Annotated in this window: 62 protein-coding genes, 3 tRNA genes and 1 other RNA gene; 29 read left to right on the top strand and 37 right to left on the bottom strand. The window is 50.4% G+C overall.

The window, feature by feature from the left end; all coding sequences use genetic code 11:
* Window positions 1–305, top strand: a 305-nt coding sequence (locus MMG03_RS11655) for a PIN domain-containing protein (RefSeq protein WP_249506336.1), incomplete at its 5' end; no start/stop codon positions are given.
* Between the two features lie 242 nt (window positions 306–547).
* Here MMG03_RS11655 and carB read toward each other — a convergent pair.
* Window positions 548–3766: a carbamoyl-phosphate synthase large subunit gene (gene carB / locus MMG03_RS11650; protein WP_249506335.1), complete on the bottom strand. Its 3219-nt coding sequence runs from the start codon at window positions 3764–3766 to the stop codon at window positions 548–550.
* A gap of 411 nt (window positions 3767–4177) precedes the next feature.
* Window positions 4178–5848, bottom strand: coding sequence for a glutamine hydrolyzing CTP synthase (pyrG, locus tag MMG03_RS11645; protein ID WP_073156558.1), 1671 nt, complete (start codon window positions 5846–5848; stop codon window positions 4178–4180).
* 462 nt (window positions 5849–6310) lie between these two features.
* Between pyrG and MMG03_RS11640 the strand changes: the two genes are divergently transcribed.
* Entirely contained in the window at window positions 6311–8080 is a 1770-nt protein-coding gene (locus MMG03_RS11640; protein WP_249506334.1) for a S8 family serine peptidase, read from the top strand.
* 106 nt (window positions 8081–8186) lie between these two features.
* On the opposite strand, the gene MMG03_RS11635 is transcribed toward MMG03_RS11640, so the two are convergent.
* Both MMG03_RS11635 and MMG03_RS11630 read right to left on the bottom strand, forming a co-directional pair.
* Complete coding sequence (locus tag MMG03_RS11635) at window positions 8187–9224, bottom strand: FISUMP domain-containing protein (RefSeq protein WP_073156564.1); 1038 nt, start codon at window positions 9222–9224, stop codon at window positions 8187–8189.
* A gap of 213 nt (window positions 9225–9437) precedes the next feature.
* Window positions 9438–11495: a glutamine synthetase III gene (locus MMG03_RS11630; protein WP_346348716.1), complete on the bottom strand. Its 2058-nt coding sequence runs from the start codon at window positions 11493–11495 to the stop codon at window positions 9438–9440.
* Window positions 11496–12087: 592 nt separating this feature from the next.
* Between MMG03_RS11630 and gltB the strand changes: the two genes are divergently transcribed.
* Window positions 12088–16509, top strand: a complete 4422-nt coding sequence (gltB, locus tag MMG03_RS11625; protein WP_073233820.1) for a glutamate synthase large subunit — start codon at window positions 12088–12090, stop codon at window positions 16507–16509.
* A 142-nt stretch (window positions 16510–16651) separates the two neighbouring features.
* Window positions 16652–17992, top strand: a complete 1341-nt coding sequence (locus MMG03_RS11620) for a glutamate synthase subunit beta (protein WP_249506332.1) — start codon at window positions 16652–16654, stop codon at window positions 17990–17992.
* Window positions 17993–18379: 387 nt separating this feature from the next.
* Here MMG03_RS11620 and MMG03_RS11615 read toward each other — a convergent pair whose 3' ends face one another.
* The 10 genes from MMG03_RS11615 to MMG03_RS11570 form a co-directional block, all read right to left on the bottom strand.
* Window positions 18380–19141 carry an SDR family oxidoreductase gene (locus MMG03_RS11615; protein ID WP_073233817.1) on the bottom strand — a complete coding sequence of 254 codons (762 nt, stop codon included), beginning with the start codon at window positions 19139–19141 and terminating at the stop codon, window positions 18380–18382.
* 12 nt (window positions 19142–19153) lie between these two features.
* Entirely contained in the window at window positions 19154–22495 is a 3342-nt protein-coding gene (locus MMG03_RS11610) for a DEAD/DEAH box helicase family protein (RefSeq protein ID WP_088658685.1), read from the bottom strand.
* Between the two features lie 5 nt (window positions 22496–22500).
* Window positions 22501–23754: a hypothetical protein gene (locus MMG03_RS11605; RefSeq protein WP_088658686.1), complete on the bottom strand. Its 1254-nt coding sequence runs from the start codon at window positions 23752–23754 to the stop codon at window positions 22501–22503.
* Window positions 23755–23794: 40 nt separating this feature from the next.
* Window positions 23795–23986 (bottom strand): DUF3791 domain-containing protein, encoded by a 192-nt coding sequence (locus MMG03_RS11600; RefSeq protein WP_088658687.1) that lies wholly within the window; start codon window positions 23984–23986, stop codon window positions 23795–23797.
* Window positions 23983–24471 carry a DUF3990 domain-containing protein gene (locus MMG03_RS11595; protein WP_088658688.1) on the bottom strand — a complete coding sequence of 163 codons (489 nt, stop codon included), beginning with the start codon at window positions 24469–24471 and terminating at the stop codon, window positions 23983–23985. Before MMG03_RS11595 ends, MMG03_RS11600 begins: the two co-directional genes overlap by 4 nt.
* Window positions 24468–24707 (bottom strand): DUF3791 domain-containing protein, encoded by a 240-nt coding sequence (locus MMG03_RS11590; RefSeq protein WP_088658689.1) that lies wholly within the window; start codon window positions 24705–24707, stop codon window positions 24468–24470. The genes MMG03_RS11595 and MMG03_RS11590 overlap by 4 nt, the downstream gene beginning before the upstream one ends.
* A gap of 87 nt (window positions 24708–24794) precedes the next feature.
* On the bottom strand, window positions 24795–25493 hold the full coding sequence (locus MMG03_RS11585; RefSeq protein ID WP_170932282.1) for a DUF3800 domain-containing protein: 699 nt from the start codon (window positions 25491–25493) through the stop codon (window positions 24795–24797).
* A gap of 134 nt (window positions 25494–25627) precedes the next feature.
* Entirely contained in the window at window positions 25628–26734 is a 1107-nt protein-coding gene (locus MMG03_RS11580) for a restriction endonuclease subunit S (protein ID WP_249506331.1), read from the bottom strand.
* Between the two features lie 11 nt (window positions 26735–26745).
* The gene (locus MMG03_RS11575) at window positions 26746–28239 is read right to left on the bottom strand and encodes a class I SAM-dependent DNA methyltransferase (protein ID WP_249506330.1); all 1494 of its coding nucleotides are present in this window, start codon (window positions 28237–28239) and stop codon (window positions 26746–26748) included.
* Window positions 28240–28304: 65 nt separating this feature from the next.
* Entirely contained in the window at window positions 28305–29225 is a 921-nt protein-coding gene (locus MMG03_RS11570) for a hypothetical protein (RefSeq protein ID WP_088665424.1), read from the bottom strand.
* 301 nt (window positions 29226–29526) lie between these two features.
* Between MMG03_RS11570 and dapF the strand changes: the two genes are divergently transcribed.
* The 6 genes from dapF (at window position 29527) to MMG03_RS11540 (ending at window position 38237) form a co-directional block, all read left to right on the top strand.
* Complete coding sequence (gene dapF / locus MMG03_RS11565) at window positions 29527–30423, top strand: diaminopimelate epimerase (RefSeq protein WP_249506329.1); 897 nt, start codon at window positions 29527–29529, stop codon at window positions 30421–30423.
* A gap of 139 nt (window positions 30424–30562) precedes the next feature.
* Window positions 30563–31771, top strand: a complete 1209-nt coding sequence (locus MMG03_RS11560) for an LL-diaminopimelate aminotransferase (protein WP_249506328.1) — start codon at window positions 30563–30565, stop codon at window positions 31769–31771.
* 166 nt (window positions 31772–31937) lie between these two features.
* On the top strand, window positions 31938–33455 hold the full coding sequence (locus MMG03_RS11555; protein ID WP_073233798.1) for a sigma-54-dependent Fis family transcriptional regulator: 1518 nt from the start codon (window positions 31938–31940) through the stop codon (window positions 33453–33455).
* 104 nt (window positions 33456–33559) lie between these two features.
* Window positions 33560–34648, top strand: coding sequence for a fibrobacter succinogenes major paralogous domain-containing protein (locus tag MMG03_RS11550; protein ID WP_249506327.1), 1089 nt, complete (start codon window positions 33560–33562; stop codon window positions 34646–34648).
* Window positions 34649–34724: 76 nt separating this feature from the next.
* Window positions 34725–36764, top strand: a complete 2040-nt coding sequence (locus MMG03_RS11545; RefSeq protein WP_249506326.1) for an NAD(+) synthase — start codon at window positions 34725–34727, stop codon at window positions 36762–36764.
* 114 nt (window positions 36765–36878) lie between these two features.
* Window positions 36879–38237, top strand: a complete 1359-nt coding sequence (locus tag MMG03_RS11540; protein ID WP_249506325.1) for a fibrobacter succinogenes major paralogous domain-containing protein — start codon at window positions 36879–36881, stop codon at window positions 38235–38237.
* A gap of 276 nt (window positions 38238–38513) precedes the next feature.
* Here MMG03_RS11540 and MMG03_RS11535 read toward each other — a convergent pair whose 3' ends face one another.
* Together MMG03_RS11535 and MMG03_RS11530 are read right to left on the bottom strand one after the other, a co-directional pair.
* Window positions 38514–41126: a DNA gyrase/topoisomerase IV subunit A gene (locus MMG03_RS11535; RefSeq protein ID WP_249506324.1), complete on the bottom strand. Its 2613-nt coding sequence runs from the start codon at window positions 41124–41126 to the stop codon at window positions 38514–38516.
* Window positions 41127–41158: 32 nt separating this feature from the next.
* On the bottom strand, window positions 41159–41740 hold the full coding sequence (locus MMG03_RS11530) for a hypothetical protein (protein ID WP_249506323.1): 582 nt from the start codon (window positions 41738–41740) through the stop codon (window positions 41159–41161).
* Between the two features lie 254 nt (window positions 41741–41994).
* On the opposite strand from MMG03_RS11530, the gene MMG03_RS11525 reads away from it, so the two are divergent.
* From MMG03_RS11525 to MMG03_RS11495, 7 genes are all read left to right on the top strand, one after another.
* On the top strand, window positions 41995–42432 hold the full coding sequence (locus MMG03_RS11525) for a hypothetical protein (protein ID WP_073156600.1): 438 nt from the start codon (window positions 41995–41997) through the stop codon (window positions 42430–42432).
* A 45-nt stretch (window positions 42433–42477) separates the two neighbouring features.
* Window positions 42478–43509 (top strand): NAD-dependent epimerase/dehydratase family protein, encoded by a 1032-nt coding sequence (locus tag MMG03_RS11520; protein WP_249506322.1) that lies wholly within the window; start codon window positions 42478–42480, stop codon window positions 43507–43509.
* Window positions 43509–44336: a glycosyltransferase family 2 protein gene (locus MMG03_RS11515; protein ID WP_073284700.1), complete on the top strand. Its 828-nt coding sequence runs from the start codon at window positions 43509–43511 to the stop codon at window positions 44334–44336. Before MMG03_RS11520 ends, MMG03_RS11515 begins: the two co-directional genes overlap by 1 nt.
* A gap of 354 nt (window positions 44337–44690) precedes the next feature.
* Window positions 44691–45602, top strand: a complete 912-nt coding sequence (locus MMG03_RS11510; protein WP_249506321.1) for a MoxR family ATPase — start codon at window positions 44691–44693, stop codon at window positions 45600–45602.
* Window positions 45603–45961: 359 nt separating this feature from the next.
* Window positions 45962–47182 carry a DUF58 domain-containing protein gene (locus MMG03_RS11505; RefSeq protein ID WP_249506320.1) on the top strand — a complete coding sequence of 407 codons (1221 nt, stop codon included), beginning with the start codon at window positions 45962–45964 and terminating at the stop codon, window positions 47180–47182.
* On the top strand, window positions 47179–49206 hold the full coding sequence (locus MMG03_RS16145; RefSeq protein ID WP_249506319.1) for a transglutaminase domain-containing protein: 2028 nt from the start codon (window positions 47179–47181) through the stop codon (window positions 49204–49206). Before MMG03_RS11505 ends, MMG03_RS16145 begins: the two co-directional genes overlap by 4 nt.
* 54 nt (window positions 49207–49260) lie before the next feature.
* Window positions 49261–50415 (top strand): phosphoglycerate mutase family protein, encoded by a 1155-nt coding sequence (locus tag MMG03_RS11495; RefSeq protein ID WP_101478882.1) that lies wholly within the window; start codon window positions 49261–49263, stop codon window positions 50413–50415.
* Between the two features lie 170 nt (window positions 50416–50585).
* Here the strand turns inward: MMG03_RS11495 and putP are convergent, their stop codons facing one another.
* The gene (putP, locus tag MMG03_RS11490) at window positions 50586–52127 is read right to left on the bottom strand and encodes a sodium/proline symporter PutP (protein WP_088658702.1); all 1542 of its coding nucleotides are present in this window, start codon (window positions 52125–52127) and stop codon (window positions 50586–50588) included.
* 87 nt (window positions 52128–52214) lie between these two features.
* Between putP and tsaA the strand changes: the two genes are divergently transcribed.
* Window positions 52215–52949 carry a tRNA (N6-threonylcarbamoyladenosine(37)-N6)-methyltransferase TrmO gene (tsaA, locus tag MMG03_RS11485; protein WP_073233772.1) on the top strand — a complete coding sequence of 245 codons (735 nt, stop codon included), beginning with the start codon at window positions 52215–52217 and terminating at the stop codon, window positions 52947–52949.
* Window positions 52950–52967: 18 nt separating this feature from the next.
* Here the strand turns inward: tsaA and MMG03_RS11480 are convergent, their stop codons facing one another.
* The gene (locus MMG03_RS11480; protein WP_158236587.1) at window positions 52968–53285 is read right to left on the bottom strand and encodes a T9SS type A sorting domain-containing protein; all 318 of its coding nucleotides are present in this window, start codon (window positions 53283–53285) and stop codon (window positions 52968–52970) included.
* 236 nt (window positions 53286–53521) lie between these two features.
* On the opposite strand from MMG03_RS11480, the gene MMG03_RS11475 reads away from it, so the two are divergent.
* On the top strand, window positions 53522–54052 hold the full coding sequence (locus MMG03_RS11475) for a hypothetical protein (RefSeq protein WP_073156622.1): 531 nt from the start codon (window positions 53522–53524) through the stop codon (window positions 54050–54052).
* Window positions 54053–54126: 74 nt separating this feature from the next.
* Here MMG03_RS11475 and MMG03_RS11470 read toward each other — a convergent pair whose 3' ends face one another.
* From MMG03_RS11470 to MMG03_RS11460, 3 genes are all read right to left on the bottom strand, one after another.
* Entirely contained in the window at window positions 54127–56739 is a 2613-nt protein-coding gene (locus tag MMG03_RS11470; RefSeq protein WP_249506318.1) for a VPS10 domain-containing protein, read from the bottom strand.
* 160 nt (window positions 56740–56899) lie between these two features.
* Entirely contained in the window at window positions 56900–57673 is a 774-nt protein-coding gene (locus MMG03_RS11465; RefSeq protein WP_249506317.1) for a hypothetical protein, read from the bottom strand.
* Between the two features lie 270 nt (window positions 57674–57943).
* Window positions 57944–58573, bottom strand: a complete 630-nt coding sequence (locus MMG03_RS11460; protein ID WP_101478884.1) for a lytic transglycosylase domain-containing protein — start codon at window positions 58571–58573, stop codon at window positions 57944–57946.
* A 298-nt stretch (window positions 58574–58871) separates the two neighbouring features.
* On the opposite strand from MMG03_RS11460, the gene rpsO reads away from it, so the two are divergent.
* The 5 genes from rpsO (at window position 58872) to MMG03_RS11435 (ending at window position 66572) form a co-directional block, all read left to right on the top strand.
* Entirely contained in the window at window positions 58872–59144 is a 273-nt protein-coding gene (gene rpsO, locus MMG03_RS11455; protein ID WP_073156633.1) for a 30S ribosomal protein S15, read from the top strand.
* Between the two features lie 62 nt (window positions 59145–59206).
* Window positions 59207–61444 (top strand): polyribonucleotide nucleotidyltransferase, encoded by a 2238-nt coding sequence (gene pnp, locus MMG03_RS11450; RefSeq protein WP_346348715.1) that lies wholly within the window; start codon window positions 59207–59209, stop codon window positions 61442–61444.
* Between the two features lie 213 nt (window positions 61445–61657).
* Complete coding sequence (locus tag MMG03_RS11445) at window positions 61658–63349, top strand: HD domain-containing phosphohydrolase (protein WP_088658706.1); 1692 nt, start codon at window positions 61658–61660, stop codon at window positions 63347–63349.
* Between the two features lie 133 nt (window positions 63350–63482).
* Window positions 63483–65222: a (E)-4-hydroxy-3-methylbut-2-enyl-diphosphate synthase gene (gene ispG, locus MMG03_RS11440; RefSeq protein ID WP_073284716.1), complete on the top strand. Its 1740-nt coding sequence runs from the start codon at window positions 63483–63485 to the stop codon at window positions 65220–65222.
* A gap of 183 nt (window positions 65223–65405) precedes the next feature.
* Window positions 65406–66572, top strand: coding sequence for a phosphoglycerate dehydrogenase (locus tag MMG03_RS11435; RefSeq protein ID WP_073156644.1), 1167 nt, complete (start codon window positions 65406–65408; stop codon window positions 66570–66572).
* Window positions 66573–66762: 190 nt separating this feature from the next.
* Here the strand turns inward: MMG03_RS11435 and MMG03_RS11430 are convergent, their stop codons facing one another.
* The gene (locus MMG03_RS11430; protein ID WP_346348714.1) at window positions 66763–67215 is read right to left on the bottom strand and encodes an LD-carboxypeptidase; all 453 of its coding nucleotides are present in this window, start codon (window positions 67213–67215) and stop codon (window positions 66763–66765) included.
* A gap of 295 nt (window positions 67216–67510) precedes the next feature.
* On the bottom strand, window positions 67511–69280 hold the full coding sequence (locus MMG03_RS11425) for a long-chain fatty acid--CoA ligase (protein WP_073156647.1): 1770 nt from the start codon (window positions 69278–69280) through the stop codon (window positions 67511–67513).
* Window positions 69281–69536: 256 nt separating this feature from the next.
* Between MMG03_RS11425 and MMG03_RS11420 the strand changes: the two genes are divergently transcribed.
* A complete protein-coding gene (locus MMG03_RS11420; protein ID WP_249506315.1) occupies window positions 69537–72110 on the top strand; it encodes a T9SS type A sorting domain-containing protein in 2574 nt (857 codons plus the stop codon).
* 226 nt (window positions 72111–72336) lie between these two features.
* On the opposite strand, the gene MMG03_RS11415 is transcribed toward MMG03_RS11420, so the two are convergent.
* A complete protein-coding gene (locus MMG03_RS11415; RefSeq protein ID WP_073156652.1) occupies window positions 72337–73794 on the bottom strand; it encodes an NAD(P)-dependent oxidoreductase in 1458 nt (485 codons plus the stop codon).
* 89 nt (window positions 73795–73883) lie between these two features.
* Entirely contained in the window at window positions 73884–75020 is a 1137-nt protein-coding gene (gene tgt / locus MMG03_RS11410; protein WP_073156654.1) for a tRNA guanosine(34) transglycosylase Tgt, read from the bottom strand.
* A 217-nt stretch (window positions 75021–75237) separates the two neighbouring features.
* On the opposite strand from tgt, the gene MMG03_RS11405 reads away from it, so the two are divergent.
* Complete coding sequence (locus MMG03_RS11405; protein WP_249506314.1) at window positions 75238–77517, top strand: family 43 glycosylhydrolase; 2280 nt, start codon at window positions 75238–75240, stop codon at window positions 77515–77517.
* Between the two features lie 309 nt (window positions 77518–77826).
* Here MMG03_RS11405 and MMG03_RS11400 read toward each other — a convergent pair.
* The 7 genes from MMG03_RS11400 to MMG03_RS11370 form a co-directional block, all read right to left on the bottom strand.
* Window positions 77827–77910 (bottom strand) — tRNA-Leu (locus MMG03_RS11400).
* Between the two features lie 166 nt (window positions 77911–78076).
* Window positions 78077–78160: transfer RNA gene (locus MMG03_RS11395), tRNA-Leu, on the bottom strand.
* A gap of 81 nt (window positions 78161–78241) precedes the next feature.
* Window positions 78242–79606, bottom strand: a complete 1365-nt coding sequence (gene murD / locus MMG03_RS11390) for a UDP-N-acetylmuramoyl-L-alanine--D-glutamate ligase (protein WP_249506313.1) — start codon at window positions 79604–79606, stop codon at window positions 78242–78244.
* Between the two features lie 473 nt (window positions 79607–80079).
* A tRNA-Leu gene (locus MMG03_RS11385) sits at window positions 80080–80163 on the bottom strand.
* Window positions 80164–80229: 66 nt separating this feature from the next.
* Window positions 80230–80613 carry a preprotein translocase subunit SecG gene (gene secG, locus MMG03_RS11380; RefSeq protein WP_083538013.1) on the bottom strand — a complete coding sequence of 128 codons (384 nt, stop codon included), beginning with the start codon at window positions 80611–80613 and terminating at the stop codon, window positions 80230–80232.
* Between the two features lie 46 nt (window positions 80614–80659).
* A complete protein-coding gene (gene tpiA / locus MMG03_RS11375; protein WP_249506312.1) occupies window positions 80660–81421 on the bottom strand; it encodes a triose-phosphate isomerase in 762 nt (253 codons plus the stop codon).
* A 120-nt stretch (window positions 81422–81541) separates the two neighbouring features.
* Complete coding sequence (locus tag MMG03_RS11370) at window positions 81542–81982, bottom strand: hypothetical protein (protein ID WP_073156667.1); 441 nt, start codon at window positions 81980–81982, stop codon at window positions 81542–81544.
* A gap of 128 nt (window positions 81983–82110) precedes the next feature.
* Between MMG03_RS11370 and MMG03_RS11365 the strand changes: the two genes are divergently transcribed.
* Entirely contained in the window at window positions 82111–83103 is a 993-nt protein-coding gene (locus MMG03_RS11365) for a hypothetical protein (RefSeq protein WP_249506311.1), read from the top strand.
* Here MMG03_RS11365 and MMG03_RS11360 read toward each other — a convergent pair.
* The 3 genes from MMG03_RS11360 to MMG03_RS11350 all read right to left on the bottom strand — a co-directional run bounded on the left by MMG03_RS11360 (window position 83023) and on the right by MMG03_RS11350 (window position 85591).
* On the bottom strand, window positions 83023–83787 hold the full coding sequence (locus MMG03_RS11360; protein ID WP_139258174.1) for a hypothetical protein: 765 nt from the start codon (window positions 83785–83787) through the stop codon (window positions 83023–83025). The two genes, MMG03_RS11365 and MMG03_RS11360, sit on opposite strands and share 81 nt — an antisense overlap.
* Before the next feature lie 132 nt (window positions 83788–83919).
* Window positions 83920–85026 carry a recombinase RecA gene (recA, locus tag MMG03_RS11355; RefSeq protein ID WP_073156676.1) on the bottom strand — a complete coding sequence of 369 codons (1107 nt, stop codon included), beginning with the start codon at window positions 85024–85026 and terminating at the stop codon, window positions 83920–83922.
* 43 nt (window positions 85027–85069) lie between these two features.
* Window positions 85070–85591 carry a CinA family protein gene (locus MMG03_RS11350; RefSeq protein ID WP_199505699.1) on the bottom strand — a complete coding sequence of 174 codons (522 nt, stop codon included), beginning with the start codon at window positions 85589–85591 and terminating at the stop codon, window positions 85070–85072.
* Between the two features lie 172 nt (window positions 85592–85763).
* Between MMG03_RS11350 and MMG03_RS11345 the strand changes: the two genes are divergently transcribed.
* A complete protein-coding gene (locus MMG03_RS11345; RefSeq protein ID WP_139258176.1) occupies window positions 85764–86765 on the top strand; it encodes a DUF5683 domain-containing protein in 1002 nt (333 codons plus the stop codon).
* Between the two features lie 33 nt (window positions 86766–86798).
* Here MMG03_RS11345 and MMG03_RS11340 read toward each other — a convergent pair whose 3' ends face one another.
* The gene (locus tag MMG03_RS11340) at window positions 86799–87416 is read right to left on the bottom strand and encodes a histidine phosphatase family protein (protein ID WP_073156681.1); all 618 of its coding nucleotides are present in this window, start codon (window positions 87414–87416) and stop codon (window positions 86799–86801) included.
* Window positions 87417–87597: 181 nt separating this feature from the next.
* An RNA gene (gene ffs / locus MMG03_RS11335) (signal recognition particle sRNA small type) lies at window positions 87598–87694 on the bottom strand.
* Window positions 87695–87857: 163 nt separating this feature from the next.
* Here ffs and MMG03_RS11330 point away from each other — a divergent pair.
* Window positions 87858–92477 carry a hypothetical protein gene (locus tag MMG03_RS11330; protein ID WP_249506310.1) on the top strand — a complete coding sequence of 1540 codons (4620 nt, stop codon included), beginning with the start codon at window positions 87858–87860 and terminating at the stop codon, window positions 92475–92477.
* Window positions 92478–92563 lie beyond the last annotated feature (86 nt).

Below are 92563 nucleotides of genomic sequence, written 5' to 3'. Positions count from 1 at the left end.
ATGGCTGTGTCGCAGCCCATTCTTTCACAAACATGTTCTACATTCTCCGCAAGGTTTACGATGACGCCACAAGAAGGGCTGTTCTCTTAAATCTTACAGAGCTTTTCGATGTCGGAGATGTAAATAAGAATGTTATCGTGAAAGCTTTGGAGAATCAAAATTTTCCAGACTTTGAAGATTGTGTTCAAAGCGAAGTTGCTGAAAAATATCGAGCAGACTACATTGTTACTAGAAACCCGAAGGATTTTGAAAATTCCAGGATTCCTTGCATTTCTCCTGAAGATTTCATTAAACTGTTGAAATAGAAAAATCCAGACATCGTCTGGATTTTTGCGTTAGGTGCCGCTGCCCGTAAGGGTTAGGACGCGAAGCGGCTGAACGAAAAAAAAATCGAGCCGAGTGCCGCGGCGAACAAACTTGTTTGTTTCGACATGGCCGAGGCGAAGCTTTTTCTGTAAAAAAAGACCGAACTGGATTTTTCCAGCTCGGTCTTTTTATAGCGCAAGGCACCGGCCCGCCTTGGCGGGCAACGCCCTACACCGAAGAATTACACTTCTTCAATGCTTGCGTGATACTCCTGCAGAGACTTCACTTCGCCCTTGCCCGCCTTGGCGGCGGCGATGCCCTTGACGGTGTCGAGAGCGGCAGCCAGGGTGGTGATGTAAGGAGTCTTGTACTTGATGGCAGCCTTACGGATGGCGGATTCATCGGCAACAGCGTCGCGGCGAGCCCACGGGGTGTTAACGATGAGGTTCACCTGCTTGTTCAGGATGACATCCAGAACGTTCGGGCGGCCTTCGGCGATCTTGTTCACCACTTCGCACTTGACGCCAGCCTTTTCGTAGAACTTGGCGGTGCCTTCGGTTGCGTAGATCTTGAAGCCCAGTTCCTGGAAACGCTGACCCACTTCGATTGCCTGGTCGCAGAGGTTGGTCTTGTCAGACAAGCTGATAAGAACTGCACCGCTGGAAGGCAGGATGGAGCCTGCGGCTTCCTGGCTCTTGTAGTAAGCCAGGGCGAAGTCTTCGGAGAGGCCGAGCACTTCACCGGTAGAACGCATTTCAGGGCCGAGAACCGGGTCAACCTTTGGGAACTTGTCAAACGGGAACACGGCTTCCTTGGCGCCGTGGTGCTTGAACTTCTTGTCCTTCAGCTTCAAATCTTCCAGCTTTTCACCCATCATGAGGCGGGTTGCAAGGCGGGCCATCTGAGTGTTACAGACCTTGGAGACCAGAGGCACGGTACGGGATGCGCGGGGGTTGGCTTCGAGAACGAAAACCTTGCCATCTTCGATAGCGTACTGCATGTTCATGAGACCGCAAACGTGGAGGGATTCAGCAATCTTGCGAGTGTAATCCTTGATGGTCTTCAGGTTTGCTTCGGTAATGGTTACCGGCGGAATAATGCAGGCGGAGTCACCGGAGTGAACACCGGCAAGTTCCACGTGTTCCATCACGGACGGAATGTAAACGTGTTCGCCATCAGAGAGGGCGTCGGCTTCGCATTCCAGAGCGTTGTGGAGGAAACGGTCGATGAGGAGCGGGCGATCCGGGGTAACGCCAACAGCCTTGGCGACGTATTCGCGGAGCATGTTTTCGTCGTAGATGACTTCCATGCCGCGGCCACCGAGCACGAAGCTGGGGCGGATCATGACCGGGTAACCACCAATCTGCTTGACGCAAGCGAGGGCTTCGTCGATGTTGGTAGCCATGCCGCTTTCGGGCATCGGGATTTCAAGCTGGTCCATCATCTTGCGGAACAGGTCGCGGTCTTCAGCAATATCGATGGAATCGATGCTGGTACCGAGAATCTTCACGCCTTCGTCGCTGAGAGCGCGGGCGATGTTCAGCGGAGTCTGGCCACCGAACTGCACGATAACGCCAGCGGGCTGTTCCTTCTTGTAAATCTGGAGAACGTCTTCGAGGGTCACCGGTTCGAAGTACAGCTTGTCGCTGGTATCGTAGTCGGTAGAAACGGTTTCCGGGTTGCAGTTCACCATGATGGTTTCGTAACCCATTTCGCGGAGAGCCATTGCAGCGTGGCAGCAGCAATAGTCGAATTCGATACCCTGGCCGATTCTGTTCGGGCCACCGCCGAGGATCATGATCTTCTTCGGGTTGTTGGTGGCGGTAGATTCGTCCTTGCAGTTGTAGGTAGAATAGTAGTAGTACTGGTCCTTCACGCCGCTAACAGGCACTGCGCACCAGCCTTCAACCATGCCAAGTTCGATACGCTTTGCACGAACGTCCTTTTCGCGGATGCCGAGAATCTTTGCGATGTACTTATCGCCGAAGCCGTCCTTCTTGGCCTGGATCAGGAGTTCGTCAGAAGGCATGCGACCCGGAGTCTTGAGCATCTTTTCTTCAAGTTCAACCAGTTCGCGCATCTGCTGCACGAAGTAAGCCTTTTCGTAAGTTGCTGCGAAAACTTCTTCGTCGGTTGCACCCTTACGGATGGCTTCGTACATCTGGAAGTGACGTTCAGAAGAAGCGGTCTTCATCATGTCGAGAAGTTCTTCCTTAGTCTTCTTGTTAAAGTCCTTAGCAAAGCCAAGACCTGCACGGCCGTTTTCCAGACCGCGGATTGCCTTCTGGAGGGTTTCCTTATAGGTCTTACCGATAGCCATGACTTCGCCCACAGCCTTCATCTGGGTGCCCAGGCAGTCATCAACGCCGCGGAACTTTTCGAATGCCCAGCGAGCAAACTTCAGCACAACGTAGTCTCCGCTCGGAGTATACTTTTCGAGGGTGCCGTCGCGCCAGTAGTCCATCTGGTCGAGGGTCATGCCAGCAGCGAGCTTTGCAGAAACGAGAGCGATGGGGAAACCGGTTGCCTTGGAAGCGAGAGCAGAGGAGCGAGAGGTACGGGGGTTGATTTCGATAATCACCACGCGACCAGTCTTCGGGTCGTGTGCGAACTGAACGTTGGTACCGCCGATCACGCCGATAGCTTCAACGATCTTGAAAGCGTCGGTCTTCAGCTTTTCTTCAAGCTTCTTGTCGATGGTGAGGAACGGGGCTGCGCAGAAGGAGTCGCCAGTATGAACGCCCACCGGGTCGATGTTTTCGATGAAGCAGATAGCGATCATCTGGTTCTTGGAGTCGCGAACCACTTCAACTTCCAGTTCTTCCCAACCGAGAATGGATTCTTCGATGAGGCACTGGTGAGTCATGGAAAGTTCAAGGCCGTTACCGCAAATGGTACGGAGTTCTTCGACGTTGTAGCAGAAGCCGCCACCTGCACCACCCATGGTGTATGCCGGACGAACCACAACAGGGTAGCCGATTTCAGCAACGATCTTTTCGGCTTCTTCAACAGAGTGGCAAATGCCGGAGCGCGGGGTGTCGATGCCCAGCTGCTGCATGGTAGCCTTGAAGATTTCACGGTCTTCGCCGCGTTCGATAGCGTCCAGGTTCACGCCAATGACCTTCACGCCGTACTTGTCCAGAATGCCAGCCTTGTTCAGGGCAGAAGACAGATTCAAGCCAGTCTGACCACCAAGGTTGGGGAGCAATGCCTGGGGGCGTTCCTTGGCAATGATCTGTTCCAAGCGTTCGAGATTCAGCGGTTCGATGTAAGTGGCGTCGGCCATGACCGGGTCGGTCATGATGGTTGCCGGGTTAGAGTTCACCAGCACAATCTTGTAACCCTGTTCGCGCAGAGCCTTACAGGCCTGGGTGCCAGAGTAGTCGAATTCGCAAGCCTGGCCAATGACAATAGGACCAGAGCCGATGATGAGAACCTTATCGATACCTTCGATCTTCATTTTTTATCTCCGTTTGATTTAACTAATAAATGCTAGATCCTTCGCTACGCTCAGGATGACGCGGTGGGAGCCGATCAAGATGACACGGGGCGAGGATAAAAAAAAACGCCGAACTAACAAGTCCGGCACTAATAAAATCAACAGTCTTGGAAATAATGGAAATAGCAACGGCGGAACAATGAATAGCGGAAGCAGCACCGTGGGTGCCAGTTCGCTTCATCATCTTTACATTTTTTGCCATTTTAGCCAATCGCTTATTTCACAAGGGTTAAACTTGTATAAATATAGCTTTAATTACAAAAAATGAAAGGCCTTTTTGGAATATGGGGACATCAAAAAGGTACCGCAGACTTGGGGGATAAACCTGCGGTATTTTTACGTTATTGGCGTAACTTATTGAATGTCAGTGTGTTACGTGCGTTCGTCCGCGGCCTTCAGCAAGTTCAGGAACAGCGGGGCCGGATGAATCAGGGAAGACTTCAGTTCAGGGTGGCACTGGCAAGCCATGAAGTAGGGGTGGTCTGTCAGTTCCATGATCTGCATGATGTCTTCGCCGGAAGCCTTTCCTGAGAAGATAAGCTTCTGCGGGTTTGCGCCAGTGGGGTCGCCCTGTTCAATCTGCTGAACATACTGCGGGTTCACTTCGTAGCGGTGGCGGAAACGTTCGCGGGCGACGTTGGAACCATAAATTTCTTGAGCCTTGCTGCCTTCCTTGATCAGGATGTCGTGACCGCCCAGACGCATGGTGGCTCCCATATCCTTGATATGTTCCTGGCCGGGCAGGTAGGCGATAACCGGATGTTCCACGTGGTAGGTGTCGCTTTCCATTTCCACGGTGCCGGCTCCCTTCATGCCGCAGACATGGCGTGCAAATTCCACCACGGAAAGCTGCATGCCGTAGCAAATGCCCAGGAAGGGAATCTTGTTTTCGCGGACATATTGGATGACCATGATCTTGCCTTCGATACCGCGGCTGCCGAAGCCACCGGGAACGATAACGGCGTCGACGCCTTTCAATGCGGATTCTACGGAAACGGCACCTGTTTCAATCTTTTCTGTGTCCACCCAGCGGATGTCTGCGCGCAGGTCCAGGTGAGCGGAAGCGTGACGGATGGATTCCACCACAGAAGCGTAGGAATCTTCCAGAGCCATGTACTTACCGCAGATGGCGACCGTCAAAGTCTTGCGGGGCGTTACGGAATTGCGCTTCAGGGATTCCACCAGCTTGCTCCACTGATCCAGTTTGGGCGGGGCGTAAATGTTCAGGCGCTTGGCGAGAATTTCGGGAATGCCTTCGGCGTCATAAACCAGCGGACATTCGTAAACGTGCTGTACGTCCACACCAGAAATCACGTGGTCTGCAGGCAGGTTGCAGAACAGACCGATCTTTTCTTTCAGATGGGGCTTGATATATTCTTCGCAACGGCCGATAACGATTTCCGGATAGATACCCAGGCGGTTCAAGTCATGGACGGACATCTGGGTGGGCTTGGACTTCTGTTCGTTAACGCCAGAAGGAATAGGCACGTAAGTCAGGTGTACGAACATGGCGTTGGTGCGGCCCACGTCGTGGCTCAGCTGACGGGCGGCTTCGATGTAGAACTGATTTTCCAAGTCACCGACGGTACCGCCGATTTCAATCAAGAGAACGTCTGCCTTTTCCTGGTCGGCGATGCGGTAGAACTGTTCCTTGATCAGATCGGTAACGTGGGGGATGAACTGGACGGTGTGTCCCAGGTAATCGCCGCGACGTTCCTTGTCGAGAATCATCTTGAAGATGCGGCCCATGGTGAGGCTCCAGTCCTTCTTGGCGGTCACGTTCAAAAAGCGTTCGTAGTGGCCGAAGTCCATATCGCACTCGCCACCGTCGTCCAACACGAAAACTTCGCCGTGTTCGGTGGGGTTCATGGTGCCCGGGTCTGTATTCAGGTAGCCGTCACATTTTACGGGAACCACCTTCATTCTAGCAGAAAGCAGCGCCCCGATGGACGCTGCCGCTACCCCTTTGCCAAGTCCGGAGATGACACCCCCGGTCACGATAATGAATTTCGTCTTTCCGTTGTAATTGTACTGCAATGCCATAATAAAACCTTTTTCGTGTGCTGTTCTAGGCCCAGCATCACGTCCCTTGTGTTTACACTTTGTGTAATTTCAACGCCTATATACGCAATAAGTGTGCCAAGGAAGAGTAACTGCATATTTTGGGGTTTAAAGCAGGAATTGTAAAAGCTTAACTTTACAAAAAACGAAAAATTAAGTCTGTGTTTTACAGTTTTTGTATAATAATGACTGGTGGTATAATCCCCCGTTTGCAAGTCAAAACGGTCCTGTTTTGGAAAGCTGATTTTCGAGGGTGTTGAGAATTGGTGTTGTGCTCGTACTGCGTGTATATGGCACTTGTTTATACGTCTGCTATACCTTAGTGAGCGGTAATTTTTCCGTAATGATTTTGTAATGCAAATTATTTTTGAAATCTTACGTTATATGTTTAATTTTTGATAAATTGCCTTTCTGCGCTAGTTTGTATAAGCGCAGGAGATGTTAATGATGAACAATAAGATGATTACGGCTTTGGTCCTGGCAGGTGGTGTTGCCTCCTGGGCCCAGCTGCTTTACGAAAAACCTGTTGACGAAAAGGTTGATCGCGTTTCTTTGGAACGTCCTTCCCGCATGGGAGAGAGCGTGAAGAAATTCGTGGATACCCAGAAGGCTTCTAAAAAGGTTAAGAAGGTTTCTGTGAAATCTGACCTTTTGGGCCGCAGCCGCAATAGCACGCTCACCTATGAAGTCGACGTGGCTTCTCAGCAGAAAATGAAGGTTTTGGTCAACGATGTCATGGTTGAACATGCCAGCCTTGAAACTGAATCGGGTTCTTTTGATTACAGCGCCTCTGCCGATTCCAAGAACTACGAACTGAACGGCGTAAAAATGTCCGAATCGCAGTTCCAGAAAAAGGCTGACAACAGTCGCAAGAAACTTCGCAAGAACAGAAGGAAGTTTAAGGCCCCTCGTGTAGAGTACATGACTGCAAGTGAAATTGAACAGGAAATTTCTTCGAACGAGAACGTTTATGTTTCCGAATATAAAGGCGTGAAGTATGATGGTCTCGATTTTGGCGAAGACACCTATCTGGAAGACTTCTATATCCGCACTAAGTCTGGTATTGATACTTACGCCTGGAATAAGGGCAACTATGGCCAGGGTGTGGGTATTTACTATAGCGAAGGTGGTTGCGTTCCCGATAACTATGTAAACCACAATTACTTTACGCAGATGAATAACTGCCCCAACGGCGTTTCTAGCCATGCAATTGGTGTGGCCCGTGTTCTGCAGTCTTCTACCGGCGAATCTCACATTTATGGATCCGCTGAGGTTATTTATCCCGAGGATCCCGATAAGTATCCTGTACCTATTTATATCGGTTCCCAGTCTTGGGGCTATGTGTACGATTACCCCTATTATTGCTCCGCTGACGCCATCATGGATAACTACATCTATGAATATGGTGTAGCCCAGTTCGTTGCTGCAGGAAACGATTACCGCTATTCCTATGTGTCGACTCCTGCAAGATCTATGAATGCTGTGGCTGTTGGAGCCGTTTCTCCCATCGATTACAAGTACATGGTCTATTCTTCCTCTAGAAATGGATATGCCCATAATGATAAGCCTGAAGTGGCCAACTTTACCAACTTCTATTTCCGCAGGGATCTTCATTACAGTGACGAGAATGGATCTTACAATGGCCGATTCAATGGAACCAGTGCTGCAACCCCTTATACGGCAGGCATGGCTGCACTCCTGTTGTCTAAGTACCCGTCTTTGAAATGGCATCCTGAAATGCTGAAGGCGGTAATGTTGGTGGGAAGTACTCGTGATGTGGGCAATACGGACTATGATTATGATGGCATCGGAACATTCAAGGCTGGCATTCCCATGCTTGACAGGCTGACTACTTCTCCCTTGTTCAAGAATCGGTACTGGTATGGTGCGAACAACACCAATTTTGACAAAAATGGAAGAATCAGTTTTACTGAATCTAATATTCAGAAGGGCAAGCGTTACCGTGCCGCTATTTCATGGCTGTCTTCGGGTGAGTACGTGATGAATAATCAGAGACTCCCTCAGGATATTGACCTGGTGATCAGGCAGAATGGGACAATCATCGCTTCGTCTGCTTCGTCGTACAATCCCTTTGAGTTGGTTGATTTTGTTGCTCCCAACTCTGGCGAAATCGAGGTGGTCATTACCCGCTATAGAAACAGCTCTGCATCCGAAAACGTGAAGCTTGGCTTTAGCATTCTGCAGGTGGACTAAACCCCCTCCTAAAACCACCATCTGCTGATGCGAAAAATCCTCAGTCCGAAAGGGCTGAGGATTACTTTTTTTTGAAAGATTTCTGAGTTGTATGGACCCGAAAATGTTAGGGCTCGTCTGCGAATGGGTCGGGAATGTCGAAGTACTGATCGGTTTCCTTGCTTTCGACGCAGCGTACGGGTGTCCAGATTTCTCGATCCTGACTGATGATGCTTGCCTTGTCGGAATCGTTTTGCAGAAGGAGAACAGTTAACTCGTGGTTGTCTTCGTAATCGCTAGAAAGAATGACTCCCTTTATTCCCTGGTCGTAATAACGTGTGCGGAATTCCTTGGCGTCGTGGTCGTAATGGTAGGGGTCTGCCAAACCTGTGGCGAACATGGAAAATCCCAGGAGGTCTGTGGCGGGGGAGGCGTTGTCGTCGGGTGTCCAGCTGGTTGTTGCCTTCAGGTTCATTCCGGCCTGATTTGCGCCGCCGGCGATTTCAATCAATTCGGCGAAGTCGTTCTTGTTGGGCAAACGCCAACCTTTGGGGCAGATGCCGCGAATGGCACCCTGGGCCTCGCAGTAGTTGTCGGTGCCGCATCTTCTTCCGTTGGAACTGAAGACGGCCGAAGAGTCCATGGCCGTGCCCAGAGAGTAGAAACGTCCGAATTTAGCGCAATTCTCTTCGTCATTGTTGGGACAGGAGTTGCCGTAATTGTCGTTGAAATTGTAATTCAGGTTCTGGGCCATCCAGTTGGTGGTCCCGATTTTAACCGTCTTGTACGTCTGATTATCGCGGGTATCGATCAAGACGCCTGTTTCAAAAGGCTGTTCGCTGGAAGAGCTGATGTCTTCGCTGGAAGAAGAAATTTCTTCGCTAGAAGATGAAATGTCTTCGCTGGAGGAAGATTCCGGTTCGTCAGAGGAACTGGAAGTTTCTTCGGAAGAACTGGAAACCTTTTCTGAAGAACTGGATTTTTCTTTAGAAGAACTGGAAGTGTCCTTGGAAGAGCTGGACGAGGGCTGATCTTTGCTTGTGGAGGACTGAATTTCGCTGGTGCTGGAGGCGGGATCGTCTTCCGGGCTGGTGGAATCGTTACCGCAGGCGCATAACGTGAGCGCGATTGCCGAAGCAACCAATTTGAAGATTTTCTTGTTCATTTTAACTCCTAATAAGTTCAAAATAAATATAACAAGAGTTTATATGTTGATTGCTTTTGGGGATGTTAAAAAAAGAAAACGCGAATCTTTCGATCCGCGCCTTCATTATGAGGTTCGATTTTTAATGGTGCGTGCAGTTTCGCTCGCGCTGTTCATTAGTAAATAAAGTGACATTGGGCCACCCACCTTCGACGGGTGGCCATGCTTTTTATCTTAATAGATAAAAAGCATTTCACGATACTTGGGCAGCGGCCACTGTTCGTCGGAGATGATGCCTTCCAGCTTGTCCACAACCTTGCGGAGGGAGACCATAGCTTCCAGCTTCAGCTGATGCTTGCCGGCGATAGCCTTTTCCATGACGGCGATTTCTTCGACGAGAGCCTTGTAGCCTTCGGCCAGTTCCTTAGCGTAGGAATCGACGGAAACCAGACCCTGGTTGATTGCCATTTCGTTCACCTTCAGGGCTTCGGAGTAAGCCTTCACGACCTGCGGGAGGACGATGCTCTTGGCCATGTCGTAAGCGACCTTGGCTTCGATGTCGACGCGCTTGTGGTAGTCTTCCAGGTTGACTTCGTAGCGGGATTCAAGTTCCACCTTGTTGAACACGCCGTACTTCTTGAAGAGGGCCACGTTTTCCTTCTTGGTGAGGGCACCGAGAGCTTCCATGGTGGTACGGATGTTGGGGAGGCCGCGCTTTTCGGCTTCAGCAACCCATTCGTCGGTGTAGCCGTTACCGTTGAAGATAACGCGCTTGTGTTCCTTGATGATGGACTGCAGGAGCTTCTGGAGTTCCTTGTGGAAGTTGGCCTTGGAGACCTTTTCCATCTTGTCGGCGATCATGTCGAATGCTTCGGCAACGATGGTGTTCAGGATAACGTTCGGTTCAGAGCAGGACTGGCTAGAACCCGGTGCGCGGAATTCAAACTTGTTGCCAGTGAATGCGAACGGGGAAGTACGGTTACGGTCGGTAGCGTCGCGGGGGAGCGGCGGCAGGATGTCGGAACCGAGCTTCATGGCACCGCCCTGCTTGCTGGACTTGGGTTCACCCTTTTCCAGCTGTTCGACGACGTCAGCAAGCTGGTCGCCGAGGTACATGGAGATGATTGCCGGAGGAGCTTCGTTAGCACCGAGACGATGGTCGTTGCCAGCGCCAGAAACGGACATTCTCAGCAAGTCAGCGTGGGTGTCGACAGCATAGACAACTGCGCAGAGAGTGGTGAGGAAGATGGCGTTCTGGTGAGGATCCTTACCCGGGTTCAAGAGGTTGGTCTTACCGTAGTTCACGGACCAGTTGTTATGCTTACCGGAACCGTTGATGCCTGCAAACGGCTTTTCGTGGAGGAGGCAAACAAGGCCGTTGCGGTCAGCGACGTTACGGAGGACTTCCATAATCTGCATGTTGTGGTCGCAAGCCAGGTTCACTTCTTCGAACATGGGAGCAAGTTCGAACTGGGCAGGAGCCACTTCGTTATGACGGGTCTTAGCCGGAATGCCAAGCTTCCACAGTTCGTCTTCAACTTCGTTCATGAAGTTCAAAATGCGAGCCGGGATAGAACCGAAGTAGTGGTCTTCCATCTGCTGGTGCTTTGCGGAAGGTGCGCCAAACAGAGTGCGGCCAGCCTGGTAAAGGTCCGGGCGCTGGAGGTAGAACTTCTTGTCTACCAGGAAGTATTCCTGTTCTGCACCGAGAGTAACGGTGACCTTCTGCTTTTCAACGCCGAAGAGACCCATGAGACGGTCGGCAGACTTCTGGAGGGCCTGGATAGAGCGGAGAAGCGGAGTCTTCTTATCGAGAGCTTCGCCAGTGTAAGAGCAGAATGCGGTGGGGATGCAAAGAGTTGCACCGTTACCGTGACGCTTGATGAAAGCGGGAGAGGTCGGATCCCAAGCGGTGTAGCCACGAGCTTCGAAAGTGGAACGGATACCGCCGGAGGGGAAGGAGGATGCGTCCGGTTCACCAACGATCAGGTTCTTGCCGGAGAAAGCCATGATAGCCTTGTCGCCTTCCGGTTCCAGGAAGGAGTCGTGCTTTTCAGCAGTAGAACCGGTAAGGGGCTGGAACCAGTGAGTGAAGTGAGTTGCACCGCGGTCCATTGCCCACTTCTTCATAGCGTGAGCCACTTCGCCAGCGATGCTGGGGTCAAGTGCTACGCCATTTTCGATGGTAGCGAAAAGCTTCTTGCAAACATCCTTGGGGAGGTAAGCCTTCATGGCTTCGGAGTTGAACACGTCCTCGCCGTAAAAGTCAACGTTTGCGGTAGCTGCGGCCATGATGCCTGCTGCCGGTGCTTCTGCAATTTCGGTAATTGCTTTCATTCTATACTGGTTGCTCATAATGAACTCCTATTTGTTTTGTTTTCGGCGTCCATTATGCAAAAGCCGTGCCAACTTTTACGGATTTGGAAAAAGTGGCGGAAATAGCTTGTTTTTAGGATATATAAGATAGTACGGGTACTTTATGAACTAAGGAATCGTTTAGAGCTTTTGATTCGTGTCTTTACAGAAAATGAAATAAACTGTGCCGTGAAAGGGGGTGCTCTAGGTTCTCTGGTATGAGGCGGGACTTTCGACCCGCTCTTTTTCTTGTTGGTCGTTTTGCGTTTACTGCCGTTTTTGATCAAATTTAGAGGATTTTTACATTCTACGTAAAATTAAATCGTGTTTTTACAAAATGCGTAATCGCCTTTGGGGTGGAATTAAAGCGAAAAGGACTGCAAACCTTTTTATTTCTTTAAAAAATTAAAGGTTTTCCCAAAAATGTAAAGATTTTCAATTTTTGTTCGTTCCTTGTGTGGGATTTAAAAATTTTGGCACGCATTTTGCAATAAAGCCGCGGAAAAAATAAAACACAAGGAATAATACAATGAAAGCTCAAGCTCTTTATAATCCGGCTAACGAACATGACGCCTGCGGCGTGGGTCTCGTAGCCAATATCAATAATGTGGCATCGCACCAGATTGTGCTTCAGGGCATTACTGTTCTGAAGCGTTTGATGCATCGTGGTGCGGCTGGTGGCGACCCGGAAACGGGTGATGGCGCTGGCCTTTTGCTTTCTATGCCCCACAAGTTCTTCAAGAAGATCTACAGCGACCTTCCTGAAAAGTACGGTGTGGCCATGGTTTTTGTAGACAACTCCGTTGCCGCTGATTCCTACGACGAAAAGATTAAGGAACTTGCTGCAGCCGAAGGTTGCCCTGTTCTCCATGTTCGTGAAGTTCCGGTAGACCCCAACGCTATTGGCCGTACCGCTCGCGAAACTCTTCCCCATATCCGTCAGTACATTTTCGACGCTTCCAAGCCGGAAAATGCTGAAATCAAGCTCTTTGTGCTGCGCCGTCAGATTGAAAAGGCCTGCGAAAGCCTGTACATCTGCTCCTGCTCCAGCAAGACTATCGTTTATAAGGGTCTTCTCCTTGCTATTCAGATCGAAGCCTTCTATAAGGATCTGAATGACGTTGATTTCGAAAGCCCCATCGCTCTCGTTCATCAGCGCTACTCCACCAATACTTTCCCCACCTGGCCTCTGGCTCATCCGTTCCGCTACCTGGCTCACAACGGTGAAATCAATACCCTCCGCGGTAACTTGAACAGCCTGAAGGCTCGTGAACCCCACCTGAAGAGCGAACGCATTGGCGACGATCTCCAGAAGTGCTTGCCGCTGATTGCCGGCGGCCAGAGTGACTCCGCTAGCCTCGATAACATGTTTGAATTGCTGGTGGCTGCAGGCCGTAGCCTCCCGCACGCTATCCTCATGATGATGCCGCAGGCTTGGGGTGCTAAGCATTATATGGGCCGCGACGTCCGTGGCTTCTTCGAATATGAATCCATGCTCATGGAACCGTGGGATGGTCCTGCTGCAGTCGCATTCTCTGACGGTGTAAACGCAGGTGCAATCCTGGACCGTAACGGTCTTCGTCCCGCACGTTATACCCTCTGCAAGGATGGCCTCTTCGTGATGGCTTCTGAAACTGGCGTTCTCGATATTAACGATGACGAAGTAGAAGAAAAGGGCCGTCTGAAACCCGGTGAAATTATCTACCTGGATATCGAAAACCATCGTATCTTGAAGAATGCCGAAATGAAGGCTTTCGTTGCTCGTAGCAAACCCTACCGTCGTTGGGTCGCCGAAAACAAGATGAGCGTCCGTGGCCTCTTCAGCGAAATTAATCCGTCTGACGTACCTGATGATTTGCTGATCCAGCAGAAGCGTTTCGGCTACTCTGCCGAAGATCTGAGTGTCATTTTGCAGCCCATGGCCAAGAATGGTCAGGAACCTATCGGTTCTATGGGTAACGACGCTGCTCTGGCTGTCCTTTCCGATAAGCCCCAGCCCCTGTTCAACTACTTCAAGCAGCTCTTCGCTCAGGTCACCAATCCGCCTATTGACCCGATCCGTGAAGAACTGGTCATGAGTCTTACCACTTACATCGGTAACCATGGTAACATTCTGGAAGAAACTCCGGAACAGGCTCACCTCATCAAGATTCCTCGTCCCATTGTTACTGAAGACGAAATCAAGCACTTCGAAAACATTGGCGATAAGAGCTTCAAGGCCAAGGTGCTCAAGATGCAGTTCCCCATGGGTGGTAACGGCGAAGTTCTTGAAGCAGCCTTGCAGAACCTGGCTGGCGACGCTGTTCGCGCTGTTCAGGAAGGTTTCAACATTATCGTTCTTTCTGATAAGAACGTGGATTGGGGCTATGTTCCCATGCCGTCTCTCCTGGCAACCGCAGCTGTAAACCGTACCTTGGTTGAAGCAGGTGTCCGTCCGGAAATCGGTTTGATCGTCCAGTCCGGTGAAGTTCGCGAAGTCATGCACTTTGCACTCCTCCTGGGTTACGGCGCAACCGTCATCAACCCGTATCTGGCATTCCAGAGCATTACCAACATGTGCCACACCGGCGAACTGGATGTGGGTCCTGTCACCGCCGCTGCCAACTACGTGAAGGCTGTGGACAAGGGTCTTCTGAAGATCATGTCCAAGATGGGTATTTCTACGCTGCGTAGCTATCGCAGTGCCCAAATCTTTGAAGCTGTTGGCTTGAACCACGAAATTATTGAAAAGTTCCTGCCGGGTACTGCAAGCCGCATCGAAGGTATCGGTCTTGCTGAAATCGCCCAGGAAGTGGAACAGCGCAACAACATTTCCCTGAAGGACGCTAGCCCGATCCTGAAGGAAGGTGGTCAGTACAAGTTCCGCAAGGATGGCGAAATGCACTTGTGGACCCCCCAGTCTCTGGGCGCATTCCGTCAGGCTGTTCAGCTGGGTGACTACTCCAAGTTCAAGACTTACTCCAAGCTCGTTGACGATCAGTCACAGCGCTTGGCAACTCTCCGCGGTCTCTTCAAGTTCAAGGAAACTACTCCCATCGATATTTCCGAAGTGGAATCCCGCGAATCCATCATCAAGCACTTTGTTGCTGGCGCAATGAGCCTTGGTTCCTTGAGCCCGGAAGCTCATGAAGCTATCGCTATTGCTATGAACCGTAACGGTGCCATGAGCAACTGCGGTGAAGGTGGTGAAGATCCGGATCGCGATACTCCGGCTCCTAACGGCGATATCCGTAGCAGCGCTATCCGTCAGATCGCTTCTGGTCGTTTCGGTGTGACCATCGATTACCTCCGCAAGGCAAAGGATTTGCAGATCAAGATGGCTCAGGGTGCAAAGCCCGGTGAAGGTGGCCAGCTGCCTGCCCACAAGGTGAACGAATTTGTGGCTCGCATCCGTCACTCCATCCCGAATGTGTCCCTCATTTCTCCTCCGCCGCATCACGATATTTACTCTATCGAAGACTTGGCTCAGTTGATCTATGACCTCCGTAACTCCAACCCCAAGGCTCGCGTTTCCGTGAAGTTGGTTTCTGAAGTGGGTGTGGGTACGGTTGCTGCAGGTGTTGCCAAGGCTCATGCTGACGTGGTCCTTATCTCCGGCCACGATGGCGGTACCGGTGCATCTCCGCTGACTTCTATCAAGCATGCCGGTCTTCCTTGGGAATTGGGTATTGCCGAAGCTGAACAGACCCTCGTTCTTAACGACCTCCGCGGCCGCGTCAAGCTCCAGGTGGATGGTCAGTTGAAGACTGGTCGTGACGTTGTGATCGCAGCCCTCCTCGGTGCAGAAGAATTCGGTTTCGCTACCAACCTGTTGGCAAGCCTTGGCTGTATTATGGACCGTAAGTGCCATACCAACCAGTGCCCCATGGGTCTCGCAACCCAGGATCCGGAACTCCGTAAGCACTTCAAGGGCAAGCCGGAATACGTTGAAAACTTCCTGTTCTTCATCGCTGACGAAGTTCGTGAAATTCTCGCAAGCCTTGGCCTCAAGAGCTTGGACGAAGCCTGCGGCCGTAACGATCTCCTTGACATGAATTCTGCAATTGAATTCTACAAGGCAAAGAAGCTGGACTTCAGCAAGATTTTCGCTTCTGTGGATGCAGGCAACGGTAAGGAACAGATCAAGAAGCACGACCCGAACTTCGTTCCTGAAGAACTGGTGAACTTCGACCGTCGCGAACTCCTGCCTTTCGTACAGGATACCCTGAAGACCGGCAAGCCGGTAGAAATTTCTGCCATGATCCACAACGTGGACCGTACCGTGGGTACTGAACTTTCTGGTGAAGTGGCTGAACACTTTGGTGCAAAGGGCCTGCCGGAAGATACCATCAAGGTTCACCTGCAGGGTGTGGCTGGCCAGAGCTTTGGCGCCTTCCTCGCACCGGGTGTAACCCTCGATATCGAAGGTGAAGTCAACGACTTTATGGGCAAGGGCCTTAGCGGTGGTAAGATCATCGTTCGCCCGTCCAAGAACGCAACCTTCAAGGCTGAAGACAACGTTATCGCCGGTAACGTGATCGGCTACGGTGGTACTAGCGGTAAGGTGTTCATCAACGGTCTTGCTGGCGAACGCTTTGGTATCCGTAACTCCGGTATGCTTCTCGTTACCGAAGGCGTGGGTGACCATGGTTGCGAATACATGACTGGTGGCCGCGTGGTTGTGCTGGGTCGTGTAGGCGTGAACTTCGCTGCAGGTATGACTGGTGGCTTCGCTTACGTCTATGACGAAACCGGTCACTTCGACTTGAGCTGCAACGTGGATTCCGTTGACTTGGAAAGCGTTCTCCCGGGTACCGAAAGCGAAACTGAATTACTGGACATCATCCGTCAGCATGTGGAAGCTACCGGCTCTGAAAAGGGTAAGCGCATTCTCGAAGACTGGAACAACTCTCGTCCGAAGTTCGTGAAGGTCTTCCCGGTGGAATACCGCAACGCTCTGGCCAAGTTGTAGTTTAAAGCTTATAGGATAAAGTTTAAAGGTTGAAGGAGTTTCTTTAACCTTTAAACTTTCCGCTTTACGCTAAATAGAACTTTCCGCTTTACACTACTTTAACCTTTAACCTTTCCGCTTTACGCTAAATAAGGAACATTATATGGCATTAGTACAGAGAATCCAGGACGTGTACCGCCCCGTAGAAGAACGCGTTAAGGACTTGAAGGAAGTTGAACGCCTCTTCACAGAAGAAGAAATTAAGGCACAGGCAGGCCGCTGTGCTGATTGCGGCATCCCTTTCTGCCATGGTGCAGGCTGCCCTCTGGGTAACCTGATTCCCGAATTTAATACCGCCGTAGCTGCAGGCGACATCCGCAAGGGCTACGACATTATCAGCAAGACGGCTTTCTTCCCGGAATTCACGGGCCGTGTTTGCCCCGCCCTCTGCGAAGCTAGCTGCACCCGCCAATTGAACGATGACGCAGTCATGGTTCGCCAGGTGGAAAAGTTTATGATCGAAACCGCCTTCAAGGAAGGCTGGGTGGAACTGCCCGAAGCTGCTCCCAACGGCAAGACGGTGGCTGTGATCGGTTCTGGTCCTGCAGGCCTCTTTGCTGCAGAAAGCCTCCGCCGCAAGGGTTACGCAGTAACCGTCTACGAAAAGAAGCCCAAGGTTGGCGGCCTCCTCCGTTACGGCATTCCTAACTGGAAGCTGGAAAAGGAAGTCATCGACCGTCGCGTTTCCCTCATGGAAAAGGCTGGCATCAAGTTCGTATGCAACTGCGAAATCGGCAAGGACATTTCTGCTAAATACATCCGCAAGAATTTCGATTACCTGTTCCTGGCTATCGGTACTCCCAACGCTCGCGATTTGAACATTCCTGGACGCGATGCAGAAGGTATCTACCTGGCTCTGGACTTCCTTCATGGTGAAGGTGAAAAGTATAATGCCAAGGGCAAGAAGGTCTTGATCATTGGCGGTGGCGACACCGGTAACGACTGCGTGGGCAAATCCCTCCGTGAAGGCTGCAAGAGCGTTCTCCAGGTGGAATTCATGCCCAAGCCTCCTGAAGAACGTTCCCCGTCTACTCCGTGGCCGGATTGGCCGTACATGCTGCGCACCAGCTATGCTCACCACGAAGGTGGCGAACGTCGCTGGAATGTGTCTTCCAAGCAGTTCATTGTGAAGGACGGCAAGGTGGCTGGCGTGGAAGCCGTGAAGGTTGAATGGGAAATGGCTCCCAACGGTCGTCCCATCAAGCCTAATGAAGTTCCCAATTCTACAGAAATCATTGACGCTGATTTGGTGGTTCTGGCTATGGGCTTTACCGGCGTTCCGGCTGAAGGTATTGTGAAGGACCTGGGCCTTGAATTGACTCCGCGTACTGCAATCATTCAGGATCCGTCCCGCAACATCTACGCTGTAGGTGACTGCGCTAACGGAGCTAGCCTGGTTGTAAGAGCCATGGCCGACGCAAAGGCTAAGGTCAAGAGCTTATAGGATAAAGGTTAAAGGATAAAGGGTAATGTCTTTACGCTTTAAACTTTCCGCTTTACGCTAATAGAGTTCCTTGTGTAACAACACGGGTCGCTGGTGGGTAAAACTGCTGGCGGCCCATTTTTTATAGTCTGGCGTGGAATGTTTTTTTGGGATTAAACGTTCCATTTTGATTAAAAAAAAGGTCTAGAATATATCACTTAACACACTTTTAATAGTTTGATTTTTTGTTATCTGACTCACCCGCCAAAAAGTTTGTATCTTATTTCCTGTAAAGATGAATATCGCTGAAAAAGCGAATCAAAGGATCCTCCTAACCCCCAAAAAAATCCAGTCTCCTTCGGGAGGCTGGATTTTGTTTTTTTAGAAATCTTTTGGATGTCTGGCGTTTTATGCCTTGCCCAACTTCTTTTTCTGCTGGGTGCCGGCCACCTTAGAGGCGACGTAGCGGGGGAGGAGTTTTCCTGCTATGGTGGCAAGTTTCATGAAGAGGCTGGGAACGATGATGGTCTTCTTCTTGAACATCTGCTTGAGGGCGTAACTGGCGCAGAACTTGGGGGAGATTCCCGGCAGGGCGAACTGTACGTTGGCCACGTCGTTGAATTCCGTCTTTACGGGGCCCGGGCAGAGAACGCTGGCGGATACGTTAGACCTTGATTCCTGAAGTTCCATGGCGATGGCCTGGGTGAGGCTGACCACGTAGGCCTTGGTGGCGTAGTAGGTGGCCATGTAGGGGCCGGAAGGCATCAGGCCTGCGCTGGAGCCTACGTTCAAGAGGTGGCCGCCGTTCTTGGCCAGAATGCGGACCGCCAATTTCGAAAGCAGATGCAGCGCAATCACGTTCACGTTGATCATGCGCAGTTCCTTGTTCAGGTCTGTTTCGGCGAAGGCGCCGCAGTCGCCGAAGCCTGCGTTGTTGATGAACACGCCCACGTCGAATTTCTCCAGGAATTCTCCCAGGCGTTCGCATTCGCTTTGGCTGGAAAGGTCTGCAGTGAAAACTTCTGCGGGGGTACCTAATTCCTTGGCCAAGGCCTGCAGTCGATCTTCACGACGTGCAACCAGAATAAGACCATAACCGCGGGCAGACAAATCCTTTGCGAATTCGGCGCCGATGCCCGAGCTGGCGCCTGTAATTACTGCGTATCTCATAGGGAAAATATTCTATCCTTGCATTCCTGGATTTACCACTCCGTGAACTTCATTCACATAATGAGTTAACGGAATCATCTTATCCTCAAAAATCTCTAGGACAACCTCTCCGAAGGGGTCTTCATTCACAACGATATCCGTGGTAATATCCCCGTTCTCGCAGACATACGAAATGACATCCATCAGGAATTCTTCCTGATCAGAGTTGAGTTGGCTACCCGACAAAAACTTGTTGAATCGTTCCAGAGCAACACCGCGATCGACACCGATAAGCGAGCGAATAAGGATGGCAACATTCTCGCTACCCGCCATGCCCTCGGAAAACTTTTCGTAGTCTTCCTTGGACCCCAGTTCCTTCCACATGACTCGCTCTAGCTCGATGATGTCGTCATTGGAGAGCTGTTCCAAGTTGTAAATCTTGCGCAGGACCGGATTATTGTCCTTTGAGGCCAAGTAGTCCATAACGCGCTGCTTGTATGTTACCTGTGTCTGCACACCGGTACTTTCGCCGTCATCGACTAAAACATCCCCGATATCCAGGGTAAAGGTTTTTCCGCCGTCACCTACGAGGAACTTGATGAGGTCGCGAAGTTCCAGACGCACTTTTTCCAGCCAGTAAAGTGAAAGATTTTCCCATGCGACAGGATTTACGACCTCCTTGATGGTGTCCATTTTGGCAACCACTTGCGGAATGGACGCCTTAGTCATGAGGCGTTCTGCCAGCTTCTGTACATGAACAATGGGCTTGCTAGCATTAAATTCACTGTTCACATAGCCCAGTTCAATGGCTAGCACCAGCACATCAAACTTCTTGGCGTTCTCGTCCAGGGTATTGCGGGACAGTAGCGGAGCTATATCGCACTTAAGGGTCTCCACATTGGCTGCGGTCAAACAAACCCAAGCCTCATCGTTCTTGAAATGGCTTACGGCATCCCAACGGTGGCGAACGGAAATGTGGCTATCCGAAAGAACGCCAACCTGATTTTTCATGACGGTCTTCAGTTCGTCATGGAGCCCCTTGCAGAACTCGTCTTCTTGATACTTCTGATGTTGCAGGTGGAACGCAATTTCTGCACGGAGGCCAAACAGATGCTCCGTAAGGGATACATTTTGCTTAACAACATTACCGTCGGGATTCTTTTCGAAGAACTCAAAGTTACGGCACCAGTCAAAGATGTAAAAACATTCCTTGTCCTTGCCGGGTCCGAAAATGTCCTGAGAAAGGCGGGTGCCGCGTCCAATCATCTGCATAAACTTGATCTTGGATTTTACAACCTTGAAAAACACCAGGTTCAAGACATCGGGAATGTCGATGCCGGTATCCAGCATATCTACAGATACGGCTATCTGCGGGTCCTTATCGCGAACTTCCATCTTGTCGATCAGGTCTTGAGAGTAAGTGACGTAATTGTCGATAAGGGCGCAGAATTCGGAACCGTATGTCGGATACATCAAATTAAATCGTTCTACGATCAGCTCTGCGTGCTTGTGGTTGTAAGCGAAGATGATGGACTTGCCGATGCGTTCCCCGCTCTGAACCTTCAAGCCGTTTTCCATAAGGTCCTGGAGAACCAAATCAATGGTATCCTCGTTATAGATGTACTTGAAAATTTCGTCACTGCGAATATCTCGGCCACGCACATTGGCACCGGAGTTCAGTTCCTGCAAGGTTTCCTCGTAGTCCCAGACCTTTTCCAGCTGATCCTTTTCCTGGGCAGAGAGGCTGCTGTACTTTATGCCTTCCTTAAGAATCATGGAGCCACGCTTGAAGCCCCGGTAATTCACGAGGAACCCGTCGGCCACGGCATCTTCCAGTTCGTAAGCAAAGTTCGGCGCACCGTCCTCCATTCCAAACAAGTCGTATGTGCTCTTGTCCACTTCGTTACGAGGCGTTGCGGTAAGACCCAGCAGCAGACTGTCAAAGTAATTGAAAATGGCTCCATATTTACCGAAGACACTGCGGTGGGCTTCGTCAATAATGACCAGGTCAAATCGGCCAACGGAGAACGGCTTGTCTTCGGAGTCGATATAGTTGATCATGGTCTGGTAAGTACTGAAAACGATACGGGCGTTTGGATCGATACCGGCCTTGTTGCTCTGGTCGCTCAATACGGTAATGGTGGCGTTCGGCAAGAGTTTCGCAAAATTCTTCTTGGCTTGGGTAACAAGTGAAGTTCGGTCTGCCAAGAACAGCACGTTCTTCACCCAGTCGTTTCGCATGAGAACGTCAACCATGGAAATGGAAACGCGTGTCTTGCCGGTACCGGTTGCCATTACCAGAAGACCGCGGCGGTGCTTTTGATTGTACCACTCGCAAACAGACTTGATTGCCATTTTTTGATAGTGGCGGTCGGTAATGTTCGGATTCACGGAAAAGTCGCTAATATCCTTGCGGCCACGCTTTTGTATGAGGCGAACAAGATCGTCTTCGGAATGGAAGCCATAAAGGCGGCGTGGAGGATAGCCAAGGCCGTCTATAACGTTGGTTTCGAAACCGTTGGTGTAATAAATTACCGGACGCACCCCGTAGCGTTTTTCTAGGCAGTCTGCATACAGTTCTGCCTGGTGTTTTCCTTTCAGCGGAGATACGGAAGTCTTCTTGGCTTCTACGACGGCCAGGGGCAGGCCGTTGGCGCCGAACAAGACATAATCGGCATAACCGATGCCATGCTCATTGGGCATGCCTTCAACTTCGACTTCGATGCAGGCCTTAGACGGCTTTACGGTACCCTCTACATCCAACACATTCCAGCCTGCTTCCCTGAGCATCAAGTCGATGTAGAGCTTGCGGGTCTCGGCTTCGGAAATGTCGCTAGGCATTTCCATTTCGGGAACAGCAACTTCGCTAGAAACAGATTCCTTATCAACATTTGCAACGAGAGGATCGTCAGCCTTGACTTCTATTTTGGGAACTTCGATTGCGGGCGCAAACTTTGAATCCGGGATTAAAGCCTTGTCAAAAACGGCAACGGACTTGACAACTTGCAACTTGATGAGGACCGATGCAACTACATTATAAAGATTCAGCAGGCAAAAGAAGGATTCCTTTTTGCTGACGCTGCCCTCGTGGGTTCCCGCATTGCCAACTTTACGAACATAATGCACGGCCCGCATTACTTTTTCATCGTTAATGAAGGTCCTGAACGCTTCACCGTCGATAAGTTCAAACAGGGATGTCCGTTCCGAGAAAGCCACCTGTTTCATGGCATAAATGGATTTGACCACATATTCCAAAGCACGCCTGGCGTTAATGGCGCTAAGGTCCGGATGATTGACCTGATTATCTTCTGCTGCGGCACAGAGATTGTGCAAACGAATCAATTCACATGTCTGCAAGTAGTCGAAATTCTTCATGGGCTCTACTCACATAGCAAAGGCTGACCATTATGGTATTGAATGAAATAGGTCGGAGACAATTCAGACAATACAGGAACAACACTTTGTTCATACGATATAAAGCGACTTTTAACATCGCTATACATCGCTCTGACATCATCTGCGCCACTAATAGCAGATGACGCCAACAATCTAAGGTTTTCACATACGATAGTCTTCACTTCATGATACTTCGGTTCGTACGAAGCCATGAAATTATTATCAATACGCTTGGACCAACCTTCAACCTTACCATAGTCTGGTTCATCTTTTGCAAGTTCCCACTTGATCAACATAACAGATGTTGAATAAAAGAGGTATTCAGCATCAAAAGCCAATTCCATATACTTCAGAAAACGCGAGTCATCAAGAGCTTTGACCCAATCCTCAGCCTCGTTCTTATCGCGAATCCAACTACGGCTAACTTCTTCCAGCGAACAATTTAAAGTGATGGCCTTGTATTTGTCTCGCAATTCACCAGCTATGCGGTTAAGCTCCCTTAGCGCAATAGAATCTTCCATAGACGGCCTATTGGCCATAGATAATACAGACAGATCGGAAAAAGCATTAGTAATCTTTGCTTTATCACCTTCTTCCATTAAGTCAAGAATTTGATCTACCCTCTTTGATATACTGTTTAGCTGGGTGGTGATGATATGCTGGTAATACTGCCCTGTTACAAATGACGCCACCTGAAACACTAGCATTGGCGTACAAATAGATGATACTTCTGTAAACTTTGCCTGTTCCGCTATGCGCCCCTCAGACATAGTGAAACCACGTAAAAAGCCGTCTTTCGAATGTGCCAACTTTGAAATATCAATATTACATCGCAATAATCCAGAAAAGGATTCTGCTACAAGCCCTTGACTCACTGCCGCTTGCAATAAACTCGAAGCGAGAGACTGGGCCTCATCCGAACAAACTTTGAGCTTTCGGTCATAACTAAACTCATTAGAATATACAGGAGCCAGTTCATTACATGTTTTTTCATTTAACGCTTTTGCTACGGCGTTTTCACGCAGTTTCTTTTCTTTCCACCTGTCAATTTCCATTGCAGTAGGCATCCCGAGTACGCCTAGCGCAGCCCTAGAAGCAACATACCCAACCAAATTCAATCTGAGTGCAGATTCTTCTAAATTGCCAATACCAACTGTAGAATCGTCATTACGTTGTTCAATTTCTTTTTCAGGTTCAGGAACCACAAGTCCATCCCTATCAATAACGTAATCGGCCATAACAAACCTCCTCCATATTGGCGGAAAAAATTCAGTAACATTATTGCATCATGAATTCGTCAACGATATACCTGTCGCTCATGAGCTGCAAACCTGTTTCGGGATTGTGCAGCTGCATGCAGACCTTGCTTTCATAAAAAATAAGAAGGGCCTGCGATTGACTTACATTCAAACGAACAGCAAGTTCTGCTATAACTCTTGCGATTTTGTGCTGCAATGTATAGTCTTTCATAGAGAGTATGACCTAATGAAATTCAAATATTGTTCAATAATTTCTTGATTTATAATAGCAATTTGGTTGTTCGGCTTGTGATAGCGCAACTGACCAAGAGCAAAATCAGCGGATATGATTCCATCCATATAGGCTTCGACGGTGTCAATGACCTTGTCGTTGGCAACTCCGCCTTCTACGATGTCAAAAGACCTGTATGAACCGCCACCTTTTCTGTTGTCAACTACAAAATCCAACCAGGCTTGATTGTATTCTTCAAAACGCAAATAGCGGAAGTTCTTTTTTACAGATTCAATATCAAGGGAATACACAGAAACAATCGGAGTTCCAGATTCCTTTCGCGTGAAAATGATTTTAGACCAGTTCTCAGCCTGATCTTTAATGTCCGTTGTGTAAAAAGCCTTGCCAAAATCCAGGTTTGCACGACCGAGAGAGACAAGCGGTTTTGACACCTCAATATTTGAACCGTGGAAAACAGTGATCATAGAGAACCTGCTTTTGACTCTCGGGCTTCTAGGGATTCTATGAGATCGTCAGCGACATAGTCGCGGCTCTGGGTATGGAGCATGTCGTAAAATCTCCAAAGACGGCCTTCGATAAGGTCGTACTTTTGCAATCGGGCTGTCAGTGCCGTGGTACTTACTCCGAGCTTTTTAGCGGCGGTTTCTATGGCGATAACAGCAAACTGAAGCTGGTCTGAAACTTTTGCAGGCTGGTCCATACGATGAATATAATAAAAATTACCAAATACGTGAACTAAATCAAATTGATACAGGATACTTTCTATCTGAAAAGTTTTCCTGTAATTTCAAGTTGTTTTCACATATAATCCGTAATCTTGACCATTGTCTTTGTCAAAGCACCCTTTGATAATTGAATAATATGAGTCATCTTCAAATTCAAATTTTCGATAAACAGCATAAGCGATTATATCGGCAATCTGAATCAACTTTGACATCTTGGAATCAAGGAATAGAGGAACCTCCGCAAAGTTGCACAATGTGTTACCCCAATGATCTCCTTCAATTTGAAAAACTTGCGACCACTGCTGAAATTTTTGTTCCGATGTAGACTTGTCAAATATGGCAATTCCCCGTTCAGGAACCTTATTCCTTGCAAAGCGCCTTTTTAGAAACTTGTCAAAGCGGCTTGTCACCTGGGTGAAAAGTTCTTCATCATACGGAACTTTTAAATCAACATTTTTGTTTAAGACAGCACCAAAAAGAATAAAGTAAGATGGATAGTGACCTGCTATATATTGCAAAATTTCTTTAAGTAAATTTTCTCTGGTTTCCTTTGGAATACGACGCCATTCACCTTTTCCCGTTCTCATGCATGTTCCGTGTAATTCCAAATTTTTACAATTGGGATATTTATCCAATATTCGCTCTATATCTTGTTGGACAAAGAATGTTTTCGTGTCGCGAATAGCCAAACCTGCCAATACACAGTGCTTACAATTTTTATCCGTTGAAAGTCCAGAGTCATCTATGTAAAGCAGATACATACCCCCTCCTTCAAAAAAAAGAGAGTCAGGCGGAATAAAATCCAACATACAGCAAAAAGGCCGTACTACCTAACTCTTATATAAAGAATATACAAAAAAAATATAAAAAGTCAAGTGAACAAGTCTTAACAACCTTACCCGAAGTATTTGTCCATGGTGTAGTCCAAGAGTTTCTGCGTCTCGGCGATGGACTGGTTGATGGCAGCCTTCTGACTCTCGATAGAGGCAATCTTGTCGGCGAAGGCTTGTTGCAGAGGGAGGGGCGGGAGGATTATGGAAAAATTACGAATGGAATTTAGTCCCACGGTTTTTTGAGCAATTCCTGTAGCAACCTTATCTGCCTCAGCTTTTACAGAAGCGCACAAGGCCCAATAACATAAAAACTGTGCAACCAAATCTGGTCCTAGTTTAATTAGCGCAATATGTCGTTGAAAACAAAAAATACGATTTTCTTTAACGAGAATCGGTATCCCATAGGAACCCGTAACGGTATATAAGACATCTCCGACTTCGGCTTTTCTATTCTCTTTTATCTTATCGTAGTATTCTTGCGGAACATAATAGGTTGAAGAAAAATCTATCGATCTGCTGTCTTTATCCACATCAGATATGGTTATAAACGGAATACCAGACTTCGATTTGGGAGGAGGCATATGGTCTCCATCAGTTATAGATCTTGACACATCTCCAAGTTTTCTTTCCTCCCAGCCTTTGGAATTTTCGATGGGGTCGCCGAACATATCGTAGAAAATGGACTGAGCCAAGGTATCCAATTCCTTCAGCTGGGCCTTCTGTTTCTCCAGCACACCATTCAGCAAATCCAACTCCGCCACAATCCGCTCCTGCTCATCCTTCGGCGGTACCGGCAATTCGCACTTGCCGTAGTCCTTAAAGTAAATGTGAGGAATAGCCGCACCGGACGCAAACGAAGCCAGGTTCAAACTTTTCAACGCGTATGCAATATAGCGAATATCATTTCCGTTCTTCGGCAGAACATACTGCATCGTACCTAACAGAGAGGAGTACGCAGGATACAAATTGACCCTTCCAACACCGGAGCCGTCTTTCACAATGCCGATATATTCCGAGTCCCTATGATAAAAGTCGGCATTTTGCACGAAGCCGCTTGCCCCAAAGACCGGATAATCTCCAGTAATCCCTTCAAGCTTATTTTGCGCTATATTAGAGGACGCTTTCTCACAAATGTCCTCTATTCGCTTAACAATCCACTTTTGCTTCATACAGCACCGCCCTACAGGAACTTCTCGCGGAATTCATCCATGGCGGCGTTAATCTCGCCCTGCAATTTCTGAATACGTTTGAATACGACCTTTGGGTTCTCGTACTCCACCTTGACCTTCTCCACTTCCTTGTACTTGTTGATGGACAGGTCGTAGTCATTGGCAACAATCTCATCCACAGGAACAAAAAAGGACTGATCCTTGCGAGTGCGGTCCGTTTCGGCATCCAGGTTCTTCCAACGGGCAATAATGTCAGGGATGTCGTTCTCGGCACATTCCGTGCGCTTCTGGTCCAGGGTGTAGCCGTCGGCCTTCATGTCGTAGAACCAAACCTTGTCAGTGCCGCCTGCATTGGTCTTGGTGAAAACGAGAATCGCAGTTGAAACACCGCTATACGGCTGGAACACGCCGCTGGGCATACTGATGACTGCCTGCAAACGCTGATTCTCGATAAGTTCCTTGCGTATGGCCTTGTGGCCCGAACTGTTTCCGAACAGTACGCCATCGGGCACAATGGAGGCGCAGCGTCCGCCCAGGCGAAGCATTCGTACGAACAACGCCAGGAACAGCAACTCCGTTTTCTTGGTCTTGGTAATGGCGAGCAGGTTCTTGTTGATGGCCTCGTAGTCGAGCGACCCTGCAAACGGAGGGTTGGCAAGGCACAGGGAATACCGGTTCTCGTCGGTATTGTCGGTGCTAAGACTGTCGCGATACGCAATGTCCGGATTGTCGGCACCGTGCAGCATCAGGTTCATGGCGCCAATGCGGAGCATGGTCTGGTCCGTGTCAAAGCCATGGAACATTTCGTTGCGGTAATGGTCGGACTTATCCTTTTTCAGCAAATCCTTCTTATGGTGTTCCTGCACGAACTTCGCGGCTTCAACGATAAAGCCCGCAGAACCCATGGCCGGGTCGCATACCGTATCGTCCAGGTTCGGCTCCATCATGTCAACCATCATGCGGATGATGTGGCGGGGAGTACGGAACTGTCCGTTGTTGCCGCTGGCTGCCATCTTGCCCAAGACATACTCATACACGTCACCCATGGTGTCGCGGTTGTTCATGTCTAGGCCATCGATACCTTCGACAATCTTTACCAGGGTTCGGGCGCTCTGAATCAGGAAGGTGGCGCTGTCCATGAACCTGCTGTAGGCGGATTCCTTGCCGTCGTTCAGCGTCTTGATGAAAATGAACACGTCCTTGGACACCAGGCGGTACATGGCCTCGGCTTCCTTGTTCTTGAAATTGCTCCAGCGGAGGTCTGTGTATGGAACATCCCTGTCGGTTTCGGGGTTGTGCCAGTTGCCGGCCTTGAATACAGGTTCCTTCACCTTGGCGCCCATGGCGTTGGCGGCGGCCTCCTTCTTCATCTGGGCATCATCCAGCATCTTCATAAAGAACAGGTAGGTCATCTGCTCCAGGATCGTAATGGAATTGGTAATGCCCCCAGTCCAAAAAGTATCCCAGATTGCGTCAATACGGTTCTTGATTTCGCCTGTTATCATGTGGAAAATCCTGTTCGTTGTTTATGCTAAATATAATCTAAATCGGGTCTGGCCAATTTTCCAATTCACTTCAAATTGACGCTTTTGGATTTGTAGGAAATGAGCCTACCCCATCCACCCAAATTTTCCATGTAAGGGCCTGCCATCTTACCGCAAACTCCGTAAACATCGCCCTTGCCTGATAGAAGACCACTCACTCCTACTTCTATATAATACTGCCCCGCAGAGGTGTAAGAAAACGTATCCGTTAAAACACTATCCTTGAAAGCTTTTTCAGATCGTATACAATCACCACCATATTTGCAAAATTCAACAAAAGAATACAGCCCGTCCGGCAGGTTGATTCTTGCCGTAACCTGAACCTTGGAACTATCCAGTTTCTTGATTTCTGCCTTGGGCCTAACATCAATGGAATTCGGATTTTGATAAATCTTGGTTGTCTTTGCTTTCTTGGAGAAATTGCCCATATTTACGAGTTCACCATCCAGGTAATATTTCCCGTTCTTTGAATAAAAGCCCAGCTCACCTAAATTCTGGTACAAGACCGCATCTGTTTCAGCCTCGGTATAGGCGGTACCGCCTTCCATCATGGCGTCTTCAACCAAAATGCGGTTCAGCTTTACCAAGTTCATCTTGTATCGCCTTGCCGTTGCGACCATGGCGTGGGCATACCCTTGCAGTTCCCAGGGATAACGCTCGTTAAAGGATTCCAAAATTCCATTGAAAAAGAGTGACGCATCGTGTTTTGGAAGCTTGCTTTTCTTTACCGCCTGGACAACCTCATTGGACGCTTCTTCAATGGCATCGGTCAAGTCGTCGTCTAGTTCGTCTATCGCATATTTAATGTTGCGTGTATTTTCTTCGGTCTGCCTTTCTGCGGATCGATAGCCTGCCGTATTTCTACCAAACAGGAACAGATTCATCAGGTCCCCTGCAAAGGATACAGAGACGCACAGGGACAGCGCTATCACGATTCTAGGAAACATTTTGTGCATTTGGACCTCTGTTAGGGTGCTTTTTAAATATATATCCTTCTATTTGACATATTATGACAATTGGGATTGTCCGGTATTGTGTTTTGTAATGAAGTCTATTTTCTATTCTGTTCTTTTACATAAAATGTAAAAGAAATGAGTGTATTTTACATATTGTGTAAACTCTTTCGAATCATGAAACTTTGAACGCCGGTGAAAATCGGCGTTTTTCTTGTTTTTAGCTCGTTTTACCAAAAATGTAAAAATGGCACGTTTTTTGCTTTAATAGGGGCGAAAATAAGGATTACAATTTATGTCTCTCAAATTCTCTAAATGGACTGGTCTCGGCAACGACTTCGTGCTCGTTGAACCGGGTGAAGCTTTTGATATGACTTTGGGTGCCGACCTGGAAAAGCGCGTCATTGAACTTTGTGACCGACGCTTTGGCATTGGTGCCGATGGCGTGGTGGTGGTGACTCCGCTTTCTAGCTCCGAAGAATATGTGGTGGGCGAGAAGGATGTCCGTGCCGGCTACGACTGGAACAAGAAAGGCAATGGTGTAGATTTCGAAATGCGCATTTTTAATGCTGACGGTTCCGAAGCCGCCATGTGCGGAAACGCCACCCGTTGCGTTGCAAAGTTTATTGTGTCTCGTGGCCTGGGCAACGGGACCTCTTTTGTTCTGCACACCAAGAGCGGTCTGATCAAGCCGAGTATTTTGGGTTCCACAGCAAGTGCCGCAGACCTAGAAAAAATGCAGGTTTGCGTAGACATGGGTGCTCCCCGTGATTTCCTGGGCACCATCAAGCTCTCTGCAGGCTCCTTTGATTTTACCGGTGAAACGGTCTCTATGGGCAATCCCCATACCGTGATTTTTGTAGACGATATCGAAAAGATCCAGCTTGAAAACTGGGGCGTTGTCCTGGAACACGATAAGCAGTTCCCGGACCGCTGCAACATTGAATTTGCTCAGGTGGTGGCTCCCGGCAAGATCCGTATGCGCGTGTGGGAACGCGGCTGTGGCGTGACCATGGCTTGCGGTACCGGCAGTTGCGCCACTCTGGTGGCTGCCCAGCGCACCGGTCGCGTTGGCCTGGAATCCGACGTGGTCCTGGATGGCGGAACCCTCCACATCAAGCACGAAGAAGGCGGCCCGGTTTTGATGACCGGCCCCGCGAAGGAATGCTTTACCGGAGTTTGCGAGCTATGAGCTGTGAACCGTGAGCTTCAGCAGTCGCGACGAAGTCGCTATCTCAATAAAGCGCGAATGCGCCAAATTTTAACCTCAAAGTGAGTGAAACGAACGACCTCACACCTCAAAGGGCGAAGCCCGACCTGAGAACTAAATTATGAATAATTCAATCATTAACCCGTACTACGATCGTCTTCCTGGCAGCTACCTTTTCTCTACTATCGCCAAGAAGATCAAGGAATACCAGGACACTCACGCCAATGCCGACATTATCCGTCTGGGTATCGGCGACGTGACCACTCCCATTATCCCCGCAGCCATCGAAGCCATGCACAAGGCCGTAGACGAAATGGCCTGCAAGAACACCTTCCGCGGTTACGGTCCGGAACAGGGTTATGACTTTTTGCGCGAAGCCATCATCCGTGGCGAATACACTCCCCGCGGCGTTGAAATGGATCCGGACGATGTGTTCGTCAGTGACGGTTCCAAGTGTGACGTGGCCAACATCCAGGAACTTTTTGCCGCCGACGTGAAGATCGCCATTCCCGACCCGGTTTATCCTGTTTACCTGGATTCCAACGTGATGGCTGGCCGTACCGGCTTTATGCAGGACGATGGCCATTTTTCTGAAGTCACCTACCTGGCTTCTACCGCCGAAAACAATTTCCAGCCGGACCTTCCCAAGAACCCGGTGCAGCTGATTTACCTGTGCAGCCCCAACAACCCGACGGGTACCGTGCTTAGCCGCGAAACTCTCCAGAAGTTCGTGGACTACGCCAACGAAACTGGCGCTCTCATTCTCTTCGATGGTGCTTACAACTGCTACATCCAGGATGAATCCCTGCCTCACTCCATTTACGAAATCCCTGGCGCCCGCACCTGCGCTATTGAATTCCGCAGCTTCAGTAAGACTGCTGGCTTTACCGGCGTCCGTTGCGCTTACACCATCGTTCCTCACGAACTGGGCAAGCTCCGCGCCATGTGGAATCGCCGTCAGTGCACCAAGTTTAACGGCGTGAACTACGTGGTTCAGCGCGCCGCCGAATCCATCTACACTCCCGTAGGTTGGGAACAGACCAAGGCCGTCATCAAGGGCTATATGGACACCGCTGCCATGATTCGTACCGAGCTGACAGCTGCTGGCTACACCGTCTTTGGTGGCGAACACGCTCCCTACATCTGGTGGAAACTTGAAAACGGCGAAAAGTCCTTCGACTTCTTCGATCGCCTCCTTGGCACTTGCGAAGTGGTGGGTACTCCGGGTAGTGGCTTTGGCCCCTGCGGCGAAGGTTATTTCCGCTTGACCGCCTTCGGTGACCACGAACAGACCAAGGTTGCCCTGAAGCGTATTAAGGAAAAATTGTAAAAATTAGCACGGAATTTGCAAAATCCTATGTAGAATTTGTGAAAATCTTACATTTCATGTAAAATCGAATGTATTTTATAAAGGATTCTTATAAGGATTGCTGACAGGCCCCGCAATTTTTATAAAAACAAGAGTGCCTGAAAAAGACCCGAACCTAGAGACTATTATGAAACAGCCCATCGGTCCAGAAATATCTGTCATCCAGAAAATCAGCGCTGCCATTATCCATGAACGCGACGCTGAAAAGCTGCTGAGCAACGTTCTTGCCATTCTGGACACAGAACTTGGCATGTTGCGCGGTACTTTCACGTTGCGTTTTGGCGATACCCTGAAGATTGAAGCCTCCCATGGCATGACTGAAGCTGAAAAGCAGCTGGGCCAGTATCATATCGGTGAAGGTATTACTGGACATGTGGCTGAAACTCGCCGTAGCCATGTCATTCCCGACCTGCGCAAGGATTCCAGATTCCTGAACCGCACTGGCTCTCGTAATTACGATAGCCAGGTGGCCTTTATTTGCGTGCCCCTGATTCATGACGAGGAGCTGATTGGAACCCTTTCTGTGGACCGTCCGGTGGATGTGAACACGGACTTGGACCACGATGTGGCCTTGCTGGAAATCATCGCCAACATTACGGGTGATGCAGCCAACGAATGCCAGGAAGTCCATTCTGAACATGCCGCCTTGCTGGAAGAAAACCAGAAACTCCGTGACATGTTGTCTGGCAATCCCACGGAACTGGTGGGTAACTGCCGCGAAATGCAGATTGTGTACGAACAGGTTCGCCAGGTGGCTCCTTCCGATGCTACCGTTTTGATTCGTGGTGGTAGCGGTACCGGTAAGGAAATGATCGCCCGCGCTATCGTGAACCTGTCTGCCCGTAAGGACAAGCCGTTCATTACCCTGAACTGTGCCGCTCTTCCCGAAAACCTTGTAGAAAGCGAACTCTTCGGTCACGAAAAGGGTGCCTTTACTGGCGCCGTGAACCGCCGTATCGGTCGTGCAGAAGCAGCCAATGGCGGCACTCTGTTCCTGGACGAAATTGGCGATCTCACCATGCAGACCCAGGTAAAGCTGTTGCGCTTCCTGCAAGAAAAGACTTTTAGCCGCGTAGGCAGCAACGAAGAGCTTCATTCCGATGTCCGCTTCCTGGCTGCAACTAGCCGCAACCTGGAAGAACTGATGGAAAAGAAACTGTTCCGCGAAGACTTGTTCTACCGTTTGAACATTTTCCCGATTTCCATGCCGGATCTGGCCAAGCGCCAGAGCGATATCATCTTGCTGGCAGAACACTTTATCGAAAAGATGAACCTGCGCTACAACAAGAAGGTCGCTCGTTTGTCTACAACGGCCATCAACTTGCTCATGAGCTACCACTGGCCGGGTAACGTCCGTGAACTTGAAAACTGCATGGAGCGTGCTGTTCTCACTGCCGCTGACGATTGCATCCACAGCTACAACCTGCCGCCTTCGCTGCAGACCAGCCTTAGCACCGGCTCCATCATTTCTGCCGAAATGAAGAGCGCCCCGCTGGATGTGATGATGAATAACTACGAACGCGAATTGATTACCGAAGCCATCAAGCGCCACAACGGAAACATTTCTGCTGCTGGCCGCGAACTGGGCGTAAGCCCCCGCATGATGAACTACCGCATGAACAAGCTGGGGCTGAATTCTAAATAATCAGCTTGGCAAGTTCGCGGAACTAGATGTTATTTGAGTGAAGAAGGGTCTCCCGCGAGGGGGACCTTTTTTATATATTTCTAAAATATAATGGGGCGAAATTTATGAAAAAATTATTAGGTTTGTTTACCGCTGGTCTTGCTTTGGGTTTGTGGGCTTGTGGTGGCGATAGTGGAGTGTCGTCAAATGGTGCCGGTGATGACGTGAAGATAGAAGAATCGTCATCCTTTGAGGGGAATGTTTCTAGCAGCAACATTTCGATTTCGTCTTCTGAAACTGAAGTCCTTGAAGCAAGCAGTTCTTCAGAATCGCTCATTTCCAGTTCCGCTGATGCTCCTGCTTCTAGTTCTACCGAAGTTCCCGTTTCTAGTTCTTTTGAGGTGTTCGTTCCCATTTCTTCCGCTAACAGTTCCTCCGATGTTTCTGAAATTTCAAGCGATAGTGATTCTGGCCTTACTGAATCCAGTTCAAGTTATGTCGTAGAGGAAAATTCCAGTAGTTCCATCGTGTTTGGGGTGATGACGGATGAACGTGATGGCCGGACTTATAAGACTGTGGTTATTGGTAGGCAGACTTGGATGGCGGAGAATCTGAATTATGCCTATAAAGAACCCACGTCTTCGTTGGACTCCTCTAGTTTCTGCTATCTCGACGATCCTGAACAGTGCGCTAAATTTGGACGCTTGTATTTATGGAGCGCAGCGATGGATTCTGCTGCGATATTTGGCGAAAATGGAAAGGATTGCGGCTATAGTAAAACCTGCAGTGCGAGATATCCTGTTCGTGGAATTTGCCCTGAGGGATGGCATTTGCCTGATTCAACAGAAATGGTTGAACTTTTGACATTTGCTGCGTTGGAAATTGATTCTGATGGGGATTTTACTGATGCTGGCGTAAGATTGAAAGCCTGCGATAGTTGGGCTAGCAGTTGTATTGATTATGGGGGAGGAAATGAACGATGCAAAAGTGGCAACGGTACCGATGATTTTGGCTTCTCCGCATTGGCTGGGGGGTACGTCAATGAGGGGCGATATCGGTATAGGGGTTACAATGGCTACTTTTGGTCCAGCTCAGAGTTTAGTATGGATGCAGCCGTCTCTATGGGGATGCTTAATGATCGATCGTATGCTTTCATAAATCATATGAGTGGTAACAAGGATGAGGGGCGTTCTATCCGCTGCATTAAGGATTGAGTCAATCCATAGAAATTTCAATATCTAATTCAAAACAACTTGGGCTTGATCTCAAGGTGTTTTTTATATTTAAACTATGTTCGGATTTTATCGATTTGCTTCTGTCTGCCCCAACCTGAAGGTTGCGGACACTGCTTTTAATACTACTGAAATTATCCGTTGCGGTAAGCTTGCCCAGGCTGAGGGGGCTGCGGTAACGGTGTTCCCGGAACTTTGCATTACGGGTTATACTTGCAGTGACTTGTTCCACCAGGAACTGTTGCTGAAGAACGCTTATGCCAGCTTGCAGAAGATTGCAGAAGCATTTGCCGATACCGATATGATTGTGGCGGTGGGTTTGCCCTTGCGCATGTTTGGCCGCCTCTATAACTGTGCTGCCTTTGTGCAACGCGGAAACCTGATTGCGGTGACTCCGAAAATTCATTTGCCCAACCAGCGTGAATTCTACGAAAAGCGCCACTTTAATAGCGGACGCGACTTGCTGAATTCTGCAGATCGTATTTCCTGGGATTTCCCTAGCTTTGGCGAAGTGCCGGTAACCAACTTTATCCGCACGGGTTGTCTGGACGGTTCCGAGGTTTGCTTTGGCGTAGAACTCTGCGAAGACTTGTGGACTCCTATGCCTCCCAGCGGTGAACTGGCCTTGGCCGGTGCAAATGTAATCCTGAATCTTTCTGCCAGCGACGCCTTGGTGGGGAAGGGCGATTACCGCCGTAACCTGGTCATGAACCAGTCTGCCCGTTGCATGGCTGCCTATGTCTATTCTTCTGCCGGCGTTCAGGAATCGACCACCGACATGGTTTTCAGCGGTCACTTGATGATTGCCGAAAACGGTAGCATGCTGGCCGAAAGCAAGACCTATGGCCGCGACTCCGAAATCATTTACGCCGACGTGGATGTGCAGCGCCTGAATATGCAGCGCTTGAGCGAAGGTTCCTTCCAGGACTTTGATTCTACTCCCTATTTTGCGACTGCTGCAGAATTCGGCCCCTTGCCAGAAATTTCCTTTGACGAATCGGGTTCTGCAGACGCTCTCAAGTATCGTTATGTTTGCCCCACGCCTTTTGTGCCGGGTAACATCGAAACTCGTGATGCCAACTGCAAGGAAATCTTTAACATTCAGTGTGCGGGCTTGGCCAAGCGTATCGAGGCTTCCCGCTCCAAGCGTGTTGTTGTTGGCCTGAGCGGTGGCCTGGATTCCACCTTGGCTTTGCTGGTCATTGCCGAAACTTTCAAACTGTTGAAGCGCCCTGCCTCTGAAATCCTGGTGCTGACCATGCCTGGCTTTGGTACGACCAACCGCACCAAGAACAATGCGGTGGAAATGGCAAACCTTTTGGGCGTGGAACTGCGCACGGTTTCTATCAAGGACGCCTGCATGCAGCACTTCAGCGACATCGGTCATGATCCTGCCGTGTTGAACGTGACTTACGAAAACGTCCAAGCCCGCGAACGAACCCAGATTCTCATGGACGTTGCCAACAAGGAAGGTGGCATTGTGGTAGGTACCGGCGACCTTTCTGAAATCGCTCTGGGCTGGAGCACTTACAATGCGGATCACATGTCCATGTACGCCGTGAACTGCGATATTCCCAAGACCTTGGTCCGTCATGTGGTGGCCTGGTACGCCGACCGCGCCCGCAATTTCTTTGCCGCAGATGTAGCCGCTGGCTCCGCCGACGAGACTGCTGCTTTCAAGTCCGCCGATGCGCTTTCCGCAGTGCTTCGCGACATTTTGGATACTCCCGTTTCTCCGGAACTTCTGCCTGCCGACGCCAACGGCCAGATTGCCCAGAAGACGGAATCCATCCTTGGCGCCTACGAAATTCACGATTTCTATCTGTACCATTTTGCAAAGTACGGCGCAGAACCTGCAAAGATGCTGTTCCTGGCAAAGCATGCCTTCGCCGGTCTTTATCCCGACGAAGAACTGGAACGCTGCCTTACTTTGTTTGTACGCCGCTTCTTTACCCAGCAGTTCAAGCGTAGCTGCATTCCCGACGGCCCCAAGGTGGGGACCATCTCCCTGTCGCCTCGTGCCGACTGGAGAATGCCCAGCGACGCAAGCTTTGCTGATTGGCTCACCAATTCCCTGAACGCAAGCTTTAGGGAATAGCTTGACAAACGTTGTTGGAATTTCGGTCACGGGCAAGAACCTGTAAATTAAGTTATACTTGAAACGTTAATGTATGGTGCGAGTATGCAAACCTTGCCCCAGGGAGTAGATTCAATGAACAAGAAATTTTTTGGAAAGAAAGTGGTAAAGTTTGGCTTTGTAGCCTTTGCTCTGGCTTTGGGCCTTGCCGCATGTGGTGATGGCGGCTCTTCAAACGGACCGGCTAATAACCATGAGGACACAAACATTTCTTCTGTTGAGTCTGAAGAAAATTTGCCCAGCTGTACAGAAAGCGGGGAAGGTTTCGTTAACTTTATTAATGGGACAAAGGAAGGTTTCATTTGCAAGGATCGTAAGTGGGTCCATTACGATATGATTGCGGACGTTGAAGAAAATCTGCCTGGCTGCACGGGGTCAAGAGAAGGCCTGTCAGCTTACCTTTATGAAGAAGACCGCGAGTTGAATTGCGTGGAAGGCTCCTGGGATGTTGTTGGCGAGGTTGCAAGTTCCTCTTTCAGCGAAAAGGGCGACTCTTCCTCGTCTAGAGAAAAGGACGGTTCCTCTTCTAGCGTTGCCCCGAATTCCTCTTCCGGTGTCATCCTGAGCGATAGCGAAGGATCTAGCAGTTCTTCTGCAAAAAGTAGCAGCTCTGTAGCCTCTTCAAGTTCCGTAACATCCTCTTCTTCTGTCGCAAGTAGTTCTTCCACCAGTGTTCCTGGCACATCTTCCAGTGTCATCCCGGGCACCGACCCGGGATCTAGTAGCTCCGTTGCATCATCAAGTACTTCATCTTCATCCGTCATTCAGAGTTCGTCGAGCGAAGGAACTAGCATCAAGGATGGAAGTAAATACGATGCGTCGGCAAATACCTTGACCGACCTCCGCGACAACCAAGTCTACAAGACCGTCACTATCGGCTCCCAAACCTGGATGGCCGAGAACCTGAACTACGAAACAGGAAATAGCTGGTGCTACGAAAACAAGGCTTCTAACTGCGACAAGTACGGTCGCCTTTATACCTGGAGTGCCGTGATGGATAGTGCTGCCCAGTTCAGTGTAAATGCTGGAACCAGGTGTGGCTATGGCAAGACCTGTACCCCCAATAGCCCCCACCGCGGCATTTGCCCCGAGGGCTGGCATGTGCCCACGAACGAGGAGTACAGCACTCTGTACACCTACATCGGTGGTTCCAGCACCGCAGGTTCGTTGTTGAAATCCACCAGTGGCTGGGGTGATTATTACGGCAAGAGCGGTAACGGGACCGACAAGTATGGCTTCTCGGTGCTCCCCGCCGGTTACAGGGGCAGCTATGGCAATTTCAGCAATGAGGGCTACTACGCCTACTTGTGGTCTGCTTCTGAGTACTATAGCGACTTCGCGTGGTACCAGCTCTTCTACTTCAATGACGACTACGCAAACCAGCTCAGCTACTACAAGTACGACGGTCAAAGTTTGCGTTGCCTTAAGGACTAGGCTAAACCTTCAAAATGCTTCTAATTCAGCCTTTCTAGCCACCGGCTCAGAAATACGTTATAGACGCAGTAACTTTTTCCTTCAAGGGTTGTTGTCTCCAGCAGAAGTTCCTTTTCGACGAGGGCGCTTGCGATTTTTTTTGCGCTGGAGGCATTGATTGGACAGGAGAACGACTTCCGTATTTCACCTTTAGTATTTTACCAAAGGTAATATGCTAATAGTAAAATGAATGGTCAATAAGAAAAATCCCGGCTCGGAGGCCGGGATGACTGGTGTCTATTTAAACAGGTCGTTGTCGCCGTCGTCCTCGCCTTCGGAATCCGAAGTGCCGTCATCGAAAGTGTCCGGCGGAGAAATGCGGCTGGCGCGCTTGACCTTCTTGGCGGTAAACTTGCTGCCCAGAGCCTTGTAGCCCTTGACTTCTGCAATTTCCGTCAGATCCAGTTCTTCCTTCTGGACTTCGCGGCCCACCTGATATTCCATCAGTTCGCGGGCGTCGTCGGTGGCGAAGAATTCGATCATCTGGGTGTCCTTATGATCGCTGACCAGGCTGAATTCCGTAGTCATGGGGCAGCCTTCAAGATTGAAGCGCTTGACCATGTAGTTGAAGTTTCCGCCTTCGAAGTACAGCACCGTAAAGACCTGTGCAGGATCGTACTTGTGAATGTACTTGATGCCTGTACCCACGAGAATGGGATCTGCCATGTCGTGGACGCGGGCGGTTCCGTTTTCCTTGACGATAAGGACCTTGTCCTTTTCGCCGAATTCGCCGATACGGTCACCCTTCTTCTGGGTGCTGATGATACCGCTGGGGGCGTCAAAGTACAGCACGCGGGCGCCCAAGGTACTTACACCCTTGCGCAGGCGCTTGATGCTCTTGACCGGGTACTTGGTAACGATATTGCCCATGGCGCCACGGCCCTTCACTTCGATGGTGCTGAAATCCACTTCGAAGTTCAGCTTGGTACGGGGGCGGGGCTTCAGGGTGACTTCTACCACTTCGGCTTCGCCGTTCAGGTTGCTGGACATGTAGAGAATCTTGCTGCCCGGCTTACCCTTGCCCATGAAGTAGTCCTTGTCGCGGGTGACGCCACCCACGTTAAAGCGCTTGATGTAGTAAGCTCCGTCCTTGCCATCCAAATGGATGACGTTATAAATATGACGGTCATCATCCTTCTTGAACTTTTCGACTAGGATAATATCCTTACCTACGAAGTCCTTGTCGCTGACCTTGACCACCTTGAAGCTACCGTCGGCCTTGAATACGATCAGGTCGTCGTATTCAGAAACGTCGAAGAGGTATTCTTCCTTCTTCATACTGGTGCCCAGGAAGCCTTCCTTGCGGTTGACATACAGCTTCTGGTTGGCGATGGCCACATGTACAGCGTTCACCTTGCCGAATTCTGCAATCTGGGACTTACGTTCCTTGCCTTCGCCATACTTCTTGAGGATATTCTTGAAGTGGTTGATGGTGTAGTCGGTAATATGTTCCTGGTTGAACTTGTTTTCGGCAATCTTTGCATCCAGTTCTGCCAACAGTTCGTCGGCCTTCTTGCGGTCGAAACGGCTGATGCGGCGGATAGGAATTTCTGCAAGCTTCAGGATTTCTTCTTCGGTGACCTCGCGGCGGAGCATCTTCTTGACGTAGGGCTTCAGGCCTTCATCAATGAGCTGGACCATTTCTTCGCGGCTCTTGGCATTCTCGATAACCTGGTAGACCTTCTTTTCTATGAAGATCTTTTCGAGGCTGGTCATGTGCCACTTGTCTTCAAGGTGCTTCAGTTCGTTCTGAAGTTCCCACTGCAGCAGGTGAACCGTATGTTCGGTGTTCATGCGCAGGATTTCGGACACGCCCAGGAATTTGGGGTGCTTGTCTACAATGACGCAAGTGCAGGGGGACAGGCTCTTTTCGCAGTCGGTAAAGGCGTAGAGGGCGTCCATGGCCACCTGGGGATCGGTACCGGCCTGCAGGTGGATCAGAATTTCCACATCGCGGCTGGTGTTGTCGTCCACATGCTTGATCTTGATCTTGCCCTTGTCGTTGGCCTTGACGATGCTGTCGATCAAACTTGAAGTTGTGGTGCCGTAGGGGATTTCGCGGATGGCCAAAGTCTTGTTGTCGACCTTTTCGATCTTGGCGCGCACACGCACGCGACCGCCACGCTGACCGTCGTTATATTCGCTAACATCGATAATGCCGCCGGTAAAGAAGTCGGGATAGAGTTCGAACTTCTTGCCCCTGAGGATGGCGATACTGCATTCGCAAAGTTCGCGGAAGTTGTGGGGGAGAATGGAGGTGCTGAGACCCACGGCAATGCCGTCGACGCCCTGAGCCAAAAGCAGGGGGAACTTGACAGGCAAGGTTACCGGTTCTTCGCTACGTCCGTCGTAGCTGGGCACCCATTCGGTGGTTTCGCCGTTAAAGACCACGTCTACGGCAAAAGGTGTCAGACGTCCTTCGATGTAACGGGGGGCTGCAGCGCGGTCGCCGGTCAGCGGGTTACCCCAGTTACCCTGGGTATCGATGAGCAGGCCCTTCTGGCCCAGGCCCACCAGGGCATCACCGATGGATGCGTCACCGTGGGGGTGGTAAGCCATGGTACGACCGACGATGGTTGCCACCTTCTGGTAACGGCCGTCGTGATTTTCGAACAGGGAGTGCAAGATACGACGTTGCACCGGCTTCAAGCCGTCTTCGTAATACGGAACGGCGCGGTCCAGAATTACATAGCTGGCGTAATCAAGGAACCAGCCGTCATACAGTTTTTCTAGGTGGTGTACATTGGACAGGCCCAGAGTAGTATCCTGGTGCTCACCCACCTTAACATCGTTAAAAGATTCTTTGGAAGTTTCTACTTCGTTTTCGTTATCGTTGATCATGTCGCTCATAAGTCGTGTAGAAATAGAATAATGTCGTACGTTCAAAAATCAGTTTTGGGGCTTAATGTAGAAAAAATTTCTGACAGTAAAGTGACATTGCTACACCTACGGTGTTCCCCAGTTCCTGCTACAGCGACTGACATGTGTTGTGCAGCCATCTGTAACCCGACTCGATAATGTTCTGCAATGGTGTAGCCCAAATTAAGGGTGTATCCGACAGTTGACGCGGAAATCCACTCATCACTGGTTGAAGATCGGCCATTCAATTCCACTTCTGCGCTCATTATGGAACCGCCCACAAAAAAGTGAGAAAGGCTTTCGCTTTCGTTCGCCCAAATCATTAATTGTCCGCACACATCTATTTGACTGGATTTCAGATAAGTGCGACTTGCTAACGAACTGGTATTTGTCCCTTTTTCAACACGAACATTAAATGTGTCAATGGTGATTATAAAGGGTTCCCCAGGGTCGATGCTGTAATGGATTTCATCTTTCAATCGGGCGTTCAGCGAACTTTCATAAACATCGTTTTTCGATCCCGAAAGAACGTAGTTCCAATTCGATTCTCCAACACCATACATATCAACGAGATCTGGCCTGATCAAACCGAAAGCTTCATACAAGGAGTCAAGACCTGCAAAGTTTCCCGTAGTCACGACTTCACGCGATACAAAGGTGAATGAGGAGTCCTTACGGATACACAGTTCCTTGCATGTACTTGAAGGGATGACGACCTCATGGGTATCTTCGATAAGATTGTTGACATAACCTCAATACCTAACAATTATAGGACGGTAATATAGCATCTTTTTATGGTATTATAGTTCTTGAAGGCATTCAAATTTTATATATTCCGTTTAGTAATTGGAGGTTTTTTATGAAATTTTCCCGTGTGATTTCCCTGGCCGCTCTGTTTGCTGCATCTTTCGGCTTTGTCGCCTGTGATGATTCCTCTTCTGCTTCTAGCGACGAAAAGGCTGGCTACGACTGCTCCGTTAAAGGCGGCGTAAAGGTCGTCTACCCGGCCGGTGGCGAAAAGTTCAAGATGGGCGAAACCATTACCGTTATTTACGGCTCCGACATTCAGGGAACGGGTTTCCGTTTCGTGTACAAGGTCGACAAGGATGACCTGGGCGACGATATGTTCGAAGAATCCATGGGCCCGGAACATCCGGATGGCAAGACTTGCTACGAACAGAAGGTCGTTCTCGATAGCAATTATTCTGAACCTTCCGATGAAGCTATCATCCGCGTGATTCCTTACGAAAATACCAGTAAGGCCGGTAATTCCGGTACTTTCAAGGTTTCTAAGTAATCCTTGAGAATCCCGCACTTAAATCCTAAAGACAATTCGATCACCGTGGCCATTGTCGGCTGCGGTGGTTTTATTGGTAGTCACCTGCTTAAAGCTGTGCTGCAGCGTACCTGCTGGCGGGTGTTTGCCGTAGACCTTGAATCTTACAGGATCCAGCAGCACTTGGCTGACCCGCGGGTGGAATTCTACTGCGGCGATCTGGCGAACCCTTCCGTGGTGCAGCGCATTGCACAGTTCCCCGTGGTGGTGAACTTGGCTGCCATTTGCGTGCCTAGCCGTTATATGTCCGAGGCGGCAACCGTCATTCGCAGCAATTACGATCACCCGGCCCGCCTGGCCGACGCCTGCGCCAAGAGCGGCTCCTGGCTAATCCATTTTTCTACCTCCGAAATTTATGGAAAGACCGCGGCGGATTCCGGCCTGCTGGAAGAAGATTCTGCAGACCTTGTCTTTGGGTCGGTGGCTGCAAGTCGCTGGAGCTACGCTACCGCAAAACTTCTGGCGGAACGCTATATGGCAGGGCTTACGAACCTGCAATGGACCGTGGTGCGCCCCTTCAACTTTGTGGGCCCCTACATGGATTTTATGCCCGGCGTCGATGGGGAAGGAATCCCCCGGGTGCTGGCGAATTTTTCTACGGCCCTGGTGCGGGGCGAACCCATTAAGCTTGTGAATGGCGGACTTGCCCGACGGACCTTTACCTCGGTTCATGACGCCATTGATTTTATCTTCTGCCTCTTTGAAAATCCTGCGGCTGCAAAGGGCCAGGCCTTTAACGTTGGAAATCCTGACAACGAAATTTCCATTGCGGAACTGGCACGGATCATGACCGGAATCTATGCCGATGTAAAGCACATTCCCGTAGAAGAAATCCCTGGGGCACAGATTGTGGACGGCGTTGAATACTATGGCGTTGGCTACGAAGATTCCCTCCGCCGCATGCCCAGTGTCGAAAAGGCGGAACGGCTGGTAGGCTTTAAGGCTTCGACACCCTTGCGTGAAGTCTTGCGGGAATCGCTGACCTGGTTTGCGGAACATTACAGCACTTCGGATTGCCTTGAAAAGTTGGCGGAATAATGCCCGCGGAATTCAACACCTTTATTTTTGTGCCGGCCTACAATGTGGAAAAGACCTTGGCCGGTGTGCTGGATAAAATTCCCCAAAGCGTGTGGCGCAAATCCAAGATTCTTGTGATAGATGATGGATCGCAGGACGGGACCCGCAAACAGTTTGATAAATATGTAGAAGGTTTTCGGGAAGGTCCCGCTGAAAAATCGCAGGAAGGGACTGTTGAAAAATCTCGGAACGGTTCCGCCCCCCGCCTCGAATATTTTCGTTTTGAAAAGAACAGCGGCTATGGCGCTGTCGTCAAAAAGGGCTTAAGCGAAGGACTCTCCTCGGGCGCCAAGTTCATCGTCTGCCTTCACGGCGACGGACAGTACCCCGCTGATTTGCTGGACCAGTTTCTAGACCATCTGGAAAATTTCAGAACCGTAGATGGCCACGGTAACGAGTCTGCGCTCGCTCTATTGCAGGGCTCTCGCCACGCAGTGACCGGTGGCGCCAAGGCTGGGAACATGCCCCTGCACAAGAGAATTGGCGGAGCCTTCTTGACCGCCCTAGAAAATCTGGTGTTCCGTCAGAAGCTGACTGATCGCCATAGCGGATTCATTCTTTACTCCGCCGACTTCTTGCGCACCGTGGAACTATCTCGCCTGAGCCCCTCCTTTGACATCGACCTGGAGCTGATTTCCATTGCGGATGCCCGTGGCTTTGCCATAGGTGAACTTCCCATTCCCACTGTTTACGCCGAAGAAAAATCCAACCTGAACGTAGTGACCTACGGCCTTCGCTGTTTAAGACAAATTGCTAGAAGATTTTGCTTTACGTTAAAAGTGAAATAAAAATTCTATACCTATTGCGTTAATAAAAAATCTTTTTTGCATTTTCCTCATACCACATACCTCATACCACATACCTCATTCCACATACCACATACCTCATTCCACATACCACATACCTCATACCACATACCACATACCTCATACCTCATACCACATACCACATACCTCATACCTCATACCTCATACCTCGTACCTCATACCACATACCACATACCACATACCACATACCTCATATCTCATACCTCATACCTCATAACTCATAACTCATAACTGGTATCTGATTCTCGCGCATGAATTCTCATTTATTTTTCCCCTGGTTAGCGCTTTTCTCCCTGACTTACATATATTTAAGGTATGATTAAGTCTTTGATTTCTGCTTTAAATGGGGTGTTGCTGGGGAAGTCCGATACGGTGGAACTTCTAGTGATGGCATTGCTGGCCGATGGCCATGTGCTGATTGAAGATGTGCCGGGTACGGGTAAGACGACTTTGAGTAAGGCCCTGGCTGCGGCTGTGGGGGCGGAATTTTCCCGAATCCAGTTTACGCCGGACTTGTTGCCTGCCGATGTGACGGGTGGCGCGGTTTATAATGCCAAGACCGGTGAATTCGATATTAAGAAGGGTCCGGTTTTTACCCAGGTTTTGCTGGCCGACGAAATTAACCGTGCGTCGCCACGAACTCAGTCTTCGCTTTTGGAAGCCATGGAAGAACGTCAGGTTTCGCTGGAAGGTGAACGCCACAAGTTGCCGGAATTATTCATGGTTCTGGCCACCGAAAATCCGGTGGAATTCCACGGGGTGTTCCCTTTGCCCGAGGCTCAGATGGATCGTTTTATGGTTCGCATTTCTGTAGGTTACCCCACCGAAGAAACGGAGCTTGATATTCTGCGCAGCCATCGTGAAGGTCGGCCTGTAGACAAGGTGGTGGCGGTGACTTCGCCGGTGGATATTCTCGAAGCCCGCAAACAGGTTTTCAAGATTCATATTGATGAGGCGTTGGAACGTTATGTCGTTTCTCTTGTGCAGGCGACTCGTAGTGACGGGGGCGTACGTCTGGCGGCAAGTCCTCGCGCTGGTTTGAACTTGGTCCGAATGGCTCAGGCCTGTGCCTTTGTGGCTGGTCGCGATTTCGTGAATCCCGATGATATTCAGCGGGTGTTCTTCCCGGTCATGGAACATCGCGTGTTTGCCAAGGACAGCGCCAATCCAGAAGCCAGCAAGAACATCCTGCAAAGCATCCTGAAAAAAGTTAAAGTACCGAAGTGAGGTGAGTAATGAGTGATGAGCTGCTAGTGATGAGCAGTGAGCTAAAAGTAAGGCGCCTTTGGCGCGACTATAAAAAACTCATAGCTCACAGCTGAAAACTCACCGCTGGTAAGGGCGCCTTTGGCCCAACAATGATAACTCATATTTGGTTTCTGATATCTTGATTTGCTAGATCCTTCGACTTCGTCGCTTTGCGACTACGCTCAGGATGACACTCTCCCCTTCCTACCACCTACAACCTACAACCTACCGTCTACTGTCTACTCCCTACTCCCTACTCCCTACTCCCTACTCCCATGTCTTTCTTCTCCTGGTTTGTTCGTAGTGTTCCTCGTGCGCCTCGGCGGGCGGGTGTTCTGATGCACGCGTTCTACCTGTGGCAGGAATATTTTACTCCGGCGGGGAAGGCGGCTGCCGCATTGATGCCCTTGTCTATGGCGGTGGGCATGGTCCCTGGATTCTGGGCGGCCTGGGTGTTTTGCGGTCTGGATTTCTTGCTGTTCCTGGGAATGATTCTTTCCCTGTTCTGTTCCAGCAAGCTGAATTACGTTTCTATGGAAAATGTGGTGGTGACTCCCGCTTACGAGGGGGAGGTGGCTACCATCTGGGCCGATGTGGGCGTTGGGGGCGAAGATGCCATAAATGCCATCGGTCGTAAGCGTTCTTCTAATCTGCTGTTGCGATTGTTTGGTCGCGGAGGCGGATCTGCTGATCGTCTGGATTCGGTGCAGTTGGCATCTTACCGTATGGACCCGAGCTTGACTTGGCTTGAATCCGAGATGGTTCAGATTAATGCCGCTGACGGTTTTAAGAAACTGGAATGCAAAATTCAGACGAAGAACCGCGGTGCTTTTCCGCTGAAAAAGATTGCGGCCAACGTTCCCGAAATCATGGGACTTTTGCAGTGGCCTTTTGAATATCGCGGTTCTGCGGAATTGCTGGTTTATCCGAATCCGATAAAGGTGGGTGAATTCCCGTTCTTAACCTCGGGGGCTAGCGGCATGGTGTTTGCCCCGCTGTTGATGCCTAGCCTAAATCGCGGAATGAATTTTGTGGGCGTCCGCGAGTACCGGGAAGGAGATGCTCTTCGAGACTTGCACCACAAGGCTTTTGCCCGCTACGGCAAGCCCTTTACCAAGGAATTTGAAACGGAACGCGGGGCCGGTGCCATTCTGGTTCTGGATACGGCAGCTCCCTCCTTTGGAGAACGTCAGCATCTGGAATTTGCCATCCGCTTGACGGCGGGAATTGGCCTGTGGCTTCTGGAACGGAACATCTTTGGGCGATTCTTTATTGACGATGAAGAAATTCCGCTGGCTGGTAGTGGTGCCGCCCAAGGGGAACGTCGCAAGAACTTGATGGACGCGCTGGCCCGAATTCCTGCGGCGAACTTGATTACGGCGAGAAAGCCAGGACCTTGGTCTCCTGCGGCACGGCCCATGGATCCGGTGCTTCGGGTGGGACTGTACGCCAAGGAAGAACCTCTGGTCCACAAGCATATTGTGGTGGGCCGTGATCCATCTTCGGATAAGTGCCTGTTCGTGGAGCCCGCTTCCATAAAGTCGGGGGTGTCGCTGTGAAAAAAGAAATAGTAGACATCCGTTATGTAGCCAAATGCCTGTTCTTGATGACAGCCTCCTTTAACTTGGGGCATACTTTCGAGGCGACTTGGCTGGGCCTGCTTTTTGCGATTTACTTTGCCGTGACGGGATTCTTGAACGCCACCAGCCGCAAGGAATTTTCCAAGCGCCCCAAGTACAACAAGATTCCTGCCTATGGGGCCATTGTGCCGCTGGCCTTGTATTGGGTGGTGACTCCCGGTGTGGAGAACGGTGTGAACCCCATGATGATTTTCTTGCCGGGATTGTATTTGCTGTTCTTGGCGGCGTTGCAGGAACGCAGTCGCGGTAATGGCGGCTTTGAAGCTTTCGTGGCTTTTGACGGTGTGGCGGCCTTGCTGTTTGGCATGTTCATGGTGCCTAAGGGTTGGGCTGTTGCTGGTATTGTAGGGTTGCTGCTTTGCCTGTTTGCCTACAGCCGACGGGGAACGGCCTGGTACAAGTATCTTTTGTTTGTGCTGCTGGTGGTTGCCTTGGGCGGAATCGCTTTTGGCGGGTGGCGTTATTGGCGGGCGCATCGCTACGAAAAAGGGGCGCGGTGGGCCGAGGATTATTACCAGCGTGAACGGGTCATGGGCTTTGACCAGGTGGCGGCACTGGGAAGTTTTGGCAGCAATTACAACGGCAAGTATAATAGTCAGGTGGTGCTCCGCGTGTGGGATTCGTTGCCTTCCAATTATCTGAAGGCGGCCAGTTACGAAAAGTACGTGGCGGGAATCTGGAAACTTCCTACGGAACAAGTAAAGACTTTGACGCCGGCCTATTACCAGGTGGACTACGCGGTGATGGAAGTGATGGATTCTGTTACTTCGATGGGGGAGACTCCGGCAGGTTCCGCTAACCATGGAGTACGACAGGTTTGGGTACAGTCCTCCGTAAAGAATTTTGGTTTTGTATTTGCTCCCTATGGTGCGGTGGGCTATGCCGCAAAGGACGTGGATTCATTACAGTATTTTGCCGGGGGCATGGTCCGCGGGCTAGATCAGAACGGCAAACGTTCGGACTGGTACTACTTCGTTTGCGATGCTCAGGAGAATGGCGATGCTCAAGGCGTTGGTGGCTCCCAGAGAAATTGCGTCATCCCGGATTCCCTGCTGGCGTACAGCGAAGGGGACCTGCATGTTGGTGCCCGCTATGAAGCGCTTATGGATTCCGTAGTGGCCGAGATGGGACTGGTCCGTGGCGACAGCATTTCCGGTGAAAATTCCGATGCAGAAAATCTTCAGCGTGTTCTGGCTTATTTCAAGAATCATTTTACTTATTCTTTGCAGATTCCGGGACTGGAACGTTGGCGCAGTGGCGGGAATGTGACCCGGGATCCTCTGTCTGTTTTCTGGCATGCCAAGCAGGGCTTCTGTGAATACTACGCTACCTTGGCGGCTCTCGCTTTGCGCCGCGTTGGAATTCCTGCCCGCTATGCTACCGGCTTTGCTCACCCCGAAGTGGTGGAGGGCCGCCCCTATGCGGTGTTCCGTCGTAAGCATGCCCATTCCTGGGTCGAAGTTTTTGTGGATGGTCATTGGGCTATTTTTGACCCCACGCCTCCTATGTTTTCTCCCTTGGGCACCGAGCCTAGCTGGTTCAGCGTAAAGTGGGAAGGAATCCGCGGTCGCGCCGCCCGCATCATGCATTTCTTAAAGGAAGGTGAATGGAGACGTTCCGTAGACAGCTGGCAGAACTACACCCAGAGCTTTATAGATAGCGGAATCCCTTATCTGCTTCTCGTTTTATTGTCAGCGTTCCTTGTTGCGATCAAAACCCGTGGAGCCCTTAGGGCTCGTCAAAAGCGAATCGTGTCTACGTCGGCCAAGGCGATTCTCTGGGCAAAAAAGTTGGATGCAGCCGAAAAGGAACTGGCTCGTGCAGGCTTCCACCGAGAACCTGGTGAAACGGTGGGCGACTTTTTGAGGCGTGTAGAAGGGCACGAACCTGCCGATGCTGTGGAAATATTGCGGGAATACGAAAGGAATCGCTGGTGTTCGTAGACCCTTTCCTAAAATTTACTTGTCATTTTGGCCCTTTTTGTTAGATTAGAGTCTATGAAAAAACAATTCCTGATTTTGCCTGTCCTGTGCTCATCCCTGTTCTGGGCTTGTGGCGACAGTAGTTCTGCAACAGAACCTTCTAACGATCCTAATCCTCCTGCATCAGAAATCCTTTCTTCCGATTCCGGCATGTCTCCTGAACCGGGTGCGCAGTCTTCGGCCACTGCCGATCCGTCTGATCCGACTGTTGACCCCACAGTGGATCCGTCTGTAGACCCGTCTAATCCTACTTTGGATCCGTCTCAGCCTGAATCTTCTAGCGGTGTTGAAGGTCCGACGGAGAATCCCAATGCGGACCCCTATGCTGTTGGAACCGATATCGATGAACCCTCTTATGTACCCGAGGGCTGCGAAGTCAAACCTCTTGACAATGGCATGGGTAACGGCGTCTATTGCCTGGATTCTCTTGGAACGCCCCCTTTTAAGGGAACGATCTTTGCTGATCCCGATGCCGACGTGGCATACGATCCGGCCAATCCGGACCTGACGACTTTCACTAGTGTAGAAAAGGTGTTCAAGGCCCTGCAGCCCGATGAAAAGGTGGTCTTTGTTCTGCGCCATGCCGAACGTAATTCCAGTTCTGGAAAAACTTCTCACTTGACGGAATTCGGTATTTTCTCTGCTCAGTCCGTGGGCCAGAAAATCGCAAGTGAAGATCCGGCCTACTACGCTCATTCTGAATATGTCCGTACCCGCGAAACGTTGGAGAATATCGCCAAGGGTCGTGGTGAAACTGGATTCAACCACGATGCTTATGGCGTGTTGAATGGAGGCTGGTTCATCAAGAATGACTCCGCTTTCAATGCTTATGCAGCCTTGTCTACCGATGGAAACTATGTGGCTACAACGGACTGGGCTTTCAATGGCGGTTATGAAGACGCCTTCTATGACCTGGACTCTCGTGCCAAGCAGTTCATTGATGAATTCCTGGTGGGCGTGATTTCCAAGAAGGCTCGTGTAAGCGTGGTGAATACCCACGACATGTTCCTGGCTCCTTTGACAATTTATGCCTCTGGCCGTCAGATTGACCTTAGATACTACGAAAATCGCAGCTGGATTACTTACCTGGCCGGTATTGCCGTGGTGATCGGTGCCGATGGTTCTGTAAAGGTTCTTCCTGTGAAGGGTCTGGAATCTGGAACGACTTAGTTCTGTTAATCTAGAACGTTAGACTATAAAAAAAAGAAACCCGGACTTAAAAAGTCTGGGTTTCTTTTTGCTGAAGATTAAATTGAATTCTGCAAATCTTCATTCCGATTTTTTCGGAATCTCACGACATGAGAAATCCATATCTCATATCGTGTATCTGATATCTAATCTTACAGCTTCATATCGCTCAAGCGGGTGTGTTCCACCTGGTCGAATTCGTCCTGGATTTCCTTGGAGGGGGCCTTGGTCAAAAGGCTTACCACGATGATGGTAACCATGCTGAATACGAAGCCAGGAACCAGTTCGTAAATCTGGAAGATTTCACCGCTGAGGCCGGAGAGGTAGAACTTCCAGACGAAGGTGGTGATGCCACCAACCAGCATACCGGCAACGGCTGCGGGCAGGGTGGTGCGCTTCCAGAAGAGGGCCAACAGAACCAGCGGACCGAAGGTTGCACCGAAGCCACCCCAGGCGAAGCTGACCAGACTCATGACCACGTCAAGGAAGCTCTTGCCTTCCTTAGCGGCACCAGCGGAAGGTGCGCCCTGGAGTGCCACGAGAACTGCGATAATAGCGATAACGGCAACCACAACGCGGCTCACCCACATCAGTTCCTTGTTGGAGGCGTTCTTGCGGAAGAGGTGCTTGTACATGTCGTTACTGAAAGCGGAAGCAGAAACCAGGAGCTGGGAGTCTGCGGTACTCATGATAGCGGCGAGAATGGCTGCCATGAGGATAGAGGCGATAGCCGGATGGCAGAGGGCCTGGCAGAGGACCATGAAGATTCTTTCAGGGTCCTGGACAGTGAGACCGTTAGCGCTTACATAATAGCGGCCAAGGAGACCGATCATGATCACAGCACCGAGGCAGATGATGACCCAAGTCATGGCGATGCGGCGAGAATGCTTGATTTCTTCAGCGTTCTTGATGGACATGAAACGGACCAGGATGTGGGGCATACCGAAGTAGCCGAGACCCCAGGCCAGGCTGGAAATCAGGGAGATGAAACCGATGGCCTTGCCGGTAGAGGCGTTGGTGAAGAGGCTCATGAGGTAGGGATTCTGTACGTTCACTGCATCCATGGTTGCAGCGAAGCCGCCACCGGAAACGCAGATGATGGTGGGAATCACCAGCACGGCAATGAGCATCATGGAAGCCTGGATGAAGTCGGTCCAGCAAACAGCGAAGAAGCCGCCCATGAAGGTGTAGCTAACAACCACGACGGCACCGATGATCAGGCCGGTGGTGTAGTCAAGACCGAAGATGGTGCCGAAGAGCTTTGCGGAAGCCACGAAGCCGGAAACGGTGTAGAACAGGAAGAATGCCAGGATGAAGAAGGATGCGATCACGCGGATGATGCCCTTCTTGTCGCGGAAACGGTTAGAGAGGAAGTCGGGGAGGGTAATGGAGTCGCCGCAGAAGTGAGAGTACTTGCGGAGACGGCGGCCAACGATCTTCCAGTTGAAATAGGTACCGATCACGAGACCGATGCCGATCCATGCTTCGGAGAAACCGCTGAGGTAGATGGCGCCGGGGAGACCCATGAGCATCCAGCCACTCATATCGGAAGCCTGGGCGGACATAGCCACCACCCACTTGTTCATGCCACGATCGCCCAGGTAGTAGGCGTTGAGGCTATTTGCCTTGCGAGAGAAGTAGGCACCGATGCCTAGCATCATCAACAAGTAAAGAATAAAGACGACTACGGTCATTTGTTCCTCTTCTATGTTGCGGCGAAAAAACATTCGCCTGAGTTAAATCATCGGTGGGGCAAGATAGAAATTTTTATATATGGCTCTGTGAACCCAGACTGCGAAACCCCATCTCATTTCCCCTTTAAGGTCATTGCCAGAATCCGGAGTGACTTTCCCGATAAGTTCGGCATTCCCCGCCAGAGTGGATTGCTAAAGGAATTGCGTTCCTCCATTCGCTTTGAACCTGAGTTTCGAGTGGCCGACGCCTTGCGCGGTCTCGAGGGCTTTAGCCACCTGTGGGTCCTCTGGATTTTTTCAGAAAATGTAAGGGTGGGCGAGAACGGTGAAAATCGCTGGAGTCCTACGGTGCGCCCGCCCCGCCTCGGAGGCAACAAGCGTCTGGGAGTTTTTGCCACCCGCAGCAGTTTCCGCCCTAATCCCGTGGCCATGAGCTGCGTAAAAATCGAGGAAATCCGCCTGAACGTGGTTGACGGGGATTATTGCGGCCCCGAAATTATCGTTAGCGGCGCCGACATGATGGATGGAACTCCCATTGTAGACATCAAGCCCTATTTGCCTTATGCCGATTCCGTGCCCGATGCTCTGGGCGGCTTTGCGGAACCCCTCCGCGAAAAAAGCCTGAAGGTGGAATTCTCCGTGGACCTTGGGGAGTTTCCGGCAGAAAAATTGGATACCCTCCGCGAAATTCTGGCTGAGGATCCCCGCCCGGCTTACCAGAAGGATGCCGACCGAGTTTACGGCTTTAAGTTTGCTGGCTTTGAAGTCAAATTTAAAGTCCAGGACGAAGTGCTTTCGGTCCTGGACTTGATTAAGATTTAGTATAGAGTCGGGTTTAGACTATCTAACATTGATAATGGAACTGCGGTCGGTTCCGTTTGCCCTGATATTGATCACGTAGCGGCCTGAGGGGAGGTTCTGGCTGCATGCCTTGGTAGCTTCGAAGTAGGTGGTGTTCTTACCTAAGGTTAGAACTTCCTTGCCCAACATGGAATAAACCTTGACACTTGCCTGGTAATTCTTTTCGGCATGGGTGAGGCTAGGGCTCCCCATATTAGAATCGCCCAGCAAGTTGACCTGGAAGTTTGTGCTTGGGGCTGCTTCACTGAGCGACATCAGTGAAGTAGCCAAAACTGCTGCTGTCAGATATCTCTTCATTCTACTATAACTCCACTCGTCTGCTGTTGTTAAGTCGCAGACCTCTCCAAACACGGGCCAAAAATAGCTATTCCTGACCTGTCTGTACATATAAATGGGGGGATTTCTGTTGTTCTTTTTTACAACATTATGCTTTTTTGCGTAAAAAAGCCATTGTCTTTTGGTAAAATAAAATCAATAAAAAAAAATGTTCGCCACTTTTTCTTATATTCAACCACAAATAACAGAGGTTTTATATGAAAAAGTTTTCTTTGATCGCCCTGGCTGGCGTTTGCTCCCTGGGTCTCCTGTCTGCCTGTAGCGATGATAGCACTCCGGATCCGACCCGTGCAGAACTTTGCGCTAACGGCATTTCCGATGACTGCCTGAATGGTGCATGGAACGCCAATGGTATGGCCAACAAGGCTTCTGGTGAAATGCATTCCATGTTCAATTACACCGCAGCTCCGGGCACGCTGACTTTCGACAAGAATACTCATGAATTCCAGTTTGACGCTCCTGCCCTGGCAGCAGACATTGCTACCGCAGACTGCAATCCTGTTTACGGCGAATGGTCTGTTGCCGCTGGCGTCTTGCACATGAGGTCTTTTACCAACACCATGTGCATGGGACCCAAGACTGTTGAATTGGCCGCCACTGTCGCTCTTGACGAAACCGGTACCCTCGTGACCTTGAATCTGGGTCAGCTGTACTTTATGTACAATTTGACCGATGAAATGGCTATCAAGAACTCCTACACTGAATCTTTCAGTGCTCTCGCCAAGTAATTTTCCCAAAAAATTGCATAAGAAAGGCCCCCGGTTCTAAAAACCGAGGGCTTTCTTTTCTTGCTCCTTAAAGCTTACTTGACCAGGATGGCCTTGGAAAGCAGATTGTTTCCGTTGGCGTTGGTCAATCGGGCGATGTACTTACCCATGGGAATTCTGTTCAGGCTGACGTTTGCATTGCCGCCAACTTGCTGAGAAAGGACAATCTTTCCGTTTGCGGAATACAGCTTGAGAACGGCTCCCTCGGGGGCTGCGATCTGGAGGCTGCGTCCTTGCTGGTTCATGCTGGCGGAACGTCCGATGTTGATGATTCTGGGGTTGTTCATGACAATGTTGGTTCCTTCCGGTGCGCCAACAATCAGGCCACGGCCGACGGTACTCATATACACCACGCCGTAGTTGTTCATGTCGCCCTGGACGAACTTGCCGTTACCCGGACCACCGAACTGATGCATGTCATCGTTGATGCGTTCGAAAGTCTTGCACTTGTCGGTACTGCGGTAGAGGCCGACGGTGGAGTACTTGTATTCCTTGCCGCCCCACTGGCCTTCGCCTACATATTCCCTGGTGCCGCCCCAGATGTAGATGGTTTCGTAGTCGGCGCCTTCTTTTGCCTTACCGATACCTACTGCAACGGCGGTACCTACGATGTCGCAATCATTCCAGGTCTTGCCACCGTCTTCGGTATAGCTGAGACCGTTATGAGTGTAACCGTCTTTCTGCCAGATCTGATTCTGGTCGCGAGCCACCCAGATGTGGCCTTCTCTGCCGGGAACGGTACGGATGGGGTTACCATCGCCAGAGAAGTTTTCGTTGGTCTTGAGAGATGTTACCTGCTTGAAGGTTTCGCCGGCGTCATTGGAAACGATCACTTCTCCGTTGTCGCCGATGACGTAGAATACCTTCGGGTTCACGGGGTCAGAAGCCATACGGCCGTTGCCGCTACCGGTCTTTACTTCTTTCCATGTCTTGCCGTTGTCAACGGAGCGATAGAAGCTGGATCCGTTTTCCGGCTTGTGCATGATGACCTTGCCGTCTGCGGAGAGAGTCAGGTGGCCCTTACGCATGTTCTCCATGGTGCTTGTGGTGTCCATGGGCATCTCGTCCCAGGTTTTGCCCAAGTCGTCGGAACGGTACATCTTCTTGTAGCTCTTGGAATCGTACTGGCCGTAGACCGTTACGATACCGGTACGCATCAAGGTGCCGGTGAGGGCTGCGTAGCCGATGCTTTCGGTAGAACCTACGATGGGGAAGTGGCGCTTGACGGGTGCGTTAATGTCGGTGTAGACTCCACCATCATAGTCGCCGATGGCCGTAACCAGGGGACCGCCCGGAATGCTGACAATATCCAGGGGAACGGTTTCTTCTACGCCCTTGGATTCAAACTTCCAGACAGGAACCTTGGCGGTGATGTCGTCGGTAGTGAAAATACCGTTACCGCTGGTGACCCAGACTTTCTTGTTGTTGAACGGGTCAAATTCCAGGGAGCCTGCCCAGTGGATGGCATTACCCGGAATCCAGTCGGTACCGTTGGCGTCGATATTGGGTACGTCGCCGTAATGCTGACCATGGACCCAGTTCTTGCCGCCGTCTGTGGTAACGTAAATGCGGTCGCCGTAGTTATCCTTTTCGTCCTTGGTTACGTGACGGCCGGTGTACTTGCCCAGGGTAGAAACTACAATGTGATTCTTGTCCTTGGGGTCGATGGCGATGCCGCCGTAGGAACTTTCGTTCTTCTTGTGCTGAACGGTGCCGCCTTCGTCTTCTTCATCATCATACGGGGTGATGTCGGTCCAGGTGCTGGACTTGAGATTCAGCTTCATCACGGCGCCGCCGCTAATGTTATGGGGGCCGGGGCCATCGGCGTAGGTGATGTACATATCGCCATCTACGATCTTGGCGCGGTGGGGCATGTACTTGGAGGGGCCGCCTTCGATAGTCTTCCAGGTCTTACCGCCATCCTTAGAAACTTGCAGATTGTCCTTGGTGTCGGAAATACCGATGTAAATGGTGGCGGTGCTGCCGTCGGCTAGCTTGCCCTGGGATTCGTCGAACATGACGAAGGCGACACCATTTACGCCGCTCAGGCTGTTTCCCGAGGCGCTGGAAATAGCCACCTTGTAGAGGCTGCTCCAGGTTTTACCATAGTCTTCACTCTTGTAAACGCCTGCAGTACGGCTACCGCAAAGAATAATGTTGGGCATGTTGGAATCTACGGCCAGCTTTTCGCCAGTTTGGCGGCCCATGCCGTTACCGTGGGCGAGAATACCTTCGCCTTCCTTGTTGCCTACATAAGTGGTGTCCCAGGTGGTACCGTAGTCTTCGGAGCGGAGTACGGCAGTGCGTCCCCAGCTAAAATAGCCGGTACCAGCCAAAACGTAAATGCGCTTGGGATCGGTGGGGTCCAGGGCGAAAGATTCGGTGCCGTAAAGACCCTTGTCTTCTTCGCTGAACTGGTCCATAAGAGGAATCCAGTAGGACTTGGTTGCATCCCAGCGGTAGATGCCGCCCACGTCGGTACGGGCGTAAATCAAATCTTTCTGATAGGGGCTGGGGAGGATGGCGCTCATGAATCCGCCACCATCGAAACGGACGTTACCCCAGTCGTAAGCTTCAGCGTTGGACTGTGTTACACCGGTGGCAACAATGGCTGCCATAATGCCAATCGCCTTGATTTTTCCAAACATATATTCTCCAGATTTCACCAGCGGCACCCTAAATTGTATGAAGTGCCAAATTACCATTATATAAGATATTTCCAAATAGCGAAAAAGGACGCCTTTGGGGCGTCCTTGTTGTTAAAAACGTTTATTTAATCACAACAGCTTGGAATATGCCTATGGGGAACTATTCCTGGGGGTTGTTGTAGTTACAGGCGTTCCTTCGTTTCAGTTCATTGTTCAGGGGAACGTAAATCACGCTGAAGATAATGTAGCCGCTAAGCAGTACCAGCCAATGGTTTAGGCCCAGGCGGGTCTCGATAAAGTGCATCTCCAGGAACATAAAGGGGCCTGCAATCAGGAACAGGGGCAGCTGACGGCACTGGTCACCCAATGAAAAACGGCTTTCGTAGCTGACGATGGAGTTCATCATGGGGAAGCTGGTGCAGAATCCGCCCATGAGTCGCTTGATGAACATGAGGCCACTGACCACGCCGGCAATGGCGGGGGCCTTGATGTAGATGGGCAGGGGTGTCTTGTAGCGGACACCGGCCTTGTATTTTTGCTTCTGGAACATGATGAGGCCAACGATAAAGTCGAAGGCACTGACCCCTACGAAAAAGGCTTCGTTGTCGGGGATGCGGGGCATAAGGAAGGTGCCCATGGCCACGAAACAGGCTAGGCCTATAATGATGGACAGCACGATAGGCACTTTAGCCTTGTAATGGAGGATGCGGACGATGTTCGCATACAGCATGCACATGAATCCGGAAATGGCGTTTGCGGCCCCGATGGGGAGGCCCACGGCGATGTAGGCGAAACCGAAGGGGATGGGAATGGTGGCCGTAACCGCCTTCAGCTGCGGGTCCTTCAGGTAAGCACTCAAGGTTCCAAGCGCAGTCACCATGGCTACCAGCAGGTAGTCGTAGAAGGAAAAGTGAAAATTCAAGGACTCGAACATTTGCGGCCAAAGATAGCAATTGAAAATGAGGTTCGCTACGCTAGAGGTTTCAGGTCGGTTGCTTCGCAACCTAGAGGGGGGTGAATAGTGAACAGTGGGGACTGTCTCTCTGAACATCCGCAAACTGTCATTCTGAACTTGTTTCAGAATCCCGTGAACGCACAAGATCCTGAGATTCCTCAGGGTGACGTCAGGTCCCTTTGGCGCGATTATCTAGCTCATTGCTCAAGGCTCATAGCTCATCGCTGAAAGGAGCTGTAGGCGACCACCTCATACCTCGTCGCGGGAGATTTTTCGGTAGTTGGTCTTTACTTTTTTCACGTAATTAAAGGTCTCGTACTGCATGGTTATCAGGCGTAAAAATTCAAAATACCTGAATGCCTTGTACAGTTCCGCCTGCCTGTATCCGCCATTGTAGTGGGCCAACATCAGGTTTATATCGCCCTTGTACTCGCTGCGGAGCATCGACAGGAACTTTACGCCAATCTGGATATTGTCTTTCGGGTTCAACAAACTGTACTTGGAAAGCTTCAATTTTTGAGCGACATTTTTCCCGGTGGTTGGCATGATCTGCATAAGACCCAAAGCCCCGACGCGACTTTTGGCGTTGACCTTGAACCTGCTTTCCTGAGCGATAATGGCTGCCACCAACTTGTAATCCATATCATACTGTTTTGAGTAGGTCAGGATGTATCCGGCAAAACGATCCACGTCGGCAACGCTCAAATTTTGATTCACCGAAACGATGAACTTCTTCAGCTTTTCAGGGGAATCTTTCTTGTTGAAGAAGGTGAGAACTTCCTTACTGTTTGCGATTTCGTCAAGATAATCTTCCACCGCAGGGAGTACGCCCCCGCACAAGAATACAATCGCAAAAATGACCAGTAAAACCTTCTTCAAAATTTATCTAAACCCTTCGCCAACAATGATAGAAAAATCAGTTGTTTTAATTATGAATTACGAAATATGAATTACGAGTTTTTAAAATCAGTCGCAAACACCCCTTTTGGCCCCTTTTTTCCCTCTTTTCTCTCGTTTCCCGTCTTTCGTCTCTCTTCTTTTTACCTATATTATTCCTCAACGTCATTTCGCCTTGGTATTCCCGTCCAGTTATATTCCACTGGGAGTTCAAGTAGAATACTCGGGTGCAAACGTGTAAATAAGTAAAACAAACAAACCAAAAGGAACAGGTAGTAAAATGGCTACTATTACTAAAGAAAAGGCTGCAGAAATCACCGCTAAGTTTGGCGCAAACGAAAAGGACACCGGTAACGTCCGCGTTCAGATCGCTCTCCTGACTGAAAAGATCAAGAACCTCACCGAACACGCCAAGCAGCACAAGAAGGACCACCACTCTCTGCGCGGTCTGTCTATGATGGTTGCAAAGCGCAAGACTCTCCTCAAGTACTACGGCGAAAAGGACATTGTCGCTCAGCGTGCTCTTATCAAGGAATTGGGTCTCCGCGGCTAATTTCTGTGGACTGGAGATAATCTATGTCTATTGATGCTTACAAAGAAAAGTACGGCAAGATGCTGGACCCGAAGGAAGTGTCTGTAACACTTCCCGATGGTCGTGTCATCTCTTTCGAAACCGGCCGTATTGCCAAGCAGGCTCGTGGCGCTGCTGTTGCCAAGATGGGCGACGCATTCGTTCTGTCCACTGTCTGCTACGGCGAAGAAAAGGAAGGTGACTTCTTCCCCCTGACGGTTGAATACCGCGAAAAGGCCTACGCTGCTGGTCGCCTCCCGGGTGGCTATTCCAAGCGTGAAGCTGGTCGTCCGTCTGACGAAGAAACCCTCTCTGCTCGTATTATCGACCGACCGATCCGCCCCATGTTCCCGGAAAACTTCACTCGTGAAGTCCAGGTCATCGTGCAGGTCATGTCTGCCGACAAGAAGTTCGCTCCCGACGTTCTCGGCGTGAGCGCTGCTTCTCTCTCCATTGGTCTCTCTGACCTCCCGTTCGAACAGCAGGTTGCTGCAGTTCGCGTGGCCGTCGTTGACGGTCAGAACGTTGTGATGCCCACTTATGATCAGATTGCATGCGCCGATCTGGACATGGTGGTCGCCGGTACCGAAGACTCCGTCTGCATGGTGGAAGGTGGCGCTTATGAAGTGTCCGAAGACACCATGATCAACGCTATCCTCGCCGGTCACGAAGTCATCAAGCAGCTTTGCATTGCTCAGCAGAAGCTTGTTGACCAGTGCGGTAAGATGCCGAAGATGATCCTCGCTCCTAAGGATCTTGGCGAAGCTCACGAAAAGCTGCTCACCACCGTTAAGGAAGTTGTGAATGACGAACTCCAGAAGGACGTTCATTCCAACATGGTCAAGACCGACTTCTATCCTGCTATGGCAGACCTCTGCAAGCGTATGACTGAAGATCCGCGTATCCTCGCTATCATTGGCGAAGGCGACGCTCAGGATGCAGCTCTCCTTGCTGATGCCAAGGCAATCTTCGGCGATCTGGAACGCACCGCAATGCGCGAAATGATCCTGAACGAACACGTCCGCTTGGACGGCCGTACCACTACCGAAATCCGCCCCATCGAAATCGATATGGGCGTTCTCCCCAGCGCTCATGGCTCTGCCATCTTCCAGCGCGGTGAAACTCAGGGTTTCGTTGTATGTACTCTCGGCACCAAGGCTGACGAACAACGTTATGAAAGCCTTCAGGGTGAAGGCGCAAAGAGCTACATGCTGCATTACAACTTCCCGCCGTACAGCGTGGGTGAATGCAAGCGTCTCGGCACCAGCCGCCGCGAAATCGGTCACGGCCACCTCGCCGAACGTTCTCTGGCTGCAGTTCTTCCGCTGCCCGAAGACTTCCCGTACACCATCCGTGTGGTTTCCGAAATTCAGGAATCCAACGGTTCTTCTTCCATGGCTTCCGTTTGCGGTGGCTGCCTCTCCTTGATGGACGCTGGCGTTCCTATCAAGGCTCCGGTTGCTGGTATCGCAATGGGCCTCATCTCCGAAAAGGGTTCCGTGAAGGAAGGCGGCAAGATCGAAATCTTGTCCGACATTACCGGCACTGAAGACCACCTCGGCGATATGGACTTCAAGGTGACTGGTACCGCTGAAGGTATCACCGCCTTCCAGATGGATATCAAGATCCGTGGTATCACTCCGGAACTGATGCGTCAGGCATTGGAACAGGCCAAGCAGGGCCGTCTCCACATTCTCGGCCGCATGGCTGAACTTGGCCTCGCCGCACCTCGTCCGAAGGTTTCCGAAAAGGCTCCGACCATGATCAAGATGAAGGTGCCCACCAACAAGATCCGTGACGTTATCGGCTCTGGTGGCTCCGTCATTAAGGGCATGCAGGCTCAGACTGGCTGCACCATCAACATCGACGACAACGGTAACGTTGACATCGCTGCTCCGACTGGTAAGGCTGCTGCAGTTTGCCGCCGCATGATCGAAGAACTCACTGCAGAACCGGAACCGGGCCGCAAGTACAAGGGCAAGGTTAAGACGATCCAGCCGTTCGGCGCATTCGTCGAAATCCTCCCGGGTCGCGATGGCCTCGTGCACATCTCCGAACTTGCTGACCACCGCGTCGACAAGGTTGAAGATGTCGTTCACGTCGGTGACGAAGTTGAAGTTCTCTGCCTCGGTGTTGACCCGAAGGGTAAGGTGAAGCTTTCCATGAAGGCTCTGCTCCCCCCGAAGGCTGAAGCCCCGGCCGCTGAAGCTGCTCCCGCAGCCGAAGCCGCTCCTGAAGCAACCGCTAGCGCTGCTGCAGAAGCGACCGCAACCGAAGCCTAATCGAAGTACTTCGACAGAGTTCCTAGAACTTTAAAAAGCCTGGCTGCGAAAGCAGTCGGGCTTTTTTTTGGTTAGCGGTAATTGTTTGCTAAATCACATATTGCAAGTTTTTTGTATGCGTTTGGGGCCCCTTTGGGGGTCTTTGTTTGCGATTAGTTCTAAAGTTGATTATCTTTAAGAGAGACCGCCTGGCCAATTGTAGGGTTTTTGTGTATGATTATTACGTGTTTGTTGGTTTTGTGTATTATTGCCGCCTTGAATGTGGTGGCGATTTGGCATCTGAATCCAAAGTTTAGTGGCAATTATTCGTTCATTAGCTTTTTGGTATTGGTGTCCTGCATGGGGCACTTGATGCTTGGCTTGTCTACCAACGTGGATGAAGCCATTGTGGCCAACAAGTTCAACTATGCGGGTTCCGTATTTCTGCCCCTGTTCATGTTCTATGCCGTCGCCGATGTCTGCCGGGTTAAAATCCACAAGTTCGTGCGCACGATCCTGAATGCCTATACGATGTTAATATTCGGCCTGTCGTGTACGGTAGGTTTCAGCGATATTTATTACACCTCCATTGAGTATGTCCAGACATTCGAAGGGGTGGGTAACTATGTGGCGACTTATGGCTTTGGCCATGATTTGTTCAACCTGATGATTTTTGGGTTCCTGATCGCCAACGTAAGTATTCTTATCTATGCCTTTGCCAAGAAGAAGAACGTTTCCTTTAAGTGCCTTGTGGCCATGTCCCTTATCGATATTGCTACGATTTTGGCGTTCTTCTCTTCGCGCCTTTGGGAAATCGATACCTTGATCATGCCTGCGGTCTATGTGTTTGACCAGCTGGCGCTGATATACATTTGCTTCCGTGTAAAGAGTTATGACATCGGGCATAGCGTTCTATCTGTTCTTGAAAAAAACAATACGGATGGGTATATTCTGGTGTCTTCGTCATACCGTTTTTTGGGATGCAACGAGATTGCCTACGAGATCATTCCTGCCTTAAAAAATTGCCGCGTAGACCACTTGCTGCCTTCGGGTTCTGCTGCCATCGATTTCCTGAGATTGTGGGTGAGGGAAGTGCGGGACGGGGATTATCTGGATACCAAGGAATACCTGTCTAGCGTTCGTCATTATCGCTGTTATGTTCGCAAGGTCAACGTGTTCCGTGATCGTTATGTGAACCTGTTCAAGATTGTGGACGATACGGATTTGCACAACTATGTGCAGATGCTTGGCGACAGCAATACCCGATTGAAGACTGTGGTGAAGAGTAACGCCAACCAGTTGAAGTCTATCCAGGAACAGATGATTGTGGGCATGGCCAACATGGTTGAAAGCCGTGATAGCAATACGGGCGGTCATATCAAGCGAACCAGCAAGGTGGTGTCTATCCTTGTTGATGAACTGCGTAAGGATCGACAGCGCAAGTATGAAGATCCCTTCTACGACGCTCTGGTCAGTGCCGCACCTATGCACGACTTGGGCAAGATTGCCATTAACGATGAAATTCTGAGAAAACCTGGAAAGTTCACTCCCGAGGAATTCGAGGAGATGAAAACTCACCCTGAAAAGGGTGCTGCCATTGTCGAGAATCTCCTTTCTCAGATCGAGGTTCCTGCTTTCGTGAACATCGCCAGGAACGTGGCCTGTTTCCATCACGAACGTTATGACGGAAGGGGCTACCCCAGGGGCCTGAGTGGCGAGAATATCCCGTTTGAAGCCCGTGTGATGGCTGTGGCCGATGTATACGACGCCTTGGTCAGTAAGCGTTGCTATAAGGAAAAATTCTCTTTCGAGGATGCCTTTGATATTATCGCCAAGGGCATGGGTTCCCAGTTCGATCCGTCGCTGTGGAAGTGCTTCTATAACTGTCGTGAAAAGCTGGAAGAGTACTACAAATCTTCTACATAAGTAATTTGGAATGTGCCGATAATTGCGGATTTTCCTAAATGGCGCTTTAACAAGCGCATTTAGTGCTTCTCGGTTATGTCAAAAGCGAAAACGCTTTTGCCGCGACGCTCGACTTTTCCTAAATTGCTTATATATGACAAAGTTTTCTGAATTTCCGTATGTTGCTGACCGCTTTAACGCAGTCCGTAGAGAAACTGTACAGGTTCGTGTTGGTGATGCATTGATTGGGGGCGGTGCCCCCATTTTAGTTCAGTCCATGACTACCACCAAGCCCAAGGACGTTGAAAAGACCGTCCAGGAAACCTTGGATCTTGCCAAGGTTGGCTGTGGCCTGGTTCGTATTACCGCTCCCACTCTGGCCGATGCCCAGGGTCTGGAAGAAGTCATGAAGCGCATTCGTGCTGCTGGTTGCAAGGTGCCGGTTTCTGCCGACATCCACTTCCAGCCCAAGGCTGCTTTCGAAGCTCTCAAGTGGGTTGAAAAGGTCCGTATCAATCCGGGTAATTTCGTTGATACCGGCATCCTGACTTTGGAAAATCAGACTGACGCCATGTTCGAAGAAGGCAAGGAGAAGGTGGCTGAACAGTTCACTCCCTTCGTCCAGGAAGCAAAGCGTCTGGGCCGCGTGATCCGCATTGGCGTGAACCACGGTTCCCTTTCTGCCCGTATGATTTACCGCTATGGCGACACCGTGGAAGGCATGGTGGAATCCGTCATGGAATACCTGGCTGTTTGCGAAGCCGAACATTTTGACCAGGTGGTCCTGAGCCTGAAGTCCAGCAATCCTCGCGTGGCTATTTCTGCCTACCGTATGCTGGCTGCCCGTATCAAGCAGGAAAACTACAAGCCGTACCCCTTCCATGTGGGCGTTACCGAAGCTGGCGCCGGTGCCGATGGCCGCATGAAGTCTGCCGCAGGTATTGGAGCCCTCTTGATGGACGGTCTTGCCGATACCATTCGCGTCTCCCTGACCGAAGATCCTGTGGCCGAAGTCCCCGTTGCCCAGGAACTGATCAAGGCTTGCGCCTTGCCCGCAGTTCCGGTAAGCTACGATGTGCCTATTCTCGAAAAGGATCCGTACCACTACGCTCGTCGCGAAACCAAGCCCGTTGTTCTTAACGGTGTGGAAATCGGTGGCGCTCAGCCGGTCAAGGTCGGTGTTCGTTCCGATGCTGCCAGCCTGACTTCTGAAGGTCGCGGTCCTGAATTTGCCGTGGCCAGCCTGGCCGACAAGCCTGTTGTGGCTTTTGACGATCCCATGGATATTGCTGGCTTTGCCGCCAATCCTATTTCTGTTCCGGAAGGTTCCGTGTTCTGCTATACTGGCGATAACATGGTTTCTGGTGTTCGCGCCCTGGTTTCTGCAATGGAAGCCGCTGGCCGCAAGGATCCCATCTTGCTCTATGCCAACATCGGTAGCTCCGAGAAGGATATGCTCCGTGCTTCTGCCGACATCGGTAGCCTGGTCACTGACGGTATCGGTGACGCTGTTGTTATCGAAGGTTTCAAGAGTCCCAAGGAATCTGTGGAACTGGCTTTCGATATTTTGCAGGCTGCCTACTGCCGTCGCAGCAAGACCAACTTTATCAGCTGCCCCAGCTGTGGCCGTACTTTGTACAACATCCAGGAAGTGATGGGTAAGATAAAGGCCCGCTTTGGTCATCTGAAGGATCTGTCTATCGGCATTATGGGCTGTATCGTGAATGGCCCGGGTGAAATGGCAGACGCTGACTTTGGTTACGTTGGTGGTGGTCCCGGTCGCATTACCCTGTTCGAAGGAAAGACCGCAGTCAAGAAGAACATTCCCGAAGAAGATGCCATCGAAGAATTGGTAGCTCTCATCAAGGAACGCGGTCGCTGGGTAGAACCATAGGTATGGGCGGTGAGGTCGTCTTTCTTCGAAAGACTTTGAGGACGGGCCTACGGCCCTTGAGCAAAATAAAGGCGGCAAATCCGCGAAACTCAAGCCTCAGAGCGCGAAGCGCGACCTCGCACCTCAAAGCACCATAGGTGCGACCTCGAGAATTTTTAACATAAACTACAAGGAATAAAAATCATGGCAACTATTAAGACTATGAACAACATCTCCAAGAAGGGCCTCAGCCTGTTTGGAGCTTACTATCAGGTTTCTGATACCGTCGAAAATCCGGACGCAATTCTTGTCCGTTCTGCTCAGGTTGACACTGATCAGTTTGACGGCCTCCTGGCTGTGGCTCGTGCCGGTGCTGGTGTTAACAACATCACTATCGACAAGGCTTCCGCTAAGGGTGTCTGCGTGTTCAATACTCCGGGTGCAAATGCAAACGCTGTTGCTGAACTCGTGATGACCGTTCTCGGTATGGCTGTTCGTAATGTTGCACAGGCTGCAAACTGGGTCAAGGCTCTGGACATCAATGATCCGGATATGGCCAAGACTGTTGAAAGCGGCAAGAAGAAGTTCGCTGGTTCTGAACTGGCTGGCAAGACCCTCGGTGTTATCGGCCTCGGCAAGATCGGCGTTCTCGTTGCTAACTATGCTCGTTGGAAGAACATGCGCGTGATCGCATACGAACCGTATCCCAACGCACTGAACATGCACGAACTTTCCAACAAGGTTGAAATTGCCGATCTCGACACCGTGATCGCAAATTCTGACTTCCTCACCGTTCACGTTCCGTTCATCAAGGGCGTTACCGAAAACCTCCTGAACCGCAAGAACCTGGCTAACTTCAAGGGTACTCATATCCTGAACTTCGCCCGTAACGGTCTGGTTGAAATGGACCCCATTTACGAAATGCTGGACAACGGTACTCTCCAGGGTTACCTCAGCGACTTCCCGGATGCAAAGCAGATTCAGCACGATAAGATCCAGTGCTTCCCGCACCTGGGCGCTTCTACCGAAGAAGCTGAAGAAAACTGCGCAGTCATGGCTGTTGAAGAACTGAAGGACTACATCGAATTCGGTTGCGTCCGTAACTCCGTTAACTTCCCGGCTCTCATGGACAAGCCCCACATGGGCATCAAGACCCGCGTTGTGGTGATTAACGAAGACGTTCCCAACATGATCGCTGAAATCACCAAGGTTGTGGGTGCAGAAGGCATCAACATTGCCTCCTTCTCCAACAAGAGCAACGGCAAGATCGGTTACAACCTGATCGACATCGAAAGCTCCATTGATGATTCCATCAAGGACAAGCTGGCTCAGCTGCCCAAGGTCATCAAGGTTCGCGTGATCCATTTCTAATAGGCAAAGAGGTCGGTCGGCTTCGCCTTCCTTTGAGGTATGAGGTCGGCCTTGCAAAAAAAAGCCAGGTGAAAACCTGGCTTTTTTTAGTTATGAGATATGAGTTGTGATTATGAGATATCTAGTTCAAAGGAGCCGAAGGCTCCGCCCTCGTACCTGTCGCCTGAAGCCTGTCGCCTCATACCTCTACTTAAACTGTATGGTTGCCTTTTTGTCGGTGACCTTTATAGAAACCTTTGCTCCCAGGTATAGCGGCCGGTTGGCGGCGTTCAGGTCGAGAATCCTTGTTGAAGCCTTTCATCATGGGTCCTTGGATAGTTTCGAAACCAAGGTTGTTCAAGGCAATGTGGAAGGCGGTAATGTCGCTATAGCCCACGAACCATTTGGGGTGCTTTTCAAGCTTTGAGTAGTTGAGCTTGTTCAGAAGCTGGCTGCTGCCGTAGCCCCCGCGTGCAAAGAAAATGGCCTTGACGCTCTTGTTGTCAATAAGGGCTTGCATGGCGTCTGCGCGTTCGTCCAGAGTTCCCGAGTAGCGTCCTTCCTCTGCGCTTGAATACAGGTTGCTGGCCTCGATTACCGTTAAGCCCCAGCTCTTAAGTGTTGTACTCGTTTGTGATGTACTCGTTGGTAACGTATTCGTTATTTGTAATATTTAGATATAAGTTATGAGCTTTGAGCTTTGAGTTAAAGTTAGGCGCCTTTCACTGTTCACTATTCATTGTTCACTAATCCAGTTAGAAGTCCCACGTCAAACGTCCAATAACTCATATCTAGTATCTAGATCCTGCTCCTTCGAACCTAAGAATTGTAAGGCAATAAATTGCTAATAATTCTATATCGACTACGGCCTTACATGCCTTCGCTCAGGATGATACCTCAAGCCTCGCGCCTCGAGTCTTTCCGCTCGCAGCACACAGCTCGCTGCTCATCGCTCTCCGCTACTTGTACATTTCTTCGATTTGTTCGCTGTACATTTCTTCGGCGGCTTTGCGACGGATCTTGAGGGTGGGTGTCAGCAAGCCTGATTCAACGGTGAGGCTGTCTCCAATGAGGGTCCACTTGCGGATCTGTTCCCAATGGTTCAGCTTCTTGTTGATGCGGGTGATGTGACGTTCCAGAGCCTCGTTGATGTGCTTGGATTCCAGAGCGCGGTTGATATCGAATTCGTCCTTGGTGCGGTTCAGGAAGCGGCGTGCGTTGATGGGGTTCAGGAAGATAAGCACAGAAGCGAACTTACGGTTGTTGGCGATGACAAGGGCCTGTTCCACCAGCGGGTGGCGGCTGATTTCAAGCTCGATGGGGTTGGGGCTTACATACTTGCCGGTGCTGGTCTTCAGCAGTTCCTTGATGCGACCGATCAAGAACAGGTAGCCGTCTTCGTCGAAGGATCCCTGGTCTCCTGTCTTGAGGTAACCGTCTTCGGTAAAGATTTCCTTGTTTACTTCGGGCATGTTGTGGTAGCCCTTGAAAACGCTGTCGCCCTTGGCCAGGACTTCGCTGTTCTCGCCGATCTTTACGTCCAGATAGGCAAGGGGGATGCCCACGCTACCGGGGCGGATGCACTTGGGAGTGTTCACCGTGAGCACGGGGGCGCATTCGGTAAGGCCGTAACCTTCACAGATGTTGATGCCAACGTTCAGCAGGAATCGGCAGATGGACTTGTTCAGGGCGCCGCCACCGCAGACGATCAGGCGGAACTTGCCGCCGATGGCTTCGCGCATTTTCTTGTAGACCAGTTTGTCGTAAATGCGGCGGGCGATGCTGGGGCGCTTGGTGGGGTCCTCAATCTTTGCAATCTTTACGGCGCGGTTAATCAGCCAACGCTTGAAACCGTGGCACTTTTCGCCGGCGGCCGTCATGCTTTCGTAGACGCGTTCCAGAATGCGGGGGACCACCATCATGACGGTGGGCTTGACTTCCTTCATCAGGAGGGCGGTGTTCTTGGGGGTGTCGGCGAAGAATACCTTTGTGGCGTTCAGGATAAAGAAATAGGTGGTCATGCGTTCCAGCACATGGGCCACGGGCAGCACTACGAGACCTACGTCGTTGTGGTTCAGGGCGACAACATCGCGCCTGATGGTCTGAATCTGCGCCAGCATGTTGCGGTGGCTCAGTTCGGCACCCTTGGGACGTCCGGTGGAACCGCTGGTGTAGATGATGCTGAACAGGTCGTCGGGGTTGATGGATTCCAGCTGACTTTGGATCCAGGCGGAGGATTCGGGCTTCTTGGCCAGTTCCTGGCCTTCGCGGATCAGGTCGTGCCAGTAGACGCCGTTGTCGGGGCAGTCGGATGCCGGATCGATGCAGATGACCACGCTAAAGCGGGGAAGGACGTCCTTGATGGCCTGGTCCAGTTCGTTTACGTTGTTCAGCAGCAGAATCTGGACGTCGGAGTCATCACACTGGAAGTTGAAATTGTCCGAGGAAATGTTGGGAAACAGGGGGACCACCTGGGCGTGATTCAGCTGGGATGCGATGTCCGTCATGATCCATTCCGGGCAGCTGTTGGCTACGATGCCGATACTCTGGTGTTCCTTGATTCCGCGGTTCTTGAACGCAAGGGCCAAGGAGCGGGTATCTCTGGCGAGTTGCTGCCTAGAGAAATAAATCCACTGTTCGTGTTTTCTGTGGTACCAGCCGGGGAAATCCTCTCTGTCGCAGGTAGCGAAGAACATGTGGGCGAGGGACTGGTGCAGCAGCGGTTCCATGGGAACTCCTTGGTTCAAATATGATTGATGCAAAAATAGATTTATGCAGACCTTGAAAAAGAAAGGGCTGGGTAGAAAGGTGTAAAATATGATGCTTTTGAATGATTTTGAGAACGTTCTTATATTGAAAATCTTTATTTTTTGTTTAAAAATCAGAATTTTTATATTGCTTTTCTAAAAAATAAACATTATATTTGAGAAAAAAATGAGAACAACGGGATGGTGCCCGTTCTCAAGGTTTAAAAAAGGGATGTTTATGGATTGCAAATTTCTTTCTCTCTCTGCCGCAGTGCTGGGCCTTGCCGCTTCCGCCTCGGCGCTGACTGTCAATACCGCTGCCGGTTGGCTGGAATCCGCCTATGCGGAATGGCAGCCTGTTTCCGGTGCCTCCAGCTACAATGTCTATGTGGACGGAACCAAGATCGATGATCCGCTGATTCGTAGCTACGGTTCCTATATGCGTGCTGACGTGGTCGGCCTGAAGGCAGGCTCACACACCTTGAAGATTGCTCCCGTGGTGAATGGTGCCGAAGGGGCTGCCGAATCCAAGACGGTTTCTGTGAAGGCTCATGACCGCACCGGTTTTGCCTTTAGCAATGGCCGCGTTCCTGGGGCCTACAATACCGACGGTACTCTCAAGAGCGGTGCCGTGGTGGTGTATGTTTCCGAAAATTCCAAGAACAAGGTGACCGCCGACGTGGTGACCAATTCCAAGGGCACGAAGACCACTTGCAAGAGCTTCCAGGGCATTCTGAACTGCATGAAGAAGGGTTATGAAACTCGTCCTTTCGACTTCCGTTTTATCGGTAACGTGACGGACTCCGATTCCCTGGTGGCAGGCGACATGCTCATTGATTTGGGCTCTTCCGAAGATTCCTATGTGACCATTGAAGGTATTGGCGAAGATGCTACCGCAAACGGTTGGGGTATCCGCATCAAGAACGCCCAGAACGTAGAAGTCCGCAATATGGGCGTCATGAACGTGAACAGTTCCGAAGGCGACAACATCGGTCTTCAGCAGAACGACCAGTACATCTGGATCCACAACAACGATATGTTCTACGGCGATGCCGGTTCCGATGCGGACCAGGTGAAGGGCGATGGAGCCCTGGACTGCAAGAAGTCTACTTACGTCACCTTCAGCTACAACCACTTCTGGGATAACGGCAAGTCCAACTTGCTGGGCCTTTCCGAAGGAACTACCGACGGCTACTACATTACCTATCACCATAACTGGTACGACCATTCCGATAGCCGTCATCCTCGCGTGCGTTATTACAGCGCTCACGTCTACAACAACTACTACGATGGCAATGCCAAGTACGGTGCGGGCTCTACCTTGGGTTCCTCTGTGTTCATGGAAGGTAACTACTTCCGTAACTGCAAGTTCCCCATGCTCACTTCTATGCAGGGTTCCGACCTTTATGCCGGTACTACCACCAGCACCACCGATAACGCTACCTTTAGCAAGGAAGCGGGCGGAACCATCAAGGCCTACAATAACAAGTTTGCAGAAGGCGGTACCTTCATCGCTTACGGCGCAACCACCTACCGCCTGAAGGGCGTTGACGGAACTGCCGTTGGCTCCATCAATACCAAGACCGACTTCGACGCCTACGTGGTGAGCAAGCGCGACGAACAGGTTCCTGCCACTGTTGTTTCTAAGTCTGGTGGCAACAAGTACAACAACTTCGACGTGAATACCTCGGTCATGTACAAGTATACTGCCGATGAACCGGATGACGCCAAGGCTAACGTGATGACCTATGCAGGCCGTATCAATGGCGGTGATTTCAAGTGGACCTTTACCGCCGAAGACGATGCCCTCTATGCTGTGAACCAGGCTCTGAAAAATAAGCTGGTGGCCTATACCGGTAGCGTCAAGTCTATCCAGGGTGATGGCGCGGTTGTCGTGACTCCGGCCGTTCCCAACTCCTCTTCGGGAACCGCATCCAGCCCCTCTTCCAGTGCTTCTGTTGAACCTTCCTCCAGTGCGACTGTGGCCAGTTCCAGCAGTGTCTCTGGCGGCGTTGTTCCTAACAGTTCCTCTGCCACCGTCGAAGCGCCTGCAGACGATCCCGTTGATGAAAGTTCCGACTTGAAGTCTATTTCTGCAGACCTGGTGCATAACTTTACCGAAGAAGGAGCCAGCAGCGACTACTTCGAATTCCTCGGAAACCTTTCTACCAGCAAGGGAACCGTGTCTTACAACGGTGCCGAATTGACCCGCTGCCTCAAGATTGAAACGGCTACATCTGTTGAATTCGTGCTGGTCAAGTCTGCTGAAGTGACTCTGGTTTTCAACGGTGATTTCGCTAAGGGGATCAAGATCGATGGTGAAAAGTATACTGCCACCGCAGGCGTTGTAAAAGTCAAGCTGGCTGCCGGTAAGCATTCCATTACCAAGGGCGATTCCGCTAACCTCTTCCTGATCTCTGTTAAGATTGATGCCTCCGCCGATGAGCCGGGCTCCTCCAGCAGCGACGATCCGGCTTCCTCCAGCGAACCTGCCGAAGACGGTCCCGCCTCTTCCGGCTCCAAGGACGAACCCTCTAAGGATGAACCTTCCGAAGGTGAAGAAACTGGATTCTCTGCCACGGTTGCCGCCAACGGAAACCCCTTGATGTATAACGTCTCGGAATGCCGTCTGGATGTGTTCGCTAGCGAAATCCGCCGACTGGATGTGGTCCGTATGGATGGCCGTAAGGTGCGCCTGAACGGAATGCCCGGCGGGGTCAGCTATGACCTGAGTCATCTGCAGCCTGGCATATACCTGGTGCGCCTGGTGGCCGACGGTAAGACGTTCCAACGCAAAATCGTCAAACAGTAAAATCGCGATGCCGTAAAATTTACGCTACGACAAGTAGCCTAGGGATCGGACGACGCGTAGGGTATGTGAATCCGGTCCCGGGAAAGCGTTCTGCACAGTATGGGGTGCGGGACGCTTTTGTCTTGGCGGCCTAGGATTGGACTGAGCATAAAAAAGAGGCTCCGCCTTTGTGCGGAACCTCTAAAATTTTTTGGGGAACTGCGGGTAGGTCCCGCAAACCTTTTGATTAACCGACGAGAGCCTTGTGGATCTGGACTGCAGCGTCACGGCCAGTCTTCATGGCCATCACCACGGTGAGAGGTCCGTGCTTGGCGTCGCCACCGACGAATACTCCGTCAACAGAAGTTTCGCAAGAATCTTCGGCGCGGACGATGTAGGTACCGTTGCGGTTGGTGTCGAGACCCGGAGTGGTGTCCTTGATTTCGCTGGAAACTCTGCTGCCGATTGCCAGGACCACGGTATCGCAGTCGATGGTTTCGCTCTGGCCTTCGATCTTCACCGGACGGGGACGGCCAGCTTCATCAGGTTCGCCCAGCTGGAACAGGTCCAACTTAGCCTGCTTGACGTGACCGTTTTCGTCGGCGATAAATTCGGCGGGGTTGTGCAGTTCCATAACCACCACGCCTTCGTTCAGGATTTCGCGGAGTTCTGCCTTGCAGGCGGGCATTTCGTTAAGAGTACGACGGTAGACCACGCGGACGTCTTCGGCGCCCAGACGGAATGCCATGCGGGCTGCGTCCATAGCCACGTTGCCACCACCAACGACGATAACGCGCTTGCCGGATTCAATTTCAACGCCGCGGTTGCCCTTCTTCAGGTATTCTTCGGCGGTGTAGACGCCCTTCAGGTCTTCGCCGGGAACGCCGGTCTTGAGAGCCTGGGCAGCGCCGTTACCGATGAAGATGGCGTCAAAGTCCTTCTTCAGCTGTTCGATGGTGATATCCTTACCGATGGTAACGCCGGTCTTGATTTCGATGCCCATCTTGGGGAGAATGCTGTATTCGTAGTCAACGATGTCCTTGGGCAGACGGAACTGAGGAATGCCGTAACGGAGCACGCCACCCAGCAAGTCGTAGGCTTCAAAAATGGTGACATCGTGGCCCAGGGTACGGAGGTCTACTGCTGCAGAGAAACCTGCAGGACCGGAACCGATAACGGCAACCTTCTTGCCAGTGGAGGGGGCCATGGCAGGAACCTTCTTGCCGCCCATGTGTTCGCGTTCGTAGTCCATGCAGAAACGTTCGGTTTCGCCCATATGGATACCCTTGTTCATATCCTTCAGGGTACGACCCATGGCGCAGCTGGACTGGCACTGCTTTTCGTGGGGGCAGACGCGGCTGCAGATGGAGGGCAGCAGGGAAGTGGCGCGGATCATTTCCACAGCGCCTTCGATGTTACCACCGGCCAGCAACTTCAGGTACTGGGGGATAGGCATGCTGATGGGGCAGGCTGCGGTGCAGAACGGCTTCTTACAGTCCATGCAACGGCTAGCTTCGAGACGAGCCTGTGCCAGAGACATGGTTTTGGTGCTTTCGTCCATGGTTGTGCGGTATTCGCGATGGGGAAGTTCTGCACCACGCTGGGGCGGAATAGCCATCTTGTCTTTCAGAGTCACCGTGGGGAGCGCGTTGATGCGATCCAATTCTGCCTGAGCGGCTTTATCCATTGCGGAAGAGTCCTGCATAATCACCTTCGGGTTTGATGCCTGTTTTCAAATTTTTCGCGGGCAAATATAAAAAATATATGATGCCTATAAAGGTTTTGTCAGTATCGTTATTCCAGATTTCGCTGCAGAACCTCGATCTTGGCCTTGCTCCATTCTTCGAAGTCGTCGGCTGCGATGTGGTCCTTTGCCTCTTGCATCAGGTGCAGATAGAAATGCAGGTTGTGGATGCTGGCCAGGGTAAAGCCCAAAGATTCGCCGGCGTGGTGCAGGTGGCGCAGGTAGGCGCGGCTGAAGTTGCGGCAGCAGTAGCAGTCGCAGTTTGGGTCCACCGGCTTGTCGTATTCTTCGGCGTGGCGGGCTGCCTTGTAACGCAAGACGCCTTCGCTGGTGAACAGCATTCCGTTACGGGCGTTACGGGTTGGCATGACGCAGTCGCACATGTCTACGCCGCGGCCGATCAATTCCAGCAGGTTCCAGGGGGTTCCTACACCCATCACGTAACGGGCATGGTCCTTAGGCAGGTAGTCGGTGCAGAAATCAGCGATTTCGTACATGGTTTCGGTGGGCTCGCCTACAGAGAGGCCGCCCATGGCAAATCCGTCGGGTTCCAGTTCCGCGATGCGCTCTATTGCCTGCTTACGCAGGTGTTTATGCATGCCGCCCTGCACAATTCCGAAGAACTTCTGCTCGTAACCGTGGATTTCCGGGTTGGCCTTGAGCCAATCCATGGCCTCTTTGGTCCATTTCAGCGTGAAATTCAGACTGTGCTGAGCTTCTTTTTCGGTGCTGGGGTAGGGCGTACACTCATCGAAGGCCATAATGATGTCGGCGCCGATCTCGCGCTGGGCCTTCATGACGGTTTCCGGGCTGAAAAAGTGCTTGGAACCGTCCAGAATGCTTCTGAATTCCACCCCTTCGGGCTTAATCTTGCGTAAATCCTTCAGACTCCATACCTGAAATCCACCGCTGTCGGTCAAAACCGGGCGATCCCAGCTCATGAACTTGTGAATGCCGCCGGCAGCGGCGATTTTCGGCGTTGTGGGACGCAGGTAGAGGTGGTAGGTGTTGGCCAGGATAATTTCGGCCTTCAGGTCCTTCAGCTGTTGGGGCGTTACCGACTTTACGGTAGCTTCGGTGCCCACGGGCATAAAAATCGGCGTATGGATGTCGCCGTGGTCCGTGTGGAGCACTCCCAGACGTGCCTTGGACTTCTTGGAAGTCTTTATGAGTTCAAAACGGTTCATGTCTTACGATTCTTTAACTTTTTTTGTAAAGATAGCTTTTTTTTCCCGATTTCCCATAGTATGGGCGAAGCGGCGTTTCCTATAGCGCTTGTAAATATTTTGCCGTTGTCAATTTGTCCATGACAAGGTGGATTCGAATGTCCATATTCCATTATTATAGAGTATTTTGCTATAAGAATAATTCCAATGGGTGGGATATTCGTGTATGGAGTAAGTTATGAAGATGAATAAGCTCGCGACAGCGGCCCTTCTCTCTCGCAAGTTTGTGGCTGCCGCCGTTTTTGGCCTGGCCGCATCCGCAATGGCGGAAAATCCTATTTCCAGTTATCATTATCTGGCAGACCCTTCTGCCGCTTCTGATGGTGATACCTTCTACATTCTGACCGATACGGACGATATGTGCGTCAGCACTGACCCGTTCCAGTACAATATTATCGGTCTGTATGCTTTCAGTTCCAAGGATATGGTGAACTGGACCGACCATGGCATGGTTTTCCAGTCAAAGCGTGAATTTGGTACTTATCCCGGCAATACCTGGGCTTCCGGCATTGCCGTCCGTAATGGCAGACCCTTTATTGTGTATCCCGACGGCGCAAGTGGCGTGGGTATGATTACCGCTCCTAGCATTGATGGTCCCTATACAGACCCCATTATGGATGCTTATGGCAAACCTCGAATTGCCGGTGGCTCCAATAGCTTCCTCGGCAACTGCGATGACATCGACCACTGCTTTGACCCGGGTATCTTCATTGAAGAAGATGGTACCGGCTATGTGATTTTTGGTGGTGGATCGACCAGCTCTGTGAAGCGTCCCATCGGTAATAACTTCGATATTATCAAGTTCACCGAAAGTAACGGCAAGGTGACTTTGGACAGGAACTCTCTGACTCGAGTCCAGGCAGAAAAGTCCTTTGAAGCTCCTTACATCCATAAGCATGGTGACTGGTACTATATCAGCTTCAACAATAGCGGTCAGGAAATCGGTTACGGTATGTCCAAGAATCCCCTTGGTCCTTACTCCTACAAGGGTATCGTTATCGAAGCCGTGTGGAAGATTAACGACTGTGAAACTCATAGTTGCGATGGCGGTAACAACCACCAGGGTTTTGCTGAATTCAAGGGCAAGACTTATGCTGTTTATCATGATCGTCGCCTTGTTCGCGCCAAGGAACATCCTGCTTCCCTGGGTGTTGCCGATCCGGAACCGGGTAACCATCGTAGTGTAAGTATCGATGAAATTACCTACGCGGCTGATGGCTCCATGAACAAGCTTGTGTTCACCAAGGAAGGTCCTAAGCAGGTAGGCAAGTTCGATCCGTACAACACCTACAAGGCTCTCACCAGTTCCAAGCAGCGCAATGTCCGTAGCCGTACCGACTGGACCAAGGGCCAGGCTGTTAAGCATGTGCTGACTCCCCTTGCCACCAAGGAGTCCTGGATTCGCGTGACTGGCGTGGACTTCGGCAAGGGTGCCCAGAATCTTCGCATCAAGGCTGCTAACGTGGGTAACGACAACAAGGTTGAAATCCATACTGGTTCTGTCACCGGTGCTTTGGCAGGTTCCTGCGATTTGGCAAAGACTAGCGGCTGGAATGACTATGCCGATAATGATTGCGAAATGAAGGGCCTTACCGGAGAAGTTGATCAGGTGTTCTTCGTATTCAAGGGTGCAAAGGACTCTACCATGGGTATTCTTGAATGGGAATTCCAGGGAACCAAGCGCGAACCGGAACCCCAGACCGCTCATAATGAGACCCAGACTCCCTGGACTGTTCCTGGAATTGTACAGGCCGAAGACTTCGATGATCCGGGCTACGGCGCAGGCAATGATTCCTACTATGAAGATGATGCGGATAACCACTCTTGTACCGACGCAGGCAAGGAAGCTGAATGCTCCAAGTATCGCGATGGCACTGGTGTTGACATCTACAAGAAGAGTGAAACGAAGACTGTGGTTGGCTATATCAGAAAGGGCGAATGGCTGGAATACTCTGTGAATGCTGCTGAAGCTGGCGATTACACCATGTACATTGCCGCAGCTTCTAACGGCGGTGCAAGTTTCGGTGTGTCTGTCAATGGTACTGAAGCCGGCGAAGTTGAAGTTCCTGCAGCAACTTCTTCTAGCGATGACGAACAGAACTTCGATGATTACAACAAGATTTCCACTAATGTGGCCTTGAAGGCCGGTGTGAATATCATTCGCATTACTGCAACCGCAGACTGGTTTGACCTTGATTACTTCAACCTGGTGAAGGGCAAGAATGCCGACGATGACAATCCTCTTGGCGAAACAACCGCTATGAAGAAGATCAACTTCGTTGCAGCTTCTGGCATGAACTACGATGTGTTCGATGTTCAGGGCAACAAGGTCGGCCTGGTTAACCTGGCTGGAAAGAGCGCCGCCAAGGCTCTTAACGCTGCCGGCTATGCCAAGGGCGTATACCTGCTGAAGCAGGTGGACGGTGCCAAGAAAATGATGGTGAATACCGTTAAATAATTGATGGAAAAATCAAACGGATGAGCCTCCCGAATCTCCTCGGGAGGCTTTTCTGTTTTGTGCGCGTTTTGTTGATGTTTGACTGATTATAAAACGCGCGTTTGGGATGTGTGCGGAAGTTTGGGGCGCGGGACGGAACCGGACGTTTTGAATATGTACAGGATGTTTTGGGGGCGTGGGATGTTTTAGGAGTGCGTGGAATCAGCGTCGGTGTTCTAAAAACGCGGAATCAGCGTCGGTGTTCTAAAAACGCGGAATCTGTGTCGGCTAAATAAAAAAATAACCCGCTTTTTCAAGCGGGTTATTTACTGCGGTCGGACAGACTTGAACTGTCATGGGATCGCTCCCACTAGCACCTCAAGCTAGCGTGTCTACCAATTCCACCACGACCGCGAGGTCCTTTTAATGGAACGGCTCAAAGATAATAACAAATTGCGTTTTTGTAAATGTTTGAACGGAAATTTTTTTGAAAAAAATGAAGAAGTTTTTGGGGGTGAAAGCGGGCGTGAAAACGTCTGACTATAAAAAAATAACCCGCTTTTTCAAGCGAGTTATTTACTGCGGTCGGACAGACTTGAACTGTCATGGGATCGCTCCCACTAGCACCTCAAGCTAGCGTGTCTACCAATTCCACCACGACCGCGAGGTCCTTTAACGGAACGGCTCAAAGTTAGTTATTTCGTTTAATCTTGTAAAGGGTTTTAACCGCTTTTTCTCAAAAAAATTAAACTTCAGAAACTAGCTTGTCAAAAACCTGGCCGCGAACTTTATAGTTCTTGAACAGACCGAAGCTTGCGCAGGCGGGGCTCATGATAACGGTACCGCCTTCACCGATATTCAGGCTGTCTGCGAAAGCTTCTTCAAGAGTGGGGAAGATAGCCGTCTTGATACCTGCTTCATCTACACCAGCCTTCTTCAGATCGTCAAGCATGCGTTCTGCAGTGGCGCCTATGAGGGCCACGCGCTTCAGGTTGGGGCGTTCCTTCACCAGGATGTTGCTGAGTTCAGTAAAGTCTGCGTTCTTTTCGGAACCGCCCAGAATCAAAGCGAAGGGGCGCTTCATGCTGCCTGTGGCTGCGATGGTGGCGTCGGGGCGGGTGGCGTAGCTATCGTTGTAGAATTCAATGCCCTTCTTTTCGCCTTTAAATTCCATGCGGAAGGGGAGGGTTTCGTAAGACTTCAAGGCTTCGAAAGCGTCGGCTACCTTGATGCCCAGGGCGGTGCAGGCGAGGGTTGCTGCAGCCATGTTTTCCAGCTGGTAGATGCCGCGGACCTTGCAGTCGCTAAGGAACAGCTTGTCGCTGCCGATGGTCAGCGTAGAGCCTTCGATAACGGCGTTTCCGTCATTGCTTCCGTTTTCGCCGTCGCCGAAGCTAACAGCCAGCTTATTGCGGGCGGGGCTTTCGCTTGCGATCTTTGCGGTAGGTTCTGCATCCTTCAGGTAGACGCAAGTGCCGCTATTCTTCTGCCAGCGAACCAGATTTGCCTTGGCGTCGCGGTATTCCTCGACAGTCTTGTGCCAGTCCAGATGTTCCGTAGACACGCGCAGAACCACGCCTACGTCCGGCGACTTCGAAAGCGTCATCAGCTGGAAGCTGGAAAGTTCCAGAATGCTGATTCGGTCTGCGGAATCGTCTTCCAGCAGGTCCAGCGCCGGCACGCCGAAGTTACCGCCGATGATGTTTGCCTTGCCGCACTTGTCGAGAATGTGACTGATCATGCTGACGGTGCTGCCCTTGCCCAAGGTGCCGGTAACGCCCACCACCTTGCAGGACTTGGTCTGTTCCAGGAACAGCTGAATCTGACTAGTCATCATGCCACCGTTCATCTGGAACTTGAACAGTTCCTGACTCATGGGGTATACGCCTGCAGAACGCACTACGGTCACGCAATCCTTGAGGCCGTCCATGTAGCTTTCGCCGCTGCAAACCTTCACGTTTACGCCTGCAGGAACTTCCGGCAAGTTCACCGGATTCTTGTCCATCACGACAATGTCCTTGACGCCTTCACGGAACAGGTAACGGAGGGTGCTCTGGCCTTCAACGCCAAAGCCGAGAATGCCTACAGGAGAAACCAAATTGTTGTTCATGTTAAACCTTTATCTTCAAATGTCATCCCGGCCAATGTTATCCTCGACCAGTCATTCTGGAGGACAGCAGGTCCGATAGAATCAAGGATCTAGACGGGATTTCCTTTTTAACGGGGTAAAATTTAGTAACCGTCAGTTCTTTTGTTCAGCGGATTGGCTGCGTTGTTCTGGCTAATTACTGCACTTGTAGGTGCTTTGGTCCTTGCAGAATTCTTCAACGTTAGTCATTGTTTTTTTTGAATATTTCTGGATGCAAGTCTTGTAGGCGTCTTCGTCGATGCAGTTGTTTTGTCGGTCGATATCGTAGTCTAGGCAGAAATCTCTGTCTTCTAGGCACTCACGCTCCGAATCTAATGAGCAACCGCAAATGAAGATAGCTGTCGCGAAAAAAAAACTTGATCATGAATCGTCCTCCCTCGATAACCGTAGGGCTAAAATAAAAAAAATCCGCCCCCAAAGGACGGACTTCTTGCTGCGGTCGGACAGACTTGAACTGTCATGGGATCGCTCCCACTAGCACCTCAAGCTAGCGTGTCTACCAATTCCACCACGACCGCGAACCTTGCGCTGCAGCGTCGCAGACGAATCTGCAAGCTTACGCGCAAAAGCTGTTTACCAGGTAATTATTCTGCGGCGGGAGCCGGAACTTCAGCTGCGGGAGCTGCTGCCGGTGCACCGAAGTCAGCGGGGAGAGCCGGGATTGCCGGAGCCTGCTGAGCAGCGTTTTCGCGAGTTGCCTTCTGCATGGCGGATTCTTCGACAGCCTGATCCTGCTTGGCAGTGATGAGGCCGAGGGCGAAAACGACGATGAAGAAGATAACTGCAATGGCACGGGTCAACTTCTGGATGAAGGTCGCAGCACCTGCGGTAGAGAAGGCAGACTGAGAAGTCATGCCGCCGAGACCTGCGAGGCCGCCCATCTTGTCGTTCTGAACCAGAACGAGGAGCATGAGGAACAAGCAGAGGAACACGTGGAGGACGATAAGAATCCAGAAGAGAGTTGCCATAATAGTTATTTACCTTGGTTTTAAATTGTTGTGCTAAAAGCTTTAATTACTTAGCTTCTGCAGCAGCGATGATTTCCATGAAGGTGTTAGCCTTGAGGCCTGCACCACCAATGAGACCGCCGTCGATATCCTTCTGAGCCAGGAGGCCTGCAGCGTTGGCGCCCTTCATAGAGCCACCGTACTGGATGCGCATGCCTTCAGCAACTTCAGCACCGTAGACTTCAGCAACGACGGAACGAACGTATGCCTGAGTGTCCTGAGCCTGTTCGTCGGTAGCGGTAACGCCAGTACCGATTGCCCAAACCGGTTCGTATGCGAGAACGCACTTAGCAGCGTCTGCAGCGGAAACGCCTTCGAAAGCGCCCTTAACCTGAGTGGAGAGAACGGCTTCCAGCTTGCCGCCGTTACGTTCGTCGAGAGTTTCGCCGATGCAGATGATGGGCTTCAGACCGGCTTCGAGAGTCTTCTTAACCTTCAGGTTAACAGTTTCTTCGGTTTCGCCGAAGTACTGACGCTGTTCGGAGTGACCGATGATGATGTATTCTGCGCCGATTTCCTTAACCATGTCAACGGAAACCTTACCGGTGTATGCGCCCTGGTCCTTCCAGTGGATGTCCTGGATAGCGAGCTTCACGTTGGTGCCCTTAACGACGTCTGCAACCTTAGCAGCGGCGAGGTAGGTCGGAGCGATGACCACTTCGGTCTTCTTCACGTCCTTGACGGCTTCAACGATGTCCTTAGCGAGCTGAACGGATTCGCTAACGGTCTTGTTCATCTTCCAGTTACCAGCAATGATATACTGACGCATAATTAACTCCTTGAGAGGTTTAAAATTTAACGCGGGTAAATTTAGTAAAAAAGGACTGCCTGTGGTAGACCGAATAAAAAAATAGCCTCAAGTTGTGGGCTTGAGGCTGAAAAATACCGATTAGTAGTTGCTAGAATGCTTGGAAACCGGTGCCGGAGAGCCACCATAACGGTCGCCTTCGATCTTGTCCAGGATCCATTCGCCTTCGTAACCCTTCAGACGGGCCTGGTCGGGGTGCTTCCAGATAAGGCGGGTAATCAGCTTACCTTCGCGGGTGTAGTATTCCCAAACGCTGCTGGAAGAAGTTTCCTTTTCGTGGTCGGGAGGGCCCCACAGGAGGTTGACCATGTCGTTGGTCATGCCTTCTTCGATATAGCCCTGCTTGAACACGTCCTTCAGGCGCTTGTCGATACCCATACTTTCCTTAATGGCAAAGTATTCACGTTCATATTCCTTGCGACCTTCGCCACGTTCGATAAGAATGGGGGAAGAGTAACGGCTGGCGCAGGCCCAGAACATCAGGGCGCTAACACCGAGCAGGCAAATATGAGAGAGCTTCATAATTTCTCCTCTAATTTTATCTATAAAGTCAGCTTTTTAATCGTCTGATTTTATCATTTCGTTTTGTTGACCACAAAATAAGAACTTTATTAGGCAAAAGATGAAAATATTTTTAATTTTACACTGAAATGAACGGTTTTGGAAAGAAATTTGGCGCTGTAGCCACTCTGTGTGCTCTGTTTGCGGTTGCAAACCCCGTTGATGCCTATGCTGATGGCTATAACGAGAGCTCTCAGACAGCCTTTCGATATGGTGCCAACCTGGCTTATGGCTTGAGTGGCAATACTCCCTTTGTTTTGGGGCAGTGGTTGCCTCAGCTGTTCGGGACGCTCCATTATACTTGGCTGGAACCTCTGGGCATGTTGCCCTACGGCGAACGACTGGGACGTAATCCCAGCTACCTTCGCATGGATGGCGGGCTGGAATTGACTCCCTTCTATGGAGGTTACTCCGCAGGTCTTGGACTGCGCCCTTTCAAGATCAATCCGTCCTTTGAACTGAATTTCAATTATGAAAGCTACCTGTACTTCAAGTCTAACCTGGAAATGGTGACTTCTGATGTGACAGGCAGTGGAAGGATTGCGGAAACATGGAACGCCGATTACGTTCTCGATAACGTGGGCGGCGAAGATGCTGAATTTGACTATGCCCAGTTGTTTGACTTCGGTCTAACGATGAACTATGAATTCCGTGGTGGTTCCGATTTAGGATTCACCTTGCATTACATTCTTTCGGATGTAAGCACGGATTTCGATGGCAAGAGTTACGATTACAAGCGTAACATTTCTGTGTTCAGTCGTGACTTCCTGATTGTTGTAGAAACGTTCGGGCGTATTCCCCTGGACGAAAATTTTGCATTGCTGTTTGAGGGTAACTTCTACAGAACAGGTTACCTGCGCAGCCACAATACCGTAGAAAAAGAGGCTTTGAGCTATGCCAAGTCTATGGCTGGCGTTCATTTTTCATGGAATGAGGGGCTCCAGAACCTGACCTTGGAAGTGGGTGGCTGGAGCCGCATCAGGAAATCCTTCTACGATGGATCACTCGCGCAACAGTTCTTGATTCAGCTTGAGTATCAGGGGTATTTTTCTTTCCCCTTTCATTGGAATTTTGCGGAATAGCTCAGGCTGCTGAGGCTGTGCTTTCTTGGCGACGTTCTTCTTGAGCGGGTCGGATTGCAGTGCCTGGATAGGATAGGCGGAACGGATCCAGATTTCTCCGTTGTACTGTTCGCTTTCTAGTTTGACCAGAGTGGGCAGTGTGGATCCCGAATAATTTCTCCACTGACGGATGGTGAATGTTCTGGTTTCCTTGCGGGCTCCTCGCATGGTTACACTCTGCGGAGTGGGGAGCGTGTCTGCAGTAAGACTCCACCAAGTCATAGACAGGGCGGTAGAAAAAACGTTCGACTTCTGTTCTGTGGGATTCTTGCACAGGAACTGCCCGTTGGCCAGCAATTCCATATCGTCTAACTTTAGCGGAGTGTCGCCAATAGTTTCTTTTAGATGGTGGGTGCCCAGCTGGCGCTTTATCTTGGCGTCGGGAAATTCCATATAGCGGTAACTTCCTGCAGTAATGAAGTTGAACTGCGGACGGTTAGATGCATTGACAAAAAACGTGTCTAGACTTTCGGGGTGGTGACGCCATTCCACATCAATGCTTTCGCGGGAATTCTTTACGTTAATAAAATGGCCTTCGATGTTTACGACCATGGGCGCTTCTAGAATAAAGTGTGGGCAGGATGTCTGGGCTGACGCTGCTGTCAGTGCCATCGATATTGCCAAAGTCCACAAGCGCTTATTCATAAACCGTAAGATAGTTAAAATTCAAAAAAAATGGACGTTGCTTCCTCTAAAAAAGTAAACTCCGGCCCATCCCAATGGCTAAAGGATCGGTCGGAGTTTTGCTTTAGGAAGAAATTTTTGAAAATCTACGAATTAGGCTTCGTCGGTGATTTCCAGAGTTTCGTCGTCTGCGGCCAGAGCGTCACCGTCGTTCAGCTTGAAGAGTTCTACATCCTTCATGCTTTCGCGGATCTTCTGTTCGATCTCGTTGCAGAGTTCTGCGTTGTCCTTCAGGAACAGGCGGGTGTTTTCGCGACCCTGGCCAATACGTTCGTTATTGTAGCTGAACCAGGAACCGCTCTTCTGGATGATATCCAGTTCGGTAGCCAGATCCAGGATGGAGGCTTCGCGAGAAATGCCGCAACCGTAGAGAATGTCGAATTCGCACTGGGTGAAGGGTGCTGCAACCTTGTTCTTTACAACCTTCACGCGGGTACGGTTACCGATGACATCTTCGCCGTCCTTGATGGCTGCGATGCGGCGGATGTCGATACGCTGGGTGGCGTAGAACTTAAGGGCGTTACCGCCGGTGGTGGTTTCGGGGTTGCCGAACATGACGCCAATCTTCATACGCAGCTGGTTGATGAACAGCATGCAGGTGTTAGACTTGGAGAGAATGCCGGTAAGCTTACGCAGGGCCTGGCTCATGAGGCGGGCCTGCAGACCCACGTGATTGTCGCCCATTTCGCCGTTGATTTCAGCCTGGGGCACGAGGGCTGCCACAGAGTCAATAACGATGATGTCGATGGCGCCGGAACGGACCAGGGTTTCTGCGATGTCGAGAGCCTGTTCACCGGTGTCGGGCTGGGAAACCAGGAGGGATTCGATATCGACACCCAGCTTGCGGGCATAAACAGCGTCGAAAGCATGTTCTGCGTCGATGAAGGCTGCCACACCGCCAAGCTTCTGAGCTTCAGCAATGGCGTGGAGGGTGAGGGTAGTCTTACCAGAGGATTCAGGTCCGTAGATTTCGATGATACGGCCACGGGGGAAACCGCCTACGCCCAGAGCCATGTCCAGCTGGATACAGCCGGTGGGGATAACGGGGATATCTTCGTTGGGCTGATCGCCCAGAGCCATGATAGAACCCTTTCCATAATTCTTTTCAATCTGTGCGATGGCAGCTTCTACTGCCTTTGCCTTATCTGCGGAAAGGTTGCCGAGAGTGTTGATACCGTTTGTGTTCGTCTTCTTAGCCATAATTGACTCCGTTTTGTTTTTTTTTCGTTAAAAAATATAACAACTAGTGTTCACTTGTGCAAGTGCTTTTTTGAACTATTTTTTCTAGAAGTACCTGCAATGTTCTATACACGCTTTTTTCGCGGACTTGATTGCGGTTTCCCGAAAAAATTTCGCAAAAAGCTTCATTTTGCAAACTATTGGCGACACCAATCCACACTGTACCAACAGGTTTGCCTGGTTCAGCGCCGCCCGGGCCTGCGATTCCCGATGTGGAAACCGCCCATTCGCAACCAAACTTCCTGCGGGCTCCTTCAGCCATGGCCTTGACGGTTTCTGCAGAAACGGCACCAACGGTGTTGAGAATTTCTGCGGGAACGTCCAGGAGGTTTTCCTTGACTTCGTTCTGGTAGGCGACAATGCCTCCTGCCAGGACTGCGGAACTGCCCGGAATGTCGACCAGGGTGCTTGCGATAAGCCCGCCGGTGCAGGATTCTGCGGTGGCCATCATCTGGCCTTTTGCTTGCAGAGCTTCCTTGACGGCGATTGCCAACTGCTCGAGATTCATTTCGTTTGCGTTGTTCACTTTGTTGTTCCTTTTACGTGTTCAAATATACAAAACGGTTGTGTCATAAAATGTCAATCACGACATTTCCCCAAAAAAAATACAAAATAACGTTTTGCGCGACTTTGACGTTCATAGGCGTTGGCGTAAATAAAACCTTGTATAGACTTTTATATATTTGCGCTCAATGTTAATGAGTTGGTTCAAGCCTATCCGGAGTCGCTCCCTGCGGGCCGGAGTCCTGGCCCTGCTGCTGTTGGTGGCCGGGGTCTTTGCCGCTGAATCTCCTCAAGACAGTGTCAATCCCATGCAAAAGGGCGTTACCGGAATTAGGGCCATCGATACCCTCAAGGTAAATGAATGGGATATTCCTACCGAGCGGAATTCTCTTCCCTTGACCATGCTCTTAAGTATCCTGCCGGGTGGTGGTCATTATTACACGGAACATTACGTTCGTGGTGGATTCATTACCGCAATCGAACTTGCTCTTTTTTACGAAGTTGTCTACAATAAGGACTTCCAGTATCGACGAGTCCTGGAACAGGCGGAACCTTTTAGAGATTCCGTCTCCTTCTATACCCGAAAGATCATGGGTTTGCAGTCTAGGGACAGCCTTGAATATTATCAAAAAAAACGTACGGACAACATCAATCGTCTGAGAGCCTACAGCGACAAGAAAATGGAACAGGAAGACCTGCGCAAGGCTGAAACGGCCTGGCTCTATGGTCTGCAGTTGTATAGTATGTTCGACGCCTTCGGTATCTGGTATAAGAACAATTATCGAAGCAATGAATTGAGGAGTATGAAGTCTGCCGCCTTGTGGGCCATTATCCCCGGTTTTGGACAAATGTATAATGGGGAGTTTGGCAAGGCCGGCTTACTATATATGGGACTGATGGGAGCAAGCGTCAGCGTCTGGACTTCGCAGAACATGGTAGAATATTACCTCGACCGCAAGCATATGCAGGCTGGAGAAAGCACGACTAGTGAAGACTACGAACGTGTGGTAGAGCGTGTGACCTATTACCGCAAGAACCGTAACCAGTATATCTGGGCTTCGGCGCTCCTGTATCTGTATTCTATTGGCGATGCGGTGGTGGACGCCCTGTTGAGCGACTTTGACAACCCGCTGCACCTGGCTCTGTTGCCGAATTTCAACGGCGGCGCCCAGGCTCTGTTTACCTTTGATTTTTAAACGGAAAAAAGCTGGCGTTTGCCAGCTTTTGCTTTAACCGATTTTCAGCGGAACCATCTGGATTCCGTCATGAATCTTTGTGTAGGTTCCTCGATAGTGGCCTTCGGCGTTACGCTTGAATTCAAAGCGGGTGACCATGGCGTAACTGAATGCACCTTCTACGAACTGGTCGTCGGGGAGTCCGCAGGCGAAGTGCTGCAATGCGGCGATTACACCTGCGTGGCTGATCCACAGAAATTCTCCATCGTCGTCGAGGCTGTCTAGCAGGCGGCCGGCGCGCTTGTCGATGTCATAGAAACATTCGCCGTTGTTGAACCTGTAACCTCGGAGGTCGTTGGCCCATCCCAGCATTTGTTCGCGAGGAACCTGATCCATCTTCTGACCTTCCCAGTCACCGAAGTTGATCTCGATGATTTCGTCACGCTTCTCGACTTCGAGGCCGGTCACCTTGGCGGCCTTTTCGGCTAGGCGGGTGCAGCGGAGCAACGGGCTCGAAAACAAACGGGTGGGCTTGGCTCCAGCGGCCACCAGGGCCTTCAGGGCGCCCTCGCTTTCTTCTTCGAAAGTAGGGGAAACGTCAAAGTCCAGTCTGCCGTAACAGACATCTTTGGGATTGTAAGGCTTGGTATGGCGGATGGTCCAGAGAATCATGAGAGTGAACAGTGAATAGTGAAGAGTTAAGTGTGAATAGTTAAGAGTGAATAGTGGTGAGTTAAAACCAGGCGCCTTCGGCGCGATTATTTGGCACAAAGGAGCCGCAGGCTCCGCCCTCATACCTCGTTCCTCTTTCTCAAAAATAAAAAAAACTGCCGTTTTCCAGCAGTTTTTTAAAAAATCCTAGGCTACCTGAGCACATAAAAATCCGCAAGTCCGTTGCTGCTTTCGCCCTGGCGAGTTGCCCGCAAATAGTCATTGCGCAGGGCCTAGGAGCCTCAAATATAGAACAATTTTGACATTTTTCAAGAGATTAGGCCGTTTCTATGGATTATTTGACATAAGAAACCGCTTTTAGGTTTCGTTTTGTTAACGTTGTAAATTTTATTTTATTATTTTATGGGATAGGGTATAGGGTTGAATTTGCGGAGGTTTGTTATGTTTTTGTATGATTTTAGAAAGATTTGGCTAGTTTTGCTAGTTCTGGGTTGCTGTAGCGCATCTTTTGCAGAGGGACTCCCTCTGGAAGTGCTCCCTTTTAAGTTTACAAAAATTGCCGGGGATTCTGCGTCTCAGACCAATGCATGGAATGACCTCATGAAGTATAAACTTTGGGGTACCGGTCTGTACGAAGGTGATGGCATTGTCGGTAACGGAAAAAATGCCGGCGATGGTATTGTCTTTGATGGTGGAAAAATCCATATTACGGATTCTTCTGGCTATGTTGGTAGTGCCACTGGCGACTTCGTCATGGTAAATGATGTGCATTCTATTGGCGGCCCCCTGGTTTTTGGAGGCTCCTTTAAGGGTGGAACCGGACTGGATTCCATCTTGATCGGACCTTCTCATTTTGGGGGTGCTTTTGAGGCTTCCTTTAATGGCCGAAATAACGAATTCTTTGCAGGCATGTATTGTGTAGAAAAAGGCTTTGTCGTAAACAATAATTGTGACGGCGAATATTATTGCGCAACGCAGGGCCTTCGTGATACAAAGGCTACTATTGGGTGTGATGGAGCTATCCCCATTGATGAGTATCTTGATGTTCCTGTTGTTGATTACTCTTTCTTTGACGGTATGGATGCTGATCATTATCTGAAAATTGATACGGTCATTCATGCTTCTTCCACGACTCCCAACGCCTATATTGATGTGCCCCCCGGTGATATTGACGATATGTATAATATCCGTGTTGCGGGTATCAGACTGGAAAATGACAAGCCCTTGTATGTTCGCATGCAGAAGAGCGGTCGTTTGACTCGCGTCTTTTTGGATGGTGGACTTGAAATCACCAACCATAGTAATATTCGCGTAATCCAGGCTTCCGATGATAGTGAATGGGATAGGGAATCTAGAACGTGGACCACATCTGATGAAAATTTGGTTAGCAATAAGGATTATGCCGGCAACCTTTTGTTTTACACTCCCGAAGAGATTAACTGGACTGCTGGCGAAAAGCATCTTCAGGGTACATTCATTTCTGGCAAGACCATTACCATTGCGCAGCAGGCCCGTTTCGCTGGCCAGCTGATTGCCAAGGCTATTTATGTACAGTTTGACTTCAAGGCCGAAGACTTCCGCTATGTGCGCTTCAACCCGTCTGTAATTGACCCGACCTTGTTTGCTACGGTTGAATTCCCCGAAAGCGAAAGAGATACGGTTATTCCCTTGAAGCTGAACAAGAAGACACAGGTGAAGGTGACATTTGATTATTGCTTCAGTGTGTCTTCTGAAACTCCGGTTGATGGAAAGATCAGTGGCGCTCTGGCAGATGCTTCTGACTTTGTGGGGCTTACTCCTATTTGCGGAGATTCTTTGGCTTCCGCAGAAATTGACGTTGATTCTGACACTCTCGATTTGAAAAATCAGATCAAGATTCACGCGAAGCTGGATCAGTTTGTCGAAGCGTATGGCACGAACAATAAAGAAAAATTCCAGTTGAAGATTTCGAATCTTGTCGGTGCCGTTTTGAAGAATGCTTCTGGTGAATACGTTCGCGAAGGTGCCTTTGACATGTACATCATCGATCAGGATGTTGTCCCTGTGACTAGGGACACGGTTATTGACGCCGTTGAAGATTCCGTATTCACCTTTGCGGCTGATATGTTCCCCTATGAATCGCCCCTTGATCGAGAAATGGGTGGTGTCGTTATCGAAGCTGTCCCTGCAAAGGGCTCGTTGACCTATTTTGGAAAAACGTTGACTAAGAGTGATGTGGGTAAGAAGATCCCGGCTGATTCCCTTGGTCAGTTGAAGTATGTGCCCGTGGCTGATAAATATGGTGATTCGCTGTCGAATTATGAATACACGACTCTGAAATTTGCAGTCTATGATTCTCAGAATTCCGTAAGCTCCAGTGATAAAAAGGAAGGCGCCAAGACTCTAACCGTTGTTGTCACTCCGGTGAACGATGCTCCGATTACTGGCCCTGCCACTTTCACTATTTCTGGCCATGTGATTAATGGTGGCGATAAGGCAATCCTTGACGGATCCATTTCTGTGAAGGATGTCGATGACGATACATTTACCTACGCCTTTGATCCTGATGATCCGAACTTCGCCGTTGTGGATTCCCTCTTTGTTATCGATGAAAATACTGGCAAGATCCATGTGAAGGATGGCATTGAGCTGAATGAAAACGTCTCTAAGTCCAAGTACGAAATCAACGTGATTGTAAGCGACAAGAGTGCCTCTACCGGTAAGGACGAAGATATTCTTACTGCAAGTTCCAAGGTGACCATCGAAATCGACTTCAATAACAATCCGCCGACTATCGTGACGGATACGGTCCACGTGGTTGAAAATTCCAAGTCCGGAACTTCTGCAGATTCTTCGCTGAAGTCTATCGATAAGGATGCTGGCGATACCGTAAAGACTTATACCTTGGTTGGAACTTCTAATTGGTTTGAAGTTTCTAAGTCTGGCGTAATCACCGTAAAGGAAGGTGCCAAGATTGATTACGAAAAGTCTAAGAATGAGACTCTTACCATTCAGGTTTGCGATGAATACAATGGCTGCTCCGAAAAGAACGTGGTGGTTGCCATCGTGGACGTGCCCAATTCCAAGGTGAAGATTGTTGAAGGTAAAAATGAACAGGGCGAGTGGCCGAACCCCACGACCATTTATACCAACGTTCCGAACATCGAGTTGAGCTGCACCTTCGATAACAGTCCTTCAGCCGAGAAATGCAAGGAAGCTAACTTGAAGGATGGTTGCCAATACGTTACAGTTGAGTATGACAATCCGGATCTGGATGGTGCAGCCCGCGATTCCGTCAAGGTATGCTATAGCTCTGCCGCTCCGATTGTGACTGTTGGCGCCGGAGACAACGAAGTTGTGGCCGACAACATTTATACCATCGTTGAAAGTTTGGATGAAGATGATGCCAACACTTATGTGAATGCAACTAAGAACAAGATTCATGTAACGGTATCTGATCCTGTTTCCAATGTGAAGAAAGACTACTACATAGAGATTGACCTGGATACTACGGGAATTCCCAGTTCCACTCTTTCTACTATGGGAACGGTGGAAAAGGCCAATATCCTTCTTGACGAAACGAAGGTGACCGAACGTACTCCTGTGAATGGCGATGTGGTGGTTCTCTCTTACAAGGAATCTTTTGCGGGTCGCGATTCTGTAACGGTTTCTTACGAGGTGGAAAAGAACGGCGACATTATTAAGGTGCCGGTCATGAATTCGAAGGGCAAGTACGACTCTGTTGAAGTTTATACGGTTTCTTACGAAACAGTCGTGAACGGCAGAACCGTAACCATTTCCTATAAGGCTGACGCAGCTACCGGTGCGGTTTTGCTGGTGGACGCCAATGGTAACCTGATGACGGAAAGTGCCGCTTCGAAGAAGGACATTGATGCAGTCCCGTATACAGTATCTTATGACTATGTGGATGCCAACGGCAACTCCGTCAATATTGCCTACGGTGTCAATCGTAAGGGCGAACTGGTTCGTAGCGATGTTGGCGATATCGGCTATTCCGTTTCTTACACCTATGTCAACGTTTATGGCAATGGGGCTACCCAGTCCGTGTTCATTGTGCTAGACCGCGTTGGTCCCAAGGTTGAAATTACCTATCCTCAGACAGGTGATCTCGTCCGCGCAAACTTTGTAGAAGTAACCTGGAAGGTGAACGGCGTGGTGCAGGATACCCTGGTTCTCCAGAGTCTGGAAAAGGGTACCAATCCGATTATCCGTTTCTATAAGGATAAGGCCGGCAACATGGGTGCTGATACCGTCTGGGTTGTGATGAAGGACGCCAAGGATGTCGAGATTTCTGTTGAACAGCCTGTGGCTGTCGTGACCAAGGAAAAGGTCGAAGAATACTATGCCTCTAATCCTCCCAAACCTGGTGAAACCTTTGCTGTTAGTCTTCGCAATCCCTCTACCGGCAAGGAAGCGGAAACCCTGATCGGTGGCAGCTTCAAGAACGAAAATGGCAGCGGCAAGGTTCCCTACGAAGGCGTTGAAGAAGGAACTCACCTTGGTCCTACATTGGTCATGGACGTGAAGGTTCCTGTGGTTAGTGGCGTTGGTGGCCTGGCTACCTTGGATGACTTGGTCGGTTCTGATGGCCTTGTGGCCATTGAAGGTGTGAGTGCCGCAAACAGTGTAAAGCTGACGGTTAGTGATTACGTTAATCAGTACTGCGAAGACGGATTTGATTACGTCAATGCTTCCAACGCTAACCTGTACGACATCAAGATGGATGTGAAGATCTGGGTGTACACGACCTTGGGCAACTTTGTGGATTACTATCGATTCACTCAGGAATTGAACGATCCTTCCTTTGTCAACGAGGCTGGCTTGCTTCAGATGTTCTTTGAACTGAAACCGGACAAGGATGGCTATGTGCGTGCTGAATCCGGCAAGCTGTTTGCTACGGGTGCCTATGTCTACAAGGTTGATGTTGGCATGAAGTCTGTTCTGAAGTGTACCTTGCCGCCGGTGAACGATCTTACTGCCAAGAAGAAGGGCGATATCATCAAGACTAGCGACGATATGCTGAAGTCCTTCGGCTACAAGCGTCCTGGCAACAAGAAGTAATATTTGATATGGCTATGTTCTTTCAAAGTGTAGATGTAATATAACTATCTAAAAACTTTATCTTAGATACTTGGTCTAACCTAATT

Origin of the sequence: Fibrobacter sp. HC4, from assembly GCF_023373925.1 — a bacterium.
Lineage (GTDB): Bacteria > Fibrobacterota > Fibrobacteria > Fibrobacterales > Fibrobacteraceae > Fibrobacter.
The sequence above is the reverse complement of the archived record's forward strand: the minus strand, read 5'-3'. Positions and strand labels throughout refer to the sequence as shown.

What these genes read in the sequence shown, in the direction of transcription:
- MMG03_RS11505 (WP_249506320.1), top strand. Translation starts at nt 45,962, where the DNA reads ATGCACGCGTTCTACCTGTGGCAGGAATATTTTACTCCGGCGGGGAAG.
- MMG03_RS11585 (WP_170932282.1), bottom strand. Translation starts at nt 25,493, where the DNA reads ATGTATCTGCTTTACATAGATGACTCTGGACTTTCAACGGATAAAAAT.
- MMG03_RS11580 (WP_249506331.1), bottom strand. Translation starts at nt 26,734, where the DNA reads ATGAAGCAAAAGTGGATTGTTAAGCGAATAGAGGACATTTGTGAGAAA.
- MMG03_RS11480 (WP_158236587.1), bottom strand. Translation starts at nt 53,285, where the DNA reads ATGAAGAGATATCTGACAGCAGCAGTTTTGGCTACTTCACTGATGTCG.
- MMG03_RS11640 (WP_249506334.1), top strand. Translation starts at nt 6,311, where the DNA reads ATGATGAACAATAAGATGATTACGGCTTTGGTCCTGGCAGGTGGTGTT.
- MMG03_RS11370 (WP_073156667.1), bottom strand. Translation starts at nt 81,982, where the DNA reads ATGAAGCTCTCTCATATTTGCCTGCTCGGTGTTAGCGCCCTGATGTTC.
- MMG03_RS11415 (WP_073156652.1), bottom strand. Translation starts at nt 73,794, where the DNA reads ATGCAGGACTCTTCCGCAATGGATAAAGCCGCTCAGGCAGAATTGGAT.
- recA (WP_073156676.1), bottom strand. Translation starts at nt 85,026, where the DNA reads ATGGCTAAGAAGACGAACACAAACGGTATCAACACTCTCGGCAACCTT.
- MMG03_RS11545 (WP_249506326.1), top strand. Translation starts at nt 34,725, where the DNA reads ATGTTCGGATTTTATCGATTTGCTTCTGTCTGCCCCAACCTGAAGGTT.
- tpiA (WP_249506312.1), bottom strand. Translation starts at nt 81,421, where the DNA reads ATGCGTCAGTATATCATTGCTGGTAACTGGAAGATGAACAAGACCGTT.
- murD (WP_249506313.1), bottom strand. Translation starts at nt 79,606, where the DNA reads ATGAACAACAATTTGGTTTCTCCTGTAGGCATTCTCGGCTTTGGCGTT.
- MMG03_RS11615 (WP_073233817.1), bottom strand. Translation starts at nt 19,141, where the DNA reads ATGAGATACGCAGTAATTACAGGCGCCAGCTCGGGCATCGGCGCCGAA.
- MMG03_RS11555 (WP_073233798.1), top strand. Translation starts at nt 31,938, where the DNA reads ATGAAACAGCCCATCGGTCCAGAAATATCTGTCATCCAGAAAATCAGC.
- MMG03_RS11540 (WP_249506325.1), top strand. Translation starts at nt 36,879, where the DNA reads ATGAACAAGAAATTTTTTGGAAAGAAAGTGGTAAAGTTTGGCTTTGTA.
- putP (WP_088658702.1), bottom strand. Translation starts at nt 52,127, where the DNA reads ATGACCGTAGTCGTCTTTATTCTTTACTTGTTGATGATGCTAGGCATC.
- MMG03_RS11590 (WP_088658689.1), bottom strand. Translation starts at nt 24,707, where the DNA reads ATGGACCAGCCTGCAAAAGTTTCAGACCAGCTTCAGTTTGCTGTTATC.
- MMG03_RS11515 (WP_073284700.1), top strand. Translation starts at nt 43,509, where the DNA reads ATGCCCGCGGAATTCAACACCTTTATTTTTGTGCCGGCCTACAATGTG.
- MMG03_RS11550 (WP_249506327.1), top strand. Translation starts at nt 33,560, where the DNA reads ATGAAAAAATTATTAGGTTTGTTTACCGCTGGTCTTGCTTTGGGTTTG.
- MMG03_RS11425 (WP_073156647.1), bottom strand. Translation starts at nt 69,280, where the DNA reads ATGGAACCGCTGCTGCACCAGTCCCTCGCCCACATGTTCTTCGCTACC.
- MMG03_RS11435 (WP_073156644.1), top strand. Translation starts at nt 65,406, where the DNA reads ATGGCAACTATTAAGACTATGAACAACATCTCCAAGAAGGGCCTCAGC.
- pyrG (WP_073156558.1), bottom strand. Translation starts at nt 5,848, where the DNA reads ATGGCATTGCAGTACAATTACAACGGAAAGACGAAATTCATTATCGTG.
- rpsO (WP_073156633.1), top strand. Translation starts at nt 58,872, where the DNA reads ATGGCTACTATTACTAAAGAAAAGGCTGCAGAAATCACCGCTAAGTTT.
- MMG03_RS11510 (WP_249506321.1), top strand. Translation starts at nt 44,691, where the DNA reads ATGATTAAGTCTTTGATTTCTGCTTTAAATGGGGTGTTGCTGGGGAAG.
- MMG03_RS11525 (WP_073156600.1), top strand. Translation starts at nt 41,995, where the DNA reads ATGAAATTTTCCCGTGTGATTTCCCTGGCCGCTCTGTTTGCTGCATCT.
- MMG03_RS11365 (WP_249506311.1), top strand. Translation starts at nt 82,111, where the DNA reads ATGAACGGTTTTGGAAAGAAATTTGGCGCTGTAGCCACTCTGTGTGCT.
- MMG03_RS11610 (WP_088658685.1), bottom strand. Translation starts at nt 22,495, where the DNA reads ATGAAGAATTTCGACTACTTGCAGACATGTGAATTGATTCGTTTGCAC.
- MMG03_RS11465 (WP_249506317.1), bottom strand. Translation starts at nt 57,673, where the DNA reads ATGTTCGAGTCCTTGAATTTTCACTTTTCCTTCTACGACTACCTGCTG.
- MMG03_RS11600 (WP_088658687.1), bottom strand. Translation starts at nt 23,986, where the DNA reads ATGAAAGACTATACATTGCAGCACAAAATCGCAAGAGTTATAGCAGAA.
- MMG03_RS11470 (WP_249506318.1), bottom strand. Translation starts at nt 56,739, where the DNA reads ATGTTTGGAAAAATCAAGGCGATTGGCATTATGGCAGCCATTGTTGCC.
- MMG03_RS11345 (WP_139258176.1), top strand. Translation starts at nt 85,764, where the DNA reads ATGAGTTGGTTCAAGCCTATCCGGAGTCGCTCCCTGCGGGCCGGAGTC.
- MMG03_RS11635 (WP_073156564.1), bottom strand. Translation starts at nt 9,224, where the DNA reads ATGAACAAGAAAATCTTCAAATTGGTTGCTTCGGCAATCGCGCTCACG.
- secG (WP_083538013.1), bottom strand. Translation starts at nt 80,613, where the DNA reads ATGGCAACTCTCTTCTGGATTCTTATCGTCCTCCACGTGTTCCTCTGC.
- dapF (WP_249506329.1), top strand. Translation starts at nt 29,527, where the DNA reads ATGTCTCTCAAATTCTCTAAATGGACTGGTCTCGGCAACGACTTCGTG.
- gltB (WP_073233820.1), top strand. Translation starts at nt 12,088, where the DNA reads ATGAAAGCTCAAGCTCTTTATAATCCGGCTAACGAACATGACGCCTGC.
- MMG03_RS11495 (WP_101478882.1), top strand. Translation starts at nt 49,261, where the DNA reads ATGAAAAAACAATTCCTGATTTTGCCTGTCCTGTGCTCATCCCTGTTC.
- MMG03_RS11575 (WP_249506330.1), bottom strand. Translation starts at nt 28,239, where the DNA reads ATGATAACAGGCGAAATCAAGAACCGTATTGACGCAATCTGGGATACT.
- MMG03_RS11595 (WP_088658688.1), bottom strand. Translation starts at nt 24,471, where the DNA reads ATGATCACTGTTTTCCACGGTTCAAATATTGAGGTGTCAAAACCGCTT.
- tgt (WP_073156654.1), bottom strand. Translation starts at nt 75,020, where the DNA reads ATGAACCGTTTTGAACTCATAAAGACTTCCAAGAAGTCCAAGGCACGT.
- MMG03_RS11475 (WP_073156622.1), top strand. Translation starts at nt 53,522, where the DNA reads ATGAAAAAGTTTTCTTTGATCGCCCTGGCTGGCGTTTGCTCCCTGGGT.
- MMG03_RS11360 (WP_139258174.1), bottom strand. Translation starts at nt 83,787, where the DNA reads ATGAATAAGCGCTTGTGGACTTTGGCAATATCGATGGCACTGACAGCA.
- MMG03_RS11620 (WP_249506332.1), top strand. Translation starts at nt 16,652, where the DNA reads ATGGCATTAGTACAGAGAATCCAGGACGTGTACCGCCCCGTAGAAGAA.
- MMG03_RS11405 (WP_249506314.1), top strand. Translation starts at nt 75,238, where the DNA reads ATGAAGATGAATAAGCTCGCGACAGCGGCCCTTCTCTCTCGCAAGTTT.
- MMG03_RS11535 (WP_249506324.1), bottom strand. Translation starts at nt 41,126, where the DNA reads ATGAGCGACATGATCAACGATAACGAAAACGAAGTAGAAACTTCCAAA.
- MMG03_RS11630 (WP_346348716.1), bottom strand. Translation starts at nt 11,495, where the DNA reads ATGGCCGCAGCTACCGCAAACGTTGACTTTTACGGCGAGGACGTGTTC.
- MMG03_RS11605 (WP_088658686.1), bottom strand. Translation starts at nt 23,754, where the DNA reads ATGGCCGATTACGTTATTGATAGGGATGGACTTGTGGTTCCTGAACCT.
- MMG03_RS11420 (WP_249506315.1), top strand. Translation starts at nt 69,537, where the DNA reads ATGGATTGCAAATTTCTTTCTCTCTCTGCCGCAGTGCTGGGCCTTGCC.
- ispG (WP_073284716.1), top strand. Translation starts at nt 63,483, where the DNA reads ATGACAAAGTTTTCTGAATTTCCGTATGTTGCTGACCGCTTTAACGCA.
- carB (WP_249506335.1), bottom strand. Translation starts at nt 3,766, where the DNA reads ATGAAGATCGAAGGTATCGATAAGGTTCTCATCATCGGCTCTGGTCCT.
- MMG03_RS11445 (WP_088658706.1), top strand. Translation starts at nt 61,658, where the DNA reads ATGATTATTACGTGTTTGTTGGTTTTGTGTATTATTGCCGCCTTGAAT.
- MMG03_RS11560 (WP_249506328.1), top strand. Translation starts at nt 30,563, where the DNA reads ATGAATAATTCAATCATTAACCCGTACTACGATCGTCTTCCTGGCAGC.
- MMG03_RS11330 (WP_249506310.1), top strand. Translation starts at nt 87,858, where the DNA reads ATGTTTTTGTATGATTTTAGAAAGATTTGGCTAGTTTTGCTAGTTCTG.
- MMG03_RS11570 (WP_088665424.1), bottom strand. Translation starts at nt 29,225, where the DNA reads ATGTTTCCTAGAATCGTGATAGCGCTGTCCCTGTGCGTCTCTGTATCC.
- MMG03_RS11340 (WP_073156681.1), bottom strand. Translation starts at nt 87,416, where the DNA reads ATGATTCTCTGGACCATCCGCCATACCAAGCCTTACAATCCCAAAGAT.